Genomic DNA, 113068 nt, shown 5'->3' with positions numbered 1-113068 from the left:
GGATAGCCGCCAGCAGCACGCCGAATTCGCGCAGGAAGGCGAAGCCCACCAGGTTGACCGTGTAGACGCTGGCACCGAACTCGGCCAGCACGGTGGCGCCGAGAAAGGCCACCACCGCGCCGACCAGGAAGGTCAGCAGCGCGACGATGGGCACCGCGTTCAGCCCGGTGGCTTCCAGGTGGGCGGCCAGGGAGGTCACCCGCCAGCGCCACGGGCGCGGCAGCGTGACGGCCAGGGTCTGCAGGGTCAGCCCGATGAAGCCCAGCAGTTGCTTCTGCTGGCGCCACAGGTTCTGCACGCTGCGCCCGATGTGCGCCAGCAGGTCGGCCAGCCCCCAGCCTGCGCGCGGCAGCTCGGCGGGCGGCTGGTCGAGCGCCTGCGCCACGGTGCCGAGCAGCGCCAGCCGCTCGGCCGGCAACCCCGGCGCCCAGCGCCCGACCTGCGCCAGCCGCGCCGGGCCGATCAGCTCCGCCAGCAGCCCGGCGCCGGCGGTGTCCAGCGCGCCGAGCGCGCTCAGGTCGATCTCGCTGTCGGCCGCCAGCGGCGCCCGCGCCCGCTCCACCGCCTGGCGCAGATGCCGGTAGTGGGCCAGCGTCCAGTCCCCGGCAACGCGCAGGTGCACTGCCCCGGCATCGGGTTGCAGTTGCAGCGTACCGGGTGAAGCTGAGGGTAAGGTCGAGGGCATCGAGGGTCGGGGCCACCGCTCCATGAAGGCATAGGCACCGAGTGAAACCCGCCGTTGCCGGGCTGGCAAGAGGCGGGAGGCCCGAGAAGTGCCTGGAAGGCAGCAAAGAAGCCGGTGCGCAGCCCCCCCTCGGCCGTGCCTGTTTCAGCCACAGGTGGGCACGACAGCCCGTCCCCGTCAGGAGGCCGAGCGCAGGCGTTGCGCAGGGGGACGCGAGGCATGGACGCCGAGCGAGGAGCGATGGGACAGGGACGTCCCATCGCGACGGCCCCCGGAGCGGCGCCGAAGCGAGGGAAGTCCGGCCGCGTCGCGGGCGGACCCGGATGCCGGGGTGGCCTTCTTTTTGGTTACTTTTTCTTGGCCAGACAAGAAAAAGTGACGCGCCGTGCAAGGCGCAATCTGTAGTCCGGGCCGAGGAAAGCACTACGACCTTCGGCGGACGATGGTCCGCCTCCTCCCTAGGTCATCCTGCTGGCCCCACCGCGGGCACCAAGTTACTGCGCCGCCTCGCCCACCCCCCAGATGCTGCCCAGGCTCTGCAACAAAGACCCGCCGACGCCCTGCCCGCCCAGGTACTGCAGCAGCAGCGGCGCGAACTGGCCGATCAGGCCCGGATCCATGCCCAGCATGGAAAACGCCTGCTGCGCCTGCGGCAGCGTCTGCACGTTGTCCAGCGCCGTCCGGGTCGCGCCGTTGACCGACGCGCCGCCGCCAGATTGGCCGAGCAGGCCGCCGAGGCCGGCCAGTTGGCCGAGCGCATCGCTGCCGGCGAAACGCTTCAGCCCGGGGACTTCCCCGAGCAGCGCGTCGTATTGGCTGGCCGGCAGCTGGTTGCGCGCCACGTTCAGCAGCGCCCCGGTGCCGCCCAGCGCCTGCTGCGGGGTGACGCCGAGGTCGTCGAGCGTGCGCACCAGGTTCAGGGCCTGGGCGGTCTGCCCCTGCGCGCCGCTGCCGGCCATCATCGAGCCGAGCCGGGCGGCCTCGTTCAGGTCGAAGGCCAGCGCAGGGCCGGCGGCCAGAGCCGCGACGGCGGTGATGACGATAGGGCGAAGAAATTTCATGCAAGACCTCGAAAGTGCCGGAACGGCCGCCATGCTAATCGCCGCGCGGGAATTTGTCCGAAGAACACGCCGCACGGCGCCGCACCCGGTCGCCGCGAGGGCGCGCGTCTCCCATGGCGGGAGTGCCAGCCGGCCTTGTGGGAGGCCCGACCCCGGGGCGATCTCGCTGAAGCGAAGCCGACGAACGGACCGCTGCGCTTGCTTGAAATTTTCCGCGCCGCCCCTATCCCGTTTGCCGACTCCCTACCGAGGAACCTGACGACTTCTCGCTCTGTTCATCCCTGATCAAGGAGACCATTGATGAAGATTGCGCAGATCGCCCCCCTGTACGAAGCCGTACCGCCGCGCCTGTACGGCGGCACCGAACGGGTCGTGGCCCACCTCACCGACGCCCTGGTGGAGCTCGGCCACGACGTCACCCTCTTCGCCGCCGCCGACGCCCACACCTCGGCCAGCCTGGTGCCGGGCCGCGACCAGGCGCTGCGGCTGGACCCGATGCCGTTGAAGTCCGACCTGGCCGCCCACCTGCGCCTGATGGACGAAGTACGGGCGCGGGCGCACGAGTTCGATATCCTGCATTTCCACGTCGACCTGCTGCACTTCCCCTTCTTCGAGGACCTGGCCGAGCGCACCCTCACCACCCTGCACGGGCGCCTGGACCTGGCCGACCTGCCGGAGGTGTACCGCCGCTGGCACCGTTTCCCGCTGGTGTCGATTTCCCACCACCAGCGCGCGCCGCTGGCCTTCGCCAACTGGTGCGGCACCATCCACCACGGCCTGCACGCCTCCAGCTACCGCTTCCACGAACGCGCCGAAGGCGGCTACCTGGCGTTTCTCGGCCGCATCTCGCCGGAGAAACGCCCCGACCGCGCCATCGCCATTGCCCGGCAGGCAGGCATCCCGCTGAAGATCGCGGCAAAGGTCGATGCCGCCGACAGCGAATACTACGAACAGGTGATCCGCCCGCTGCTGGACGATCCGCTGGTGGAGTTCATCGGCGAGATCGGCGACGAGCAGAAGTCCGAATTCCTCGGCAACGCCCGCGCGCTGCTGTTCCCCATCGACTGGCCGGAGCCGTTCGGGCTGGTGATGATCGAGGCCATGGCCTGCGGTACGCCGGTGATCGCCTGGCGCTGCGGCTCGGTGCCGGAGGTGGTCGACGACGGCGCGAGCGGCTTCATCGTCGCGGACGAGGCGGCCGCGGTCGAGGCCGTGAAGCGGGTCGGGACGCTCGACCGCCGTCGCGTGCGCGAGCTGTTCGAGCAGCGCTTCTCGGCGCACGCCATGGCCAGCCGCTACCTCGAGCTGTACCGGAAGCTGCTCGGTGGCCGCGACTCCGATCAACCCGTGCAGAAGACGGCCTGACACCATGACCACCACGCCTCAATCCGAAAACCAGGGCAGCCCGCAGCGGCTGTTCGTGCTCAAGGAGGGCGACAGTTTCCTGGTGGCCGACGCCTACGGCGACCTGGCCGGCCAGGAGGACGGGCTGTTCCGCAACGACACCCGGGTGCTGTCGAGCTGGCGCCTGCGCATCGCCGACCAGCGCCCGGCGCTGCTGTCGAGCGCGGTCAGCGAGGACAACGTGTTCTTCACCGCGCACCTGTCCAACCACCCGCTGCCGGTGCTCGGCGAACCGGGCACGCCGCAGGGGGTGATCCACATCGAGCGCAAGCGGCTGCTGTGGGACGGCCGGCTGTACGAACGGCTGGCGCTGACCAACTTCGCCGACGAGCCGGCGGTGGTGCCGCTGACGCTGGCCTTCGCCGCCGACTTCCGCGACATGTTCGAGGTGCGCGGCTCACGCCGGGCCCAGCGCGGCGAGCAGGAGCAGGCGCAGGTCGGCGAACGCGAGGTGCTGCTGCGCTACCGCGGGCTGGACGACCAGCTGCGCTGCTCGGCGATCAGCTTCTCCAGCGCGCCGGCGGCGCTCAGCCAGGACTGGGCCGCGTTCAGCATCGACCTGGCGCCGGGCGAGCAATGGGCGCTGTACCTCGAGGTCGGCGCCGAGGCCGACCAGCCCAGCCAGGCCCGCTTCCGCCATGCCGCCGCCCAGGCCCGCCGCTGCATGCGCCGTCGGCGGCGGCGCGGCGCGCAGCTGAAGGCGTCCGGCCGCCTGTTCCAGGCCTGGCTGGACAAGTCGCGGGCCGACCTGGCGCTGCTGACCACCGAACTGCCCACCGGCCCCTACCCCTACGCGGGGATTCCCTGGTTCTCCACCCCGTTCGGTCGCGATGCCGTCATCACCGCGCTGCAGACGCTCTGGTTCGACCCAGCGCTGGCCCGCGGCGTGCTCGCCTACCTGGCCCGCCACCAGGCGCGGGAGACCTCGAGCTTCCGCGACTCGGAGCCGGGCAAGATCATGCACGAGACGCGCAAGGGCGAGATGTCGGCGGTCAACGAGCTGCCGTTCGGGCGCTATTACGGTGGCGTCGACACCACCCCGCTGTTCGTCGCGCTGGCCGGCGCCTATGCCCGGCGCAGCGGCGACCTGGCCTTCATCGAGTCGATCTGGGAGGCGCTGGAGTCGGCCATTGGCTGGGTCGAAGGCCAGGCCGACGAGCATCCGCAGGGCCTGCTCGCCTATGCCCGCGGCGAGGACAGCGGGCTGATCAACCAGGGCTGGAAAGACAGCCACGACTCGGTGTTCCACGCCGACGGCAGCACCCCGGAGGGGCCGATCGCGCTGGTCGAGGTGCAGGGCTACGCCTACCGCGCCTTCCTGGAGATGGCCGAACTGGCTCAGTGGCGCGGCGATGACCATCGGGCCTCCCGCTGGCGCGGCCGGGCCGAACGTCTGCGCGAGGCGGTGGAGCGGCATTTCTGGCAGGACCCGCTGCGCTTCTATGCGCTGGCGCTCGACGGCACCGGACGGCCCTGCCGGGTGCGCGCCTCGAACGCCGGCCACCTGCTGTTCAGCGGCCTGCCCGACGCCGAGCGGGGGCGACAGGCCGGCCAGCAGCTGCTGTCGCGCGCCTTCAACTCCGGCTGGGGCATTCGCACCCTGGTGCCCGAGGCGGCGCGCTTCAACCCGATGTCCTACCACAACGGCTCGATCTGGCCGCACGACATGGCGATCTGTGCGGCGGGCCTGGCGCGCTACGGCGAGCGCGACGGCGTGGTGCGCCTGCTCGGCGGCCTGTTCGAGGCCGCCGCCCACTTCGGCATGCGCCTGCCGGAGCTGTTCTGTGGTTTCGAGCGCGCGCCCGGCGAGGCGCCGATCGCCTACCCGGTCGCCTGCCTGCCGCAGGCCTGGGCGGCCGGCTCGGTGTTCATGTTGCTGCAGGCCTGCCTCGGCCTATCGATCGACGGCCGCCAGGCGCAGGTGACGGTGGAGCGCCCGCGCCTGCCCACCGGTATCGACCGCCTGCAGCTGCGCGGCCTGGAGGTGGGCGAGACGCGTATCGACCTGACCTTCCAGCGGCTCGGCGAACGCACCGTGGTGTTCAGCGAGGCGCAGGCCGGGCCGGCGCCGGTGCGCGTGCGGGTCGAGCAGTGACGGCGACGCGCGGGCGCACGCCGCCTGCGCGTCAGCTCTTGAGCCGGTAGCCGGTGCGGAACATCCAGGCGACGATCGCCAGGCACAGCACCAGGAACCCCAGGGTCATGCCCAGGCTGATCAGCGGGTTGACGTCGGAGACGCCGTAGAAGCTCCAGCGGAAGCCACTGATCAGGTACACCACCGGATTGACCAGGGCGATCTTCTGCCACACCTCCGGCAGCATGCCGATCGAATAGAAGCTGCCGCCGAGGAAGGCCAGCGGGGTGACGATCAGCGCCGGGACCACCTGCAGCTTCTCCCAGCCGTCGGCCCAGATGCCGATGATGAAGCCGAACAGGCTGAAGGTCACCGCGGTGAGCACCAGGAACAGCGCCATCATCGCCGGGTGCTGGATCTCGTAGCTGACGAACAGCCGCGCGGTGACCAGGATCAGCAGGCCGAGGACCACCGACTTGGTGGCCGCGGCGCCGACGTAGCCGATGAGAATCTCCAGGTACGACACCGGCGCCGACAGCACCTCGTAGATGGTCCCGGCGTAACGCGGCATGTAGATGCCGAAGGAGGCGTTGGACACGCTCTCGGTCAGCAGCATCATCATGATCAGCCCGGGCACGATGAAGGCGGCGTAGCTCACGCCCTGCACCTGGCTCATGCTCGCGCCGATGGCCGAGCCGAACACCACGAAGTACAGCGAGGTGGAGATCACCGGCGTGGCGATGCTCTGCATCAGGGTGCGCCAGGCGCGCGCCAGCTCGAACAGGTAGATGGCCCGTACCGCGTAGAGATTCATGCGCGCGTCCTCACCAGGTTGACGAAGATTTCCTCCAGCGAGCTCTGGCTGGTCTGCAGATCCTTGTAGTCGATGTCGTGTGCGGCCAGGCGCTTGAGCAGCTCGGCGATGCCGGTGTGCTCGCGCTGCGCGTCGAAGGTGAACACCAGCTGGTGCCCGTCGTCGACCAGCTGCAGCGGTTCGTCCGCCAGCTCGGCCGGAATGCGCGCCAGCGGCCGGCGCAGGTGCAGGGTCAGTTGCTTCTTGCCGAGCTGCTTCATCAGCGTGGCCTTGTCCTCGACCAGGATGATCTCGCCGCGGCGGATCACGCCGATGCGGTCGGCCATCTCCTCGGCTTCCTCGATGTAGTGGGTGGTGAGGATGATGGTCACCCCGCGCTCGCGCAGGCCGCGGACCATTTCCCACATGTCGCGGCGCAGCTCGACGTCCACCCCGGCGGTGGGCTCGTCGAGGAACAGCACCTCGGGTTCGTGCGACAGCGCCTTGGCGATCATCACCCGCCGCTTCATGCCGCCGGAGAGTTCGTTGATCCGCGCGTCGCGCTTGTCCCACAGCGACAGGTCGCGCAGCAGGCGCTCGAGCAGCGCGTCGTCCGGGGCCTTGCCGAACAGCCCGCGGGAAAAGCGCACCGTGGCCCAGACGCTCTCGAAGCCCTCGTTGAACAGCTCCTGCGGCACCAGCCCGATCTTCGAGCGCGCCGCGCGGTAGTCGCGCACGATGTCGTGGCCGCCCACCAGCACGCGCCCGCTGCCGGGATTGACGATGCCGCAGATGATGCTGATGAGGGTGGTCTTGCCCGCCCCGTTGGGGCCGAGCAGGGCGAAGATCTCGCCCTTGCGGATGTGCAGGTCGATGTTGCGCAGCGCCTGGTGCCCCGAGGCGTAGGTCTTGGTGAGCTGCTCGATGGCGATCACGGATTGCACGATCGGGTGACTCCGGCAAAAGGGGCGATTGTAGTGAATGCCCGGCGCATGGGTCATGAACAATGTTGATATGAAACATCAGGCTCGGTCGGCGCCGGGCCGCGACATTGCCAACCGATACCGCGCAACGACGACCGAGGGCGCGGACAATCTCCCCGCGGGCCAGGACGGCCCGCGCGCTTTTCACACGCAAGGATGCCGATCATGAAAACCCCGACGATCCTGGCCGCGCTGCTGTTCGCCGCGCCGGCCCTGGCCTGCCCGCCGTGGAGCGGCGAGCGCGCGGCCCACGAGAGCGAGACGCTGACCCGCCGCCTGGCCGAATGGGACCTCGCCTACCACCGCGACGGCCGTTCGCCGGTCGCCGACGAACTCTACGACCAGGCGCGCGCCCGCCTGGCCGAGTGGCAGGCATGCTTCCCGGAGGTGGCCGTCGCCGCCCCGGCGCCGCTCGCCGGCAGCGCCGGGCCGCTGCGCCATCCGGTGCCGCAGACCGGCCTGGCCAAGCTCGCCGACGAGGACGCACTGCGCACCTGGCTCGCTGCCCGCGAGGAGGTCTGGATCCAGCCGAAGGTCGACGGCGTGGCCGTTACCCTGGTTTACCGGCAGGGCGTCCTGGCCCGGGCCATCAGCCGCGGCGACGGCCTCACCGGGCAGGACTGGACCGACAACGTGCGACGCCTGCCGGGCGTGCTGCAGCGCCTGCCCGGCGACCCCGACCTGCTGCTGCAGGGCGAGCTCTACTGGCGCCTGGACGGCCACGTGCAGGCCTTGGCGGGCGGCGCGAACGCGCGCAGCCGGGTGGCCGGTGCACTGCGCCAGCAGCAGCTGGGCGAACGGGACGCGGCGCGCATCGGCCTGTTCGTCTGGGCCTGGCCGGACGGCCCGGCGGACATGCGCGAGCGCCTGGACGGGCTGGCGGCGCTGGGTTTTCCGGACACCGGCAGGTACACGCAGCCGGTGGCCGATCCCGCCGGGGCCCGCCACTGGCGCCAGAACTGGTACGAGGCAGCGCTGCCCTTCGCCACCGACGGCGTGGTCCTGCGCCAGGGCAACCGGCCGCCGGGCGCGCGCTGGCGGGCCGAGCCGCCGAGCTGGGCGGCGGCCTGGAAATACCCGCTGCGCCGGGCGCTGGCCGAGGTGCGGGCGGTCGGCTTCAGCGTCGGCCGTACCGGGCGCGTCACGCCGGTGCTCGAGCTCGAACCGGTGACGCTGGACGACAAGCGGATCACGCGGGTCAGCCTCGGCTCGCTGGAGCGCTGGCGGCGCCTCGACATCCGCCCCGGCGATCAGGTCGCGATCACCCTGGCCGGGCACACCATCCCGCACCTGGAAGGGGTGGTCTGGCGCGCCGCCGAGCGCGCGTCAGTCGCGGCGCCCGCCGACGGGCAGCACCATGCGCTGAGCTGCTGGCGCCCGACCGCGGGCTGCGAGGAGCAGTTCCTGGCGCGCCTGGCCTGGCTCGGCGGGCCGCAGGGGCTGGACCTGCCCGGCATCGGCGCGGGCGCCTGGCGGACGTTATTAGAGGCCGGCCTGCTCCCCGATCTGCTCGCCTGGCTCGAACTCGACGCCGAGCGCTTGCAGGCCGTGGCCGGGCTCGGTCCGGCGCGCGTGCAGACGCTGCTGCAGGCGCAGTCGACCGCCCGCCGCCGGCCGTTCGAGCGCTGGTGGCGAGCGCTGGGCGCGCCCGTGCCGGAGGCCGCCGAGGCCGAGCCGGGCTGGCCGACCTGGCGGCAGCACAGCGAAGCGGACTGGCAGGCGATGGACGGCATCGGCCCAGTTCGCGCCCGTCAGCTGCGGGCATTCTTCGGCGACCCCGAGGTGATCGCGCTCGTCGAAAAACTGCAGGCCGTCGGAATCGACGGCTTCTGAACGGGCACTCCGCACCCTGCGCGCGAGTCGATAGGAAATGCCGAACAAGAACCACTCCCGGTTTCGCCATCCCCTTCTTGCCCTGTTGGCCTGCGCCGGCCCGCTGGGGAGCCCCCTGCCGGCGAGCGCCGCGGAGGATTGCGACGCCAGCCGGCGCGCGCTCGGCAACCAGATCCAGGAAGCTCGCCTGGGCGGCGACGGGGTGCGCCTGAGCGCGCTGGAGGAGCAACTGGCGGCGCTCAACACGCGCTGTCGCGGGCTGGTGCCGCTGCAGTCCAATCACGATGCGGTCGAGGCCGCCAGCCGTCGCGTCAGCGCCGAGGAGGCCGCGTTGCGGGCCGCGCTCGGCCAGGGCGACACCCTGGCGATCGGCGCCAGCCAGCGCCGCCTGGACGAAGCGCGCCGCGGCCTGGAAGCGGCACGCCGGGGCGAGGCGGCGGCGTCTCAGTAGGCGCGGAAGGCCTGGTGGCAGGCCTCGCAGGCGTCCTCGACGCGCTGCAGGGGCTGCACCACCTGGTCCGGGGTGAGCGGCTGCCGGCCAGCCGCCTCCACCAGCGCGGCAGTGCGCTGTTCGAGATCGCGGGCAAGCGCCTTGAATCGCTCCTGCTTTTCCCACACGTCATCGCGGGCGCTGCTGCGCTCGTCGTCCTTGACCTCGGGGAAATACTGCCAGGGCTGGCGCGACAGCTGGTCGAGGTGCGCCGCCCCTTCGGCGAAGGCCTGCGGCTCGAACGCCAGGCGCCCGCGCAGCATGCCGCCGAGGTCTTCGCTGGTCTTGAGCATTTCCTTGAAGATGGCCGTGCGCTTGCCCAGGGGCGAGTTCGGATCGACCCGGTCGCAGGCCGTCACGGCGAGCGCGGCCAGCAGGGCCGCGGCGGTCAGTTTGAATCTCATCGTCCTACCGCTGGTGAATGCAGAGGACGCGGATTATCCGCACCCGGCCGGCCGGGGACAAACCTCGTCTACTGGCCCCAGGTGCCGCCGCCGCTCTCGCAGTCGATCTTCGCCTGCGCGTGATCGGTCGCTTCGTAGTAGTAGTTGACGATCTTCGCGTCCTCCGGGATGGTCCCTTCGAACAGCTGCGGGTCGCCCTGGCTGCCGGTGGCGCGGGCGCTGGTCAGGCTCTCGGGCGTCATCCGGCCGGTACAGGTGGCGAAATAGCCGCCGGGGCAGCTGGCGCGGGTCTCGCGGCGCTCGTTGAGAACTTCCTCGGTGTTGTTGCGGCATGCCCAATCCAGCGCATCGCCATTGTCCAGTCCGGTGAATTCGAAACATTGTTCCTTGATCACCGGCGGCGGCACCGCCCCCGAGGTGGCGGCGGTCACGTAGCAGGATTTCGCGGCGGCGGGCAGGGCCGCCAGTGCCAGGGGCAGCGCAAAGGCAAGGGCGAGTTTCATCGGGGTCTCCTGTGAAGCCTGTTGCCCGGCATCTTCTTTCACCGGACCCTCGAAGGTTCGACGCACCGGGGGCGGCGGAGTTCGCCTGGCACGCACCGGTCGCGCAACACTTGGGGCGCGCCTCGGCTGCCGCTATACTCGCCGGGTTTCACACGACCGACGCCGCTCGGTCGTGCCCGCCACCCGGCCGAGGGGCGCTGCAGCAGGTTCGTCCTGTCAGGCTCGACCGGGGCGTTTTCCCGAACGCATCAACGGCGCCCATTCGCACATAACGGATGGAGAACTCATTTCATGAGCGCTGTCATGACGCCTGCCGGTTTCAACGACTACAAGGTCGCCGACATTTCCCTGGCCGACTGGGGCCGTCGCGAGATCATCATCGCCGAGTCGGAAATGCCGGCCCTGATGGGCCTGCGCCGCAAGTACGCCGCCGAGCAGCCGCTCAAGGGCGCGAAGATCCTCGGCTGCATCCACATGACCATCCAGACCGCGGTGCTGATCGAGACGCTGATCGCCCTCGGCGCCGAGGTGCGCTGGTCGTCGTGCAACATCTTCTCCACCCAGGACCAGGCCGCCGCCGCCATCGCCGCCGCCGGCATCCCGGTGTTCGCCTGGAAGGGTGAGACCGAGCAGGAGTACGAGTGGTGCATCGAGCAGACCATCCTCAAGGACGGCCAGCCGTGGGATGCCAACATGGTGCTGGACGACGGCGGAGACCTGACCGCGATCCTGCACGACAAGTACCCGCAGGTGCTCGAGCGCGTGCACGGCATCACCGAGGAAACCACCACCGGCGTGCACCGCCTGATGGACATGCTCAAGAACGGCAGCCTGAAAGTGCCGGCGATCAACGTCAACGACTCGGTCACCAAGAGCAAGAACGACAACAAATACGGCTGCCGCCACAGCCTCAACGACGCCATCAAGCGCGCCACCGACCACCTGCTGTCGGGCAAGCAGGCGCTGGTGATCGGCTACGGCGACGTGGGCAAGGGCTCGGCCGCCTCGCTGCGCCAGGAAGGCATGATCGTCAAGGTCAGCGAAGTCGACCCGATCTGCGCCATGCAGGCCTGCATGGACGGCTACGAGGTGGTCTCGCCCTACAAGGACGGCCTCAACGACGGCACCGACGCCTGCGTCGACGCCGCCCTGCTCGGCAAGATCGACCTGATCGTCACCACCACCGGCAACGCCAACGTCTGCGACGCCGGCATGCTCAAGGCGCTGAAGAAGCGCGCGGTGGTCTGCAACATCGGTCACTTCGACAACGAGATCGACACCGCCTTCATGCGCCAGAACTGGGGCTGGGAAGAGGTCAAGCCGCAGGTGCACAAGATCCACCGCACCGGCAAGGACGTCGACCCGACCAACGACGACTACCTGATCCTGCTCGCCGAGGGCCGCCTGGTGAACCTGGGCAACGCCACCGGCCACCCGAGCCGGATCATGGACGGCTCCTTCGCCAACCAGGTCCTCGCGCAGATCCACCTGTACCAGTGCAAGTTCGCCGACCTGCCGGTGGTGGAGAAGACCAGGAACGTCACCGTCATGGTGCTGCCGAAGAAGCTCGACGAGGAAGTCGCGCTGGAGATGGTCAAGGGCTTCGGCGGCGTCGTCACCAAGCTGACGCCCAAGCAGGCCGAGTACATCGGCGTGACCGTGGACGGCCCGTTCAAGCCGGATAGCTACCGGTATTGAGCCGTAGGGTGGAAAACGCGCAAAGCGCTTTTCCACCTGCGTGCGTGTCGGTGGAAAAGGCCTGCGGCCGTTTTCCACCCTACGCCGGAAAATAACCGCTGAAGGCGGGAGGCTGGAAAGCTGGACGGAAGAGCGGCACAGAGCTGCCTTTTCGTCCGGCCTCTCGCCTCCGGCCTCCAGCGATAGGACGTCTCGGGCAGCATCTGCCCGACAGCCCCTGGATTCGCCATGAACACACCCCAACCACGCCCCTCCATCAGCTTCGAATTCTTCCCCACCAAGACCGAAGCCGGGCATGAAAAGCTGATCGCCACGGCCCGCCTGCTGGCCGAGCACGATCCCGATTTCTTCTCCTGCACCTACGGTGCCGGCGGCTCGACCCGCGACCGCACCCTGAACACCGTGCTGCAGCTCGACGGCGAGGTGAAGGTGCCGACCGCGCCGCACCTGTCCTGCGTCGGCGACAGCAAGGCCGAGCTGCGCAGCCTGCTGGCCACCTACAGGGACGCCGGCATCCGCCGTATCGTCGCCCTGCGCGGCGACCTGCCGTCGGGCATGGGCATGGCCAGTGGCGAGCTGCGCTACGCCAACGAGCTGGTGGAATTCATCCGCGCCGAGACCGGCGAGCATTTCCATATCGAGGTCGCCGCCTACCCGGAAGTGCATCCGCAGGCGCGCAGCTTCGAGGACGACCTGAAGAACTTCCTGCGCAAGGCGCGGGCTGGCGCCAGCAGCGCCATCACCCAGTACTTCTTCAACGCCGACAGCTACTTCCACTTCGTCGACCGCGTGCAGGCGGCCGGCGTCGACCTGCCGATCATCCCCGGCATCATGCCGATCACCAACTACAGCAAGCTGGCGCGCTTCTCCGATGCCTGCGGTGCGGAAATCCCGCGCTGGATCCGCAAGCAGCTCGAAGCCTATGGCGACGATACCGACGCCATCCAGGCGTTCGGTACCCAGGTGATCAGCGAGATGTGCGAGCGCCTGCTTGCCGGCGGCGCACCCGGGCTGCATTTCTACACGCTCAACCAGGCCGAACCGAGCCTGGCCGTTTGGCGTAACCTGGGGCTGCGCCCCTGAGCCTTCGCCGGCCTCCCGCGCACGGGGGGCTGGCGAATGAACGCCGAACCTGCAACACTGTCCAACCAATGCGGCGTTGTTATACTCCGCACTGCCGCCAGGCTTACGTCCGGATGTCATTCCCACATGGCAGGACCGGACGGGACCGCGCCCACTATCGAAGGCCGCGCGGTTCGAGCCGGGCTTGATCATCCCCGGGCCTCGCCCTACAAGACAGGATTTCTCATGTCCTTTGCTTCCCTCGGTCTCTCCGAGGCTTTAGCCGGTGCCGTCGAGGCTGCTGGCTATGCCCAGCCTACGCCCGTGCAACAGCGGGCCATCCCCGCCGTGCTGCAGGGCCGCGACCTGATGGTCGCCGCACAGACCGGCACTGGTAAAACCGGCGGCTTCGCCCTGCCGGTTCTCGAACTGCTGTTCCCCCAGGGCAGCCAGACGCGCACCCGGCCGCTGACCGCGCGCCAGCCTCGCGTCCTGGTACTGACCCCGACCCGCGAGCTCGCTGCCCAGGTGCACGAGAGCTTCAAGATCTATGCCCGCGACCTGCCGCTCAAGAGCACCTGCATCTTCGGCGGCGTCGGCATGAATCCCCAGGTCCAGGCGTTGGCCAAGGGCCTCGACGTGCTGGTCGCCTGCCCGGGCCGTCTGCTCGACCTCGCCGGCCAGGGCAGCGTCGACCTGTCCGGCGTGGAAATCCTCGTCCTGGACGAAGCCGACCGCATGCTCGACATGGGCTTCATCCACGACGTCAAGAAGGTCCTCGCCAGGCTCCCGGCCAAACGCCAGAACCTGCTGTTCTCGGCGACCTTCTCCAAGGACATCACCGACCTGGCGAACAAGCTGCTGCGCGACCCCGAGCGCATCGAGGTGACGCCGCCGAACACCACGGTCGAGCGCATCGAGCAGCGCGTGTTCCGCCTGCCGGCCAGCCACAAGCGTGCCCTGCTCGCCCACCTGATCACCCAGGGTGCCTGGGAGCAGGTGCTGGTATTCACCCGCACCAAGCACGGTGCCAACCGCCTGGCCGAGTACCTCGACAAGCACGGCCTGCCGGCTGCCGCGATCCACGGCAACAAGAGCCAGAACGCGCGCACCAAGGCCCTGGCCGATTTCAAGGCCAACGCCATCCGCATCCTCGTGGCCACCGACATCGCCGCGCGCGGCCTGGACATCGACCAGCTGCCGCACGTGGTGAACTTCGAGCTGCCCAACGTCGAGGAAGACTACGTCCACCGCATCGGCCGCACCGGCCGCGCCGGGCGCAGCGGCGAAGCCATCTCGCTGGTCTCTCCGGACGAGGAGAAGCTGCTCAAGGCCATCGAACGGCTGACCAGGCAGCAGATCCCCAGCGGCGATTTCCTCGGCTTCGACATCGAGGCCGTCGAAGCGGAAAAACCCGAGACCCGCGAGCCTCGCGAACCGCGCCAGGCCCGCAAGCCGCGCGGCGAGCGCCCGGCACGGGGCGAGCGCAAGCCCGAAGCGCAACGCGCCGCGGCGGAACAGCCGCAGGAGCAGGGCGAGCGCAAGGACGGCAAGAGCAGCCGCAACCGCCGCCGTCGCGGCAAGGACAAGGGCAAGGGCATCGCACAGGCCGAACCGGCCCAGCAGCCCGTGAACCGGCCACCACGGCTGCCGGCTGATCGCGATCCCGAGGAATTCCTCGATGACGAGATCGACAACTTCGGCAACCGCGTCGACTACGTCAGCCCATACGAAGGGAAGACGCAGGGTCGCGGTCGCCGCAGCAGCAATGGCGCCCGTACCGGCCAGCCGAGCAGCCAGCCGCGCGCGGCCGCGGCGCCGCGCAGCGCAGCGGGCAGCAAGGGCAAGCCGGCCGGCAAGCGCCAGGGCCAGGGCCAGCCACGCGGTGGCCAGGGGCGTGGCGGCCAGCCGCAGCGCCGCTCGGAGTCGGTCGATCGCATGCAGGCGCTGGAAGCCGGGCTGCCGGTCGTGACGCAAGGCACCAGCACGCGCAAGCCGGTAATCATGCGCAAGGAGTCCAAGCTCGACCGCCTGCCCAGCCTGGAACAGCTCGAGCAGTTGCCGGCCAAGCCGCGCACCGAGCGCCCCGCCCTGCTGACGCGCAACCGCTGAAGCGACGTGCCGGCCTGTAACGGGTACAAGCCCTGTTCAGGACGGCACATCCCATGAAAAAAAGATTTCGGGTTCTTCTTTCATGGGGACATGGTGGCTTGATACCGGACTGGCAAGTTTGAAGGATAGTTCGCGCATCAAGCAAAAGCCAAAAGCAAATTCTTGATCTTCCAGGCGACTCGGACTCCATTCCCCGTCAGGAGGCCGAGTGGAGGTGTTGCGCAGGGGGACGCGAGGCATGGACGCCGAGCGAGGAACGAAGGGGCAGGGACGCCCCTTCGTGACGGCCCCCGGAGCGGCACCGGAGCGAGGGAAGTCTGGCCGCACAGCGGACAGACCCGGATGTCGGGTGCCCTTCTTCTTTGGTTACTTTCTTGTTGGGCAAGCAACAAGAAAGTGACTCGGCCGGGGGGCCGAAACCCGGTGTATCGGCACACTCAGTAATCGTCCTGATCGCCAAGGTGCAAGCCTAGACGAGCTGGGGACGCACCCAAACTTGCCAGTCCGGTGTCAATCCTTGCTTCCCGAGAAAGCGCGATCCTTGAAGAAAGCCGCCAGTTGGCGGCTTTCTTCATGCTCGGGTGACAGGGTACGGATCAATCCGCAGCGGTCGCCTGCGTCGGAGCATCCTCCGGCGTCCAGCCCCCGCCGAGGGCCACGTAGAGGTTGACCTGGCTGACCAGCTGCGCGAGCCGATCGGTGATCAGCTGCTGCTGGACCTGGAACAACTGGCGCTGGGCATCGAGCACCGTCAGGTAGTCTTCCACGCCGGTGCGGTAGCGCTGCTCGGCAAGCCGGTAGTAGTCGGCGCTGGTATCCACCAGATCGCGCTGCGCCTGCACCTGCTCGGTGTAGGTCTCGCGGGAGGCCAGGCCATCGGCGACTTCGCGGAACGCCGTCTGGATCGCCTGCTCGTAGCGGGCCACCTGCACGTCCCGGCTGATCTCGGCGTAGTCCAGGCTGGCCCGCAGCTCACCGGCGGTGAAGATCGGCAGGCTGATGCTCGGCGAGAACGTCCAGTAGCGCGAACCGCCCTCGAACAGCCCGGAGAGTTCGTCGCTCGCCACCCCGGCGGCACCGGTGAGGCTGACGCGCGGAAAGAAGGCCGCCCGCGCCGCGCCGATGCTGGCATTGGCCGCGCGCAGGGCGTACTCGGCCTGGAGGATGTCGGGACGCTTGAACAGCAGGTCGGATGGCAGGCCGACCGGAATGTCCGCCAGCAGCGCCTGGTCGAACGACGTCGGCTCTGCCACGCCGGCCGGCAGCGGCGCTCCGACCAGCAGCGCCAGCGCGTTGCGGTCCTGCAGCACCTGCCGGCTGTAGCGCGCCAGGCTGACCCGTGCGCTTTCCACCGAGGTGCGTGCCTGGCGCAGTTCCAGCGCCGAGGCGACCCCCACGTCGAAACGCCGCTGGGTCAGCGCCAGGCTCTGCTCATAGGCGTCGAGCGTGTCGCGCGTGAGTTCGAGCAGCGCCTGGTCCGCCTGCCAGGTCATCCAGGCGTTGGCGACGCTGGCGATCAGGCTGATGCGGGTGGCGTAGCGCGCCGCGTCGGTGGCGAAGAACTCCTGCAGCGCCTGCTCGCGCAGACTGCCGATGCGTCCGAAGAAGTCCAGCTCCCAGGAGGCGCCGAAGGTGGCGCTGTACTGGTCGCTGATCGTCGGTTCGCCGGTCTGCGACAGGTCGCCCGGCGTGCGCGTGCGCGACCCGGCCGCATCGGCGCTGATCAGCGGCAGCATCTCCGCCCGCTGGATGCGGTAGAGCGCGCGATAGGCCTCGACGTTCAGCGCCGCGGCGCGCAGGTCGCGATTGTTCTCCAGCGCCAGGTCGATCACCTGGCGCAACTGCGGATCCCGGATGAACGCCTGCCAGTCGAGGGTCAGCGCCTGGGCGTCGCCGGCCTCGCTCAGGGCCTGCGGCCAGCTGGCCTCGACCGGGGCCGCCGGCCGCTGATACTCGGGGATCAGCGAACAACCCGCGAGCGCGGCGGTCAGCGCCAGGGTCAACAACGACTTGTTCATAGGGTTTCCTCCGCCCGGCGCTCTTCGTCGGGCTTGCGTCGCTCGAAGAAGGATCCGATGGCGACGTAGAACAGCGGAATCCAGAAGATCGCCAGCACCGCGGCCGACAACATCCCGCCGATGACGCCGGTGCCGATGGCGTGCTTGCTGCCCGCCCCCGCGCCCGCGGCGATGGCCAGCGGCAGCACGCCGAGCATGAAGGCCAGCGAGGTCATGATGATCGGGCGCAAACGCATGCGGCTGGCCTCGATGGCCGCCTCGAAATAGCTCTTGCCCTGCTCGTGCAGCGACTTGGCGAACTCGACGATGAGAATCGCGTTACGCGCCGACAGGCCGATGGTGGTGATCAGGCCGACCTGGAAGAACACCTCGTTGGACAGTCCGCGCAGCAGCGTGAACACCACGGCACCGATGATGCCCAGCGGCACCACCAGGATCACCGCGAACGGGATCGACCAGCTCTCGTACAGCGCCGCCAGGCAGAGGAACACCACCAGCAGCGACAGCGCGTAGAGCGCGGTGGTCTGCGAGCCCGCCAGGCGCTCCTCGTAGGACTGGCCGGTCCAGGAGTAGCCGACCCCGGCCGGCAGCTTCTGGGCGATGCGCTCGATCTCGGCCATGGCGTCGCCCGAGCTGTAGCCCGGTGCCGGTTCGCCGAGCATCTCGATCGCGCTGACGCCGTTGAAGCGGGACAGCTTGGGCGAGCCGTAGGTCCACTCGCCGCTGGCGAAGGCGTCGAAAGGCACCATCTCGCCTGTCTCGTTGCGCACGAACCACTTGCCCAGGTCCTCGGGATTCATCCGCGCGGCGGCAACGCCCTGCAGGTACACCCGCTTGACCCGCCCCTTGTCGATGAAGTCGTTGACGTAGCTGCTACCCCAGGCGATCGACATGGTGTTGTTGATGTCCGACAGCGACACCCCGAGCACCCGCGCCTTCTCGTCGTCGATGGTGATCCTGTACTGCGGCTGGTCCATCAGGCTGTTGGCCCGCACGCGGGTCATCACCGGACTCTGGCTCGCCTCCTGGATGAAGATGTCGCGGGCCTGCTGCAGCACCTCCTGGCCGACGCCAGCCCGATCCTGCAGGTACAGGTTGAAGCCGGTGGCGTTGCCCAGTTCCATCACCGCCGGCGGTGCGAAGGCGAACACCATGGCGTCGCGGAACTCGGCGAAATGCTGCTGCGCGCGCTCGGCCAGGGCGAACACGCTCTGGCTCGCATCCGTCCGATCTTCCCAGGGCTTCAGGCTGACGAAGGCGATGCCGGAGTTCTGGCCGCGGCCGGCGAAGGAGAAGCCGGTCACGGTGAACACCGACCTGACCGTATCGCTTTCTTCGGTCAGCAGGTATTCGCGCATCGCATCGATGGTCTGCTGGGTTCGCCCGGCCGTCGAGCCCGGCGGCGTCATGACCTGTACGAAGAGCACGCCCTGGTCCTCTTCCGGCAGGAAGGCGGTGGGAATGCGCGCGAACAGCACCGCCATCGCCGCGAAGATCAGCGCATAGAGCAGCAGGAACGGCGCCTTGTGCCTGAGCACGCCCTTCACGCCGCGCTCGTAGCCGTTGACGCCGCGCTCGAAGGTACGGTTGAACCAGCCGAAGAAGCCGCCCTTGGCGTGGTGCTCGCCCTTGGAGATCGGCTTGAGCAGGGTCGCGCAGAGCGCCGGGGTGAAGATCAGCGCGATCAGCACCGACAACACCATGGCCGACACGATGGTGATCGAGAACTGTCGATAGATGACCCCGGTGGAACCGCCGAAGAAGGCCATCGGCAGCAGCACCGCCGAGAGCACCACGCCGATGCCGACCAGCGCGCCCTGGATCTGCCCCATGGACTTGCGTGTGGCTTCGCGCGGCGGCAACCCTTCCTCGCGCATCACCCGCTCGACGTTTTCCACCACCACGATGGCGTCGTCCACCAGCAGGCCGATCGCCAGGACCATGGCGAACATGGTCAGGGTATTGATGCTGTAGCCGAAGGCCGCCAGCACGCCGAAGGTGCCGAGCAGCACCACCGGCACCGCCAGGGTCGGAACGAGGGTGGCCCGCAGGTTCTGCAGGAACAGGAACATCACCAGGAACACCAGCACGAAGGCTTCGATCAGGGTATGCACCACCCCTTCGATCGAGGCCGAGATGACTGGCGTGGTGTCGTAGGGGTAGACCACCTCGACGCCCGGCGGGAAGAACGGCTTGAGTTCGTCGAGCGTGGCCTTGACGCCCTTCACGGTATCCAGGGCGTTGGCACCGGTCGCCAGCCTGAGCGCCAGGCCCGCGGCGGGCTGGCCGTTGTACTTGGCGCTGACGCTGTAGTTCTCCGCGCCCAGCTCGACCCGCGCGACGTCACCGAGGCGCACCTGCGAACCGTCGGGCTGCACCTTGAGCAGGATCTCGCGGAACTGCTCCGGCGTCTGCAGGCGGGTCTTGCCGATGATGGTGGCGTTGAGCTGCTGGTCCTCGATCGCCGGCAGGCCGCCGAGCTGGCCGGACGACACCTGCACGTTCTGCGCCTGGATCGCCGTCCGCACGTCCACCGGGGTCAGCTGGAAGTTGTTGAGCTTCGACGGATCGAGCCAGATGCGCATCGCGTATTGCGCGCCGAACACCTGGAAATCGCCGACGCCCTTGGTCCGCGAGATCGGATCCTGCAGGTTGGCGACGATGTAGTTGGCCAGGTCACTCTGGTTCAGGCTGCCGTCGGTGGACACCAGACCGATGACGATCAGGAAGTTGCGCACCGCCTTGGTCACCCGGATGCCTTGCTGCTGGACCTCCTGCGGCAGCAGCGGCGTGGCCAGCTGCAGCTTGTTCTGCACCTGGACCTGGGCGATGTCCGGGTTGGTGCCCTGGTCGAAGGTCACGGTGATCGTCATGCTGCCGTCGGAGTTGCTCTCCGAAGAGATGTAGCGCAGGCCGTCGAGGCCGTTGAGCTGCTGTTCGATCACCTGTACGACGGTGTCCTGCACCGTCTGCGCCGAAGCGCCCGGGTAGCTGACCGAGATGCCCACGGCGGGCGCGGCAATGCTCGGATACTGGTTGACCGGCAGGTTGAGGATGGACAACCCGCCCGCCAGCATGATCACCAGGGCGATGACCCAGGCGAAGATCGGACGATCGATGAAGAATCTGGACATGGTCTGGACCTCAGCCCTCCTGGCCCGCGGCGGCAGGCGCCGCCACGTTGGTCGCCGGAGCGACTTCGACTTCCACGCCGGGCTGGATGAACTGCAGCCCCTCGGTGATCAGCCGGTCGCCGGCCTGAAGCCCTTCGGTGACGAGCCAGCGGTTACCGACCGCACGAGCGGTCTTCACCGGCCGCATCTCGACCTTGTTCTGCTCGTTGACCACCATGGCGATGGGTTCGCCCCTCGGATTGCGGGTGATGCCCTGCTGCGGCGCCAGGATCGCCTCGCTCCTCACGCCGGCAAGCAGATTGGCGCGCACGAACATGCCCGGCATCAGCAGGCGATCGGGGTTGGGGAACACGGCGCGCAGCACCACCGACCCGGTGCTCGGGTCGACCGACACCTCGGCGAATTCGAGCTTGCCTTCGGCGGTGTAGGTGGTGCCGTCCTCCAGGGTCAGGGTGACCTTGGCCGAATTGTCCCCGGCGCGTTCCAGGCGCCCCTCCTCCAGGTCGCGGCGCAGGGTGAGCAGGTCACGGGCCGGCTGGGTGATGTCGACGTAGATCGGGTCGAGCTGGCGGATGGTCGCCAGTTCCTGCGCCTGCCCGTTGCTGACCAGGGCGCCCTCGGTAACCGCGGAACGGCCGATGAGGCCGGAAATCGGCGCCAGCACCTTGGTGTAGCGCAGGTTGATGCGCGCGCGGTCCAGTTCCGCCTGGGCCTGCAGCGCGGCGGCGCGCGCCTCGTCGTAGGCCTGCTGGCTGACCGCCTGCTCCTTGACCAGCAGCGCATAGCGATCGGCCAGCGACTTGGCCGAGGCCAGCTGCGCCTCGGCGCTCTTGTAGGTCGCCTCGTAGACGGCCGGATCGATCTGGTACAGCTGCTGGCCCTGCTTGACCTCGGTACCTTCGGTGAACAGCCGCTTCTGGATGATGCCGTCGACCTGGGGCCGCACTTCCGCCACGCGGTAGGCGCTGGTACGCCCCGGCAGCTCTGTGGTCAGCGCAAAGGGTTCCGCCTCCAGGGTGACGACCCCCACTCTCGGCTTGGCCTGGGCCCCCGCCTGCGGGGGGGTCTGTTCTTCACACCCGCTCAGGACGGCAGCGGCAACGAAAGCGAGCAGGGCAGCGCGGGCTGGCTTGACTTGCATGGAGCGAACCTCTTGGGGGCGGGACAATGCCTGCGTCAGGCAGTTCCGGCGTGAGGGAGAAAAGAATCGCGTGAATATACTTACATTCAAACCTGTCTGTAAACCGCGAGAACATTGCGGAAATGTGGCGCAGACCGCGTCGCAGCCGCCTTGGCGCGGCTTTTCGGCAGCGCGGCAATCCGTTTCGCGCGACCAAAAGCAGAACGCCGGCTACTGCCGGCGTTCTGCTACAGCGATGGCGCACTTATTGCCGTACGCCCTCGACCGAGAGGATCAGCTCGATCGACTGCGAGGCCGGGCCGAGGTCCTTGTCGATGCCGAAGTCCTTGAGCTGCAGCGTGGTGCTGCCCTCGAAACCGGCACGGTAGCCGCCCCAGGGGTCCTGGCCCTCGCCGAGCAGGCGTGCCTTGATCACCACCGGCTTGGTCACGCCGTTGAGAGTCAGGTTGCCGGTGATGTCGGCGGTACCCTCGCCGGTCGACTTCACGGACGTCGACTCGAAGGTGGCGGTCGGGTGCTTGTCGACACTGAGAAAGTCGTCGCTGCGCAGGTGCTTGTCGCGCTCGGCGTGGTTGGTGTCCACGCTCTTGGTCTGGATGGTGACCGCGACCTTGCTCGCCTCCGGGTTCTGCTCATCGAAGCTGAAGGTGCCGCTGAAATCGCGGAAGGTCCCGTACAGCCAGCTGTAGCCCAGGTGGCTGATCTTGAAGTTGACGAAGGCATGCTGGCCCTTGGTGTCGATCACGTAGTCGGCAGCCATGGCCTGGGAGGCCAGCACGCTGGCGCCGAGGACGAGTGCGGCGAGTGTCTTCTTGAGCATCGGAATCTCCTTTGACGGTAGAGGATGTCACGAACGACCGAGCATGCGCAGCAGCGTCGTGTCACGGTCGATGAAATGGTGCTTGAGGGCCGCCAGGGCGTGGATCGCCGCGAAGACGACCAGTGCCCAGGCCAGGTATTCGTGGACCAGCCCGGCGACATCTTCCTGCCGCGGCAGGGAGGTCAGGGTCGCCGGTACCTCGAACAGGCCGAACACGCTCACCGGACGGCCGTCGGCGGTGGAAATCAGGTAGCCGGAAATCATCACGGCAAACAGCACGGCATAGAGGAATGCATGCCCCAGCCGCGTGGCCAGGCGGGTCATCCGGCCATGGGTGGGCAGGCCGTCCGGGGCGGGCGTGCTCAGCCGCCAGACCACCCGCAGCACCATCAGGCCCAGCAGCAGCATGCCGATGCCCTTGTGGATCGACGGCGCGGTCTGGTACCAGGGGCTGTAATAGTCCAGGCCGGTCATCCACAGCCCGAGACCGAACAATCCGAACACGGCGAAGGCGACCGCCCAATGCATGCAGAGAGTGACGACGCCATATCGTTCGGAAGTGTTACGCCATTGCATCGCTCGGTCCTTTACGGCGGAAAACGCGCCCAGCCTAACGACAAAAACAACGAAGAAAACGAAAAATTTAATCCTTTACCATCGACTGACAAGATAGATGGTGGCTGCCGGGTCCCTGCCGACAGCCCGCCTCTGTTAGGCTGCCGGCGCCATTCGATGTGAGGAGCCGGCCCATGAGCCTGAACCGGGAGTGGATGCAGCGGGATCTCGCGGTCCTGTGGCACCCCTGCACGCAAATGAAAGATCACGAGCAGCTGCCGCTGGTGCCGATCCGGCGCGGCGAAGGCGTCTGGCTCGAGGACTTCGACGGCAAGCGCTACCTGGACGCGGTGAGCTCCTGGTGGGTCAACGTGTTTGGACACGCCAATCCGCGAATCAACCAGCGCATCAAGGACCAGCTCGACCAGCTCGAGCACGTGATCCTTGCCGGCTTCACCCACCAGCCGGTGATCGAGCTTTCCGAGCGCCTGGTGGCGATGACCCCGGCGGGGCTCGACCACGTCTTCTACGCCGACAACGGCTCGTCGTGCATCGAGGTCGCGCTGAAGATGAGCTTCCACTACTGGCTGAACCGCGGTCAGCCGCAGAAGAAGCGCTTCGTCACCCTGACCAACAGCTACCACGGCGAGACGGTCGCCGCCATGTCCGTCGGCGACGTCGCGCTGTTCACCGAGACCTACCGCGCGTTGCTGCTCGACACGCTCAAGGTCCCCAGCCCTGACTGCTTCCTGCGCCCCGAAGGGACCAGCTGGGAGGCGCATTCGCGGGCGATGTTCGCGCACATGGAGCAGGCCCTCGCCGAGCATCACCGGGAAATCGCCGCGGTAATCGTCGAGCCCCTCATCCAGGGCGCCGGCGGGATGCGCATGTACCATCCGATCTACCTGAAACTGCTGCGCGAGGCCTGCGATCGCTACGGGGTGCACCTGATCCACGACGAAATCGCGGTGGGCTTCGGCCGCACCGGCACGCTGTTCGCCTGCGAGCAGGCCGGCATCCGCCCGGACTTCCTCTGCCTGTCCAAGGCGCTGACCGGCGGCTACCTGCCCCTGGCCGCCTGCCTGACTACCGAGGACGTCTACCAGGCCTTCTACGACGACTACTCGACGCTGCGCGCCTTCCTCCACTCGCACAGCTACACCGGCAACCCGCTGGCCTGCGCGGCGGCTCTCGCCACCCTCGACATTTTCGAGCAGGACCGGGTGATCGAGCGCAACCGAGCGCTGGCCGAACGCATGGCCAGTGCCACCGCCCACCTCGCCGACCACCCCCAGGTCGGCGAGGTCCGCCAGACCGGCATGGCGCTGGCCATCGAGATGGTCGCCGACAAGGCCAGCAAGGCGGCCTATCCGTGGCAGGAGCGCCGGGGCCTGAAGGTCTACCAGCATGCGCTGACCCGCGGCGCCCTGCTGCGGCCGCTGGGCAGCGTGGTGTATTTCCTGCCGCCCTACGTGATCACCCCCGAGCAGATCGACTTTCTCGCCGAGGTGGCCACCGAGGGCATCGATCTGGCGACCCGCGAGGCGATCAGCATCAGCGTGCCGGGCGGCCTGCACCCCAACCACCGCGACCCGGGCTGACCTGCCCGGGCGACGCGCGAGCGGGTAGACTGCGCGGGTCATCACCAGCCCCCTTCAGCCATGCGCCTCTCCCGCTTCCACCTCGACATGCCGCTGTCGCTCGGCGAACACCGGCTTCCCGATGCCCAGGCCCACTACGTCGCCCGCGTGCTGCGACTGGCTACCGGCGACCCGGTTCAGCTCTTCGATGGCAGCGGCCAGGAATACCTCGGCACGCTGATCGAAGTGGACCGCAAGCAGGTCCGGGTGCAACTGGACAGGGTGCACGCCGGTCTGCCGGAATCGCCCCTGGCCATCCACCTCGGCCAGGGTCTGTCGCGTGGCGAGCGCATGGACTGGGCGGTGCAGAAGGCCACCGAACTGGGCGTGAGCGAAATCACCCCGCTGCTCAGCGAGCGCTGCGAAGTGCGCCTGAACGAGGAGCGCGCCGACAAGCGCCTGGCGCACTGGCGACAGGTCGCCATCAGCGCCTGCGAACAGTGCGGTCGCTCGGTGCTGCCGAAAATCCATGCGCCGGTCGCGCTGGAGGACTGGCTTGGCGTCCAGGCGGACCTCAAGCTCGTATTGCACCCGGTCGCCGCGCCCCTGGCCGAGCATCCACGTCCCCGTTCGCTGGCCTTCCTGATCGGCCCGGAGGGTGGCCTGAGCGAGCCGGAGGTGGCGCGGGCGCAGGCCGCCGGCTTCGCGCCGGCGCGCCTGGGCCCGCGCGTGCTGCGCACCGAGACGGCACCGGTGGTGGCCCTGAGCGTCGCCCAGCAGCTCTGGGGCGACTTCTAGCAAACCGTCGTTGCGCCTCAGATCAGGCCCGCGTCGGCGAGCTTCTGCTCCAGGGCCACCAGGTCCGGGATCTTCGCGACCCCATCGACGAGCGTGATCGCATCGAGCTCCAGCGGGGCGAGCTCGGCCCGGGCCCGGCCGAGCTCGCTGTCCACCCGCGTCGAACGTGGAATGCCCTGCACCAGCAGGGCGATGAACTTGACGTGCGGGCGCCCGCCAAGGGCATTGAGGATGGCGACCCGGGCATTCGGCCCGACCTGTGTCCGCCCTCCGGACGCTATCTCGAAGGACAACAGCGGCAGGTTCAGGTCCCGCCAGGGTACCTGCCCCAGGAACCAGTCGGGCATGTTCTCGGACGCTCGCGGCGGCCGATAGGGAATCAGTTCCGCCACCGCCACGTTGGGCAGCGCCAGGGTGCGATCGGACAACGGCAGCAACAGTGCGGTGAGCTGCGAAGGCGTCTGGTTGGCGACCACAGCTTGACTCATACGGCATCCTCCACCGGCGGACCGGCCAGTTCGGCGGCACTGGCCGCCAGGTGATCGACCAGCGCCTGGGCCAGTTCTCTCGGATCGCCACTGCGCAGGCTGTAGCCGCCCTCGCGCAGGGCATCGGGCATGCTCGAGCAGACGCAGCTGTCGGCACGCTGGGTCCAGATGCTGCCGCCCTGGCGGCGTACGTAGGCGGCCGCGGCGCTACCGTCGCTACCCATGCCGCTGAAGGCGATGACGCCACAGCGTGCGCCGAACTGCTGGGCCAGGTTGAGCATCATCTGGTCGATCGAGGGACTGTAGGGTTCCGGCCAGCCGCGACCGGTCAGGCGCATCGCGCCCTGCTCGTCGAAGCCCAGCTCCTGGGCGATGGGGGCGATCACCACCTCGCCACAGCGCACCGGCTGGCCGTCGCGGGCGCCGAGCACCTGCCACTGGCTGTGCCGGCCGACCGCCTGCGGCAGCGTCGCCTCGAAGCTTTCTTCGATGTGCTGGGCATAGACGAAGCCCACCGGCAGCCCGCCGGGCAGCGCATCGAGAAAGGCCTTGACCGCTTCCGGACCGCCCATCGACGCGGCCAGCAGCCAGACCTGCCGGGCCGGGGTCACCGGCATCGAGGAAAAGCCCGCCAGGCTTTGCGGCAGCGTCAGCCGCGCCGGATTGCGCGCCTCGGCCAGGAGCGCCTCCAGGGTCGGGCCAACCGCCCGGCTGGGGTCGCCCACCAGTCGCTTCAGTTTGCCGAACAGGCGCCGCTCCCAGCGTGGATAGTGTTCGGAACTGCGCTCCGGCGCGTGCCCCTCGCCGAACAGCACCGGACTGCTGGCCTTTTCCAGCAGGCTGTCGACCAGCGGCGAATCCTCCGACTGCGCCAGATCCACCAGCCAGAGGTCGGCTTCGCACTGGGCCAGATCGTCCGCCTCGAGGCGCGCCGGATCGGTATTGAGAATGACCCGATAGCCGTTGGCGGTCAGCGCTTTCTGCAGCACATGGCGCTGCAGCGAGGTGTCGGCGATCACGGCGATGCGTGCGGACATCAGATCAGTCATCGGCACGCACCAGCCGCTGGATGGTTTCGAGCAGCAACGATTCCTGGTACGGCTTGCCGAGGTATTCGTTGACGCCGATGCTCATCGCCCGGTCGCGGTGCTTGTCGCCGGTCCGCGAGGTGATCATCACGATCGGCAGGTCCGCCAGGCGCTCGTCGTGACGGACCAGCGAAGCGACCTCGAAACCGTCCATGCGCGGCATCTCGATGTCCAGCAGCATGATGTCGGGGTGGTGATCCTGCAGCTGCGTGATGGCGTCCACGCCATCCTTGGCCGTCAGCACGTTCATCCCGTTGCGTTCCAGCAGGCGGCTGGTGACCTTGCGCACGGTGACCGAGTCGTCCACCACCATGACCAGGACAGGCCGCTCGACGTCCTTTTCCGGCACTTCGTTGACCAGCGCCAGCGGCCGACGCGCTGGCGGCAGCTGCTGCATGTGGCGGGCACGAATGGTCGCGAGCAGATCGAGAATGACCACCACCCGGCCGTCGCCGAGGATGGTGGCCCCGGAGATGCCGTGCACACCGGCGAATTGCGCGCCGAGGCTCTTCACCACGATTTCACGCGAGCCGGCCAGGCTGTCCACCTGCACGGCGACCGCGTGCTCGCTGGAACGCACCAGGATCACCGGCAAAGGCAGGCTGTGACCGCCGAGCTTGGGCTGCTGGCCGTTGTCCAGCAGCTCGCCCAGGTAGCGGAGCTCGTAGGCTTCCCCGGCGTACTCGAAGCGGGGCGCGCCGGGCTGGTAGTAGCTTTCCAGCTCGTAGGGCGACACCCGCACGATACCTTCGATGGTGTTCAGCGGAATGGCGTACAGGTCTTCACCCGAGTGCACCATCAGGGCGCGGTTGACCGATACGGTGAACGGCAGGCGGATGAGGAAGCGGGTGCCCTCGCCGAGCGTCGACTCGATGCTCATCGAGCCGCCCAGCTGCTTGACCTCGGAGTGCACCACGTCCATCCCCACCCCGCGCCCGGAAATCTGCGTCACGCGCTCAGCGGTGGAGAAGCCCGCCTCGAGGATGAACTGCAGGACCTCCTGGTCCGGCAACTCGCTGTCGGCGCTCATCAGCCCGCGCTCGATGGCCTTGCGCCGCACGGCCTCGAGGTTGATGCCGCCGCCGTCGTCGGCGAGCGTCAGGACGATGTCGCCGCCTTCGCGGCCGAGGTCCAGGCGAATGGTGCCCTGCGCCGGCTTGCCGCTGGCCTGGCGCCGCTCGACCGATTCGATGCCATGGTCGACGGCGTTGCGCAGCATGTGCTCCAGGGGGGCGACGATGCGCTCGAGCACGGTGCGGTCCATTTCGCCCTCGGCGTTGCCGACGACGAACTCCACCTGCTTGCCGAGCTCGCCGGCCACCTGGCGGACGATACGGCGCAGGCGTGGCACCAGGCGATCGAAGGGCACCATGCGCGTGCGCATCAGGCCTTCCTGCAATTCGGTGTTCACCCGCGCCTGCTGCAGCAGCAGGGTTTCGGCGTCGCGGTTGCGTGCGGCCAGGGTTTCCTTCAGATCCAGCAGGTCGGAAGCGGACTCGAACAGCGCTCGCGACAGTTGCTGCAGCTGCGAATGGCGGTCCATTTCCAGCGGGTCGAAGTCCTCGTAACCGGCCCGCTCGGCTTCGGCCTGATAGCGGCTGAGAATCTGTGCCTGCGTTTCGGTATCGAGACGACGCAGCTGATCGCGGACACGCTCGATCGTCGCCTCCATCTCGCTCAGGGTGAAGCCGACGTCGCTGACCTGCTGCTCGACGCGCCCCCGGAAGATCGAGGTTTCACCGGCGAGGTTGACGAGGCCTTCGAGCAGATCGGCCGGGACCTTGACCAGCTCCTGCGGTGCCCGCCGGGCCGCCGCGTCAAGCGCAGCCTCCTGGGCGCGGCGCACGAACGGCAAGACCTTCGCCGGCGCATTGTTCGCGACCGGCTGGGCGCTGGCCGCGACGATCGGCGTGCTCGGCTGCACCGGCCGCACGTCGTTGGCGACAGGCACCGGCGCAGGCTCGGCAGGTTCGGGAGCAGGCGCCGACAGGCTGTCACCCTGCAGGCGGGCACGCAGGTCCTCGACGGCCTGCAGCATGGTGTCGTAGCGCCCTTGGGCATCGTCCAGCCGGCCGGCCGGAACGGCTTCGCCCTGCGGGACCTCGCCGAGCAACTGCTCGAGATCGTGCGCCATGTCGCCCAGTGCGGTCTGTCCGGCAAGCCGGGCACCGCCCTTGAGGGTATGCAGGATACGCAGCATGTCGGCCAGCGCCGCCCGGTCCTCGCCGGAGCCGCTCAACCGGTTGAGAGCGCCGTCCAGCTCTTCAAGCAGGTCGGTCGCCTCCTCCACGAAGATGTCGAGAATTTCCGACTCGACGTCATCCTGCCGCGGTTCGGCATGGCTTTTCAGCGAAACGGAGGCCGGCTGCTCCAGTTGCTGCGCAGGATTGACGCGAAACTGCCGGATCATGTCGATCAGGGCGCTGCCATCGGGCAGCGGACGACGGGCCTGCAGCGCCTCGAGCATGTCGGCGAGCCGGTCGTGGCAGGTCTGCAACAACGAGAAGAGTTGCGGGCCCGGGCGCAAGCGACCACCGCAGAGGCCTTCGTAGAGGCTCTCGAGTTCATGGGCAAGGTCGCCGATCGGCGCGATCTCGGCCATCCGCGCGCCACCCTTGAGCGTATGCAGGTCACGCTGCAGTGCCTCGACCTCGATGCTGTTGCCGACGTCGTCCATCCAGCGCTGCAGGGCCGCCCCCGCACTCTCGATGATATCCAGCCCTTCCTCGAGGAAGATTTCCACCAGCTCTGGGTCGCGATCGCCCCAGGAGTCCGGCCCGTCTTCGGCCTCGGCCTCGGCCGCCATGACCTGCGCCGCTTCGTCCGGCTTGGCGATCTCAGGCACGGGCTCGGGTTCGGCCGGCAACCAGGCCTCAGGCTGCGGTTGCTCGCCTGCGACGACCTCGACGGATTCCGCCTCGGTTCCGAGAGCGGATTCCGGCTCGATCAGCCAGTTTTGGTTGGCCAGTTCGACGGACTCCGCAGCCTTCTCATCCGTGGATTCGGTTTCGACAGGCGTCCGGTCGGATGTCGGCATCGAGTCGAACGAAGCAGCCGGGGGCTCCTCGAGCTCGGCGTCGGGCGCCTGTAACTCGCTCAGGTCGGCAGTCGCGGCCGAACGTCCCGTACGAAAGGCCACGATCGCGGCGATGAGCGCGCCGGCCGGCGCCATCGGCTGCCCGTGCTGCAACTGCTCGAGCTGGACAGCCAGATGGTCGTGGCTGCGCTGCAGCAGCGCGCCGAGTTCCACCGAACCGCTGTAACGGCGATCCACCAGCCCTTCGTAGAGCGATTCGAGTTCGTGCGCGAGATCTCCGATGGGGCGGATCTCGGCCATGCGCGCGCCGCCCTTGAGGGTGTGCAGGTCACGCTGCAATCCGGACAGCGCGAGTTGGTCCTGCGGGTCGTTCAGCCAACGCTCCAGCGCCTGGCCGGCGCTGTCGAGAAGATCGACCGCCTCGTCGAGGAAGATCTCGACCATCTCGCCGTCGAGGCCTTCGCAATCGAACGGCGGCTCTTCGGGGGCGACCGAGGGCCCTGTCGCCGATGCCGGTGCATCGCGCACTTCGGCGATCGGCGGAACCGGTACCGGTACCGGAGCGGCAGCCGGCTCCAACGGAGCACCGGGCGCGTCGATCGACGCCTCCGGCGCCTGGAAGGTCGCGCCCTCGCCGCGCGTCAGGTCGGCCAGCAATGCCTCGAGTCGGCGCACGGTCTCCGGCGACTCGCTGACCTGCAGGCCGGCGGCGACCTGGTCCATCATCGCCACCAGCGCCTCGTGTCCCTGCTCGACTTCTTCGAAAAACCGCTGGCTGACGGTCAGGTGGCCGTCCTGGGCGACGGTGTACAGACTCAGAAGCGCCTGACACAGCGCGTCGATCTGCGGCAGATTGGCCATCTGCGCACCGAGCCCGAGCGTGGTCAGTTCCTCGAGCAGCGCGGTCAGCTCCTGGCGCTCGGCGGGATGCTCGCGCCAGCTATGCAGCAGGTCTTCGGCATCCAGCAGAATGTTCATGCCCTCGGACAGGAACAGCGAAATCATTCGCGGGTCGCGCCCCTCGCCCCGCTCGCCGGCGCTACGGTCACCCAGCTCGCGCAGCTTGCCCTGATGCAGCGCCTGCACGTCGGCGAGGAACGCCTCGCTTCCGTCGATGCCTTTCAGCGGCGCGTTGTCGAGATTCTCCAGGCCTTCCCGGAACAGCTGCTCGGCGCGGTGCAGCAGCTGGGCGCAGGGAAGATCGATCTCGACGTGATGCGTCTTGAATTCCTTGAGCATCTTCTCCAGCGGCATGGCGATCTCGGCCATGGGAAGGATGCCCGCCATGTGCGCACTGCCCTTGAGCGTGTGCAGCGCGCGCTGCAGCGCGTCGGTGACCGGCTGGGGAAGGCGCTGGGCGCAATCGGCCAGGAAGCCCACCAGCGTGTCCAGATGATGCTCGGCTTCGTTGCGGAAGATCTCCAGCAGCTGCGGATCGAGCGATTCGATCGTCTCCACGGCCGAACCGGAGGCAACCGGCTCGTCAGCCACGGGGCTTTCACCGACCGGCCCTACCGCGGGCGCGGCCACTTCGGACGCGGCCGCCGGCAGCTGGCCCTTGGCATACAGGTGCGCGGTGGCGGCAAGACGATCCACGTCGTCGCGCTGGCGCTGGGCCTTGGCGGCGTACTCGTCGACCAGCTCCGGCATCAGGTCGACGACCGCCTGCACCACCTGCTGCACCGGGGCGCTCGCTTCGATGCTGCGATCGAGCACGCGGTTGAGCAGGTTCTCGATCGACCAGGCGAGTTCGCCGATGATCAGCGCGCGGACCATGCGGCCGCTGCCCTTGAGCGTATGGAAGGCACGACGGACCTCGGTCAGCGCCTCCTTGTCCTGTGAGTCGCCAACCCAGCGCGGCAGGAATTCATGGATGGTCTCGAGCACTTCACCGGCTTCTTCGATGAAGACCTCGGCCAATTCCTCGTCCACCGGCTCCTCGTCGGCGGGAGGTGGAAGCAGGCTCTCCGGCACATCGAGCGCGGGCGGGTTGATCGCCCGGACGGGGGCCGCCATGACCTCGGCGAGACCCTGGACCGCCGCCGCTTCGGCGCCTGTATCGGCCGTTTCCTGCATGGACGGCAGCTCGACTTCGGGCAGCTCAAGCTCGATCATTTCCGCTTCGCTGAGCGGTTCCAGGGCGAGCGGCTCCGCGGCATCCTCGCCGACATCGTACGCACCGTCCTCTTCAGCAGGCAGGTCCTCAACCGCCAGCTCGAACTCGACGCTCTGCGATGCTGCCAGCTCCTCGACCAGCGACCATTCCCGGATGTCGGGGCCGACGTCGGCCACCGGTGTTTCCGGCTCCGATTCGCTCGGGATGAGTGACAGGTAATCGATCGGTTCGTCGGGCTCCAGCGCGTCCGACTCCCGGAAGCCCCAGTCATCGCGCCCGGCGTGCGCCTGGTCTTCTTCCCGAACCTGTGCTACCGGCGAGGGTTCGAGCGCCTCGAGGCTCGTCGGCAGATCGGCGGCGTCCGCCAGCGGCAGGTCGGGCAGCGCTGCCGCCTCGGCCTGGGGCCTGATCGGGTAGCCGAGCGTGTCGAGACTCTCCTCGGCGACGTCGAGGATCAGATCGCCCTGACTGGCGTGATCCTCGCCGAGCCGCTCGAGGTAGTACTCCACGCTGGTGATGGCGTCGGCCAGGGTGTCGAGGCTCTGCCAGTCCGGTACCGCCTTGCGCGCCAGCAGCTGCTCCTGGATATAGCGGTTGCAGGCATCCAGCAGGCCCGCCGAGCGTTCCAGGGGGATCATTTCCAGACCGCCCCGGGCCTGGGTCAGCAGTTCGGGCACGCGCGCCAGGTGGTCGTGATTCCACTGCGAGGCGATGAATTCGATGATCGCATCCTTCGCCTGTTCCAGCGCCGTGCGCGCTTCCTTGATGACCAGACGATGGATCTGCGCCACGTCGGTGGTCGGCAGATGCGCCTCCTCCGTGGTGCGCTCTTCCTGCCCGCCCCCGGCCATGCCGGCAAGGGTCGCCTCGACGTAGAGCAGTGCGCCGGCGACGTCCATCAGCACCGCGTCGGTCGGCTCGCCCTGGCCGGCGAGCAATCCCTGGACCACCGCCAACTGGTCGAGCACGATCCGGCGGGGCTGGCCGAAGCCGAGCATCGCCAGCGTATCGGCGATCTGCTTCAGCGGCGCGACCAGGGCGTTGAGCTCGTTCAGCCCTTTGCGATCGCTGCGCACGAACAGGTCGAGGCTGTCCTTGACCCGCACCAGCTCCTCGCAGAGCGCCATGACCACCGAACGCATGGCGCTGCGGTCCGGCCCGGCAAGCTGGGCCCGTTCCTCGTCGACCAGGCGCTCGTCCGGCAGGGCGTCGTCCAGCCGATAGCGTTGCTTGAGCGCAGTGATACGCGGTGTCTGCGCGGGTGCCTTGGCGACGTAGAACAAGAGGTTCTTGGTCAGCTCGTCGGTGGCCGGCTGGTTGAAGCCCTCGGCGCCCTGCTCGACCAGGCGCTTGAGCTCGCGATCGACCTGTCGCAGCAGCGTGCGAACGGACGAGCCGTTGACGATGGCGCCGCTCGCCATGCCCTCGATCAAGCCGGACGCGATCTGCCACAGGGCACCGAGGGGCGCATCGCGGGAGAGGGTTTCCAGGCGCCCGAACACCCGGGCCATGTAGCCCAGATTGGTCGGCAGATCCTGGTTGCGGATGACGCCGACCAGTGCGACCTGGAGCATCTGCCGCAGCTTGCGCAACAGGGTCGGCAGTTCGTTCGTCCGCAGCAGCGCCAGCGACGCATCGTTCAGCGCCGGCTGGCGATCGGTCAGGTCGGGCGCGAACAGGCTGGTCTCCGACAGCAGCTTCTCGCCGCGAGCGGCACGCAGGTCGTTCAGCAGCGGCAGCACGACCATCGGCAGATCGCGCCGGGCGCCCTGGATGCGCTCGAGGTAGGTCGGCAGCTGCAGGATCGCCTGCATCAGCACTTCGAGCGCTTCGTTGCGGTTGGCCACGCGCTCGTCGAGCAGCGCTCGCGCGAGCTGCTCCATCTCTTCGGCAAGCAGGGCGGCACCGTAGAACTCCACCATCTGCAGCGTGCCGTGGACCTGATGGATATAGGTCAGGCAGAAGCGCACCCGCGTGGAGTCCTCGGGATTCTCGACGTAGGCTTCCAGCGCCTGCCGCGCCTGACGAAGCGTTTCGGCAATCTCGCCTTTCACCCACTCCAGGGCGACATAGTCATGCCGATCACCCATAGCGACTCCGCTCATACACTCTTCCGCATGAAGGCCAGAACCTCGTCGTTGGCAACCGGAACCAGATCCGGATGCCGCCAACCCGAAACTTCTCCTACCCCGACCACGAGCAAGCCCCCTGGTGCGAGCCGCTCCGCCAACCGATTGAGAATGTCGCGGCGGCGCCAACGGCGGAAGTAGATCAGCAGGTTCTGGCAGAAAATGACGTCCATACCCGAAATCGGTGCGCCGGCCAGTTCCAACACATTCAGCCGGGCGAAACAGACACGCTCGGCGATTTCCGGGGCGATCCGATAATGACCGTCCGGCTGACGGAGCAGATGGCGCTCCCGCAGCTCGGCCGGCAGCTGGACCAACCGGTGCTCGGCGAACACGCCGGCACGTGCGCGGCTCAATGCGCTGAGGCTGATATCGGTGGCGGTGACGCCGTAACCGGCCTCGTCCATGCCTGCATGGCTCAACGCCTGGCTGGCACAGATCGCCATCGAATACGCCTCTTCCCCGGTCGAGCAACCCACGCTCCACAGCGAGACCGGCCGCCGCGCCCGACAGGCTTCCACCAGATGATCATGCAGGCACTGGAACGACGGGAGGTGCCGAAAGAAGCGCGTTTCCTGGACGGTCAGACGATCCATCAGCGCCGACCATTCCACCGCCCCTCGCACCCCGGAGGTCACCTGGCGGTAGTAGCTGCCATAGTCCTCGACGCCGACTTCGCGCATCCGGGCAGTCAGGCTCGCCTGCAGAAGCACTCTGCGTCGCTCGGAGAACACGAGCCCGGTGCGCTCCTCGACGAGCGTCTGCCAGTCGTGGAACTCCGCCGGCGTCAAATCGGCCAAGGGCTTCAGTGCCCAGGCGCCAACTGCCTGCATGGCCAGCCCCTCACTCATGATTTACGGCGACTGCCGGAACAGCCGCCGCGCTCCTCGTCTCAGGCCTGTTCCTGCTTTTCCGGCAGGGTGAAGCCCGACACCGATCGACGCATCTCGCTCGCCATCTTGGCGAGGTTACCGATGCTCTTGGCGGTCGCCGTGGTACCGGCGGAGGTCTGCGAAGTGATCTCCTGGATCACGTTCATGGTGTTGGAAATATGACCGGCGGACGAAGCCTGCTGACGCGCCGCGTTGGAAATGTTCTGGATCAGCGCGGCGAGGGTCTTGGATACCTTCTCGATCTCTTCCAGCGCGACACCGGCATCCTGCGCCAGGCGGGCACCACGCACCACTTCGGTGGTGGTCTGTTCCATCGAGATGACCGCCTCGTTGGTGTCGGTCTGAATCGTCTTGACCAGTGCCTCGATCTGCTTGGTCGCCGCGGACGAACGCTCTGCAAGGCGCTGGACTTCGTCGGCAACCACCGCGAAGCCTCGACCCGCGTCGCCGGCCATGGACGCCTGGATGGCGGCGTTCAATGCGAGGATGTTGGTCTGGTCGGCGATGTCGTTGATCAGGCCCACGATGTCACCGATCTCCTGCGAGGACTCGCCGAGGCGCTTGATTCGCTTGGAGGTGTCCTGGATCTGCTCGCGGATGTTGTCCATGCCGGTGATGGTGTTGTGCACCACCTCGTTGCCCTTGTTGGCGATGGCTACCGAGCGCTCGGCTACCGCGGAGGATTCGGAGGCGTTCGCCGATACCTGGTCAATGGACACGGCCATCTCGTTGATCGCCGCGGAGGCACCGGCGATTTCCTGCGCCTGGTGCTCCGACGCTTCGGCCAGATGCATCGCCGTGGCCTGGGTTTCCTGGGCGGCGCCCGCCACCTGCACGGCGGTCTGGTTGATCGTATCGACCAGGTCGCGCAGTTGGTCGATGGAGTAGTTGATCGAGTCGGCGATCGCACCGGTGAAGTCTTCGGTCACGGTGGCGGCCACGGTGAGGTCACCATCGGCGAGGTCGGCGATCTCGTCGAGCAGCCGGAGAATCGCTGCCTGGTTGCGCTCGTTCTTCTCGGCGGTCTCGCTGAGGCGGCTGCGCGTGTCGCGCACCATCACCAGACCGATGAGGATGATCGAGGCGAGGGCCATGGCGCCAAGCAGGTAGCCGGCAATGGTATTGATGTAACGGCCTTCGGCACGGTCGGCCAAACCCACCGCCAGCTCGGAGGTATTGTCCAGCAGGCTCTGGGATACGTCGAAGATGGTGTTCGCCGATTCACGCACCTGGAACAGTTCGGGCGAGGTCTCCAGGATCTCGTCCACCGCGCCGGCCACGAACTCGAACAGTTCGGCGATTTCGGCGAGACGATCGAGCGCCTCCGGATCGGTCACCGCCATGATGCCCATGGCCTGGTTGCCCTCGCGCATGGCGCTCAGCACGCGACCGAACAGGCTCGCGTCGCGACCGAACATGTCGGCGGCCTGAACCGAGTCCTGGTCACCGGCCAGCACCTTGTTCACCGAGCCGAGGATACGTTCGGCGAGCAGCGACTGGCGCTGGGCGACCGATACCTGGGAAGCCGGCGCACCACTCTCGAGGAGGATGTCGACCACCTCTTCGTACTCGACCTGTAGCTGCGGCACGGTCTCGGCGAGGGTCTGCGCCACCTCGTGCAGGGACAGGACGGTCTGCTCGCTGCCGGTGATGGCGTCGGTGTTCTTGCGCAGCGTCTCCCAGTCCAGCTGAACCGCGGCAAGCGTCCGGGCGACGTCCCAGTCCTGCCGGCCGAAGGAGAGCTTCGCCTGCAGCGAGTCGCTCGCCGCCGGCAGGCCGATGCTCGGATCGCCGTTGACCAGATAACCCCAGCGCTCTTCGAAGTCGTTGCGAGCCTCCCTCAGCGAGGCGAACGCCAGCGGTGTGCCGGCGGCCGCTTCCACGGCGTTCTTCGCGATACGCTGCGACAGCACCCGAAGCTCGCCGGCGTGGCTGATGTACTCGTTGTCGTAGTTGGACTGGGTGTTCACGAACGCGAAGTTCGCGAACAGCAGCACCATCGAAGCGACAAGCACCACAAAGAGACCGGCGATCAGCTTGTTGCTGCGGAACCCGGTCATCAGCGCTTTGAAGTTTACAGTTCTAGTCATTATGCGGCCCCCGCCTGGACCATCCCTTCAGCTACCACAATCCAAACAGGCCGGCGTACCGGCCCACGAGTCAACAAGCCACGTCCAGGAACTCTCGAGCCCCGGCCAGCGCATGCGGGCTGAAAACCAGCCACGGCCGTTCGCGCAGGAATACGCCATGGATGAAAGGAGCAATCGCCGCCTCCATGGGGGGCGGCGTTTCCGAATAGGATTCGATGGGGAAATGCTGCATTCCGAACACTTCATCCACCGTCAGGCCGGCAAAGACGTCCTGATGTTCCATCACCAGAATCCGTCGCTGCTTGCGCAGCGCGGACAGCTCGAAACCGAAGTAGCCGCACAGGTCCATGATCGGCAACAGGCGGCCACGCACGTTGGCGACGCCCTTGACCCAGGTTTTCACGCCTGGGAGCAGGGTGTAGCGCGGTTCGTGCAGGACTTCGGCCACTTCCCCCATGGGCGCCACGAAATAGCGCTCGCCCATACGAAAACCGATGCCGCCCCATGTCTGTATCGCCTCCTGCTGTGACGGCAGGCCGGCGGCGAGGGCTCGGCATCGGTTGTCTATTTCCAGCAGACGCTGGAAAGGCGTTGGTTGGTCCGACATGCTGCCTGCCGCTCCTTCGTGCGCTTAGGCTGTATTCCCCGGCTCAGCCAGCCAACACGGCATTGAGCGTTTGCAGCAATGTCGCTTCATCCACCGGCTTGGTCAGGTAGTCCTTGGCCCCCTGACGCTTGCCCCAGACTTTATCGGTTTCCTGATCCTTGGTGGTCACGATGATCACCGGAATGTGACTGGTTTCCGCATCTTTGGTCAGTTGGCGGGTGGCCTGGAAACCATTGAGCCCCGGCATGACGATGTCCATCAGGACCGCATCGGGTTTCTCCTGACGGGCGATCGCCACCCCGTCAGCGCCGTTTTCCGCCTTGAGCACCTGATGACCATGCTTTTCCAGCATGGCGGTCAGCTTGTACATCTCGGTCGGGGAATCATCAACAATCAGAACGCGAGCCATGTTTTCTCCCTAGCTAGGCATCACCGCAACGGAAATCCGGATTCAGGAAGCTTGTTCGACTGGTGCGAAATCCGGCACATGCGCCTTGATCGCTCCCAGCAGCTCCTCTTTGCTGAACGGTTTTGTCAGATATTGGTCGGAACCGACGATGCGCCCCTTGGCCTTGTCGAACAGGCCATCCTTTGAGGAAAGCATGATCACAGGCGTCGACTTGAAGGCGCTGTTGTTCTTGATCAGGGCGCAGGTCTGGTAGCCGTCGAGCCGCGGCATCATGATATCGACGAAGATGATGTTGGGATGGGTATCGGCGATCTTGGCGAGCGCGTCGAAGCCGTCCACAGCCGTGATGACTTCGCATCCAACCTTCTTAAGTAGCGTTTCCGCGGTCCGACGAATCGTTTTCGAGTCGTCGATCACCATGACCTTCAAGCCCTCGGAGTGCTGTTCCATTTCGCCCTACCATCGCCTCGGTGAGTCGTAGTTTATCGTTATGCCAGTGCGCCAGAGGCCCTGCCACCGATGGGCTGCACCCAATCGCCGGGCCTTTTTAGCACACTCTTCTCAAAACAGGCTATCGAGCCTAGACCCCGGAGGATTCGCTTGACCCGACCTCCGTCGACGGCCAATCTGCCCGGATGTTTCTAGCCCGGCAGCCAGGCTGCCTTTTCCGTCGGAGATTACCTCATGAGCGTTCGCGTCGGGATCATCATGGACCCTATCGCGCAGATCACCTTCAAGAAGGACAGCTCGCTGGCCATGCTGCTCGCGGCCCAGGCTCGCAACTGGTCGCTGATGTACATGGAACAACGTGACCTTTACCAGCTCGGCGGACAGGCTCGCGCCCGCATGCGCCCACTGCAGGTGTTCAATGACCCGGCGCACTGGTTCGAGCTGGGGGAAGAAACCGATGCGGCACTCGCCGACCTCGACGTCATCCTCATGCGCAAGGATCCGCCGTTCAACAGCGAATACGTCTATGCCACCTATCTCCTGGAGCTGGCCGAGCACGCCGGCACGCTGGTGGTGAACCGCCCGCAGAGCCTGCGCGACTGCAACGAGAAGTTCTTCGCCACCCAGTTTCCCGAGTGCATGCCGCCTACGCTGGTCAGCCGCCGTGCCGACATTCTGCGCGAGTTCGCCAGTGCGCAGCGTGACATCATTCTCAAACCCCTGGACGAAATGGGCGGCGCGTCCATCTTCCGCCATCGCGAAGGCGACCCGAACCTCTCGGTGATCCTCGAGACCCTGACCGCGCATGGCACCCGGCAGATCATGGCGCAGCGCTACGTCCCGGCCATCAAGGACGGCGACAAGCGCATCCTCATGATCGATGGCGAGCCGGTTCCCTACTGCCTGGCCCGCATACCGGCGGTCGGCGAGACGCGCGGCAACCTGGCCGCCGGCGGGCGCGGGGTGGCCCAGCCGCTCTCAGCGCGCGACCGGGAAATCGCGGCGATGATCGGCCCGGAACTGCGGCGGCGCGGCCTGCTGTTCGTCGGACTGGACGTGATCGGCGACTACCTCACCGAAATCAACATCACCAGCCCGACCTGCATTCGCGAGATCGACAACGCCTTCGACACCCGCATCGGCGAACGCCTGATGGATGCCATCGCCGAGAAGCTCGCCCGGCGCGGCTGAGGCGCAGGCCGCGCCGGCCGTCGGGGCGCGCCCCTGCGCCTGGCCGCCGGCGTCGTTCCAGGCCGCCCTGGCCGGCGAACAACCGGTTTCCCGACGGGCGCCACCGGGGCCGGCCCTGGCCGCCGGCCGTCCGCACAGCCCCAAGGTGCCGCCTGGTTCATAGACTTTTACCGCCACCCTCGGCAGACTTCGCGCCAATTCGATCGGCCCGGAATCAATGAACGCAGCCACCCGCCCTCCCCTGCCCGAGCCCACCGGCGTCCGCCCGGCGGACAGGCTCGGCTTCACCCTGTTCCTCGCCGCGGCGCTGCATGCGGCGGTGATCCTGGGGGTGGGTTTCAGCCTGTCCGAGCCCAAGCAGGCGGCCAAGTCCCTGGAAATCACGCTCTCCACCTTCAAGAGCGAAGAGAAGCCCAAGGAGGCGGACTTCCTCGCCCAGGACAACCAGCAGGGCAGCGGCACGCTCGAGCACAAGGCCTCGCCGAAGACCACCGAGCAGGCGCCGTTCCAGGACACCGAGGTACGCAAGGTCACCCCGGCCTCCGCGCCGCCGCGCGACACCCGCAGGGAAACGCCGAAGGCCACGGTCGCCACCCGCTCCCCCCAACCGGAAAAGGCGCCGACCCGCCAGCCGCAGACCAAGCCTCAACCGACCCCGCAGCCGGCGCCGGAGTTCGACAGTTCGCAGCTGAGTTCGGAAATCGCCAGCCTGGAAGCGGAGCTGGCGCAGGAGGTGGAGCGCTACGCCAAGCGCCCGCGCGTCAGCCGGCAGAACAGCGCCGCGACCATGCGCGACATCAGCGCCTGGTACCGTGACGAATGGCGCAAGAAGGTCGAGCGGGTCGGCAACCTGAACTACCCCGACGAGGCGCGGCGCCGGCAGATCCACGGCAGCCTGCGGATGCTGGTGACCATCAACCGCGACGGCACCGTGCACGAGCTGCAGGTGCTCGAGTCGTCCGGCCAGCCAGTGCTCGACGAGGCTGCCATGCGCATCGTCCGCCTGGCCGCGCCCTTCGCCCCCTTCACCGGCGAGCTGGCCAAGAGTTTCGACCAGGTCGAGATCATCCGCACCTGGCGTTTCGAACGCGGCGACCGCCTCTCCAGCCGCTGAGCGTCGGCGGCCGGTGCGGCTTCCAGCACGGGAGCCCAGGGCTTAAGCTAGCCGACATGAAAAACACCGCTCCCAGCTACCTCAAGCACCACTTCCTGCTCGCCATGCCGCACATGGCCGATGCCAATTTCGCGCAGGCGCTCATCTATCTGGTCGAGCACAACGCCGAGGGCGCCATGGGGCTGGTGGTCAACCGCCCGAGCGGGCTCAGCCTGGCCGACGTGCTCGAGCAGCTGCGCCCCGACGCGCCGGTGTCGGCGCTGTGCCAGAGCATCCCGATCTTCTCCGGCGGCCCGGTGCAGACCGACCGCGGCTTCGTCCTGCACCCGGCCGGCCAGGCCTTCCAGGCCACCCTGTCGCTCGGTCCGCTGGGACTCTCCACCTCGCAGGACGCGCTGTTCGCCATCGCCGACAGCCAGGGACCGGCGCGGCATTTCATCGCGCTCGGATACGCCGGCTGGGAGGCCGGGCAGATCGAGGCGGAACTCGCCGACAATGCCTGGCTGACCTGCCCCGCCGATCCGGTGATCCTTTTCGACCTGCCCTATGACCAGCGCCTCAAGGCCGCCGCCAGCCGCCTGGGCGTCGACCTCAGCCTGCTCAGCACCCAGGCCGGCCACGCATGAGCGAACTGCGCCTGGTCCTGGGCTTCGATTACGGCACGCGGCAGATCGGCGTCGCGGTGGGGCAGGCGATCACCGGCCAGGCCCGCGAACTCTGCGTGCTGAAGGCGCAGAACGGCGTGCCCGACTGGGGGCAGGTCGAGGCCCTGTTCCGCGAATGGCAGCCGGACGCGGTGGTGGTCGGCCTGCCGCTGAACATGGACGGCACGTCCAGCGAGATGAGCGAGCGTGCGGAGAAATTCGCCCGGCGCCTGCAAGGGCGCTTCAACGTGCCGACGCACACCCACGACGAACGCCTCACCACCTTCGAAGCCAAGGGCCAGCGCCTGCGCGGCGAAGGGCAGCGCGGCGACTACCGGCAGCGTCCGGTCGACGCGCTGGCCGCCGCCCTGCTGCTGGAAGGCTGGCTGGCCGAGCAGGCGCTGGCCTGAGAGAACGACACAGGAGCTTTCATGAACCTACCCGATCCCGAGCGGCTGCTGACGGAAATGGCCGCCGCGCTCGATGCGCATCTCGCGGCGCGCGGCATCGCCGAACCCCGCTTCATCGGCATCCGCACCGGAGGCGTCTGGGTCGCCCAGGCGCTGCTCGAGGCGCGTGGCCGCGAGGAAGCGCTGGGCGTGCTCGACGTCTCCTTCTACCGCGACGACTTCACCCGCAAGGGCCTGCATCCGCAGGTGCAACCCTCCGAACTGCCCTTCGAGGTCGAGGGCCAGCACCTGGTGCTGGTGGACGACGTGCTGATGACCGGCCGCACCATCCGCGCCGCGCTCAACGAGCTGTTCGACTACGGCAGGCCGGCGAGCGTGACCCTGGTCGCCCTGCTCGACCTCAACGCCCGGGAACTGCCGATCCGCCCGGACGTGGTCGGCGCGACGCTGCCGCTGGCGCCCGAGCAGCGGGTAAAATTGCTCGGCCCCCGCCCCCTCGCCCTGGAACTGCAGACCTTCGTCTCTGCCCACTGAGAACCGCGATGACGCCCACCTACGCCAAGCGCCCGCTTCAGCTGAACGACCTCGGCCAGCTGCGCCACTTCCTGTCCCTCGACGGCCTGTCGAAGGAATTGCTGACCGAGATCCTGGATACCGCCGACTCCTTCCTCGAAGTCGGCAACCGCTCGGTGAAGAAGGTCCCGCTGCTACGCGGCAAGACCGTCTGCAACGTGTTCTTCGAGAACTCGACGCGCACCCGCACCACCTTCGAGCTGGCGGCCAAGCGCCTGTCGGCGGACGTCATCACCCTCAACGTGTCGACCTCCTCGACCAGCAAGGGCGAGACGCTCACCGACACCCTGCGCAATCTGGAGGCGATGGCGGCCGACATGTTCGTGGTGCGCCATGCCGATTCCGGCGCCGCGCATTTCATCGCCGAACACGTCAGCCCCGACGTCGCGGTCATCAACGGCGGCGACGGCCGCCATGCGCACCCGACCCAGGGCATGCTCGACATGCTGACGATCCGCCGCCACAAGGGCGACTTCGAGCCGCTGTCGGTCGCCATCGTCGGCGACATCCTGCACTCGCGGGTGGCCCGCTCGAACATGCTCGCCCTGCGCACGCTGGGCTGCCGGGACGTGCGGGTGATCGGCCCGAAGACGCTGCTGCCGGTGGGCCTGGAACAGTACGGCGTGCGCGTGTTCACCGACATGGCCGAGGGCCTGGAGGACGTCGACGTGGTGATCATGCTGCGCCTGCAGCGCGAACGCATGCAGGGCGGCCTGCTGCCCAGCGAAGGCGAGTTCTACCGCCTGTACGGCCTGACCACCCAGCGCCTGGCCCTGGCCAGGCCGGATGCCATCGTAATGCACCCGGGCCCGATCAACCGCGGCGTGGAGATCGAGTCGGCGGTGGCCGACGGCGCGCAGTCGGTGATTCTCAACCAGGTCACCTACGGCATCGCCATCCGCATGGCGGTGCTGTCGATGGCCATGAGCGGGCAGACCGCACAACGACAATTGCTTGCCGAGGAGCAGAAGTGATGCAGACCGAGATCCTCGGTGCCCGCCTGATCGACCCCGCCAGCGGACGGGACGAAACCACCGACCTGTTCCTTGCCGACGGTCGCGTGCAGGCGATCGGTCAGCGCCCGGACGGCTTCGCCGCCGCCCGATCCATCGACGCGAGGGGCCTGGTGGCCGCTCCCGGGCTGGTCGACCTCAGCGTGGCGCTGCGCGAGCCCGGCTACAGCCGCAAGGGGAGCATCGCCAGCGAGACCCGCGCCGCCGCCGCCGGGGGCGTGACCAGCCTGTGCTGCCCGCCGCAGACACGGCCGATACTGGATACGCCGGCGGTCGCCGAACTGGTCCTCGACCTGGCGCAGGCCAGCGGCCACGCCCGGGTCTTCCCCGTCGGCGCCCTGACCCGCGGTCTCGAGGGCGAGCAACTGGCCGAGCTGGTGGCTCTGCGGGACGCCGGCTGCGTGGCCTTCGGCAACGGCTTGGCGGATTTCCCCAGCAACCGTACGCTGCGCCGGGCGTTGGAATACGCCGCCACCTTCGACCTTACCGTGGTGTTCCACTCGCAGGATGCCGAACTGGCCGCCGGGGGATTGGCCCACGAAGGTGCGGTGGCGAGCTTTCTCGGCCTGGCCGGGATTCCCGAGACCGCCGAGACCATCGCCCTGGCGCGCAACCTGCTGCTGGTCGAGCAGTCCGGCGTGCGCGCGCATTTCAGCCAGCTCACCAGCGCTCGCGGCGCCCGTATGATCGCCGAGGCGCAGGCCCGTGGTCTGCGCGTCACCGCGGATGTGGCGATGTACCAGCTGATCCTCACCGACGAGGCGCTGCACGGCTTCTCCAGCCTCTATCACGTACAGCCGCCGCTGCGCACCGCGGCCGACCGCGACGGCCTGCGCGAAGCGGTGCGCGATGGCGTGATCTCGGCGATCGCCAGTCATCATCAGCCGCACGAGCTGGACGCCAAGCAGGCGCCGTTCGGCGAGACCGAGCCAGGCATCAGCAGCGTCGAAGTGCTGCTGCCGCTGGCGCTGACGCTGGTTGAGGACGGGCTGCTCGACCTGCCGACCCTGCTCGCGCGCCTCAGCAGCGGACCCGCCGCGGCATTGTCGCTGCCCGCTGGCCGACTGGCGGTCGGCGGGCCGGCAGACCTGGTGCTGTTCGATCCGAGCCGCTCGACCGTGGTCGGCGAACACTGGCACTCGAAGGGCCGCAACTGCCCGTTCCTCGGCCACTGCCTGCCGGGGCAGGTGCGTTATACCCTGGTCGATGGGCGGATCATCCATGAGGCTTGAGGCTTGAGGCTTGAGGCTTGAGGCTTGAGGCTTGAGGCTTGAGGCAGGGTCTATGGAGACTTGAACCCTAGCAAGCCCGGTCGAGTGCCTGATAAGGGCAATGGCGGGTTGCACCCGCCCTACGTGCAGAGGCCGGCGCCCGAGCTCACCCGGGCGCCGGGCGCACTCAGCGCGAGAAGCTCAGGCGCCGGTTGTTGCGCTCGGAAACCTGGCTGTTCAGCGTCCAGAAGTCGTAGAGCACGCCAATGAAGAACAGCCCGCCGGTGCACAGATAGATCAACCCGGTGATCCACTTGCCCTGGTACATCCGGTGCACGCCGAACACGCCGAGGAAGGTCAGCAGGATCCAGGCGACGTTGTAGTCGACCGGCCCGGCGGTGAAGCGGAAATCCGCTTGGCGATCCATCGAGGGGATCAGGAACAGGTCGATGATCCAGCCGACGAACAGCAGGCCGAGGGTGAAGAACCAGATCGTCCCGGTGATCGGCTTGCCGTAGTAGAAACGGTGCGAACCGAGAAAACCGAAGATCCAGAGCAGGTAGCCAATGACCTTGCTGTGGGTGTCCTGGTACATGAGCGCTCCTTGAAGAAGGTTGGGCCGTCCGGCGATGGACGGTGACACATAGACTTGCCGCCTCCACGAAGAATCCGAATACTGTATTTATTTACAGTATTCGGACGTTCCCGTGGACCTGACCGACAAGCTCATCGTGCTCGCCGATGCGGCGAAGTATGACGTTTCCTGCGCCAGCAGCGGTGCGCCGCTGCGCAGTTCCAAGGGCCGCGAGGGCCTGGGCGCCAGCAATGGCGCCGGCATCTGCCACAGCTTCACGCCCGACGGGCGCTGCGTGTCGCTGCTCAAGGTGCTGCTGACCAATTTCTGCCTGTACGACTGCCAGTACTGCGTAAACCGTCGTTCCAGCGACGTGCCCCGCGCCCGCTTCACGCCCGATGAAGTCGTCCGGCTGACGCTCGACTTCTATCGCCGCAATCTCGTCAGCGGGCTGTTCCTCAGCTCCGGCATCATCCGCTCGGCCGACTACACGATGGAGCAGCTGGTCGGGGTGGCCCGCCTGCTGAGAAAGACCCACGCGTTTCGCGGCTACATCCACCTGAAGACCATTCCGGATGCCGCGCCGGAGCTCATCGCCGAAGCCGGGCTGTACGCCGATCGGCTGAGCGTGAACATCGAACTGCCGACCGAAAGCGGGCTGGAGCGCCTGGCGCCGGAGAAGAACGGCCAGAGCATCCGCCGGGCGATGGGCCGCATACGCCTCGGCGTCGAGGAAAGCGGCGACGAGCCGCGGGCGCCGCGTTTCGCGCCGGCCGGGCAGAGCACGCAGATGATCGTCGGCGCCGACCCCACGGACGACCACACCATCCTCGACACCGCCCAGCGCCTGTACGGCGCCTATAGCCTCCGGCGCGTGTACTACTCGGCCTTCAGTCCCATTCCGCAGAGCCCCGGCTCCGTGCCGCGGCAGGCACCGCCGCTGCTGCGCGAGCACCGCCTGTACCAGGCCGATTTCCTGATGCGCGGCTACGGATTCGGCGCGGCGGAACTGCTCCCCGCCCCGGGCAACCTGCCGCTGGACATCGACCCCAAGCTGGCCTGGGCGCTGAATCACCGCGAGCAGTTTCCGGTCGATCTGAACCGGGCCGAGGCCATGCTGATCGCCCGGGTGCCGGGAATAGGCGTGCGCAATGCCAAGCGGCTGGTACAGCTCAGGCGCGAGCGCCGCATTCGCTACGAGGATCTGGTCAGGCTGCGCTGTCCGATGGACAAGCTCCGGGCGTTCGTCGTGGTCCAGGACTACCGGCCGCCGCACGGCGACCTGGAGACCGGCCTGCTGCGCCGCGCGCTCGCCGACAGCCCCAAGACCCAGCTGGCGCTCTGGTGAGCCGATGCGCACGGTATTCATCGAGCGCGGTTTCGAGGACTGGCGGCGCCAGAGCCGCCAGTTGCTGCAGGCGGGAATCGCACCGCACGAGCTGACCTGGACGAACGGACAGGCGGGTTCCGACCTGTTCGCAGCCGCCGCCGGTGACGATGGCGGAACGCCTGGGCCGCCCCGTCCCACCCGCGTTCCTCGCGAGCTTCCGGCCCTGCTGGAGTGTGCCTCGCGCTTTCGCGCCGGAGACCGCTGGGCCTTGCTCTATCGCGTGCTGTGGCGTGTGGCGCACGGAGATCGCAGCGCCATGCTCGCGGGTGATCGCGATGGCGGGGAACTGCAGCGGCGCATTCGCCAGGTGCGCCGGGAGGCCCACCACATGGAGGCCTTCGTGCGCTTTCGCGAGCGCCCGCAGACCGAGGGCGCGCCGCGCTTCGTCGCCTGGCACGAACCGGCGTACGACGTGCTGGAATTGGTGACCGAGCATTTCCTGGCCCGCCTGGGCCGCGTCGGCTGGCTGATTGCCACGCCCGATGCCGCGGCGCAGTCGAACGGCGTCGAGGCGCGCCTGCTCCACCCCTGCCCGCCCGAGCTCGCGGCAATGGCCAGGTCGACCGCCGACGACACTGACGAGCTGTGGCGGGCGTACTACAGCAGCACCTTCAACCCCGCCCGGGTCAACGCCGGCCTGGCGCGGCAGCACATGCCGGCACGCTTCTGGAAGCATCTGCCCGAAGGCGTCCTGATCGCACGGCTCGCCGCCAACGCCCAGCTCTCCCGGCCGCACCGGTCGCAGGCAGCCGCGGTTGCGGAAAAAGTCGGACAGCAGGTGCAGGTATGCACCGAACAGGCGCGACCGAAACGCCCGCTGCCGAGCAGCCTGGAGACGTGCCGCAACTGCGCGCTATGGCGGGACGCCACCTGCGCGGTGCCCGGCGAGGGCCCGAAGACGGCGGGGCTGATGCTGGTCGGCGAGCAGCCGGGCGACCAGGAGGATCTCGCCGGCCGTCCTTTCATCGGCCCGGCCGGGCGGCTGCTGGATCGGCAGTTGGCCGACGCCGACCTGCGCCGAGCGGAGGTCTACGTGACGAACGCGGTGAAGCACTTCAAGTGGCAGGCCGGTGGCGGGCTGCCGCCGCTGCGCCGGCATCGCACGCCCGATGCGGAAGAAATCGCCGCCTGCCGCCCCTGGCTCGAGCAGGAGCTGGCGCAGGTACGACCGAGGGTGGTCGTGGCGCTGGGCCGTACCGCACTGGCTGCCTTGCTGCAAGCGAGCGATCCGACCCGGCTGCGGCTCGCCGACTTCCTCGGGCGGCCACGCTGGCACAACGGACGCTGGGTCGTCGCGGCGCCCCATCCGGCGGCGATCCTACGCAGCGAAGGCACGCTGCGCGAGCGCCTGATCGGCGAGCTGCAGACCGCCCTGCGTCAGGCCGCGACCCTGCAGGCGGACTAGCGGAAGGTGATGCCCGGCTGGTCGTCGCTGACTTCCAGGGTCAGCCCCTGGGACATGGTGGTCAGGTGCTCGCCGTCGGTCTCCGAGCCGAGCTTGATCATCAGGCGCAGGTCGTTGGCCGAGTCGGCGTACAGCAGCGCATCCTCGTAGGTGATCTCGCCCTGCACGTAGAGGCTGTACAGCGCCTGGTCGAAGGTCTGCATGCCCTGCTCGGTGGAGCGTTTCATCAGCCCCTTGAGCTCGTGCACCTCGCCCTTACGGATCAGGTCGGCGGCCAGCGGGGTGTTGATCAGCACCTCGATCACCGCGCGGCGCCCCTTGCCGTCCGGCGTCGGCACCAGTTGCTGGGCGACGATCGCCTTGAGGTTCAGCGACAGGTCCATCCACACCTGCTGCTGGCGGTCGGCCGGGAAGAAGTTGATGATCCGGTCCAGCGCCTGGTTGGCGTTGTTCGCGTGCAGGGTGGCCAGGCACAGGTGGCCGGTCTCGGCGAAGGCCACGGCGTGGTCCATGGTCTCGCGGGTACGCACCTCGCCGATGAGGATCACGTCCGGCGCCTGGCGCAGGGTGTTCTTCAGCGCCACCTCGAAGGACTCGGTGTCGATCCCCACCTCGCGCTGGGTGACGATGCAGCTCTGGTGCTGGTGGATGAACTCGATCGGATCCTCGATGGAGATGATGTGGCCGCTGGAGTTCTTGTTGCGGTAGCCGATCATCGCCGCCAGCGAGGTGGACTTGCCGGTGCCGGTGGCGCCGACGAACAGCACCAGGCCGCGCTTGGTCATCGCCAGCTTCTTCAGCACGTCCGGCAGTTTGAGGTCCTCGATGGTGGGGATGTGCGTCTCGATGCGCCGCAGCACCATGCCCGCCAGGTTGCGCTGGAAAAAGGCACTGACCCGGAAACGACCGATGCCGCGCGCGCTGATGGCGAAGTTGCACTCGTGCTTTTCCATGAACTCGCGGCGCTGCTGCTCATTCATCACCGAGTACACGGTCTCGCGCGTCTGTTCGGGCGACATGGGGTTCTTGCTCACCGGCAGGATCTTGCCGTTGACCTTCATCGAAGGCGGCACGCCGGCAGTGATGAACAGGTCCGAGCCGCCCTTCTCGACCATCAGGCGCAGCAGTTTCTCGAATTCGGTTGCCAGGGTTTCATTCATCGCGCAGTCCGCCGTGCGGGGGAGTCTTCGTCGGAGCCGGTCACAGGCTTTCCGGGGTCTTGGCCTTCTCGCGCGCGCTTTCGCGCGTGACCAGCCCGCGGGCGACCAGGTTCTTCAGGCACATGTCCAGCGTCTGCATGCCCAGCGAGCCACCGGTCTGGATCGCCGAATACATCTGCGCCACCTTGTCCTCGCGGATCAGGTTACGGATCGCCGGGGTGCCGATCATGATCTCGTGCGCCGCCACCCGGCCGCCGCCGATCTTCTTCAACAGTGTCTGCGAGATCACCGCCTGCAGCGACTCGGACAGCATCGAGCGAACCATGGACTTTTCCTCGGCGGGAAACACGTCGACCACCCGGTCGATGGTCTTGGCCGCGGAGGTGGTGTGCAGGGTGCCGAACACCAGGTGGCCGGTCTCGGCCGCGGTCAGCGCCAGGCGGATGGTCTCCAGGTCGCGCATCTCGCCGACCAGGATGATGTCCGGGTCTTCCCGCAGCGCCGAGCGCAGGGCTTCGGAGAAGCCGAGGGTGTCGCGGTGCACCTCGCGCTGGTTGACCAGGCACTTCTTCGATTCGTGGACGAATTCGATCGGGTCCTCGATGGTGAGGATGTGGTGGTACTTGGTGTTGTTCAGGTAGTCGAGCATCGCCGCCAGGGTGGTGGACTTGCCCGAACCGGTCGGCCCGGTCACCAGTACCAGGCCGCGCGGGACGTCGGAGACCTTCTTGAACACCTCGCCCATGCCGAGGTCTTCCATGGTCAGGACCTTCGACGGAATGGTCCGAAACACCGCGCCGGCGCCGCGGTTCTGGTTGAAGGCGTTGACCCGGAAACGCGCCACGCCGGGCACTTCGAAGGAGAAGTCGGTCTCGAGGAATTCTTCGTAATCCTTGCGCTGCTTGTCGTTCATGATGTCGTAGATCAGCGCGTGCACCTGCTTGTGGTCGAGCGGGGGCAGGTTGATCCGACGCACGTCGCCGTCGACCCGGATCATCGGCGGAAGGCCGGAGGAAAGGTGCAGGTCCGATGCACCCTGCTTGGCGCTGAACGCCAGCAGCTCAGTGATATCCATGGGACTCCCCAATAACAGGCAAGCAGGTAGAATGCCGCGCAGACCCCTGGGGCGGCGGCGGAAGTAATGTCCACGATAGCGTTGAATATTGCAAAGGTCGGTACGCGGATACGTGAGGCGGCGCAAGCCGCGGGCCGCAGCCCCGAGAGCGTGGGCCTGCTGGCGGTCAGCAAGACCCAGCCGGCGGCCGCCGTCCGCGAGGCCTTCGCCGCCGGGCTGCGCGACGTCGGCGAGAACTACCTGCAGGAAGCGCTGGACAAGCAGGCCGAACTGACCGACCTGCCGCTGACCTGGCATTTCATCGGCCCCATCCAGTCCAACAAGACCCGGCCGATCGCCGAGCACTTCGACTGGGTGCATTCGGTCGACCGCCTGAAGGTCGCCGAGCGGCTATCGGCCCAGCGCCCCGCCGGGCGCGCGCCGCTGAACGTCTGCCTGCAGGTGAACCTCAGCGGCGAGGCGAGCAAGTCGGGCTGCGAGCCGGACGCACTCGCCGAGCTGGCCCGATGCGTCGCCACCCTGCCCAACCTGCGCCTGCGTGGCCTGATGGCCATCCCCGCGCCGACCGACGACCCGGCCGAACAGCACGCCGCCTTCGCCCGCCTGCGGCAGCTGCGCGACGGCCTCGGCCTGCCGCTGGACACCCTCTCGATGGGCATGAGCCAGGACCTGGAAGCCGCCATCGCCGAAGGCGCCACCTGGGTCCGCATCGGCACCGCCCTGTTCGGCGCACGCGACTACGGCGCGCGCCCGTGATCCCAAGGAAGCCAACGATGACCGATTCCCGCATCACCTTCATCGGCGCCGGCAACATGGCCGCCAGCCTGATCGGCGGCCTGATCGCCCAGGGCGTCCCGCCGCAGTCGATACGCGCCGCCGATCCCGGCGCCGAGCAGCGCGCCAGAATCGCCGAACAGTTCGGCGTCGCCACCTTCGCCGACAATGCCGAAGCCGTGGCCGGTGCCGAGGTGGTGCTGCTGGCGGTCAAGCCGCAGGTGATGAAGCCGGTCTGCCAGGCGCTGGCCCCGGCGCTGGAACAGCGCCCGCTGATCGTCTCGATCGCCGCCGGCATCACCTGCCAGAGCCTGCAGCGCTGGCTCGCCGGCCCGCAGTCTGGCGCGCCGGCGGTGGTGCGCTGCATGCCCAACACCCCGGCGCTGCTGCGCCAGGGCGCCAGCGGCCTGTACGCCAGCGCCGAGGTCTCGCCGGCCCAACGCGCCCTGGCCGAACGGCTGATGTCCGCGGTGGGCCTGGCGCTGTGGCTGGAAGAGGAGCGGCTGATCGACGCGGTGACCGCGCTTTCCGGCAGCGGCCCGGCCTACTTTTTCCTGCTCGCCGAGGCCATGACCGCCGCCGGCGAGCGGCTCGGCCTGCCGCGCGAGACCGCGGTGCAGCTGGCCAGCCATACCGCGCTCGGCGCCGGTCGAATGCTCTGCGAGAGCGGCGTCGAGGCGGCCGAATTGCGTCGGCGTGTAACCTCGCCGAACGGAACCACCGAAGCGGCTATCAAAGCGTTTCAGTCCGGGGGCTTCGAGGCCCTTGTGCAACAGGCCCTGGACGCCGCCGCGGCGCGTTCGGGCGAACTGGCCGAGCAGCTGGGCCAATAAGGAGCCATCGACCCATGATTGGAATGAACACCGCCGCCATCTACATCCTGCAGACGCTCGGCAGCCTCTATCTGCTGATCGTCCTGCTGCGCTTCATCCTGCAGCTGGTGCGCGCCGACTTCTACAACCCGCTGAGCCAGTTCGTGGTGCGCGCCACCCATCCGCTGCTCAAGCCGCTGCGGCGCATCATCCCGAGCGTCGGCGGCCTGGACTTGGCCTCGCTGGTGCTGGCGATCCTGGTGCAGATGCTGCTGATGGCGCTGACCCTGCTGCTGGCCTACGGCACCACCGGCAACCCGCTGCAGCTGCTGATCTGGGCGATCATCGGCGTCACCGGGCTGTTCCTGAAGATCTTCTTCTTCGCCCTGATCATCAGCGTGATCCTCTCCTGGGTCGCGCCCAACAGCCACAACCCGGGCGCCGAGCTGGTCAACCAGCTGTGCGAGCCGGTGCTGGCGCCCTTCCGCCGCTTCCTGCCGAACCTCGGCGGCCTGGACATCTCGCCGATCTTCGCCTTCCTGGTGCTCAAGCTGCTGGACATGATGGTGATCAACAACCTGGCCGCCATGACCGGCATGCCCAGCGTCCTGCGCGTGCTGATCTGACCGTCTGCTCCCCGCCGGCGCCCGCCCGGCGGGCGTTGGCATCGTGCGGATTGACGCTGCCGCGCACCGGCGCATAATCGCCGCACTTCAGGGTTCATCAGGGAAGATGGCAATGGAACGTCTCGATCAGCAGGTCAGCGCCTACGTCGACTGGAAACGCGACCTGGTCCGCGAGATCACCCGTTACCGCGGCTGGCTGGCGCACAACCGGCTGAATTCCGAGGCGGTCGACCATCGCCTGGACCGCGCCCTGCGGCTGCTGCGCAGCGACCAGATCACGCTGGCCTTCGTCGGCGAGTTCTCCCGCGGCAAGACCGAGCTGATCAACAGCCTGTTCTTCTCCGAGTACGGCCAGCGCATGCTGCCTTCGCGCGCCGGCCGCACCACCATGTGCCCCACCGAGCTGTTCTACGACCCGCGCGCGGAGCGCTCCTACATCCGCCTGCTGCCGATCGAGACGCGCCTCACCGAAACCAGCATCGCCCAGTTCAAGCGCACGCCCCGGCACTGGGTGTCCATCCCGCTGGACCCGAGCGACCCGGAGAACATGGCGCAGGCCTTCACCCAGGTGGCGCAGACCCGCGCGATGCCGGTGGAACAGGCCATCCAGCTGGGCTTCCACCCGGACATGCTGGAAAGCGCCGGCAAGACCGGCCAGGTGCTGGTGCCGGCCTGGCGGCACGCGCTGGTCAACTTCGACCACCCGCTGCTGCGCCAGGGCCTGCGCATCCTCGACACCCCCGGGCTGAACGCGCTGGGCAGCGAGCCGGAGCTGACCCTGTCGATGCTGCCCAACGCCCAGGCGGTGATCTTCCTGCTCAGCGCCGATACCGGCGTCACCGCCAGCGACATGCACGTCTGGCAGCAGCACATCCACCAGCTCGGCGAAGGCACGGCGGGCAACCTGTTCGCCGTGCTGAACAAGATCGACGTGCTCTGGGACGACCTGGCCGGCGAGGCGGCGGTGGACGAGGCCATCGCCCGGGTGCGCGAACAGACCGCCGGGCAGCTCGGCATCAGCAGCCAGGACGTGCTGCCGCTGTCGGCCAAGCAGGCGCTACTGGCGCGGGTACGGAACGATCAGGCGCTGCTGCGGCGCAGCCGGCTGGGCGCGCTGGAACAGCTGCTCTGCGAACGGCTGATCTCGCACAAGGAGCGGCTGCTGGAGGAGCGCGTGGTGCGCCAGGTGCTCGCGCTGATGCACAACAGCCAGCAGGTGCTCGGCCAGCGGCTCGGCAAGGTACAGGAGCACCGCGTGCTGCTCGCCGGCCACCGCGAGGACACCGGCCGCATGCTCGAGGAGCTGACCGCACGCACGCGCCATGACCACGGCCTGCACCACAAGCGCCTGCTCGGCCTGCGAACCAACGAGCGGCTGCTCAAGCGCCAGGGCGACCTGCTGCGGGTGGCGGTGCGTGCCGAGCGTCTGGAGGAACACCTGGCCCGGCTGCGGCGCACGCTCAAGGACAGCCTGACCACGCTCGGCATCAACCTTGGCATCCTGCACTTTTTCCGCAGCATCGAGCTCGACCTCGGGCAGCTGGAACAGGAGGCCGAACTGGCCAACAAGATGGTCGCGGCCATCTACCAGCGGCACAACCAGGAAAATCCCCTGCAGGGCCTGGACGCCCCGGAATTCCGCATTGCCCCCTACCAGCGCGAACTCAAGGCGCTGCAGGCCAAAGCCGACCAGTTCCGCCTGCAGATCAAGACCCTGCTCACCGAGCAGGGCGCGCTGACCCGGCGCTTTTTCTCCACCCTGGTGCAGGAAGTCATCGGCCTGCACCAGCGCCTGCGCCAGGAGGCCGAGCAGTGGGCCGGCGACGCGCTCACCCCGCTGATCCAGCAGAGCCTGGAGCACAAGCAGCAGCTCGAAGCGCACATGCTCCAGCTGCGCGGCATGGCGCTCGAGGCCCGTCACACCCAGCAGCGGGCACACCTGCTGGAGCGCTACGTCGCCGAGCTCGAGCAGCAGCTCGAGCAGGCCGGCGAGATGATCCGCCTGCTGCGTCGCCCCGCGCCGGCCGCGCGGCAGGGCAAGGTGGTCACCCTGCCGAGCGCGGCGCACCCGTTCGGCGCCCGCGAACAGGCCTGAACGGCGGGCCGGCCGGATATACAGGATGAATTGAACGGCGCTTGCCAGTAGACTTTGCCGCCATCTTTTTGCGAGAGCAGGGTCGATGCCCACTGCCATACCCGCCGATTCCGTTGGCCTGGTGACGCCGCAGACCGTTCATTTCGCCGAGCCGCTGACACTGGCCTGCGGGCGCACGCTCAGCGAATTCCAGCTAATCTACGAAACCTACGGCCAGCTCAACGCCAGCCGCAGCAATGCGCTGCTGATCTGCCATGCGCTGTCGGGGCATCACCACGCCGCCGGCTATCACAGCGCCGAAGACCGCAAGCCCGGCTGGTGGGACAGCTGCATTGGCCCCGGCAAGCCGATCGACACCAACCGCTTCTTCGTCGTCAGCCTGAACAACCTCGGCGGCTGCAACGGCTCGACCGGCCCCTGCAGCCTCAACCCGGCGACCGGCAAGCCGTACGGCGCCGACTTCCCGGTGGTGACCGTCGAGGACTGGGTGCACAGCCAGGCGCGCCTGGCCGATCACCTCGGCATCAGCCAGTGGGCCGCGGTGGTCGGCGGCAGCCTCGGCGGCATGCAGGCGCTGCAGTGGACCATCAGCTACCCGGAGCGGGTGCGCCACTGCGTGGCGATCGCCTCGGCACCGCGCCTGTCGGCGCAGAACATCGCCTTCAACGAGGTCGCCCGCCAGGCGATCCTGTCGGATCCGGAGTTCCACGGCGGTCACTTCCACGAGCAGGGCGTGATCCCACGGCGCGGGCTGATGCTGGCGCGCATGGTCGGGCACATCACCTACCTGTCCGATGACGCCATGGGCGCCAAGTTCGGCCGCGGGCTCAAGAGCGACAAGCTGAACTACGACTTCAACAGCGTCGAGTTCCAGGTGGAGAGCTACCTGCGCTACCAGGGCGAAGAGTTTTCCGGCCGCTTCGACGCCAACACCTACCTGCTGATGACCAAGGCGCTGGACTACTTCGACCCGGCCGCCGCGCACGGCGACGACCTGGCGGCCACCCTGGCGCCGGCCCAGGCGAGCTTCTGCGTGATGTCCTTCACCACCGACTGGCGTTTCTCGCCGGCCCGCTCGCGCGAGATCGTCGACGCCCTGGTGGCGGCCGGCAAGAACGTCAGCTACCTGGAGATCGACGCGCCGCAGGGCCACGACGCCTTCCTCATGCCGATCCCCCGCTACCTGCAAGCCTTTGGCGGTTACCTCAACCGCATCGCCGTATAGGACCCGAACATGCGTGCCGACCTCGACATCATCCAGGAATGGATTCCGACCGGCAGCCGGGTGCTCGACCTCGGCTGCGGCAGCGGCGAACTGCTCGCCTGGCTGCGCGACCACAAGCAGGTCAGCGGCTATGGCCTGGAGATCGATCCTGACAACATCGCCACCTGCCTCGAAAACGGCGTCAACGTCATCGAGCAGGACCTCGACAAGGGTCTCGGCAACTTCGCCAGCGACAGCTTCGACGTGGTGGTGATGACCCAGGCGCTGCAGGCGGTGCACTACCCCGACCGGCTGCTCAAGGAGATGCTGCGGGTGGGGCGCGAGTGCATCATCACCTTCCCCAACTTCGGCCACTGGCGCTGCCGCTGGTACCTGGCGAGCAAGGGCCGCATGCCGGTGTCGGAATTTCTGCCCTATACCTGGTACAACACGCCGAACATCCATTTCTGCACCTTCGAGGACTTCGAGAACCTCTGCCTGGAACTCGACATCACGGTGAAGGAACGCCTGGCGGTCGACCGCGAGCACCGCCACGGCTGGGCCAGCCGCCTGTGGCCCAACCTGCTGGGCGAGATCGGCATCTATCGCGTGACCGGCGCGCCCCTGACCCCACAACCCTGACGCTGGAGGACCCTGATGAAAGCCGCCTGGATATTCGTGCTCGGCCTGCTTGTCGCCCTGCCGGCCATGGCCGAACGCAAGCACAGCTTCGGCGAGTACGACGTGCACTACATCGCCTTCAATTCCGGCTTCCTGCAGCCGGACATCGCCCAGGCCGCCGGCCTGGTGCGCAGCAAGCAGCTCGGCGTGGTCAACGTCGCGGTGATGAAGAGCCAGCAGCCGGTCGATGCGCTGGTCAGCGGCACGGTGAAGAACCTGCTGGGGCAGGACCGCCCGCTGACCTTCAAGCCCTTCAAGGAGGGCGACTCGACCTACTACCTGGCGCAGTTCCCCTTCGACTCGCGCGAAGTGCTGCGCTTCGATCTCAACGTGCAGCCCATGGGCGGCGAGCCGGTGAACTTCACCTTCAACCAGGAATTCTTCCCCGACCGATGAAAGCCCTGACCGAACTGGTGCTGGCCAGCCATAACGCCGGCAAACTGAAGGAACTGCAGGCCATGCTCGGCGGCACCGTGAGGCTGCGCTCGGTCGGCGAGTTCAGCCAGGTCGAGCCGGAAGAGACCGGCTTGTCCTTCGTCGAGAACGCCATCCTCAAGGCGCGCAACGCCGCGCGCGTGTCCGGCCTGCCGGCGCTGGCCGACGACTCAGGTCTGGCGGTCGACGCGCTCGGCGGCTCGCCCGGCATCTACTCGGCGCGCTATGCCGGCGGCGCCGGCGATGCGGCGAACAACGCCAAGCTGCTCGAGGCCCTGCGCGACGTACCGGACGAGGAGCGCGGCGCGCAGTTCGTCTGCGCCCTGGCGCTGGTGCGGCACGCCGACGACCCGCTGCCGATCCTCTGCGAAGGGCTCTGGCACGGACGCATCCTGCATGCGCCACGCGGCGCCCAGGGTTTCGGCTACGACCCGCTGTTCTGGGTCCCGGAGACCGACTGCGCCAGCGCCGAACTGCCCACCGAGGAAAAGAACCGCCTCAGCCACCGCGCCCGCGCCATGGCGTTGTTGAAGGCACGGCTGGAGACCGCATGACAGCCGCCAAGGGCTTGAGGCTGGAGGCTGAACGAAAGAGCAGCACCCTCCTCCAGCCTCCAACCTCCAGCGAGGGGCTGTCAGCCCTGCTGCCGCCCCTGGCCGCCTACGTCCATATCCCCTGGTGCGTGCGCAAATGCCCGTACTGCGACTTCAACTCCCACGCGGCCGGGCCGTCGCTGCCGGAAGAGGAGTACGTGCGCGCGGTGCTCGCCGATCTCGAGACGGACCTGATGCAGGTCGCCGGCCGCCGCCTGGGTTCGGTGTTCTTCGGCGGCGGCACCCCGAGCCTGTTCTCGCCAGCCGCGCTCGGTGCCATCCTCGAGGGCCTGGAGCAGCGGGTCGGCTTCGACGATGATGTCGAGATCACCCTGGAGGCCAACCCCGGCACCTTCGAGCAGGCGAAATTCCGCGACTATCGGGCGCTCGGCATCAACCGGCTGTCGATCGGCGTGCAGAGCTTCCAGGCCGACAAGCTGCAGGCGCTCGGTCGCATCCACGACGGCGACGAAGCCATCCACGCGGCCGAGATGGCGCGCGCCGCCGGCTTCGACAACTTCAACCTCGACCTCATGCACGGGCTGCCGGGGCAGACGCTGGAGCAGGCCCTGGATGACCTGCGCCTCGCCATCGGGCAGGCGCCGACGCACCTGTCCTGGTACCAGCTGACGCTCGAACCCAACACGGTGTTCTGGAACAAGCCGCCGCAGCTGCCGGAGGACGACATCCTCTGGGACATCCAGGAAGCCGGGCAGGCGCTGCTCGCCGGGCATGGCTACCGGCAGTACGAGACCTCCGCCTACGCGCGTGACGGCCGGCGTGCACGGCACAACCTGAACTACTGGAGCTTCGGTGACTTCCTCGGCCTCGGCGCCGGCGCCCACGGCAAGCACACCCGCGCCGACGGCAGCATCTGGCGCACCTGGAAGACCCGGCTGCCGAAGGACTACCTGGCGCCGGGCAGGCCCGTGCTCGCCGGCGAGAAGCGCCTCGAACCGGCGGAGCTGCCGTTCGAGTTCCTGATGAACGCCCTGCGCCTCACCGACGGCGTGCCCGCCAGGCTGTTCGAAGAACGCACCGGCCTGCCGCTGGAGGCGCTATGTGATGGACGCCGCCAGGCCGAGGCGCGCGGGCTGCTGGCGGACGACCCGCAGCGACTGGTGGCCACGCCGCGCGGCCAGCTGTTCCTGAACGACCTGCTGCAACTGTTCCTGCCTTGAGGATGAGGAGTCCCCGATGGACCTGCTGATGGACCTGATCGCCACCCTGTCGCGCTGGAGCCGCGGCCACCTGTACGACATCTCCCTGGCGATCATGGCCACCCTGTTCGTATTGTTCGGGCCCGCCCTCAACGCCTGGGTGCAGCGCAGCATCGCCGGGCTGAACTTCTTCTTCCGCACGCTGATCTTCGTGCTCGTCTGCGCCATCGGCTACGGCCTGGCGATCGTCTTCCTCACGCCCTGGCTGGCGCACGGCCTGGCCTACTTCACCAACTACACCCTGGCGCCGGTGCTGCTGCTGATCTTCTTCGTGATCGGGGTGATGGCCGACCGGCGCTGACGGCGCCGTTTTGCATTGGGCCAAGGGTGGTGGGCGGATTACAACTCGTAGGGTGGGCTTCAGCCCACCATTCCCCGGACCCGCCGGCCTGGCGAACGACTCAGTTCCCCCGACGCAGGGCCTGCGGGGTGAAGTCGCGCGGCGTCAGCCGGACGTCGAAATCGTACATCGGCTCGTTGTTGTCCAGCCCGTCGACGAAGTAGTTGCCGCCCTTGAAGTCGTACAGCGTCTCCAGGGTGCTGTTGAACATCGGCACCTCGTAGTAGCTGATCGGATGGCTTTCCTGCAGCCCCACCAGTTCGCCCCTGCCGTTGTAGAGATCGACCGCGAGGATCTGCCAGCTGTCCTCGTCGATGTAGAAGCGGCGCTTGTGGTACGGGTGGTTGAAGCTGACCCGCAGGTCCGCGTCGACGACCCAGACGCGGTGCAGCTCGTAGCGCAGCAGCTCGGGGTTGAGCGTCTGCGGCCGGACGATGGTCTCGTAAGGGATGCCCTTCTGGTGCACCGCATAACTGTTGTAAGGCACCAGCATCTCGCGCTTGCCCAGCAGGTTCCATTCGTAGCGGTCCGGGGCGCCGTTGTAGACGTCGACCACGTCCGCGGTGGCCAGGCCGCTGGTGTCCGGCTGCAGCGACTCGTAGGCCAGCGACGGCATGCGCCGCACGCGCCGGTCGTCCGGGCTGTAGCGCCAGGCCTTGCGGGTCGAGAGCACCTGGTCGAGGGTGTCCTCCACCACCAGCGCGGTGCCGGACAGCCTGGACGGCGCGGTGACCCTGTACTTGTAGTACAGCAGGGTGTTGTTCAGGTCCTCCTGGGTCACGCCCTCGCGGTTGTAAACGTAGAAGATATGGCGATCACGGGTGATGTACGTCGGCTTACCGCCGATGACCACCGCCTGGCTGTTGACGATGTGCGTCTGCTCGCCCCGGTAGTGGAGGATGTGGTTCCAGATCACTTCCAGCCCGCTCTGCGGGATCGGGAAGGGAATGCCGGCGGAGGCGCCGCGGATGCCGTTGCCGTTGGCGATCAGCTCGGCGCCGGTGGCGTTGCGCCGGGTCGCCTGGTAGATGCGCTCCGGGGCGGCGGCGCTGCGGCGGGTCGGGAACACCCTCAGGTAGTAGTCGGGATGCTTCTCCAGCAGCGCCTTCAGGCCATCCGGCAGCAGGGCGGAATACTGGGCCAGGCTGTTCCGGTCCACGCGGTAGAGCATGGGGTCGTTGGCGAACGGGTCGGGATGGTGCACGCCCGGCCGATAGCCGAGCGGCGGCTGTACGCCACCGCTCCATGCCGGGATGGTGCCCGTCGCATTACCCGCCCGTTCCGCCCCCAGCGGCGTCAGGTCGCTTCCCAGACGCGCCGCCCGGGCCTCGTCCAGCCCGGCCTGAGCCTGCGCAGCCACGGCTGCCAACAGCAATACACCGATCGTCCTGTACATCCATTTCTCCTTGAAGGCACCGCAGGCGTGCGGGCGCCTGGGACCGGGTCGGCCCGCGCTTGTGTGGTGGCTCTGTTTCTGGCTTTTTCTCAGTCGGAGCGCTGGAACTTCAGATCCCAGACGCCATGACCCAGGCGTTCGCCGCGGCGCTCGAACTTGGTGATCGGGCGCTCTTCGGGGCGAGGCACGAAGCCCTGCCCGCCGGCGAGGTTGCGATACCCGGGCACCGCATTCATGACGTCCAGCATGTGCTGCGCGTAAGGCTCCCAATCGGTCGCCATGTGCAGCACGCCGCCGATCCGCAGCTTCTGCCGGACCAGCTCGGCGAAGGCCGGCTGGACGATGCGTCGCTTGTGGTGACGGCTCTTGTGCCAGGGATCGGGGAAGAACAGCAGCACCCGATCGAGGCTCGCGTCCGCCACGCAATCGCGCAGGACCTCGAGCGCGTCGCAACTATAGACGCGGACGTTGTGCAGATTCTGTGACAGCAGTCCGGACAACAGCGCGCCGACGCCGGGCCTGTGCACCTCGACGCCGATGAAGTCCTGTTCCGGCGCGGCCGCCGCCATCTCCAGCAGGGAATGGCCCATGCCGAAACCGATCTCGAAGGTGCGCGGCGCCTGGCGGCCGAACACCTGGTCGAAATCGCGCAGGCCGTCGCCCAGCTCCAGGCCGAAGCGCGGCCAGCCCTGCTCGAGCCCGCGCTGCTGCCCTTCGGTCATGCGCCCGGCGCGCATCACGAAACTCTTGATGGTACGCAGGCGCGGGGCGGCGCGATCGGCGCTCTCGGGGTTCTGACTCATGTTGTCCTGACTGCAGTATGGGGAGAGGCGCCGGCGGGCGCCGGGTTCAGCGGACCAGCCCGTCCATCGGCGAGGAGGCGCTGGCATACAGCTTCTTCGGCATGCGACCGGCGAGGTAGGCCAGACGCCCGGCCTCGATCGCGTGCTTCATGGCGCGAGCCATCAGCACCGGATTCTGCGCATGGGCGATGGCGCTGTTCATCAGCACCGCCTCGCAGCCCAGTTCCATGGCGATGGTGGCGTCCGAGGCGGTGCCGACGCCGGCATCGACCAGCACCGGCACGGTCGCTTCCTCGAGGATGATGCGCAGGTTGTACGGGTTGCAGATTCCCAGCCCGGTGCCGATCAGGCCGGCCAGCGGCATCACCGCGATGCAGCCCATCTCCGCCAACTGGCGGGCGATGATGGGGTCGTCGCTGGTGTAGACCATGACGTCGAAGCCGTCCCTGACCAGCGTCTCGGCGGCCTTGAGGGTCTCGATCACGTTGGGGAACAGGGTCTTCTGGTCGGCCAGCACCTCGAGCTTGACCAGCTTGTGGCCGTCCAGCAGCTCGCGGGCCAGGCGGCAGGTGCGCACCGCTTCGGCGGCGTCGTAGCAGCCGGCGGTGTTGGGCAGGATGGTGTAGCGCTCCGGCGAGATCACGTCGAGCAGGTTCGGCTCGCCCGGGTTCTGCCCGATGTTGGTACGCCGGACCGCCACGGTGACGATCTCCGCGCCGGAGGCCTCGATGGCGTCGCGCGTCTCGTCGAGGTCCTTGTACTTGCCGGTGCCGACCAGCAGCCGCGACTGATAGGTACGGCCGGCCAGGGTGAAGGGCTTGTCGCTCGGAGCTGGGCTCATGGGTGCTACCTCGTGGATCAGTACGGGACGGGATCGGCGTGCAGGGCGCCGGGCGACCGGGCTAGCCGCCGCCGATCGCGTGCACGACCTCGACCTTGTCGCCCTCGCGCAGCGCCGTGTCGGCATGCTGGCTGCGGGGCACGATGTCGAGGTTCAATTCCACCGCGACGCGGCGGCCGGTCAGTTCGAGGCGTTGCAGCAGGTCGGCCACGGTCGACCCGCCGGGCACTTCGAAAGGTTCACCGTTGAGCTGGATTTGCATACAAAACCACGCCTCTTTTGAGGGGTCGGCATTCTAGCCCGATCGTGGGCAGCGACCAAGCGGCGAGCTGTCTCAGCCGAGCCGCAAGGCCAACAGCATGAGGCATAGCCAGCCGGCCATGAAGCAAACGCCGCCGAGCGGCGTGATCATGCCGAGCTTGCCAAGGCCGGTCAGGGTCAGCACGTACAGGCTGCCGGAGAACAGCAGGATGCCCAGCGCGAACAGGCTCCCGGCGGCGGCCACCAGGCGGCCCGGCAGGTGCAGGGCGAGCAGCGCGACGCCGAACAGGGCCAGCGTGTGCACCAACTGGTAGAGCACGCCGGTCTGGAACACCGCCAGGTACTCGGCGCTCAGGCGCGCCCTCAGCCCGTGGGCGGCGAAGGCGCCGAGGGCGACACCGGTCAAACCGAAGAAGGCCGAGAGCAGCAGAAAGGCACGAAACATGGAAACCCCTGGTCGTATCGGAGAGTTGGCTCCCTATAATGGCCGCCTCGACCCCGCCCGACCAAGCCGAGATGCTGCGTTCCCTGATTCGTCGCCTGTTCAAGCTGCTGCTCCTGCTCGCCGCCGGCTCGGCGCTGCTGGTGCTGGCGCTGCGCTGGGTGCCGCCGCCCTTCACCGCGATGATGGTCGAGCGCAAGATCGAATCCTGGATCGGCGGCGAGCCGATCGACCTGCAGCGCGACTGGCGACCCTGGAAGGAACTGCCGGACGCCCTGAAGATGGCGGTGATCGCCGCCGAGGACCAGAAGTTCGCCGATCACTGGGGCTTCGACGTCGCCGCCATCCGCGCCGCCTTCGCGCACAACGAGCGCGGCGGCTCGCTGCGCGGCGCCAGCACGCTGAGCCAGCAGGTGGCGAAGAACCTGTTCCTCTGGTCCGACCGCAGCTGGCTGCGCAAGGGGCTGGAGGTCTGGTTCACCGGGCTGATCGAGCTGTTCTGGCCGAAGCAACGGATCCTCGAGGTGTACCTCAACAGCGTCGAATGGGGCACCGGCGTCTTCGGCGCCGAGGCCGCGGCCCGGCATCATTTCGACGTGGGCGCGCCCTACCTTTCCACCCGCCAGGCCAGCCAGCTCGCGGCCGTGCTGCCGAACCCGCGAGAGTGGAGCGCCGGGCGGCCCAGCAGCTACGTACAACAGCGCGCGGCCTGGATTCGCCGGCAGATGCAGCAGCTCGGGGGGAGTCACTACCTGGCTCGGCTGCAGTCGGGGCGGACCAGCGGGCAGTGATGCATCAGACGCCTGGCCATGGATCGGCAAGAAGGCGGCCCCGCCGTTAGCGGAGGGCTCGCCGCGCTTTCCTCGACCCGGACTACAGATTGCGCCTTGCACGGCGCCTCACTTTTCTTTGTTTGCGCAAAGAAAAGTAAGCAAGAGAAGGCGCACCCCGGCATCCGGGTCCGCCCGCTACGCGGCCGGACTTCCCTCCTGACGGGGACGGGGTGTCGATCCCACCCTTGGTGGAAAGCAGGCGCAGCCAATAGGGGTGCGCCATGCGCATCTTCGAGCGAAGGATCGCTCGAAGGTCGGGAATTGGCAAAAGGAGCTTTTACCTCGAGCCAATGAAAAAAGCCGCAACGGCTTTCCGTTGCGGCTTTCTTGCTTGTCCCGGATAGATGGCGATCAGGCCGCCAACGACCCCTTGAGCTTGTTCAACGCGTTCTTCTCGAGCTGCCGTATGCGCTCGGCCGACACGTTGTACTTGGCCGCCAGGTCGTGCAGGGTCGCCTTGTCCTCCGACAGCCAGCGCTGCTGCAGGATGTCGCGGCTGCGCTCGTCGAGCCCTTCCAGCGCCTCGTGCAGGCTGGAGGTCGAACTGTCGCTCCAGTCGGCGTCTTCCAGCTGGCGCGCCGGATCGTAGCGGTGGTCTTCCAGATAGTGCGCGGGGGACTGGTAGGCACTGTCGTCGTCGGCATCCGCGGCCGGGTCGAAAGCCATGTCCTGGCCGGTCAGCCGGCTTTCCATCTCGCGCACTTCGTGCGGCTCGACGCCGAGGCTGTCGGCCACCGCGTTCACCTCCTCGTTGTTCAACCAGGCCAGCCGCTTCTTCTGGCTGCGCAGGTTGAAGAACAGCTTGCGCTGCGCCTTGGTGGTGGCGACCTTGACGATGCGCCAGTTGCGCAGGATGAACTCGTGGATTTCCGCGCGGATCCAGTGCACCGCGAAGGAGACCAGGCGCACGCCCATTTCCGGGTTGAAGCGCTTGACCGCCTTCATCAGGCCGACGTTGCCTTCCTGGATCAGGTCGGCCTGCGCCAGCCCGTAGCCCGAATAGCTGCGGGCGATGTGAACGACGAAACGCAGGTGCGCGAGCACCATCTGCCGGGCCGCATCGAGATCCTGGTGGTAATAGAGGCGCTCGGCCAGCTCGCGCTCCTGCTCCACGGTCAACAGCGGCAGGCTGTTCACCGTCTGCACGTAGGCCTCCAGGTTCGCCCCGGGGACCAGTGCCTGAACAGGTTGCAGAGAAGTAGTCATAGCGATCCTCCTACTCGTGAACCGCTGAAGTTTAACATTGCCCGATCCGACTGCAAGCCTGTGGAAAAGTTCCCTGACACACACTGAAATCCTTTTGTCATCAGCAGCTTATCAGCGAGGAGCGAGCTCGTTGAGATGGCGCGCGACGGCCAGCCAGGCGCCGATGTAACCGAGCAGGACCGCACCCAGCACCAGCGAGAAGCCATCGTCGGCCGGCACCCCGGCCAGGGCGAAATCGCTGCCGTAGAGGCCGGCCAGGCGCACCACCGCCTCGTTCAGCCAGTCGAGCCCGAAGGCCAGCAGCAGCCAGGCCAGCAGGCCGGCGCCAAGGCCGTAGAGCGCCCCCATGTAGAGGAACGGCCGGCGCACGTAGCCGTCGGTGCCGCCGACCAGCTTGACCACCTCGATCTCGGTACGGCGGTTCTCGATGTGCAGGCGGATGGTATTGCCGATCACCAGCAGCAGCGTGGCCACCAGCAGCAGCGTCAGGCCGAAGACGAAGCGGTCGCCGAGCCTGAGGATGGCGCTCAGCCGCTCCACCCACAGCAGGTCCAGCTGCGCCTGCTGCACGCCTGGCAGCTCGGCCAGCGTCTGGCGCAGCGTCTCGAGCTTGGCCTTGTCGACCTCGTGCGGCGTCACCAGGACCACGCCGGGCAGCGGGTTCTCCGGCAGCTCTCGCAGCGCCTCGCCCAGGCCCGACAGCTGCTGGAATTCCTCCAGCGCCTGGTCGCGGCTGATCCAGCTGGCCTCGGCGACCTCCGGCATTTCCGAAATCCGGTCGCGCAACGCCTGCCCACGCTGGTCGTCGACGTCCAGCTGCAGGAACAGCGAGATCTGCGCCGCGCGCTGCCAGGAGCCGCCGAGCCGCTCGACGTTGTCCAGCAGCAGCGCCAGGCCCATGGGCAGGCTCAGGGCCACCGCCATCACCAGGCAGGTGAAGAAGCTGCCGATCGGCTGCTTGCCCAGGCGCATCAGGCTGTCCACCAGGCTCGCCCGGTGGCTCTCCAGCCAGGCGTGGAACAGCGCCTTGAATTCCGGTTCGTCGCTCTGCGGGCGCGGCCCCTTGCCGCTGCCGCCGACGCGTTCGGCGGGCTTGCTCTCGGGGGTCTGGGCCGCCGACATCAGCCGGCCTCCCCGTCGCCGATCAGGCGTCCGCGCTGCAAGGTCAGCATGCGGTGGCGCATGCGGGCGATCAGCGCCAGGTCGTGGCTCGCGATCAATACCGTGGTACCCAGTTTGTTGATGTCTTCGAACACCGCCATGATCTCGGCCGCCAGGCGCGGATCGAGGTTGCCAGTCGGCTCGTCGGCCAGCAGCAGGGCCGGCTGGTGCACCACCGCGCGGGCGATGCCGACCCGCTGCTGCTGGCCGGTGGACAGGTCGGCGGGAAACTGCAGCGCCTTGTCCTTGAGGCTGACGCGCTCGAGCGCGGTCATCACCCGCTGGCCGATCTCGCGCTTGCCCATCCCGAGGATCTGCAGCGGCAGCGCGACGTTGTCGAACACCGTGCGGTCGAACAGCAGCTGGTGGTTCTGGAACACCACGCCGATCTGCCGGCGCAGGAAGGGAATCTGCGCGGTGGAGATGCGCGCCAGGTCCTGCCCGGCGAGCAGCAGCTTGCCGCCGGTGGGCCGTTCCATCGCCAGCAGCAGCCGCAGCAGGGTGCTCTTGCCGGCGCCGGAATGGCCGGTGACGAAGAGGAACTCGCCACGCCGCACGTGGAACGACAGCTCGTGCAGCCCGACGTGACCGTTGGGATAGCGCTTGGCGACCTGCTCGAAACGGATCACCCGGTCAGGCCCCTTTTTCCGTGAACAGGGCCTGGACGAAGGCATCGGCCTCGAAGGTGCGCAGGTCGTCGATGGCCTCGCCGACGCCGATGAAGCGGATCGGGATGCCGAACTGCTTGGCCAGCGCGAAGATCACCCCGCCCTTGGCCGTGCCGTCGAGCTTGGTCAGCGCCAGCCCGGTGAGCGCCACGGCCTGGTTGAACTGCTTGGTCTGGCTGATGGCGTTCTGCCCGGTGCCGGCGTCGAGCACCAGCAGCACCTCGTGCGGCGCCGTCTCGTCGAGCTTGCCGATCACCCGGCGGACCTTCTTCAGCTCCTCCATGAGGTTGTCCTTGGTGTGCAGGCGCCCGGCGGTGTCGGCGATCAGCACGTCGATGCCGCGCGCCTTGGCCGCCTGCACGGCGTCGAAGATCACCGAGGCGGAGTCGGCGCCGGTGTGCTGGGCGATCACCGGGATGGCGTTGCGCTCGCCCCACACCTGCAGCTGCTCGACCGCCGCGGCGCGAAAGGTATCGCCGGCGGCGAGCATGACCTTCTTGCCGTCGCGCTGCAGCTTCTTGGCCAGCTTGCCGATGGTGGTGGTCTTGCCGACGCCGTTCACGCCGACCACCAGGATCACGTAGGGCTGGCGTCCGGCATCGACCTGCAGCGGCTGCTCGACCGGCCGCAGCAGGCCGGCGAGCTCTTCCTGCAGCGCCTTGTATAGCGCGCCGCTGTCGTTCAGCTCCTTGCGCGCGACGCGGCGGGTGAGGTTCTGCAGGATGACCGCGGTGGCCTCGACGCCGACGTCGGCCATCAGCAGGCGCGTCTCGATCTCTTCGAGCAGTTCGTCGTCGATGGCCTTCTTGCCGAGAAACAGGCTGGCCATGCCCTCGCCGAGGCTGGCGCTGGTCTTCGACAGGCCCTGGCGCAGGCGGGCGAAGAAGCCGGCCTTGACCGGCGGCTCCGGTGTTTCCGGCTCCTCGATCGGGGCGGGCTCGGGCGTGGGCTCCTCGATCGGCTCGTCGGCGGGCTCGGGTTCGGGCTCCGGTTCCGACTCGGATTGCGGCGCCGGCTCGAGCACCGGCTGCAGTTCGGCGAGCAGCTCGGCACGGGACGGCTCTTCGGGCGCGGTCGGCTCGACCAGTTCCTCGACCGCCTGCCGGTCGGGTTTCTCGGCATACGGCTGGCTGTCTTCCAGCGGCTCGGTGGCCGGCGGTTCGGCGGCCGGCGTCTGCGGCTTGCGGCGGAACCAGCCGAACAGGCCCTTTTTCTCAGCGGATTCGGCGGGCGTCTTCTTGTCGTCGTCGGAACCAAACATGGAGAAGTCATTCTCAAAAGGCGAACGCCGGCGCCGGGGCACCGGCCAGACGGTGGAGTATCCTAGCACCTCGCCCGCCGGCTGCGCTAAACCGGCCGGCACCGCATCCCCGGCCCCGTCATCGGCTTTGACTCGCTGCGGTGCGTCGGTACCATGGCCCGGGTTCCCGGCCCGATGCGGGACCCACCCCCTGCAAGAGCACCGACTATGACCCTCACGCTCCGCCCTGTCGCGGCCCTGCTGCTCGGACTGCTGTGCCTTCCCGTCTGGAGCTGGGCGGCAGATCCGCAGCCCACCCACGAATTCACCCTCGACAACGGCCTCAAGGTGATCGTGCGCGAGGACCACCGCGCCCCGGTGGTGGTCTCGCAGCTCTGGTACAAGGTCGGCTCGAGCTACGAGCATCCCGGCCAGACCGGGCTGTCCCACGCGCTCGAGCACATGATGTTCAAGGGCAGCCGCAAGCTCGGCCCCGGCGAGGCCTCGCGCATACTGCGCGAACTCGGCGCCGAGGAGAACGCCTTCACCAGCGACGACTACACCGCCTACTACCAGGTGCTGGCACGCGACCGCCTGGCCGTGGCCTTCGAGCTGGAGGCCGACCGCATGGCCAGCCTCAGACTGCCGCCGGAGGAGTTCGAGCGGGAGATCCAGGTGATCATGGAGGAGCGCCGGCTGCGCACCGACGACAAGCCCAGCTCGCTGGCCTACGAGCGCTTCCAGACCCTGGCCTTCCCCGCCAGCAGCTACCGCATTCCCACCATCGGCTGGATGGCCGACCTCCAGCGCATGAGCGTCGAGGAGCTGCGCGCCTGGTACGAGGCCTGGTACGCACCGAACAACGCGACCCTGGTGGTGGTCGGCGACGTCGGCGTGGACGAGGTACGCACCCTGGCCGAACGCTATTTCGGCCCGATCGCCAAGCGTACGGTGCCGGTGGCGAAAAAGCCGCTGGAACTCGCGGAGCCGGGCGAGCGGCGCCTGACCCTGCACCTGAAGACCCAGCTGCCGAGCCTGCTGATGGCCTTCAACGTGCCGAGTCTCTCGACCCTCGAGCAGCCCGCGCCGATCCATGCCCTGCGCCTGATCGGCGCGCTGCTCGACGGCGGCTACAGCGCGCGACTGCCGTCGCGGCTCGAGCGCGACCAGGAGCTGGTCACCAGCGCCTCGTCCTGGTACGACGCCTACACCCGCGGCGACAGCCTGTTCGTACTCAGCGCCGCACCCAACGTGCAGAAGGGGCACACGCTGGCCGAGGCCGAAGCGGCGCTCTGGCGCGAACTCGAGGCCCTGCAGAAGGAGCCGCCGAGCGAGGCGGAGCTCGAGCGCGTGCGCGCCCAGGTGATCGCCGGGCTGGTGTTCGAGCGCGACTCCATCACCCAGCAGGCCACCACCATCGGCCGGCTGGAAGCGGTCGGCCTGTCCTGGCGGCTGATGGACCAGGAGCTCTCCGCGCTGGAAGCGGTGACTCCACAGGACATCCAGCAGGCCGCCCGCACCTACTTCACCCGCTCGCGGCTGAGCGTCGCCCACGTGCTGCCGGAGGAATCCAGCGATGAATGAACGCAAAGGCCTGCGCCACCTGCTCGGGCTCGGCCTGCTGGCGCTGTTGTGGACCGCCGCGACCACCGTCCAGGCGGAGGAAGGACGCAGCTCCCGGCTCGAATCGCTCGCCGCCCTCGGCGACCAGCCGCTGGCCCGGCGCACCCTCGACATCCAGCGCTGGACCACCGCCGAAGGCGCCCGGGTGCTGTTCGTCGAGGCTCACCAGCTGCCGATGTTCGACCTGCGCCTGACCTTCGCCGCCGGCAGCAGCCAGGACGGCGGCCGCCCGGGGCTGGCGCTGCTGACCAACGCCATGCTCAACGAGGGCGTCGAGGGCAAGGACGTCACGGCCATCGCCCAGGGCTTCGAGGGCCTGGGCGCCGAGTTCGGCAACGGCGCCTACCGCGACATGGCCATCGCCAGCCTGCGCAGCCTCAGCGAGGCGGACAAGCGCGAGCCCGCCCTGGCGCTGTTCAGCGAGGTGGTGGGACGGCCGACCTTCCCAGCCGACTCGCTGGCGCGGATCAAGAACCAGCTCCTGGCCGGCTTCGAGTTCCAGAAGCAGAACCCCGGCAAGCTGGCCAGCATCCGGCTGTTCGGCGAGCTCTATGGTGCACACCCCTACGCGCACCCGAGCGAGGGCACGCCGGAGACGGTGCCGGGCTTCACCGTCGCCGACCTCGAGGCCTTCCACCGGCGCGCCTACGCCGCCGGCAACGTCGTCATCGCGCTGGTCGGTGACCTCTCCAGGGCCGACGCCGAGGCGGTCGCCGCGCAGGTCTCGGCCGCGCTGCCGAAGGGCCCGGCGCTGCCGAAGCCGTCGACCCCGACGGCACCGGCACCCGGCAGCCACCCGATCGATTTCCCCTCCAACCAGACGCACCTGCTGCTGGCGCAACTCGGCGTCGCCCGCGGCGACCCGGACTACCCGGCGCTCTACCTGGGCAACCAGGTGCTCGGCGGCGGCGGCTTCGGCACCCGCCTGATGGAAGAGGTGCGGGAAAAGCGCGGCCTGACCTACGGCGTCTACTCCGGCTTCAGCCCGATGGCCGCCACCGGCCCGTTCATGATCAACCTGCAGACCCGCGCGGAGCTCGCCGAAGGCACGCTGGAACTGGTCCAAGGCCTGGTCCGCGAGTTTCTCGCCGAGGGCCCGAGCGAGGCCGAGCTGGCACGTGCCAAGCGCGAGATCGCCGGCAGCTTCCCGCTGTCGACCGCGAGCAACGCCGATATCGTCGGGCAGCTCGGCAGCATCGGCTTCTACGACCTGCCGCTGACCTACCTGGAGGACTTCATGCAGCAGATCCAGGCGCTGACGGTCGAACAGGTGAAGGCGGCGATGCAGCGCCACCTCGACCCGGACGGCTTCGTCGTCGTCACCGCCGGCCCCACCGTCGAGCAGCGGCCGCTGCCGCCGCCCACCGAGCAACCCGTCGAAGCGCCCAGCGGCGTCCCGGAGCACTGATTGGCCAACCCTCCCATCCGCCCCACCGCGTCGCGCGGGCAGGGCCAGCTACGCATCATCGGCGGCGAGTGGCGTTCGCGCCGCTTCGGCTTTCCCGATGCCGAAGGCCTGCGGCCGACGCCCGACCGGGTGCGCGAGACGCTGTTCAACTGGCTGGCCCCCTACATTTCCGGGGCCCGCGTGCTCGACCCCTTCACCGGCAGCGGCGCGCTCTACCTCGAGGCCCTGTCGCGCGGCGCCAGCATGGCGCTGGCGCTGGACGTGAACGCCAACGCCATCGCCAGCCTGCGCAAGCACCTCGACACCCTCAACTGCGGCCAGGGTCAGCTGCTGCAGAGCGACGCCCTGCGCTACCTCGAGCACCAGTCGCCGACGCCCTTCGACCTGGTGTTCCTCGACCCGCCGTTCAACAAGAATCTGTTGCTGCCGACCTGCGCGCTGCTGGAGGACAGGGGCTGGCTGGCCTACCACGCCTGGATCTACACCGAGAGCGAATCGACGCCCTCCGGCCTCGGCCTGCCGACCGGCTGGCGCCTTCACCGGGAAAAGAAGGCCGGCAACGTGCACTATGCGTTGTGGGAGCGCAATTCCGGCTAGCGGCAGGCGGCAGGCGGCAGGCGGCAGGCGGCAGGCGGCAGGGAGCGTGGGGGCAAGTAATCCGCCGTTCAACCAACCGATCTTCAACCCAACCGATCTAGAGGAGCCCAGGTGTCCGTCGTGCTTTCCAGGGTCGGCGCGCCAGCCGATGACGATGCGCCCTTCGCGCCGGCCTGGTGGCTGCCCGGGCCGCATCTGCAGACGCTCTGGGGCCCGTTCTGCCGTCAGGGCGAGGCGCTGGTGCGCCGCCGCGAGCGGCTGTGGCTGGCCGACGGCGACTTCCTCGACCTCGACTGGCACGCCGAAGACCACCGCCAGGCACCGCTGGTGCTGGTGCTGCACGGGCTGACCGGCTCATCCGACTCGCACTACGTGCTCGGCCTGCAGGGCCGCCTGGCGGCACGCGGCTGGACCAGCGTGGCGGCGAACTGGCGCGGCTGCTCGGGCGAGCCCAACCTGCTGCCGCGCGCCTACCACTCCGGCGCCAGCGACGACCTGGCCGAGGTCATCGCCCACCTGCAATACAGCCATCCCGGCCGGCCGCTGTTCGCCGTGGGCTACTCGCTCGGCGGCAACGTGCTGCTCAAGCACCTGGGCGAGAGCGGCGACGCCTGCCCGCTGAGCGGCGCGGTAGCGGTCTCGGTGCCCTTCCGCCTGGACCAGTGCGCCGACCGCGTCGGGCTCGGCTTCTCGCGCCTCTACCAGGCCCACTTCATGCGCGCGATGGTCGACTACGTGCAGGTCAAGCTGCAGCGCTTCCGGCATGAGGGGCTGCATGACCACTTCGCCGCGCTGGAGAAACTCGGCCCGCTGAAGGGCATGCGCACCTTCTGGGACTTCGACGGACGGATCACCGCGCCGCTGCACGGCTTCACCGATGCCGACGACTACTACCGCCGCTCGTCCAGCCGCTACTACCTGGGCGGCATCCGCGTGCCGACGCTGCTGATCCAGTCCGCCGACGATCCCTTCGTGTTCCCCCACAGCCTGCCGGCGGCCGAGGAGCTGTCGGCCAGCACCCGCCTGGAACTGCACGCCCGCGGCGGGCACGTCGGCTTCGTCGAGGGCACGCCCTGGCGGCCCGGCTACTACCTGGAGCGACGGATACCGGCCTGGCTGGCGGAGACCTTCGGCCAGTCGCCGGCGGGCGTTCAGAGCAATTCCGACAACGGCACGTGCAGCCGCGCCTGCAACGCCCGCACGGCGTCGCGCGAGTCCGCCGTGACGAAGCCCTCCTCAAGCGCCAGCACCTGATAGATCCCGCGCCGCAGCAGCGGTTCGCCGAGGTCGCCGGCGTGCCCGCCGACCGTGCAGAGAAAGCGCACCCAGGAGGTCATGACGATCCAGCCGTTGAGCGTCAGCGCCTCGATCTGCGCCGGGTCCATGCGCAGGATGCCGGCCTCCACGAAGCCCCGATAGATCGCCTGGGCGCCGGTCAGGCAGCGCCTTGCGAACGCCCGGTAGCGCGCCGCCAGCGCCGGGTCGGCCTCCAGCAGGTGTTCCAGGTCGCGATGCAGGAAGCGGTAGCGCCACATGCCCGCCAGCAGCGCCTCCAGATAGCGGGTCTTGTCCGCGATGGTCGGCACCCGGCCGTCGGGCAGGCGCAGGAAGCCGTCGACCAACGCCTCGTAGCCGGCGAACAGCTCCGCCACGATCGCCTGCTTGTTCGGGAAGTGGTAGTACAGGTTGCCCGGCGAGATGCCCAGGTGCGCGGCGATATGGTTGGTCGTCACGCTGCGTTCGCCCTGGGCGTTGAACAGCTCGAGGCTGGCCTGGACGATGCGATCGCGCGTGTTCGGTCGGGCAGTGGCTCTGGGCGCCATGGTCGGTGTCGGGGCTCCGCGGGGAGCGGTAAAAGTACACCCTGCGCGGAACGGCGGACACCCGCATTGACACGCTAGAGCAATTGCTCTAAATCTTCGCCACCAAGGCCATACAAGAACGCCAACGGAGCCACCGCATGCTCGCCGACGTCAGCTACCTCGAGCCGTCCCACCCGCCGGCCACCCAGCTGCGGATGCAGCTCGAGCGCCAGCGCGCCGCCTTCCTGGCCCACCCGATGCCCGGGCTCGACGAGCGCCTGCAAGCGCTCGAGGCCCTGCGCCACCTACTCGACCTCAACCAGCAGGCGCTCGCCGCGGCGGTCTCGGAAGACTTCGGCAACCGCTCGGTCGACGAGACCCTGCTCGCCGAGCTCATGCCCAGCCTGCACGGCATCCGTTACACCCGCAGGCGCCTGCGCGGCTGGATGAAACCCTCGCGGCGCGCGGTCGGCATGGCCTTCCAGCCGGCCACGGCCAAGGTGGTGTACCAGCCGCTCGGCGTGGTCGGCATCATCGTGCCCTGGAACTACCCGCTGTTCCTCGCCCTCGCCCCACTGGTCGGCGCGCTGGCGGCCGGCAACCGGGTGATGATCAAGATGAGCGAATCGACGCCAGCCACCGGGCGCCTGCTCAGGGAACTGCTGGCCGGGATCTTCCCCGAGGACCAGGTGGCCGTGGTGCTCGGCGGGCCGGAAGTGGGCATCGCCTTCTCGCAACTGCCATTCGACCACCTGCTGTTCACCGGCGGCACCTCGGTCGGCCGCGAGGTCATGCGTGCCGCGGCGCAGAACCTCACCCCGGTGACCCTGGAACTCGGCGGCAAGTCGCCGGCCATCGTCTCGGTCGACGTGCCGCTGGACGACGCGGCCGAGCGGATCGCCTTCGGCAAGACACTCAACGCCGGGCAGACCTGCGTCGCGCCGGACTACGTGCTGGTGCCGGAGGAGCGCGTGGCAGGCTTCGTCGAAGCCTACAACCGGGCCCTGACGCGCTTCTTCCCGACCCTGGCCGACAACCCGGACTACACCACCCTCATCAACGAGCGCCAGCTGGCCCGCCTGCAGGGCTACCTCGACGACGCCCGGGCCAAGGGCGCGCAGGTGATCTCGCCGTTCCCCGAAGGCCAGGGCCGGCGCCTGCCGCACAGCCTGCTGCTGGACGTGACCGACGACATGCGGGTGATGCAGGAGGAAATCTTCGGGCCGCTGCTGCCGGTCGTGCCCTACGTGCGGATCGACGAGGCGCTGGCCTACATCGCCGCGCGCCCGAGGCCGCTGGCGCTGTACTACTTCGGCTACGACCGGCGCGAGCAGCGGCGCGTGCTCGAGCAGACCCACTCCGGCGGCGTGTGCATCAACGACACCCTGCTGCAGGTCGCCCAGGACGACCTGCCGTTCGGCGGCATCGGCCCCTCGGGCATGGGCCACTACTACGGGCACGAGGGCTTCCTCACCTTCAGCAAGGCCAAGGGCGTGCTGATCAAGCAGCGCTTCAACGCCGCGCGGCTGATCTACCCGCCCTACGGCGGCCCCCTGCAGCGGCTGATCCGCCGGCTGTTCGTGCGCTGACCGGCGCCTCGCCATGCACCAGCGTAGCGCTCGTCGCGGTCGGGCCGCACCCCGGAAGGGCCCCGATGCTTTACGCTGCCGACTGCGAGCCGCTACCATCGCCTCCCCCACGGACCTCCTCAGGACGCCGCGATGAATCGAGTGTTGTACCCGGGCACCTTTGACCCCATCACCAAGGGACATGGCGACCTGGTCGAGCGCGCATCGCGCCTGTTCGACCACGTGATCATCGCGGTGGCCGCCAGCCCGCGGAAGAATCCGCTGTTTTCGCTGGAAGAGCGCGTCGAGCTGGCCCGCGAGGTGACCAGGCACCTGCCGAACGTGGAAGTCGTCGGCTTCTCCAGCCTGCTGGCACACTTCGTCCGCGAACAGAACGCCAACGTGCTGCTGCGCGGCCTGCGTGCGGTGTCCGACTTCGAGTACGAGTTCCAGCTGGCGAACATGAACCGCCAGCTCGCCCCCGAGGTCGAGAGCCTGTTCCTGACCCCGTCGGAAAAATACTCCTACATTTCCTCGACGCTTATCCGCGAGATCGCCCGCCTCGGCGGCGACATCTCGAAGTTCGTCCAGCCGGTGGTGATGGACGCGCTGAACGCCAAGTACCGCCCCGCCTGAAGCGGCGACCGTCCGGCGCCGCCACTCCGGTACGCGTGCACCGGCCGCGGGGATGCGGCACAATCGCGCGCGTTCCAACCTTGACCTGAGCCGTCGCCCCTAACCGGGCACCGGCGGGAGTTTCACCGGATGTCTCTGAAAATCACCGATGACTGCATCAACTGCGACGTATGCGAGCCGGAGTGCCCCAACGGCGCCATCTCGCAGGGCGAGGAGATCTACGTCATCGATCCCAACCTGTGCACCGAATGCGTCGGCCACTATGACGAGCCGCAATGTCAGCAGGTGTGCCCGGTCGACTGCATCCCGCTCGACGACAACAACGTCGAGACCAAGGAGCAGCTGATGCAGAAGTACCTGATCATCACCAGCAAGGCCTGAGCGTGCCCGCGCACCGGCCCAGCCCGCTCTTCCCCCGCGCCGGCTGGCCGGTGCGTCGCCCCCTCCTCTCCTCCGCCCGCGCCCTGCACCGCACCCTGGCGGTCTGCACGGCAGCCCTGCTGCTCGCCGGCCTGGCCGAGGCCCGCGAACCGGGCCAGGCGGCCATCGCCACCGCGCACCCGCTGGCCACCGCGGTCGGCCGCGACATCCTGCTCAAGGGCGGCAACGCCTTCGACGCCGCGGTGGCGGCCAGCGCCGCGCTGGCGGTGGTCGAACCCTACGGCTCCGGCATGGGCGGCGGCGGCTTCTTCCTGCTGCGCCAGGCTGCCGAGCCGGCCGCGTACCGCTTCCTCGACGCCCGCGAGCGTGCGCCGCTGGCCGCCACCGCGGACCTCTACCTGCGCGACGGCAAGCCGGTGCGCGCGCTTTCCCTGAACGGCCCGCTGGCGGCCGCCATCCCCGGGCTGCCGGCCGCCTGGGTGGAGTTGGCACAGGATCATGGCCGCCTGCCGCTAGCCACCAGCCTGGCCCCGGCCATCGGACTGGCGCGCGAGGGCTTCGAGGTCGATGCCGTCTATCGCGAGCGCGCCGGCTGGCGCCTCTCGGCACTGCGCGACGACCCGGAAAGCGCACGGCTGTTCCTGCTCGACGGCGAACTGCCGCCGCTCGGCCACCGCCTGCGCCAGCCGGAACTGGCGCGCACCCTCGAGCGCCTGGCCCGCGAAGGGCGCGACGGCTTCTACGCCGGCGAGGTCGGCACCCGGCTGGTCGAGGGCGTGCGGGCCGCCGGCGGCATCTGGAGCGCCGAGGACCTCGCGCAGTACCGCACCGTCACCCGCGAGCCCCTGCGCTTCCCGCTCTCCGAGGGACGCGAGCTGATCAGCGCGCCACCGCCCTCGGCCGGCGGCGTGGCCATCGCCCAGAGCCTCGGCCTGCTGGAGCGGCTGGACTGGCAGGCGGCCGACCCGGTGCGGCGCGCGCACCTGGTGGTCGAGTCCCTGCGTCGGGCCTATCGCGACCGCAGCCTGCTCGGCGACCCGGACCACGTCGAGGTACCGGTCGGGGCACTGCTCGACGCCCGCTACCTGGACCGGCTCGCCGCCGGCATCGATCCGCGCAAGGCCACGCCGAGCAGCGCCCTGCCGCCGGCGCCGGCCTGGCACGAAGGCGATCACACCACCCACTTCGCGGTGATGGATGCCGAAGGCAACGCGGTCGCCGCCACCCTGTCGCTGAACCTGATGTTCGGCGCCGCCTTCACCGTGCCCGGCACCGGCGTGCTGCTCAACGACGAGATGGACGACTTCGCCGCCGCCCTCGGCGCACGTAACGCCTACCAGCTCAGCGGCGCCGAGCCGAACCTGATCGCCCCGGGCAAGCGTCCGCTGTCGAGCATGGCCCCGACCTTCATCGAAGGCCCCGACGACCTGGCGAGCTTCGGCACACCGGGTGGCAGCCGCATCCCGAGCATGGTGCTGCTGTCGGCCCTGGCCTACCTGGAGGGCGAACCGGCCGCGACCTGGGCGGCGCGGCGTCGTTATCACCACCAGTACCTCCCGGACGTGATCGAGTACGAGGACGGTGCCTTCACGCCCGAGCAGCACCGGGCGCTCGAGGCCATGGGGCACGGGCTGGAGCCGATGCGACGGGCCTATGGGAACCAGCAGGTGATCCACTGGGACAAGCGCACCGGCGAGGTGGAGGCGGCCAGCGATCCGCGGGGGATTGGGGAGGCGGTGGTGATTCCGGGGCGCTGAGCGCCCGCGGCGCCTCGCAGGAGCGAGGGGACGCCGAATTCTGCCCGCGAATGATGGGTGTAGCGCTGGCGCACGTGACATAGACGTAGGAGCGAGCAGAAACAAAAAGCCGATCCAAGGACCGGCTCTTTTCAACCCAATAAACCTCAGTCGTGCCGATACCCGCTGGTCGTGCACCCCAGGCAGCGCACGAAAGCCGCCTTGCCCGGCTCCACCACCAGCGACTTGCCGGCCTCGCCGATATTTCCGCCCGCGGCGGAGAACGGCAGGCTGATCACGAACAGGCCGGCACCGATCACCGTGGCGCCGATCAGCAGCGGGCGGGCGACCAGCAGGTCGCCGATCATCGAGAAGGCACGCGGCGCTTCGACCTCGTAGGCGGGGTCGCCGCTGATGTTTTGCTGCACGTAATCCTGAGCCTGCGCCGGCAGCGCCGACAGGCCGGTGGTCAGAGCCAGAGCAACGGCGGTGGAGCGGAACAGATTCATGGGTGCGATCCTTCAGCGTGAACGAGCAGTCGGTTGTCGTGCGGCTAACTATAACAGTGGGTGGCCATTTGTCAGCGTGACGGCCGTCAACCCTCGCGGCCACCCGCACGCCCATCGATCAGCGCTGGCAGCGGCCGCAATACACGCTGGCGCGCTGCCCCAGGCGAACCTCGCGCAGGGTGCTGCCACAGGTCTTGCAGAACTCGCCGCCGCGCCCGTAGGCGAACAGTTCCTGCTGGAAGTAGCCGGGTTGGCCGTCACCGCCGACGAAGTCGCGCAGCGTGGTGCCGCCGCGCTCGATGGCATGCGCCAGCACCCGCCGGATCTCCTCGGCCAGCCGCTGGTAGCGCGCCCGCGACACCGAGCCGGCGGCGCGGCGCGGGTCGATGCCGGCGGCGAACAGCGCCTCGGTGGCGTAGATGTTGCCGACCCCGACGACCACCGCGTTGTCCATGATGAACGGCTTGACCGCCATGCTGCGCCCGCGCGAAAGGCGGTACAGGCGCTCGCCGTCGAAGTCCTCGCCGAGCGGCTCCGGCCCCAGGCTGACGAGCAGCGGGTGGGCCAGCGGGTCGCCGCTCCAGAGCATGGCGCCGAAGCGGCGCGGGTCGGTGTAGCGCAGCGCCTGGCCGGAATCGAGCAGCAGGTCGACGTGCTCGTGCTTGCGCGCCGGCAGGCCGCCCTCGACCAGCCGCAGGCTGCCGGACATGCCCAGGTGGACGATCAGGGTGCCGGCCTCGGCGCCGAGCAGCAGGTACTTGGCGCGCCGTTCCACGCGCTCGATGCGCTGGCCGGACAGGCGGCTGTCGAGGTCGTCGGGGATCGGCCAGCGCAGGCGCCGGTCGCGGACGATCACGCGCTCCACACGGCGCCCCAGCAGGTGGGGCTCGATACCGCGGCGGGTGGTTTCGACTTCGGGGAGTTCGGGCATGACGATCGGTGAAGAGCAGAAGGCGGGGCGGCGACCTTAGCAGAACGGCCGGCGCCCGACACCCATCAGGCCCGCAGCTTGTCCAGGTGCAGCTTGCGCAGCTTGGCCACCTTGGGCGCGATCACCGCCTGGCAGTACGGCTGGTAGGGGTTGCGCCGGTAGTAGGCGTAGTGCTCCGGCTCGGCCGGGTAGAAGGCCTCCAGCGGCTGTAGCTCGGTGACGATCGGCGAGTCCCACAGGCCCTGGCCGCCGAGGTCGGCGATGACCTGTTCGGCCACCCGCTTCTGCTCTTCGTCGGCGTAGAGGACGATCGAGCGGTACTGCGGGCCGACGTCCGCGCCCTGGCGATTGGGCGTGGTCGGATCGTGGGTGGTGAAGAACACTTCGAGCAGCTCACGCAGCGAGACCTGCTGCGGGTCGTAGCTGACCTGCACCACCTCGGCGTGGCCGGTGGTCTTCTCGCACACCTGCCGATAGGTCGGGTTCGGCACGTGGCCGCCGGCATAACCGGAAACCACCCGCTCGACACCACGCAGGTTCTCGAACACAGCCTCGACGCACCAGAAGCAGCCGCCGCCCAGGATGATGCTCGCAGATTGGTCCGCCATCGTCTGCGCCCTCCTCGTTCAGGGATTTACCAGCTCGAGGGGCTGGCCCTCGGGCACGTGCTTCATCGCCACCGAATTCATGCAGTAGCGCAGCCCGGTCGGCGGCGGCCCGTCCGGAAAGACGTGGCCCAGATGGCTGTCGCAGCGGCCGCAGCGTACCTCGGTACGCAGCATGCCGTAGGAACGGTCCTGGTACTCGACCACCGCGTCCTCGGTCAGCGCCTGGGTGAAGGATGGCCAGCCGGTGCCGGACTCGAACTTCTCCCCGGACTTGAACAGCGGATTGCCGCAGGCGGCGCAGACGTAGGTGCCCGGCTCCTTGGTCTTCAGGAAGCAGCCGCTGCCCGGCGCTTCGGTGCCGTGCTCGCGCAGCACGTGGAACTCCTCGGGCGTCAGGCGGCTTCGCCATTGCTCGTCGCTCAGGTGCAGCTTGTCGACCATGTGCAGGCTCCTCTGTGGCAAGGGATCGATCGGCGGCGGGCGCCGGAAGACCTCAGAGAGTACGCAGCCGCGCCGTCCGAAGCCAGGCGAAGGCGGCCAGCGGTCGTTACGCTGGGTTTCGACGCCGGCTTGTCGCAACGTCAGCCGGCGTTCGCGGTGTCTTCGGGCGTTGCGGGCAGCACCTCGAGCGCATCGCCGAGGCGCACCTCGCCGCCTTCCAGCACCCGCGCGGTGATGCCGCCGTGCCCGCGCACCGCGTTGTAGCCGCCGGTGCCGAGCAGTGCCTCCATACGCGAGCAGGGATGGCACTCAGGCTGTGTGAAAACTACTGCGCTCGGTCATGCTGCGTTGAAAAACAGGCTCGGGCGCGAGTCCGATCAAAATGCTCATTTACCACTTGTAAACTGCGCTTTTTCATCTGTTTCCGGCTTGCCTGACCTTCGCTCGCGACGTTTTCACACGGCCTGATTCGCCTGTGTATTCGAGGATCGCCGTGCCGACACGGAAACGCTTGCCCTTGAGGGCCAGCAGGTTGATGCCCCGGGTGACCAGGTTGCGACGCAGCAACTGCGGCGAGACCTCGTCCCTGCCCAGGTAGGCGGCGATCGCGCCAAGGTTCTCGGCCTGGACCAGGGTCACCTGGCGCTTGCCCTGGCCGCGCGAGCGTAGTGGTCGCCAGGCAGGCCCTCGCCCGGCGCGAGGCGGACCCGTTCGAGCGCCTGCAGCGGGGCCGTGGCGCTCGGGGCGCACGCCGATCCAGACGATGCGGCCGGGGCGCACGGGCGCGGCCAGCAGGGCGGCGAGCCCCGCTTCGGGATGGAACACGCGAACTGCTTTTGTGGGAGGCCCGACCTCGGGGCGATGCTTTTGAGCGCTGGAGGCAGGCCTGCGGCCTGCATCGCCGCGAGGGCGCGCCTCCCACTGGGATGCGGTGAATGCCGCAATCCCGTCGGGAACGGGCGCCTCCGGGACGGGGCGGGAGTTAGCTTCGAGTCGCGCCGGAGCTACCGGTTCGATCAGCCGACGCCCAGTTCGCGGATGCTGTCCCGGAGGTTCTGGAAGTCGTAGTCGGACAGGCCGACGTATTCGAGCACCAGTTGCTCGATGCCGGCCCACTCGTGGTCCTCGGCCTGGGCGCCGAGCACCCGGTGGCAGGCGCAGATGTGCTCGGCCATCTTGAGGATCGCCAGCAGCGTCTTCAGCTGCGCGTCGCGACCCGAGTCGTCGGTGAACAGCGAATAGGCATTGTGGTGGTTGGCGATGGCGTCGCACAGGTGCAGCGGCAGGTTCCACGACTTGGCGGTGAAGTAGCCGACCACCGCGTGGTTGGTCGACAGCACCCGGTTCTCCACGTCGACGATGCGCTGCTCGGCGCCGCCGCTGGCGTAGGCCTCCTCCAGCACCGCCATGTAGTTGGGGAAGCGCTTGAGCATCAGCGGGATGCCGCAGTCGTGGAACAGCCCGAGCGTATAGGCCTCGTCCGGCGCCTGGTAGCCGATCCGCTTGGCCAGCGTCAGGCAGGTCATGGCCACGTCCTGCGCGGTGTCCCAGAAGCGGTTGAGGGTGACGATCGTCTCGTCGCTCATCTCGCCCTTGATCGACTGCGCGTTGATCAGGTTGATCACCGAGTCGCAGCCCAGCAGGTTGACCGCCTGCTGGATCGAGGCGATGCGGTTGGCCAGGCCGAAGTACTTGGAATTGACGATCTTCAACAGCGAGCCGGACAGGCCCGGGTCATGGCTGATCAGCCGGGCGATGCTCCTGAGGTCGGGAATCGGCATGACCTGCTCCATCTGCAGGTCGACCATGATCTGCGGCTGCGGCGGAACGCTGATGCCCTGCAGCACGTGCCGAATCTGATCGGCGGTAAGTTCAACGGCCATGGGAAGGACTCTGGCGCGGATGAGAGGAGGCAAAACGCCACCGTACGGATGGGACGAACTTTGGCCGAGAAGGGTGTTCGATTTCAAGTGAACGGCGTCAGAACCCGGCGACTGGCTTCCGGCCGCCCGCACGTTCGGCGCATCCCCTAGGCAACAGGAGAAGGAGGACAGGCATCATGGCTCAATCCCTGAACGGCAAGCGCGTGGCGATTCTGGTGACCGATGGCTTCGAACAGGTCGAGCTGACCGGGCCCAAGCAGGCGCTCGACGAGGCCGGGGCGAAGACCGAGATCATCTCCGCCAAGCCGGGCAAGGTGCGCGGCTGGAACCACACCACGCCGGCCGACGAGTTCGAGGTCGACAGCACCTTCGACCGCATTCACAGCGAGGACTACGACGCCATCCTGCTGCCCGGCGGGGTGGTCAACAGCGACACCATCCGCACCGACGACATGGCCCAGGAGCTGGTGCGCGACGCCGCGCGGGCGGACAAGACCATCGCGGTGATCTGCCACGGCGCCTGGCTGCTGGCCTCGGCCGACCTGGTCAAGGGCAAGCGCATGACCAGCTGGCCGTCGCTCGTCGACGACCTGAAGAACGCCGGCGCCGAGTGGGTCGACGAGCAGGTGGTGGTCGACGGCCACCTGATCAGCAGTCGCAAGCCGGACGACATCCCGGCGTTCAGCCAGACGCTGATCGCGGCGTTGGCGGCTTAACGGCAGGCGGCAGGCGGCAGGCGGCAGGCGGCAGGCGAGGATGGAGCCTGCATGAGCGCGGTCAAGCTCTGCTTTTTACTTGCAGCTTGTGCCTTGCAGCTTGCCGCTCTCGTTTAGAATGCCCGCCCCCCTCACCCGGAGCGCCCCCATGTCCCTGCCCAGCCTGCGCCTCAAAGCCAATGCCGATCGCCGCCTGCGTGCCGGCCACCTGTGGGTCTTCAGCAACGAGGTGGATGTCGTCGCCACCCCGCTGACCGCCTTCCAGGCGGGCGACCAGGCGATCCTCGAGGCGGCCGGCGGCAAGCCGCTGGGCGTGGTCGCGCTGTCGCCGAACAACCTGATCTGCGCCCGCCTGCTGTCGCGCGACCTCAGGCATCCGCTGGACAAGTCGCTGCTGGTGCACCGCCTCAAGGTCGCGCTGAGCCTGCGCGAGCGGTTGTTCGAGCAGCCCTGCTACCGGCTGGTGTACGGCGACTCCGACGGCCTGCCGGGGCTGGTGGTCGATCGCTTCTTCGACATCCTCGTGGTCCAGCTCGCCTCGGCGACCATGGAGCGCCAGCGCGACGAGGTGCTGGCGGCCCTGCTGCAGGTGCTCAAGCCGGCCGGCGTGCTGTGGAAGAACGACTCCAGCGCGCGCGAAGCCGAGGGCCTGCAGCGCTACGTCGAGGTCGCCCACGGCGAGGTGCCCGAGTGGGTAGCGCTGGAGGAGAACGGGGTAAGGTTCGAGGCCCCGGTGATGCAGGGCCAGAAGACCGGCTGGTTCTACGACCACCGCATGAATCGCGCGCGCCTGGCGCCCTACGTCAAGGGCAAGCGGGTGCTCGACCTGTTCAGCTACATCGGCGGCTGGGGCGTGCAGGCGGCCGCCTTCGGCGCCAGCGAGGTCATGTGCGTGGACGCCTCCGGCTTCGCCCTCGACGGCGTCGAGCGCAACGCCGCGCTCAACGGCCTGACCGAGAAGATGGCCATGGTCGAAGGCGACGTGTTCGAGGCGATGAAGGAGCTCAAGGCCGCCGAGGAGCGCTTCGACGTGGTGATCGCCGACCCGCCGGCCTTCATCAAGCGCAGGAAGGACCTGAAGAACGGCGAGGCCGCCTACCGGCGGCTGAACGAGCAGGCCATGCGCCTGCTCAACAAGGACGGCATCCTGGTCAGCGCCTCTTGCTCGATGCACCTCCCCGAGGACGACCTGCAGAACATCCTGCTCGGCAGCGCCCGTCACCTGGACCGCAACCTCCAGCTGCTCGAGCGCGGCGCCCAGGGGCCTGATCACCCGGTCCACCCAGCGATCGCCGAGACGCGCTACATCAAGAGCCTGACCTGTCGTATTCTGCCGAGCTGACCCGCGCTCACATCCGGTAACGTTTGCAGGGCCCGCCGCAGGCGGGCCTTTTGCGCACGATCAACATAGCTCCGGCTACCCTGTTCCAGCATCGAAATGACGACAGTCGCTCGATGGAGAACAGGATGCCGGACACCGCAGCGCCCACCCCCACCCCCTGGCACAGCCTGGAAGCCGACGAGGTCGGCCGCCGCCTCGACAGCGCCGCCTCCGGCCTGACCACCGCCGAGGCCGAGGCGCGCCTGCAGCGGCACGGCCCGAATCGCCTGCCGCGCCGCCACGGGCACGGACCGCTCAAGCGCCTGCTGCTGCAGTTCCACAACGTGCTGCTCTACCTGATGCTCGCCGCCGCGGGCATCACCGCGCTGCTGCAGCACTGGGTGGACACCGGCGTCATCCTCGCCGCGGTGCTGGTCAACGTGGTCATCGGCTACATCCAGGAGGGCAAGGCGCAGGCCGCGATGGCGGCGATCCAGCAGATGCTCTCCAGCCAGGCGACCGTGGTGCGCGACGGCCGCCGCCTGACCGTCGACGCCCAGGCGCTGGTGCCGGGCGACCGCGTGGTGCTGGTCTCCGGCGACAAGGTGCCGGCCGACCTGCGCCTGGTGCAGGTGAAGAACCTGCGCGTGGAGGAAGCCGCGCTCACCGGCGAATCGCTGCCGGTGGAGAAGGAGGTCGCACCCTGCGCCGAGGACACCGTGCTCGGCGAACGGCGCGGCATGGCCTACTCCGGCACCCTGGTGGTATACGGCAACGCCGAGGGCATCGTGGTCGCCACCGGCGCGGACACCGAGATCGGCCGCATCGACACCCTGCTCGGCGAGGTCGAGTCGCTCAGCACGCCGCTGCTGCGGCAGATCGCCGGGTTCGGGCACCGGCTGGCGATCTTCATCCTCGCCGCCGCCGCCCTGACGTTCCTGCTCGGCACCTTCTGGCGCGGCCACCCAGCCGAGGACATGTTCCTGATGGTGGTGGCCCTGGCCGCCTCGGCGATTCCCGAAGGGCTGCCGGCGATCATGACCGTCACCCTGGCGCTGGGCATGCAGCGCATGGCGCGGCGCCGGGCCATCGTCCGCCGGCTGCCGGCGGTGGAGGCGCTGGGCGCGGTGACGCTGATCTGCTCGGACAAGACCGGCACCCTGACCCGCAACGAAATGACCGTGCAGCGCATCGTCACCGCCGAGCGCCGCTATGCGGTCGGCGGCATCGGCTACGTGCCGCGTGGCGAGGTCCATGACGAAGACGACCGCCAGAGCCCGCCGAACGGCGCCCTGCTGCAGCGCATCGGGCGCGCCGCGCGGCTGTGCAACGACGCCCAGTTGCACGGCAGCGGCGATGACTGGCGCATGACCGGCGATCCCACCGAGGGCGCGCTGCTGGCGCTGGCGGGCAAGCTCGACGAGCCGGAGCCGCTGCCGCGGGTGGACGCCATCCCGTTCGAGTCCGAGCACCGCTTCATGGCCACCCTGCATCCGCTCGATGGCGGCGCGCTCATCCTTACCAAAGGCGCCCCCGAGCGCATTCTAGAAATGTGTGAGCGGCAGGCCACCGCCGGCGCCGACGCGCCGCTGGAGCCCGACTACTGGCGGCGCTTCGCCGCCGACACCGCCGCACGCGGGCTGCGCCTGCTGGCACTGGCGGAAAAGCGCGTGCCCGGGCAGGAAACGCTCGGCTTCGCCGACATGGAGCGGGGCTTCACCCTGCTGGGGCTGGTGGGCATCATCGACCCGCCGCGTGAGGAGGCCATCGCCGCCGTCGCCGACTGCCAGCGCGCCGGTATCCAGGTGAAGATGATCACCGGCGACCACGTCGAGACGGCCCGGGCCATCGGCGCCCAGCTCGGCATCGGCGTCGAGCGTCCGGCCCTGACCGGAGCGGAGATCGAGGTGCTGGACGAGGCCGCGCTGCAGGCGCTGGTGCTGGACGTCGACGTCTACGCACGCGCCAGCCCCGAGCACAAGCTGCGACTGGTCCGCGCCATGCAGGCGCGCGGGCAGGTGGTGGCCATGACCGGCGACGGGGTGAACGACGCCCCGGCGCTCAAGCGTGCCGACATCGGCGTCGCCATGGGCCACAAGGGCACCGAGGCGGCCAAGGAGGCGTCCGACATGGTGCTCGCCGACGACAACTTCGCCACCATCGGCAACGCCGTGCGCGAAGGCCGCGCCATCTACGACAACCTGAAGAAGTTCGTCGCCTTCATGCTGCCCACCAACGGCGGCGAGGCGCTGGTGATCATCGCCGCGATCCTGTTCGAGATGGCCCTGCCGATGACGCCGGCCCAGGTGCTCTGGGTGAACATGGTCACCGCCTCCACGCTCGGCATGGCGCTGGCGTTCGAACCGGCCGAGCCGGGCCTGATGCGCCGCCCGCCGCGGCCGCCGAGCGAGGCGCTGCTGTCCGGCTTCCTGGTCTGGCGGATCCTGATGGTCTCGCTGCTGATCGGCGTCTCGGCGCTGGGCCTGTTCCTCTGGGAGCTGCAGCAGGCCGCCAGCCTGGAGACGGCGCGCACCATGACGATCAACGCCATCGTGTTCGCCGAGATGTTCTACCTGATCAACAGCCGCCACCTGTTCGGCAGCGTGCTCAGCCGCGAAGGCCTGCTGGGCAACCCGCTGGTTTTGCTGTCGATCGCTGCGGCGCTCGGCCTGCAGCTGCTGTTCACCCACTGGGGCCCGCTGCAGCGCGTGCTCGGCTCCACCGACCTGAGCCTTGCGCAATGGGCCCTGTGCGCCACCGCCGGCGCCCTGGTGTTCTTCGCCGCGGAGCTGGAGAAGGCCGTGCAGCGCGCCCGCATGCGCGGCGCGGCGGCCTGAGGGCAGGCCCCTCGTCCGCCGCGCTTTCCCCCGGCGGACGCGCGGGCGTAGAATCCGGACTCTTTCTGCCATCCATCTTCGGCGGACCCAGAGTCCGGCCCCGGCGAGCGGCGATCCCGCTCGCTTTCGAGGCCCGTCGCAGGCACAGAGTCGACCGCTTCACACGGCCTCGGCGACGCTCGTTTAACGAACCATAACGACCTGATCAGCCGCAGGAATCCGTCATGCCTGACTATCGCTCGAAAACCTCCACGCACGGCCGCAACATGGCCGGCGCCCGTGCCCTGTGGCGCGCCACCGGGATGAAGGACGAAGACTTCAAGAAGCCGATCATCGCCATCGCCAACTCCTTCACCCAGTTCGTGCCCGGCCACGTGCACCTGAAGGACCTCGGCCAACTGGTCGCCCGCGAGATCGAGAAGGCCGGCGGCGTGGCGAAGGAATTCAACACCATCGCGGTCGACGACGGCATCGCCATGGGCCACGACGGCATGCTCTATTCGCTGCCCTCGCGCGAGATCATTGCCGACTCGGTCGAGTACATGGTCAACGCGCACTGCGCCGACGCCCTGGTGTGCATCTCCAACTGCGACAAGATCACCCCCGGCATGCTGATGGCCGCGCTGCGCCTGAACATCCCGGTGGTGTTCGTCTCCGGCGGCCCGATGGAGGCCGGCAAGACCAAGCTCGCCAGCCACGGCCTGGACCTGATCGACGCCATGGTCATCGCCGCCGACAGCTCGGCCTCCGACGAGAAGGTCGCCGAGTACGAGCGCAGCGCCTGCCCGACCTGCGGCAGCTGCTCCGGCATGTTCACCGCCAACTCGATGAACTGCCTGACCGAGGCCCTGGGCCTGGCGCTGCCGGGCAACGGCACCGTGGTCGCCACCCACGCCGACCGCGAGCAGCTGTTCCTGCGCGCCGGACGCCTGGCCGTCGAGCTGTGCCAGCGCTACTACGGCGAGGGCGACGACTCGGTGCTGCCGCGCAACATCGCCAACCGCAAGGCGTTCGAGAACGCCATGACGCTGGACATCGCCATGGGCGGCTCGACCAACACCATCCTGCACCTGCTCGCCGCGGCGCAGGAAGGCGAGGTCGACTTCGACCTGCGCGCCATCGACGCGCTGTCGCGCAAGGTCCCGCAGCTGTGCAAGGTGGCGCCGAACACGCCCAAGTACCACATCGAGGACGTGCACCGCGCCGGCGGCATCTTCGGCATCCTCGGCGAGCTTTCGCGCGCCGGCCTGCTGCACACCGAGGTGTCCACCGTGCACAGCCCGAATCTCGGCGAGGCGATCGCCCAGTGGGACGTCACCCAGACCCGCGACGAGGCGGTGCACACCTTCTTCAAGGCCGGCCCGGCCGGCATCCCGTCGCAGGTGGCGTTCAGCCAGGACACCCGCTGGCCCGACCTCGACCTGGACCGCGCCGAGGGCTGCATCCGCAGCCTCGAACACGCCTTCTCCAGGGAGGGCGGCCTGGCCGTGCTCTACGGCAACATCGCGATGGACGGCTGCGTGGTGAAGACCGCCGGGGTGGACGAGTCCATCCTGCTGTTCGAGGGCAGCGTCAAGGTGTTCGAGAGCCAGGACGCGGCGGTCAAGGGCATCCTCGGCGACGAGGTGAAGGCCGGCGACGTGGTGGTCATCCGCTATGAAGGACCGCGCGGCGGGCCGGGCATGCAGGAAATGCTCTACCCGACCTCGTATTTGAAGTCCAAGGGCCTGGGCAAGGCCTGCGCGCTGCTCACCGACGGCCGTTTCTCCGGCGGCACCTCGGGCCTGTCGATCGGCCATGCCTCGCCGGAAGCGGCGGCCGGCGGCGCCATCGGCCTGGTGCGGGAAGGCGACCGCATCCTCATCGACATCCCCAACCGCAGCATCAACCTGCTGGTGTCGGACGAGGAACTGGCCCATCGCCGCGTCGAGCAGGACAAGAAAGGCTGGAAGCCCGCCGCGCCGCGCACGCGCAAGGTGACCACCGCGCTCAAGGCCTACGCCCTGCTCGCCACCAGCGCCGACAAGGGCGCGGTGCGCAACAAGGCGATGCTCGACGGCTGAGCCTGCGCGCATGGGAAGCACCCGGCCAGGGCCGCGTGTTCTCAGGGCAGGCAGGGACGCCTGGAGAGCCTTTCGGCTCTCCGGCAGGCCTGTGGCCTGCCTCCGCCGCGAGGGCGCGCAAGCCACAAGAATGTGGTGAATGCCGCAAGCCCGTCGGGAACGGGCGCGGCCTCCCACAGGCACGGTGAACAACGCGGCCCTTGTGGGACGCCCACCCCCGGGGGGCGAGCTTGCGGGTGCCGACGCCTGACTCTTGCGCCTGAGGGCCATTCGGCTCTCAGGCACTGCATTCGCTGCGAGGGTGCGCCCACGACCGCACTGCTTTTGTGGGAGGCGACCTCGGGGCGAGCTTTGATGGCGGCCGGTGCCGGGCCTTTGCATCTCGGAGGAGAAACATGCCCCGCCTGAAGATCGGCGTGATCGCCGACACCCACGGCCTGCTGCGCCCCGAAGCCGTCGAGGCGCTGCGCGGCTGCGACCGGCTGATCCACGCCGGCGACATCGGCAAGCCGGAGATTCTCGCCGCGCTGGCCGAGCTGGCGCCGCTGGACGTCATCCGCGGCAACAACGACGAGGGCCTGTCCTGGGTCACCCACCTGCCGGACGAGCTCGATCTGGAGATGGGCGGCGTACGCATCCACCTGCTGCACGACCTCAAGCAACTGCCCTTCGATGCGAAGGCGCGAGGGTTCGACGTGGTGGTCGCCGGGCATTCGCACAAGCCGGCGGCGGTCGAGCGCGACGGCGTGCTCTACTTCAACCCCGGCAGCGCCGGGCCGCGGCGTTTCAAGCTGCCGATCAGCCTCGGCTACCTGCTGATCGACGACGGCCGGGTGGCGGCCGAGCTGGTGACGCTGAGCGTCTAGGGCCCGCTAGACGCGCTCCCAGACCTCGCAGGCATAGGCCGGGCGGCCTTCCTCGGCGGCATGCTCGACACAGGACACCCGGCGCCAGGCCTGCGGGTCCCACTCGGGGAAGAACACGTCACCCTCGGGCTCGAGCGCGACCCGGGTGAGGTACAGGCGCGTGGCCAGCGGCAGGGTCTCGGCGAACAGCTGGGCGCCGCCGATCACCATCAGCTCCTCGGCGCCCTGTTCGTCGGCCCAGGCATCGCCACGGGCGATCGCCTGCGCGAGGTCGGCGAAGGTCTCGGCGCCCTCCAAGCGCAGGCCGGGCTGGCGGCTGACCACCAGATTCAGGCGCCCCGGCAGCGGCCGGCCGAGCGACTCGAAGGTCTTGCGGCCCATGAGGATCGGCTTGCCGAGGGTAACCGACCTGAAGTACTTGAGCTCCGCCGGCAGGTGCCAGGGCAGCGCGTTGTCGCGGCCGATGACGCCGTTGTCGGCGACGGCCACGATGAGGGCGAGGGGGTGTTTGCTGTGCTGAGCGTTCATAGGGCGCAGAGCTTAGCAGAGCCCCTCGGGCGGGCCGAGCGTCGGTTTCCCGTCCGGTTCACGAAAGGGTCATCGTTTCGTTGCCGCCGCGTCGACAAACCGTCACCGTCGGACGGCAGGCTCTGTGCTGTCATCGCCCAGGAGAACGCCCCATGTCCCGCTCGATTCCCTCCCCGCTGCGCCGTGGCCTGCTGGCCTTCGCCCTCTGCCTCCCGCTGCTTGCCCAGGCCGCGCCGGATGACGTCAGTCCCGCCGTGCGCGAGGCCATCGACTGGGCCAAGGACCACCCGCGCGACCGCCACGCACGTCCCGGCCAGGAGCCCAGCCCACTGGTGGTCGCCCACCGCGGCGCCAGCGGCTACGTCCCCGAGCACACCCTCGCCTCCTACGCGCTGGCCATCCTGCAGGGCGCCGACTACGTCGAGCCGGACGTGGTGATGACCCGCGACGGCCAGCTGGTCGCGCGCCACGACAACGAGCTGGGGCTGACCACCGACGTCTCCTCGCGCCCGGAGTTCGCCGACCGCCAGCGCACCCAGGAGGTGGACGGCGTGGCGCTCACCGGCTGGTTCAGCGAGGACTTCACCCTGGCCGAGATCAAGCGGCTGCGCGCCATCGAGCGCATCCCGGACATCCGCCCGGGCAACGCGCGGCTGGACGGCGCCTTCGAGATGCCGACGCTGCAGGAGATCATCGACCTGGTGAAGACCCTGCAGGTCAGCGAGGGCCGGCGCATCGGCCTGTACATCGAGACCAAGCACCCCACCCACTTCCAGCAGCTCGGCCTGGCGGTGGAGCGGCCGCTGGCCGAACTCCTCAAGCGCAACGGCTACGCCAGCCGCCGCGCGCCGGCGTACATCCAGTCCTTCGAAGTGGACAACCTCAAGACCCTCGACCGTCTGACGGAACTGCGCCTGGTGCAGCTGTACGGCAGCGGCCAGCCCTACGACCAGCAGCGCCGCGGCACCGGCCTGACCTACGCGCAGATGGCCAGCGCCGAGGGTCTGAAGGCGGTGGCCCAATACGCCGACGGCGTCGGCCCGGACAAAAGCTACGTGATCCCGCGCGACGCCAACGGCAACCTCGGCTCGCCCACCGACTTCGTCGTCAACGCGCATGCCGCAGGCCTCAAGGTGCACCCGTACACCTTCCGCGCGGAGAACGCCTTCCTCCCGGCCAACCTGCGCAGCAGCGACGCCCCTCACGAGCGCGGCGACATCGAGGCGGAGATCCGCGCCTTCCTCGATGCCGGCATCGACGGGCTGTTCATCGACCAGCCGGACATCGCCGTGCGCTTGCGCGAGGATGCGGAGTGACCTCGTAGCACCGGCACGTCAGCCCTCACCCGAGGGAGATGGGGCTGGTTGGGCGTCGGGCCGTAGTGCCGTGCAGGTTCGTTCATGGTCGAGACCCCACGGGTTCGGGCTTCCCCTTCTCCCCGCGGGAGAAGGTGGCCCGCAGGGCCGGATGAGGGAAGCCCTGCACACCAGCCCTCACCCCAGCCCTCTCCCGGAGGGAGAGGGGGATTGGTTCGGTGTGGATGCGTGGCAGCGTGCAGGTCCGTTCGCGGTCAAGACCGCTCCCACAGGGGCACGCGCACGCCGGGCTTTTCCCTTCTCCCGCGGGAGAAGGTGGCCCGCAGGGCCGGATGAGGGAAGCCCTGCACACCAGCCCTCACCCCAGCCCTCTCCCGGAGGGAGAGGGGGATTGGTTCGGTGTGGGTGCGTGGCAGCGTGCAGGTCCGTTCGCGGTCGAGACCGCTCCCACAGGGTCATGCGCTCGCCGGGCTGTTCCCTTCTCCCCGCGGGAGAAGGTGGCCCGCAGGGCCGGATGAGGGAAGCCCTGCACACCAGCCCTCACCCCAGCCCTCACCCCAGCCCTCTCCCGGAGGGAGAGGGGGATTGGTCCGGTGTGGGTGCGTGGCAGCGTGCAGGTTCGTCCGCGGTCGAGACCGCCCCCACAGGGTCATGCGCTCGCCGGGCTTTTCCCTTCTCCCCGCGGGAGAAGGTGGCCCGCAGGGCCGGATGAGGGAGCCCCGGCACGTCCGTGGCCAAGACCGCTGCCCACCGGTCGGCGGCCGTCTCGCTCAGCGAATCACGCCAGCCGCCCGCAACGCGTCCAGTTCGGTGGCGGACTTGCCCAGCACGCGGCCGAGCACGTTGTCGGTGTGCTGCCCGTGCAGCGGCGGCGCGGTCGGTGTCACCGTGGGCGTACGCGAGAGCCGTAGCGGGCTGCGCACCATGCGCACCTCGCCGGCCACCGGATGCTCGGCGCTGAGTACCAGGTCGCGGTAGCGCGCTGTTTCCGAGTCGAACGCCTGGGCGACGTCCTTCACCTCGCCCACCGGGATGCCCCGCTCGCGCAGCGCGGCGATCAGCGGCTCGCTGTGCCAGCCGGCGAAGGCCTCCTGCAGCAGCGGCAGGAGGATCTCGCGGTGTTCGGTGCGATTCCGGTTCCGGGTGAAGCGCGGGTCGCCGTGCAGCTCCGGGCGCTCGAGCACCTCCAGGCACAGGCGCCGGTACTGCTCGTCGTTGCCCACCGCCAGGGCGATGCAGCCGTCGGCGGTGTTGAACAGCTGGTAGGGCACGATGCTGGCGTGGGCGTTGCCGTAGCGCTGCGGCACCTCGCCGGTGTTCAGGTAGCCCGAGGCGATGTTGGCGAGGAAATGCAGTGCGCTGTCGGACAGGGCGATGTCGATCGTCTGGCCGAGCCCGGAGCGTTCCCGCTCATAGAGCGCCGCGAGGATGCCCTGCACCGCATTCATCCCGGTGACCAGGTCGATGAAGGCCACGCCCAGGCGCATCGGCTCGCCGTCCTTCTCGCCGGTGATGGACATGAAGCCGCTCTCGGCCTGGATGATGAAGTCGTAGCCCGGGCGGTTCTCCAGCGGGTTGCCGCGCCCGTAGCCGGTGATCGAGCAGTGGATCAGCCGCGGGTTGACCGCCGACAGCGTCGCGTAGTCCAGCCCGAGGCGCGCGAGGCTGGCCGGCAGGAAATTCTCCACCACCACGTCGGCCTGCGCCGCCAGGTCGAGGATCAGCTGCCGCCCCTGCGGCGTGCGCAGGTCCACCGCCAGGCTCTGCTTGTTGCGGTTGGCGCTGAGGTAATAGGTGGAGATGCCGGTCTTCTGCGGCGGCATCCAGCTGCGGGTGTCGTCGCCGCCGTCGGGGCTCTCGATCTTCCACACCTCCGCGCCGAGGTCGGCCAGCGCCATGGTCGACCAGGGGCCGGCGAGAATGCGCGTGAGGTCCAGTACCTTGATGCCTTGCAGAGCGCCCACCACACCTCCTTGAACGAACGGAACAGCCATCGGAGGTTCGAAAGTGACCGAAGGGCATCGAAACCACAACCGGTGATAACCGCACAACCGTGCGATTACCGAACAACATTTCCCTTCGCCGCAGGTCCGAACGGCGATGTTCCATTATCGTGAACGAGTCCGTGCCGCGATTCAGATGACCGGACTCGTTCGATGCCGAACGTCCACAACAACTACAAGACGGGATGTTTGATATGCCTCTGACCCTCAAGCGCGCGCTGCGCGTGCTTCTGCTGGGAGCCGCGCTCCCGCTGGTATCCACCGTCCACGCTGCCGACTGGCCGACCGACACCGTTCGCCTGATCGTCCCCTATGCCCCGGGCGGCACCACCGACGTGCTGTCGCGCAAGGTCGCCGACCTGCTGCAGCAGCAGATCGGCACCGTGGTGGTCGAGAACCGTCCCGGCGCCGGCTCGACCATGGCTACCGGGCAACTGGCCCGCGGCGGCCGCGGCAGCGACCACACCATCCTCATGGCCTCGCCCGGCCATACCATCGGACCGGTGCTGTACGACAACCTGCCGTACGACCCGGTGAAGGACTTCCGCTTCATCCGCAACGTCATCGAGATTCCCAACGTGATGGTGGTCCCGGCCAGCAGCCCCTACGACAGCGTGCAGGCCTTCGTCGAGGCGGCGAAGACCAAGGAGATGACCTTCAGCTCTTCCGGCGTCGGCAGCTCGATCCACATGTCCGGCGAGCTGTTCAAGACCATGACCGGCACCCAGATGACCCATGTGCCCTTCCGCGGCTCGGGCGAGGCGCTGCCGGCGCTGCTCAGCGGCGACGTCGACGTGTCGTTCGACAACATGCCGGCCGTGCTGTCGCACATCAAATCCGGCAAGCTCAAGGCGCTGGCGGTCACCTCGCGCGAGCCCTCGCCCTACCTGCCGGGCGTCGAACCGCTGTCGAAGATCGGCGCCGATCTCGGCCTGGGCGACTTCGTCACCACCGCCTGGTTCGGCCTGATCGCCGACGACAGCATGCCCGAGGAGGCCGTGGAGACCCTGCAGGCCGCGCTGGACAAGGTGATGGAGGACCAGAGCTTCAAGGACTTCATCGCCCAGATCGGCGGCGAGGCGGCGTCCCAGGAAGGCGACGACTTCCGCGACTACGTCGCCCAGGACGTGCAACGCTGGCAACACGTCGCCGGCCAGGCCGAACTCCAGTAAGGGGGGGCACCATGACCGCCGCCGGCCGCCCGCGCTGGGTCAACCTCAACACGCTGCTCGGCGTCTTCTGGCTGCTGGCGGCGCTGCTGTTCCTGTTCCACCTGGTGCCGAACCACATCGAAGAGCCGCCGATGGTGCAGAACCCCCTGCAGTCGCCGCGCTGGCTGCCCAGCGTGGCCGGCTGGCTGGTGGCGCTGCTGTCGCTGGCGCTGATCGTCGAGGGCTGCCTGCGCCCGCCGGTGCGCGACCCGGACGCGGCCGAAGGCGGCGCGCCGGCGTGGCGCTGGCTGCTGATGCTCGCCGGCTTCGCCGCCTACTGGCTGCTGTTCGAGCCGCTGGGCGCCACCGCCGCCGGCATCCTCGGCACCCTGCTGCTGTTCGCCGCGCACCCGGTGCGCAGGCCCTGGCTGTACCTGCTGGCGATCGCCCTGCCGTGGCTGGTCAGCCTGCTGTTCGTCCACGTGCTGAACGTCCCGATGCCGTCCGGCACGCTCTGGGACTGACCCCGGCCCCACCTCGCGAGTGACCGAATGGAAGGCGTCTCCGAAGTCCTGAACCTGTTCCTCAGTCTCGACAACTTCATGGCCATCGGCATCGGCGTGCTGATCGGGGTGGTGGTCGGCGCCATTCCCGGGCTGACCGCGACCATGGCGGTGGCCCTGGCGCTGCCGTTCACCTTCAGCCTCGAGCCGGTGACCGCCATCCTGCTGCTGGTCGGCATCTACAAGGGCGGCATGTATGGCGGTTCGATCACCGCCATCCTGATCCACACCCCCGGCTCGCCAGCCGCGGCCTGCACCCTGCTCGACGGCTATCCGCTGACCCTCCAGGGCAAGGCCAAGAAGGCGCTGCAGATGGCGCTCTACGCGTCCTGCATCGCCGACGTGCTGTCGAACCTGGCGCTGATCCTGTTCGCCTCCTACCTGGCGAAGATCGCGCTGAACTTCGGCCCGCCGGAGTTCTTCTGGCTGATCTGCTTCTCGCTGACGATCATCGTCTCGATCGCCGGCGAGTCGGCGATCAAGGGCCTGATCGCCGCCAGCCTCGGGGTGATAGTCGCGTCCATCGGCATGGACGTGGTCTACGGCAGCCAGCGGCTGACCTTCGACAACTACAACCTGATGGACCGGGTGTCCTTCGTGCCGCTGCTGATCGGGCTGTTCGCCGTGCCGGAGGTGATCGACTTCTACCTGAAGAAGGCCGCCCCGCACGTGCGCGCGGCCTCCAGCGGCCTGGGCCTGACGCTCAAGGAGCTCAGGGCGAGCCTGAAGACCATCGTCCGCGGCTCGCTGATCGGCGTGATCATCGGCGCCATTCCCGGCACCGGCGCCACCGCGGCGTCCTTCATCTCCTACAGCGAGGCCAAACGCCGCTCGCCGAACCGGCAGAACTTCGGCAAGGGCGAGCTGGAAGGCGTGGCCGCGGCCGAGTCGGGCAACAACGGCGTGGCCGGCGCGACCCTGATCCCGCTGCTGTCGCTCGGCATCCCCGGCGACGTGATCACCGCGATCATCCTCGGCGCCTTCATGATCCACGGGCTGACGCCCGGCCCGGTGCTGTTCCAGGAGAACCTCACGCTGATCTACGCGCTGTTCTGCGGGATCATGCTGAGCTCGGCGGTGCTGCTGTTCGTCGGCCACGGAGTGATCAGGTACTTCTCGCTGGTCGCCGACATCCCCAAGGCGATCCTGCTGCCGATCGTGCTGATGTTCTGCGTCTACGGCGCCTTCGCGGTGAACAACAGCGTGTTCGACATCGGCCTGATGCTGTTCTTCGGCGTGGTCGGCTACCTGTTCAACCGCACCGGCTTCGCCACCGCGCCCTTCCTGCTCGGCTTCATCCTCGGGCCGATGTTCGAGGACAACCTGCGGCGCACCCTGCTGATCGGCCGCGGCGACCCGGCGATCTTCTTCCGCGGCCCGATCACCTGGCTGTTCGTCGCCCTCACCGCGCTGTCGCTGTTCTTCGCCGTCCGCCGCTACTGGCAGGAGCGGATCGCCGCCCGGCCCGACGCGGCGCCGCGCGCACATCCCGGCACAGGGGACAGCGGTCGGTAACGGGCGGATAGCCGGGCGACACGCGCGGCGGCGGACGATGCCGTCGCGCCGCCGCTTTGCGCTACCCTAGCCGCAGCGCGCCGTCGCGCCGACACCTCCAGGGACCCGTGTGCCTTCGACCCCGCCGCCCCCGCTGACCGCTTTCGACCGCCTCTGGCTGACCGAGACCGTGCGCCTGCGCGAGGAGCACGCCGGCCCACTGGAGGACCAGGAGGCCAACCGCCAGGCGCGCAGCCAGGGCGGCGCGCTGCCGGCGCTGATCGAGACGCGCGCGCTCTGGCTGGCCCGCCGCGACGGGCTCGACGCGGCCCTGCAGCACTGGCGCCAGGGCGCCCGCCTGGCCGGCTACGCGCTGGCGCTGCTGGCGATCCTCACCGGCGCCGGGCTCGGCTATTCCGCGCTCGGCGACGGCAGCCGCCCGGTCAACGTGTTCTGGGCGCTGGCCAGCCTGCTCGGGCTCAACCTGCTGACCCTGCTCGGCTGGGCGCTGGGCTTCCTGTTTGCCGGCGACAGCAGCGGCGCGCTCGGCCGCCTGTGGCTGTGGCTCGGGCAGAAGCTCGCGCGCGACGCGCGCGCCCTGCAGCTGGCGCCGGCATTGCTGACGGTACTCGACAGCCGCCGCCTCGGCCGCTGGCTGCTGGGCAGCGCGGCAAACGGCCTGTGGCTGCTGGCGATGGCCAGCGCGCTGGTCACGCTGCTGGCGCTGCTGGCGACCCGCCGCTACGCCTTCGTCTGGGAAACCACCATCCTCGGGCCGGATGCCTTCGTCGCCCTGACCCAGGCGCTCGGCGTGCTGCCCGCGCTGCTCGGCTTTCCCGTGCCGGATGTTGCGCAGATCGGCGCCAGCGGGGTGAGCCTGCAGGCGGCCGAGCCGGCGCGCCAGGCCTGGGCCGGCTGGCTGGTGGGCGTCACCCTGGTGTACGGCCTGCTGCCGCGGCTGCTGCTGTTCCTGCTCTGCTACGCGCGCTGGCGGCGCGGCCGCGGCGCCCTGCGGCTGGACCTGGAACTGCCGGCCTACCGCCTGCTGCGCGACCGCCTGCAGCCGCCGAGCGAGCGGCTGGGGGTGAACGACGCCGCGCCCGCCGAACTGCCCGTGCCCAGCGCCGGCGCCGCGCATCTCGGCGGCGAGGGCGCGGTGCTGGTGGGCATCGAGCTCGACGACGACCTTCCCTGGCCGCCGAAGCTGCCGGCCGGCGTCGCCCTGGGCGGCCTGCTCGACGACCGCGAGCAGCGCCGGCGGCTGCTCGAGCAGCTCACGCAGTACCCGCCGCAACGCCTGGCGATCGCCTGCGACCCGCGCCGCTCGCCGGACCGCGGCACCCTGGCGCTGATCGGCGAGCTGGCCCGCTGCGCCGGATCGACGCGCGTCTGGCTGCTGCAGCCACCGCCCGGCGAACCGCTGGACAGTGCGCGCCTGGCCGACTGGCACGGTGCGCTGGACGCACTCGGCCTGGCGCACGCCTGCGCCGCGCCGCTCGGCTGGCTGGAGACGGGCCATGACTGAAGCGCGACCGCTGAAGCTCTGCGTGGTCGGCCACACCAACGTCGGCAAGACCTCGCTGCTGCGCACCCTGACCCGCGACCCGGGCTTCGGCGAGGTGTCGCACCGCCCGAGCACCACCCGCCACGTCGAGGGCGCGCGGCTGTCGGTGGACGGCCAGCCGCTGCTCGACCTCTACGACACCCCCGGCCTGGAAGACGCCATCGCCCTGCTGGAATACCTCGAACGGCTCGAGCGCCCCGGCGAGCGGCTCGACGGGCCGGCGCGGGTGGCGCGTTTTCTCGAGGGCAGCGAGGCGCGGCAGCGGTTCGAACAGGAGGCCAAGGTGCTGCGCCAGCTGCTCGGCTCCGACGCCGGGCTGTACGTGATCGACGCCCGCGAGCCGGTGCTGGCCAAGTACCGCGACGAGCTGGCGGTGCTCTCCGCCTGCGGCAAGCCGCTGCTGCCGGTGCTGAACTTCGTCAACGGCCCGCGCCAGCGCGAGGACGAGTGGCGCGGGGCGCTGGCCCGCCTGGGCCTGCACGCGCTGGTGCGCTTCGACACCGTGGCCCCGCCGATCGATGGCGAGCGCCGCCTCTACGAGAGCCTGGCGCTGTTGCTGGAAAGCGCCCGCCCCTCGCTGCAGCGCCTGATCGACGATCACGAGCGGCAGGCCGTGGCGCGGCGCCAGGGCGGCGCGCGGCTGATCGCCGACCTGCTGCTGGACGTGGCCGCCTGCCGGCGCAGCGTCGCCACCGATCCGGAACTCGAGCGCCAGGCCGTCGCCGCCCTGCACCGCGACGTGCGCGCCCGCGAACAGCGCTGCGTCGAGGCACTGCTCGAGCTCTACGCATTCCGCCCCGGCGACGCCCGTTCCGGCGACCTGCCGCTGGAGCAGGGTCGCTGGAGCGACGACCTGTTCAACCCCGAGACCCTGCGCCAGCTCGGCGTGCGCGTGGGTGGCGGCATGGCTGCCGGCGCGGCCGCCGGGGCCGGGGTCGACCTGCTGGTCGGCGGCATCACCCTGGGCGCCGCGGCGTTGGTCGGGGCGCTGGCCGGCGGCGGCGCGCAGACCGCCCGGCATTACGGCAGCCGCCTGCTCGGCAAGCTCCGCGGGCAGCGCGAACTGACCGTAGACGACGCCGTGCTACGGTTGCTCGCCCTGCGCCAGCGCCAGTTGCTCGCCGCCCTCGCCGCGCGCGGCCACGCCGCGACCGAAGCGATCAGCCTGGAGACGCCGCAGGACAAGAGCTGGCGCGAGGGCCGCCTGCCCGAACCGCTGCAGCGTGCCCGCGCGCACCCCGAGTGGTCGTCGCTCAATCCGAACCCTCAGCTGGAACAGGCCGAACGCCAGGGCCTGGTCGACGCCCTCGCCGGCGAACTCGCACAGCCCTGACGATCGCGCCCCATGCTGGCTTTCTCCGCCGAAACGCGCACCACGCTGGGGCAGGACACGCCCGCGGCTCGCTCCTGAAGACGGCCGGGCCCGCATGAATGCTGGGACGCGGCCAGCTGGCACGGTCCCTGCGTAACCGGCCCTACCGGTCCTACCAGTCTGGCCAGTTCCATGCCGAGCATTTCCAACATCGCCGCGCAGGCGCTTCAGCGGCGCATCCTCGACGGGGAATTCCCCGCCGGCGCCATGCTGCCCTCGCAGCGCGACCTGTCCGAGCAGTTGTCGATCAGCCGCAGTTCGCTGCGCGAAGCGCTGTCCACCCTCGAGGCGCTGGGCCTGGTGCGCGCGCAGCCGGGCAAGGGTGTGTTCGTCACCGGCGGCAACGGCCCGGCACGCGCGCCCAAGGGCACCGCCTCGATGACGCCACGTGCGCTGCTGGAGTTTCGCCTGGCGCTCGAGCCGGCCTGGACGCGCCTGGCCGCCCTGCGCCTCGACGCCGCCGGCCGGCAGCGCCTGGAGGCCATCCAGAAGGGCATGGACGACGCGCTCAAGGCCTGCGACCTGGTGATGGCCGCCGACTGGGACCTGCAGTTCCACCTGTGCCTGGCCGAGCTGTCGGGAAACCCCGGCTTCCTCGCCATCGCCCAGCAGTTCCGCGAGCAGATCGGCCACAGCCTGCGCCTGCCGTTCTCCAACGCCGCCGGCCTGTGGGAGCCGGCCGACGAACACCACGCCATCCTCGCCGCGCTGCGCGCCGGCGACGCGGACGCTGCCGAGTCGGCGATGCGCATTCACCTGCGGGCCGCCGCGCGGCGCACCCACATCGATTTTTCCGAGTCCTGACCTTTCCACCGGAGCCTACCCATGAAAAACCGCCGCACCCTCATGAGCACCTTCGCCGGCCTGGTCGCCGGCCTCACCCTCACCGGCCTGTTCGGCGTCGGCCTGGCGCAGGCCGACGTCCTCGACGAGGTCAAGCAGCGCGGCACGCTGCGGGTCGCCGTGCCGCAGGATTTCCCGCCATTCGGCAGCGTCGGCACCGACCTCAAGCCGCGCGGCTACGACATCGACATGGCCAACCTCATCGGCGAGAAACTGGGCGTGAAGGTCGAGCTGATCCCGGTCACCAGCACCAACCGAGTTCCCTACCTCACCACCGGCAAGGCCGACCTGGTGATCTCCAGCCTCGGCAAGAACCCCGAGCGCGAGGCGGTGATCGACTTCACCGACGCCTACGCGCCCTTCTTCAACGGCGTGTTCGGCCCGACCGACGTGCCGCTGGCCGACGTCGAACAGCTGGCCGGCAAGACGGTGGCGGTCACCCGCGGCTCCGTGGAGGACCTGGAGCTGAGCAAGATCGCCCCCAAGAACGCCACCCTGAAGCGCTTCGAGGACAACAACTCGACCATCTCCGCCTACCTCAGCGGCCAGGTGGAATTCATCGCCACCGGCAACGTGGTGGCCGCCGGCGTCAACGACCTGACCAAGGTCCGCCCGCTGGAGACCAAGTTCCTGATCAAGAACTCGCCCTGCTACATCGGCCTGGCCAAGGGCGAGGCCGCGCTGCAGGCGCAGGTCAACCAGATCATCGCGCAGGCCAGGCAGGACGGCTCGCTCAACGCGATCGCCGAACGCTGGCTGAACGCGCCGCTGCCGGCCGAGCTGTAACGCCCGCGCCTTACCACCGCAGCGGCGCCCGCCAGGGGCGCCGCTGCCAACGGACACTTTCAACCGGATGAAATGATGGCCTATCGGTTCGACTTCGCTGCGGTCTTCCAGCACAGCGACCTGCTGCTGGCCGGCGCCGGCTTCACGCTGGCGCTGACCGCGGTCGGCGCCGCCGCCGGCATCGCCCTCGGCATCCTCGGCGCGGTCAGCCGCGCCTGGCGGCTGCCGCTGCTCAACGGCCTGTTCGGCGTCTACGTCGAGGTCATTCGCAACACGCCCTTCCTGGTCCAGCTGTTCTTCATCTTCTTCGGCCTGCCGGCGCTGGGCGTGAAGATGACCGAATGGCAGGCCGCCGTGCTGGCGATGGTGATCAACCTCGGCGCCTATTCGACGGAGATCATCCGCGCCGGCATCCAGGCCACCCCGCGCGGGCAGCTGGAAGCGGCCGAATCGCTCGCCCTGACCCGCCTGCAAGCGTTCCGCCACGTGGTGTTGCGGCCGGCGCTGGCGCGCATCTGGCCGGCACTCAACAGCCAGGTGATCATCGTCATGCTCGGCTCGGCGGTGTGCTCGCAGATCGCCACCGAGGAGCTGACCTTCGCCGCCAACTTCATCCAGTCGCGCAACTTCCGCGCCTTCGAGACCTACCTGGTGACCACCGCCATGTACCTGTTCATGGCCCTGCTGATCCGTCAGGTGCTGGCCTGGGTCGGCCGCCGCTTCGTGATCGGGAGGACGCGCTGATGCTCGTGCAGTTCACCACCTGGGACGTGATCCGCAACCTGCTCGAGGGCGGCAAGTGGACGCTGGCGCTGTCGCTGATCGCCTTCGTCCTCGGCGGCCTGGTCGGGCTGCTGATCCTGTTCGCGCGGATCGCCAGGAACCGCGCCCTGCAGGCCTTCGCCAAAGGCTACATCGAGGTGTTCCAGGGCACGCCGCTGCTGATGCAGCTGTTTCTGGTGTTCTTCGGCCTGCCGCTGATCGGGCTGGACGTCTCGCCCTGGTTCGCCGCCGCGCTCGGCCTCACGCTGTTCACCAGCGCCTACCTCGCCGAAATCTGGCGCGGCTGCGTCGAGGCGCTGCCGAAGGGCCAGTGGGAAGCGTCAGAAAGCCTGGCGCTGAACTACCTGCAGCAGATGCGCCACGTGATCCTGCCGCAGGCGCTGCGCATCGCCATCCCGCCCACCGTCGGCTTCTCGGTGCAGGTGGTCAAGGGCACCGCGGTGGCCTCGATCATCGGCTTCGCCGAACTGACCAAGACCGGTTCCATGCTCGCCAACGCGACCTTCCAGCCGCTGCTGGTGTTCGGGCTGGTGGCCGCCGGCTACTTCGCCCTGTGCTTCCCGCTGTCGCTGTTCGCCAAACGTCTGGAGAAGAAATTCCATGTCGCTCGTTAAGCTCACCGGGGTGCACAAGCATTTCGGCACCAACCACGTGCTCAAGGGCGTCGACCTCGCGGTCGAGCAGGGCGACGTCGTCGCGCTGATCGGCCGCAGCGGCTCGGGCAAGAGCACGCTGCTGCGCACCATCAACGGCCTGGAGCGTATCGACGAAGGCGAACTGCTGGTCGACGGCGCCGCGCTGCACGCCGGCCAGGGCGACCTGCGGGCGCTGCGGCAGAAGGTCGGCATGATCTTCCAGCAGTTCAACCTGTTCCCGCACCTGACCGTGGGCGAGAACGTGATGCTCGCGCCCACGGTGGTCAAGCGCCGCTCGAAGGCCGAGACCGAGGCGCTGGCGCGCGAGATGCTGGACAAGGTGGGGCTGGCCGACAAGTTCGCCAGCTATCCCGAGCAGCTCTCCGGCGGCCAGCAGCAGCGCGTGGCCATTGCCCGCGCCCTGGCGATGCAGCCGCGGGTGCTGCTGTGCGACGAGATCACCTCGGCGCTCGACCCGGAGCTGGTCAGCGAGGTGCTCGCGGTGGTGCGCCAGCTGGCCCGCGAGGGCATGACGCTAATCATGGTGACCCACGAGATGCGCTTCGCCCGCGAGGTGGGCAACAAGCTGATCTTCATGCACCACGGACGCATCCACGAAAGCGGCGACCCACGCGAGGTGTTCGCCGATCCGCGCACGCCGGAACTGGCCAACTTCATCGGTGCCGTGCAGGCGCACTGACGCCTCCGCTCCAGGCCTGCCGGCGCCCGCACCGGCGCCGGGCACGGCCCCGCACCAGGAAGGGGCATCCGACCCCGAAAACGACTCCAGCGGCCACGTTCGGTTCCGTTTCGCACCGATCGAATCTTTTTCGTGGCAGGGTTGCCGAGCGAAAAACCCCTGCTACGTTTAGAAGGAGAACAACAAGAACAAGAGAACGCCACCATGCCCAGCAGTCAGAAGCGACTCTGCGCTGCCCGTCCGGCCCGTCACCGATGCAGCCGCATTCGACTTCCGATCAGGTCCCTGATCGCCCTCTGGCGTCATGCCGCATCGCCGGCTTCTCTCCCGGCCTCTCCGCCCGTTCGAACCCTTTCGTATCCGTCTGCCCCGGCTGAACGCCTCCTGCGCGCCGGCAGCGCTCTCTCCGATTTCCTATCCCAACCGTTCCGTCCGCCGCGAGCCGCCATCGTGCGGCTTCGTGCGCGGTCAACCCCCAGGAGGAGATACGCATGATGCGTTCCGCAATCGCAGTGGCAGTTCTGATCGCAGGCACCGGCTCGGCGAGTGCCGCCGAGATTTCCGACGGCAAGGTGAAGATCGGCATCCTCAACGACCAGTCCGGCGTCTACGCGGACTTCGGCGGCAAGTGGTCGTTCGAAGCGGCGAAGATGGCCGCCGAGGACTTCGGCGGCAAGGTGCTCGGCGCGCCGATCGAGGTCATCACCGCCGACCACCAGAACAAGCCGGACATCGCGTCCAACATCGCCCGCCAGTGGTACGACCGCGAGCAGGTCGACTCGATCATGGAGCTGACCACCTCCTCGGTGGCGCTGGCGGTACAGGGCATCTCCAAGGAAAAGAAGAAGATCGACCTGGTGACCGGCGCCGCCACCGCCGAGCTCACCGGCAAACAATGCTCGCCCTACGGCTTCCACTGGGCGTATGACACCCACGCGCTGGCGGTCGGCACCGGCGGCGCGCTGGTGTCGCAGGGCGGCGACAACTGGTACTTCCTCACCGCCGACTACGCCTTCGGCTATTCGCTGGAGGAGCAGACCAGCAAGTTCGTCAAATCCAAGGGCGGCAAGGTGCTGGGCTCGGTGCGCCACCCGCTGTCGAACACCGACTACTCGTCGTTCCTGCTGCAGGCACAGTCCTCCGGGGCCGAGGTGATCGGCCTGGCCAACGCCGGCCTGGACACCTCCAACGCCATCAAGCAGGCCGCCGAGTTCGGCATCGTCGCCGGCGGCCAGCGCCTCGCCGCGCTGCTGTTCACCCTCGCCGAGGTGCACGGCCTGGGCCTGGAGTCGGCGCAGGGGCTGACCCTCACCGAGAGCTTCTACTGGAACCGCGACGACAAGTCCCGCGAGTTCGGCCGGCGCTTCTTCGAGCGCACCGGGCGGATGCCGAACATGATCCATGCGGGCACCTACTCCGGCGTATTGCAGTACCTCAAGGCGATCGAGAAGGCTGGCACCGACGCCACCGAGCCGGTGGCCAAGGCGATGCACGAGATGCCGGTGGACGACTTCTTCGCCAACGGCGCCAGGGTCGGGGCCAACGGCCGGCTGATCAGCGACGTCTACCTGATGGAAGTGAAGAAGCCGGACGAGAGCAAGGAGCCCTGGGACTACTACAAGGTGCTCGCCACCGTACCGGGAGCCGAGGCCTACCTCGACCCGGCCGAAAGCGGCTGCGAGCTGGTCAAATGAGTGCGGTGATCGCGCCCCGTGAAGGGGCGGACGCCGGCGAAGCCGCGGTGGTGCTCTCGGCGCGCGGCTTGCGCCGGGAGTTCGCCGGTTTCGTGGCGGTCAACGACGTGAACCTGGATGTGCGCCATGCGCGCATCCACGCGCTGATCGGCCCCAACGGCGCCGGCAAGACCACGGTGTTCAACCTGCTGACCAAGTTCCTCCAGCCCACCAGCGGGACCATCGAGCTGCTCGGCCAGGACATCACCCGCACCGACCCGGCGCGGGTGGCGCGCATGGGCCTGGTGCGCTCGTTCCAGATCTCCGCGGTGTTCCCGCACCTGAGCGTGCTGGACAACGTGCGCGTCGCGCTGCAGCGCCCGGCCGGGCTGGCCACGCAGTTCTGGCGCCCGCTGCGCGCGCTGCGGCAGCTCGACGACAAGGCCATGCAGCTGATCCACTCGGTCGGCCTGCAGGATGCCTGCGACTGCCTGGCCGCGGACCTGTCCTACGGGCGCAAGCGCGTGCTGGAGCTGGCCACCACCCTGGCACTGGAGCCACGCGTGCTGCTGCTCGACGAGCCCATGGCCGGCATGGGCCACGAGGACGTGGACATCGTCTCCGGGCTGATCCGCGAGGTCGCCCGCGAGCGTGCCGTGCTGATGGTCGAGCACAACCTGAAGGTGGTCGCCCAGTTGTGCGACGAGGTCACCGTGCTGCAGCGCGGCGAGATCCTCGTCTCCGGCGACTACCGCACCGTCAGCGAAGACCCGCGCGTGCGCGAGGCCTACATGGGGACCGAAGATGACTGACCCGACGCCCCTGCTGCGCGTGCGCGAGCTCAACGCCTGGTACGGCGAGGGGCATGCGCTGCACGGCATCGACCTGGACGTCCACGAGGGCGAGACGGTGACCCTGCTCGGCCGCAACGGGGTGGGCAAGACCACCACGCTGCGCGCCATCATGGGCATCATCCGCAAGCGCACCGGTTCGGTGAGCTTCGCCGGCCGGAACATGATGCAGGTGCCGCTGCATCGCACCGCCCATGCCGGCATGGGCTTCGTGCCGGAGGAGCGCGGAATCTTCGCCAGCCTCTCGGTGGACGAGAACCTGCACCTGCCACCGGTGGTGGCCAAGGGCGGCATGAGCGTCAAGGAGATCTACAGGCTCTTCCCCAACCTCGAGGAACGCCGCCACAGCCCCGGCACCAAACTCTCCGGTGGCGAGCAGCAGATGCTCGCCATCGCCCGCATCCTGCGTACCGGCGCGCGCCTGCTGCTGCTCGACGAACCCACCGAGGGCCTGGCCCCGGTGATCGTCCAGCGCATCGGCGAGGTGCTGGTGACACTGAAGAAGCGCGGCATGACCATCCTGCTGGTGGAGCAGAACTTCCGCTTCGCCAGCAAGGTCGCCGACCGCTTCTACGTGATCGACCATGGCCGGGTGATCGACGACTTCGACGCCGGCCAGTTGCCGGACCGCATGGGCCGGCTCCACGAAGCGCTGGGGGTCTGACGATGATCTTCGACATCCCGATCCAGGCCTTCCTCGGCCAGTTGCTGATCGGCCTCATCAACGGCTCGTTCTACGCGATGCTGAGCCTGGGGCTGGCGATCATCTTCGGCCTGCTGCGGGTGATCAACTTCGCCCATGGCGCGCAGTACATGATGGGCGCCTTCGCCGGCTACCTGCTGCTGGCCACCTTCGGCATCGGCTACTGGCCGGCGCTGATCCTCGCACCGCTGATCGTCGGCCTGGCCAGCGCGGTGATCGAGCGGCTGATGCTGTCGCGGCTGTACAACCTCGACCACCTCTACGGGCTGCTCTTCACCTTCGGCCTGGCACTGGTGATCGAGGGCACCTTCCGCTACTACTACGGCTCCTCCGGGCAGCCCTACGCGGTGCCCAGCGCGCTGGCCGGCGGCTACAACCTGGGCTTCATGTTCCTGCCCAAGTACCGCGGCTGGGTGGTGCTGGCCTCGCTGCTGGTGTGCCTGGGCACCTGGCTGCTGATCGAGAAGACCAAGCTCGGCTCCTACCTGCGCGCCGCCACCGAGAACCCCACGCTGGTGCGCGCCTTCGGCATCAACGTGCCGCTGCTGCTGACCTTCACCTACGGCCTCGGCGCCGGCCTGGCCGGACTCGCTGGCATCCTCGCCGCGCCGGTCTACCAGGTCAGCCCGCTGATGGGCTCGAACCTGATCATCGTGGTGTTCGCGGTGGTGGTGGTCGGCGGCATGGGCTCGATCCTCGGCGCCGTCATCACCGGCTACCTGCTCGGGCTGCTCGAGGGGCTGACCAAGGTGTTCTACCCGGAGGCCTCGAACATCGTGATCTTCGTCGTCATGGCCATCGTGCTGTTGATCCGGCCTGCGGGCCTCATGGGTAAGGAGGCCTGAATGGCGCGCGTCATGACCCAATCCCTGCTGCCACGCCAGCGCGCTGCGCTGAATGCCGAAACCCTGCTCATCGGGCTCGCCGTGCTCGGGCTGATCGCCGCCCCGCTGTACTTCTACCCGGTGTTCCTGATGAAGGTGCTGTGCTTCGCGCTGTTCGCCTGCGCCTTCAACCTGCTGCTCGGCTACACCGGCATCCTCTCCTTCGGCCACGCGGCTTTCTTCGGTGGCGCCGCCTATTTCACCGCGCACGCGGTGAAGGAATGGGGGCTGTCGCCGGAGCTGGGCATCCTGGTCGGGGTGGCCGGCGCCGCGGCGCTTGGCCTGGTGATCGGCTTCCTGGCAATCCGCCGCACGGGCATCTACTCGACGATGATCACCCTGGCGCTGGCGCAGATGTTCTTCTTTTTCTGCCTGCAGGCGCCCTTCACCCACGGCGAGGACGGCATTCAGGGCGTGCCGCGCGGCCATCTGTTCGGGCTGATCGACCTGTCCGAACCGCTGAACATGTACTTCTTCGTGCTCGCGGTGTTCCTGCTCGGCCTGTTCGCCATCTGGCGCATCATCAACTCACCGTTCGGGATGATTCTGAAATCGATCCGCGAGAACGAGTCGCGGGCCATCTCGCTGGGCTACACGGTGTCGCGCTACAAGCTCGCGGCCTTCGTGATGTCGGCGGCGCTGGCCGGGCTGGCCGGCGGGCTCAAGGCGCTGGTGTTCCAGTTCGCCACGCTCACCGACGTCAGTTGGCAGATGTCCGGCGAGGTGGTGCTGATGACGCTGCTCGGCGGCATCGGCACGCTGGTCGGCCCGGTGGTCGGCGCGGCGCTGGTGACCACGCTGGGCAACTACTTCGCCACCTCGCAGATCCCGGTCACGCTGATCACCGGGGGCATCTTCATGCTCTGCGTGCTGGTGTTCCGCCGCGGCATCATCGGCGAGCTGTATGCCTCACGGCTCGGCAAGTGGCTGTCCGGCGAGCGGCGCTCGTGAGGGCGCGCCCTCAGCGGGCGCGGCGGTGAGCCGCACCGCCCAGAGCGAGGCCAGTACCAGCAGCAGGCCGCCGGCCCAGCCGCCGGCGCCGAGCTGCTCGTCCAGCCACAGCGAGGCGAACAGGGCACCGAACAGCGGCTCGGTGCCCATCAGCATCGACACCCGAGTCGGGCTGGAAGCGCGCAGCGCGAAATTCTGCACGAAGAACGCCAGCAGCGTGGCGAACAGCACCAGGTAGACCACCGCCAGCCAGAACGCGCCGCTGCGCGGCAGCGCCGGCAGCCCGCCCGGCAGGGCGAAGGCCAGCGCCAGGCAGCCGACCGCCACCACCCCGCTCTGCACGGCGGTCAGCGCCAGCGCCGGGACGTCCCGGCCGGCGGTCAGGCGCTGGGTGAAGCAGACGAATCCCGCACGCAGCAGCGCCGCGCCGAGCATCAGGCCATCGCCGAGCCCGAAGCGGATCGCCGCCCCGCCGGTCAGCAGCCAGACGCCGGCCACCGCCAGCGCGCAGGCGACCAGCAGCAGGGCGCGCGGCCGACGGCCGAACAGCGCCCACTCGACGATGGGCGTGAACAGCACGCAGAGGCTGATCAGGAAGGCCGCGTTGCTGGCACTGGTCAGCAGCACCCCGTAGGTTTCGCAGAGGAAGATCGCCAGCAGCAACAGCCCCAGCGGCAGGCCCGGGCGCAGCGCCGCGAGGCCGCCGCCGCGCAGCGCCGGGGCCAGCAGCAGGCAGGTCAGGCCGAAGCGCGCGGCGATGAAGCCGAGCACCGGGTAGAACAGCAGCGCCTGCTTGGCCACCGCGTAGCTGCTGCCCCAGATCACCGCCACCAGCAGCAGTGCCAGTTCGGCGGCCTGTCGAGTTCCCATACGCATCATCGCGCGCTCCCACATGAACGGAACGCGATTGTTCCGCAGCCAGGCGGGCGCGATAATCCGGCGTTTCGGAACAGGACTTATGCTCTGTGAGCACAGATGAACTGGCCGCCCTGCTGCCGGGGCTGGCGGTACTGGTGCAGGTGGTCGAGACCGGCAGCTTCTCGGCCGTCGCCCGCCAGCAGGGCAGCACCGCCTCGGCGGTGAGCCGGCAGATCGCCCGCCTGGAGCGCGCCCTGTCGCTGCGGCTGCTCGAGCGCACCACGCGTAAGCTGCGCCTGACCGACGCCGGCGAGGAGGTCTACGGCCATGCGCTGGCGCTGATGGCCGCCGCCCGCGCGGCGGCCGACGTCGGCGAGCGGCTGATGCAGAGCCCGCGCGGTCGGGTCCGGCTGAGCGTGCCGAAGGCGCTCGGGCGCTTCGTGATCAACCCGCTGCTGCCGGAATTCCTGCGCCGCTACCCGGACGTCGACCTGCAGGTGCAGCTCAGCGACCGCAGCCCGGACCTGATCGACGACCATTTCGACCTGGTGGTGCGGGTCGGCGACCAGCCGCCGGAAGGGCTGGCCGGCCGCCCGATCACCCAGGTGCACCAGCTGCTCTGCGCCAGTCCGGGCTATCTCGCCGCGCACGGCGAGCCGCACCACCCGCAGGAACTCTTGCGCCATAGCTGCCTGTTCCTGGCGGAAACGCCGGACGACCACCGCTGGCATTTCCGCCGTGGCGACGAACAGGAAGTGGTGGCCGTGCGTGGCCGGTATGCCTGCAACCACAGCGAGGCGCGGCTGCTGCTGGCGCGCGAGGGTTTCGGCATCACCTGCCTGCCGCACTTCACCGCGGCCGAGGCCCTGGCCCGCGGCGAGCTGCGTGAGGTGCTGGCCGACTGGCGCTACACCGGCTCCTACCAGGGGGCGGCCTGGCTGCTATGGCGGCCTAACCGGCAACTGCCGCCGAGCCTGCGCGCGCTGATCGACTACCTGGCGCAGCAGCTCGGCGGGCGCTGAGTCAGACGGCGACCGGCGCCTTGATGTGCGGATGGGCCTGGTAGCCGACCAGCTCGAAATCCTCGAAGCGGAAGGCGAACAGGTCCTTCACGTCCGGATTGAGCTTCATGGTCGGCAGCGGCAGCGGCTGGCGGGTCAGCTGCAGGTCGGCCTGCTCCAGATGGTTGGCGTAGAGGTGGCAGTCGCCGCCGGTCCAGATGAAGTCGCCCGGCTGCAGGTCACAGACCTGGGCGAGCATCAGCGTCAGCAGTGCGTAGCTGGCGATGTTGAAGGGCACGCCGAGGAAGATGTCGGCCGAGCGCTGGTACAGCTGGCAGGACAGCCGGCCGTCGGCGACGTAGAACTGGAACAGCGCGTGGCACGGCGGCAGCGCCATCTGGTCCACCAGCGCCGGATTCCAGGCCGAGACGATCAGCCGGCGCGAGTCCGGGTTCTTCCTGATCATCTCGACGAGCTTGGCGATCTGGTCAATCGACTCGCCGTCCGGCGCCGGCCAGCTGCGCCACTGGTAGCCGTAGACCGGGCCCAGCTCGCCGTTCTCGTCGGCCCACTCGTCCCAGATAGAGACGCCGTTGTCCTTCAGGTAGCGGATGTTGGTCTCGCCCTGCAGGAACCACAGCAGCTCGTGGACGATGGACTTGAGGTGGCACTTCTTGGTGGTCACCAGCGGGAAGCCCTCGGCGAGGTCGAAGCGCATCTGGTAGCCGAACACGCTGTAGGTGCCGGTGCCGGTGCGGTCGCTCTTGAAGGTGCCGTGCTCACGCACGTGGCGCATCAGGTCGAGGTACTGTTTCATCGCGGGCTCGGGGGTGGAAAAGGTCAATGGTAAAAGGCCCCGCTGCGCTTGTCGCGCCCCGGGGCCGGACGGTCAGGCGACCGCCTTGCGCGGGTTGTGCCGGTAGGCCCAGACCATCATCCCGACGCCACCGAGGATCATCGGCACGCACAGCAGCTGGCCCATGGTCAGCCAGCCGAACGCCAGGTAGCCGAGCTGCGCGTCCGGCACGCGGACGAACTCGACGATGAAGCGGAACACCCCGTAGCAAATGGCGAACAGGCCGGAGACGGCCATGGTCGGCCGCGGCTTGCTGGAATACACCCAGAGGATCGCGAACAACGCCACACCCTCGAGGGCGAACTGGTACAGCTGCGAGGGGTGCCGCGGCAACTGCGCCGGGTCGGTGGGAAAGATCATCGCCCAGGGCACGTCGGTGGCCTTGCCCCAGAGCTCGGCGTTGATGAAGTTGCCGATGCGTCCGGCGCCGAGGCCGATCGGCACCAGCGGGGCGATGAAGTCCATCAGCTCGAAGAAGCTCTTGCCGTTGCGCCGGGCGAAGATCCAGGTGCACAGCAGCACGCCGATCAGCCCGCCGTGGAACGACATGCCGCCCTTCCACACCTGGAAGATCAGCGTCGGGTCGTTGACGTAGGCGGCCAGGTCGTAGAACAGCACGTAGCCTAGCCGGCCGCCGACGATCACGCCCATGGCCACCCAGAACACCAGGTCGGACAGCTTCTCCCGGCTCCAGCCCGGCTCGAAGGCCGGCAGCCGCCGGGCGGCCAGCCACCAGGCGCCGCCAATGCCGATCAGGTACATCAGGCCGTACCAGTGGATCTTGATGGGCCCGAGCGCGAGGACCACGGGGTCGATGTTCGGATAGGTCAGCATCCGCTGCTCCTCAGATCAGGAAGTTGAGACCGACGCCGAGCAGCAGCAGGGCGAACAGACGCTTGAGCACGCGCGGCGGCAGCCGGTGGGCCAGGCGCGCGCCGACGCGGGCGAAGATCATGCTGGTGGTGGCGATGCCGACCACCGCCGGCAGGTACACGTAGCCCAGGCTCCACTCGGGCAGGCCCTCGTGGCCCCAGCCGAGATACATGAAGCCCAGCGCGCTGAACAGGGCGATCGGCATGCCGGCGGCAGCCGAGGTGGCCACCGCCTGCAGCATCGGCACGCTGCGCCAGACGAGGAAGGGCACGGTCAGCGAGCCGCCGCCGATGCCGAAGATCGCCGAGGCCCAGCCGATCACCACGCCGGCCGCGCCGAGCGCCGGCCTGCCGGGAACCTCGCGGACGCTTTTCGGCTTGAGGTCGAGGCTCATCTGCAGCGCCATGAGGATGGCGAAGGTGCCGATGATCTTCTGCAGGATCGGCCCGTCGATCAGCGCCGCCGTGGAGGCACCGAGCAGCGCGCCGACGGCGATGCCCAGCGACAGCCAGGCGAAGATCTCCCAGCGCACCGCGCCGAGGCGATGGTGCTCGCGAACCGAATTGATCGAAGTGAAGACGATGGTGGCCAGCGAGGTGCCGACCGCCAGGTGGGTCTGCACCTCGGGCCCCACGCCCTGGGCCGCGAGGCTGTAGACCAGCACCGGCACCATCACCAGCCCGCCGCCGACACCGAACAGCCCGGCCAGCACGCCGGTGCAGGCACCCAGCAACAGGTAGAGCAGAAACGCCATGGAATTCTCGAGACAGCGGCAAAGGCGGCATGGTAGCGGAAAAGCGCGGGCGGGCGGAGCAGGCTTCAGGCTTCAGGCTTCAGGCTTCAGGCTTCAGGCTTCAGGCTTCAGGCTTCAGGCTTCAGGCTTCAGGCTTCAGGCTTCAGGCTTCAGG

104 protein-coding genes and 1 riboswitch (1 of these 105 cut by a window edge) are annotated in these 113068 nt (G+C 68.6%); of the genes, 59 read left to right on the top strand and 45 right to left on the bottom strand.

What is annotated here, in order from left to right:
- Together H610_RS0103870 and H610_RS0103865 are read right to left on the bottom strand one after the other, a co-directional pair.
- Positions 1–685, bottom strand: the 5' portion of a protein-coding gene (locus tag H610_RS0103870) for an MlaE family lipid ABC transporter permease subunit (RefSeq protein WP_028238459.1). It extends 467 nt beyond the left edge of the window; only the first 685 of its 1152 coding nucleotides appear in the window; the start codon lies at positions 683–685; its stop codon lies beyond the left edge, outside the window.
- 494 nt (positions 686–1179) lie between these two features.
- On the bottom strand, positions 1180–1746 hold the full coding sequence (locus H610_RS0103865; protein ID WP_028238458.1) for a DUF2780 domain-containing protein: 567 nt from the start codon (positions 1744–1746) through the stop codon (positions 1180–1182).
- Positions 1747–2046: 300 nt separating this feature from the next.
- Here H610_RS0103865 and H610_RS0103860 point away from each other — a divergent pair, with 300 nt between their 5' ends.
- The gene (locus H610_RS0103860; RefSeq protein ID WP_028238457.1) at positions 2047–3111 is read left to right on the top strand and encodes a glycosyltransferase family 4 protein; all 1065 of its coding nucleotides are present in this window, start codon (positions 2047–2049) and stop codon (positions 3109–3111) included.
- A 4-nt stretch (positions 3112–3115) separates the two neighbouring features.
- Positions 3116–5245, top strand: a complete 2130-nt coding sequence (locus tag H610_RS0103855) for an amylo-alpha-1,6-glucosidase (protein ID WP_028238456.1) — start codon at positions 3116–3118, stop codon at positions 5243–5245.
- Between the two features lie 31 nt (positions 5246–5276).
- On the opposite strand, the gene H610_RS0103850 is transcribed toward H610_RS0103855, so the two are convergent.
- Positions 5277–6038: an ABC transporter permease gene (locus H610_RS0103850; protein WP_028238455.1), complete on the bottom strand. Its 762-nt coding sequence runs from the start codon at positions 6036–6038 to the stop codon at positions 5277–5279.
- Positions 6035–6961 carry an ABC transporter ATP-binding protein gene (locus H610_RS0103845; RefSeq protein WP_028238454.1) on the bottom strand — a complete coding sequence of 309 codons (927 nt, stop codon included), beginning with the start codon at positions 6959–6961 and terminating at the stop codon, positions 6035–6037. The genes H610_RS0103850 and H610_RS0103845 overlap by 4 nt, the downstream gene beginning before the upstream one ends.
- Positions 6962–7156: 195 nt before the next feature.
- Between H610_RS0103845 and ligB the strand changes: the two genes are divergently transcribed.
- Both ligB and H610_RS24510 read left to right on the top strand, forming a co-directional pair.
- Entirely contained in the window at positions 7157–8833 is a 1677-nt protein-coding gene (gene ligB / locus H610_RS0103840) for an NAD-dependent DNA ligase LigB (RefSeq protein WP_408054989.1), read from the top strand.
- A gap of 37 nt (positions 8834–8870) precedes the next feature.
- Positions 8871–9284, top strand: coding sequence for a DUF1090 family protein (locus H610_RS24510; protein WP_051231482.1), 414 nt, complete (start codon positions 8871–8873; stop codon positions 9282–9284).
- Here H610_RS24510 and H610_RS0103830 read toward each other — a convergent pair.
- Positions 9278–9727: a c-type cytochrome gene (locus H610_RS0103830; protein WP_028238452.1), complete on the bottom strand. Its 450-nt coding sequence runs from the start codon at positions 9725–9727 to the stop codon at positions 9278–9280. The two genes, H610_RS24510 and H610_RS0103830, sit on opposite strands and share 7 nt — an antisense overlap.
- A 68-nt stretch (positions 9728–9795) precedes the next feature.
- Positions 9796–10230 (bottom strand): hypothetical protein, encoded by a 435-nt coding sequence (locus H610_RS0103825; protein WP_028238451.1) that lies wholly within the window; start codon positions 10228–10230, stop codon positions 9796–9798.
- A gap of 183 nt (positions 10231–10413) precedes the next feature.
- A riboswitch (S-adenosyl-L-homocysteine riboswitch) is annotated at positions 10414–10497 on the top strand.
- Positions 10498–10521: 24 nt separating this feature from the next.
- On the opposite strand from H610_RS0103825, the gene ahcY reads away from it, so the two are divergent.
- From ahcY to H610_RS0103810, 3 genes are all read left to right on the top strand, one after another.
- Positions 10522–11928, top strand: coding sequence for an adenosylhomocysteinase (gene ahcY / locus H610_RS0103820; protein WP_028238450.1), 1407 nt, complete (start codon positions 10522–10524; stop codon positions 11926–11928).
- A 228-nt stretch (positions 11929–12156) separates the two neighbouring features.
- Positions 12157–13011, top strand: a complete 855-nt coding sequence (gene metF / locus H610_RS0103815) for a methylenetetrahydrofolate reductase [NAD(P)H] (protein WP_028238449.1) — start codon at positions 12157–12159, stop codon at positions 13009–13011.
- Positions 13012–13236: 225 nt separating this feature from the next.
- A complete protein-coding gene (locus H610_RS0103810) occupies positions 13237–15102 on the top strand; it encodes a DEAD/DEAH box helicase (RefSeq protein WP_028238448.1) in 1866 nt (621 codons plus the stop codon).
- Between the two features lie 596 nt (positions 15103–15698).
- Here H610_RS0103810 and adeC read toward each other — a convergent pair.
- The 5 genes from adeC to H610_RS0103785 form a co-directional block, all read right to left on the bottom strand.
- A complete protein-coding gene (gene adeC / locus H610_RS0103805) occupies positions 15699–17120 on the bottom strand; it encodes an AdeC/AdeK/OprM family multidrug efflux complex outer membrane factor (protein ID WP_028238447.1) in 1422 nt (473 codons plus the stop codon).
- On the bottom strand, positions 17117–20254 hold the full coding sequence (locus tag H610_RS0103800; RefSeq protein WP_028238446.1) for an efflux RND transporter permease subunit: 3138 nt from the start codon (positions 20252–20254) through the stop codon (positions 17117–17119). The genes adeC and H610_RS0103800 overlap by 4 nt, the downstream gene beginning before the upstream one ends.
- A 10-nt stretch (positions 20255–20264) precedes the next feature.
- Positions 20265–21395 (bottom strand): efflux RND transporter periplasmic adaptor subunit, encoded by a 1131-nt coding sequence (locus H610_RS0103795; RefSeq protein WP_028238445.1) that lies wholly within the window; start codon positions 21393–21395, stop codon positions 20265–20267.
- Between the two features lie 244 nt (positions 21396–21639).
- Positions 21640–22215 carry a YceI family protein gene (locus H610_RS0103790; protein WP_028238444.1) on the bottom strand — a complete coding sequence of 192 codons (576 nt, stop codon included), beginning with the start codon at positions 22213–22215 and terminating at the stop codon, positions 21640–21642.
- Positions 22216–22242: 27 nt separating this feature from the next.
- Positions 22243–22791 (bottom strand): cytochrome b, encoded by a 549-nt coding sequence (locus H610_RS0103785; RefSeq protein ID WP_028238443.1) that lies wholly within the window; start codon positions 22789–22791, stop codon positions 22243–22245.
- 173 nt (positions 22792–22964) lie between these two features.
- Between H610_RS0103785 and H610_RS0103780 the strand changes: the two genes are divergently transcribed.
- Positions 22965–24371, top strand: a complete 1407-nt coding sequence (locus tag H610_RS0103780) for an adenosylmethionine--8-amino-7-oxononanoate transaminase (protein ID WP_028238442.1) — start codon at positions 22965–22967, stop codon at positions 24369–24371.
- Positions 24372–24431: 60 nt separating this feature from the next.
- The gene (locus H610_RS0103775; RefSeq protein ID WP_028238441.1) at positions 24432–25148 is read left to right on the top strand and encodes a 16S rRNA (uracil(1498)-N(3))-methyltransferase; all 717 of its coding nucleotides are present in this window, start codon (positions 24432–24434) and stop codon (positions 25146–25148) included.
- A gap of 17 nt (positions 25149–25165) precedes the next feature.
- Here H610_RS0103775 and H610_RS0103770 read toward each other — a convergent pair whose 3' ends face one another.
- The 8 genes from H610_RS0103770 to pilG form a co-directional block, all read right to left on the bottom strand.
- Positions 25166–25636: a chemotaxis protein CheW gene (locus H610_RS0103770; RefSeq protein ID WP_028238440.1), complete on the bottom strand. Its 471-nt coding sequence runs from the start codon at positions 25634–25636 to the stop codon at positions 25166–25168.
- Positions 25633–26685, bottom strand: coding sequence for a chemotaxis protein CheB (locus H610_RS23200; RefSeq protein ID WP_043237551.1), 1053 nt, complete (start codon positions 26683–26685; stop codon positions 25633–25635). The genes H610_RS0103770 and H610_RS23200 overlap by 4 nt, the downstream gene beginning before the upstream one ends.
- Complete coding sequence (locus tag H610_RS0103760; RefSeq protein ID WP_028238439.1) at positions 26678–33967, bottom strand: Hpt domain-containing protein; 7290 nt, start codon at positions 33965–33967, stop codon at positions 26678–26680. Before H610_RS0103760 ends, H610_RS23200 begins: the two co-directional genes overlap by 8 nt.
- 11 nt (positions 33968–33978) lie before the next feature.
- The gene (locus tag H610_RS0103755; protein ID WP_028238438.1) at positions 33979–34839 is read right to left on the bottom strand and encodes a protein-glutamate O-methyltransferase; all 861 of its coding nucleotides are present in this window, start codon (positions 34837–34839) and stop codon (positions 33979–33981) included.
- 59 nt (positions 34840–34898) lie between these two features.
- Entirely contained in the window at positions 34899–36989 is a 2091-nt protein-coding gene (locus H610_RS0103750; protein ID WP_043237528.1) for a methyl-accepting chemotaxis protein, read from the bottom strand.
- Between the two features lie 70 nt (positions 36990–37059).
- Positions 37060–37596, bottom strand: a complete 537-nt coding sequence (locus tag H610_RS0103745; RefSeq protein ID WP_028238436.1) for a chemotaxis protein CheW — start codon at positions 37594–37596, stop codon at positions 37060–37062.
- 43 nt (positions 37597–37639) lie between these two features.
- Positions 37640–38005 carry a twitching motility response regulator PilH gene (pilH, locus tag H610_RS0103740; protein ID WP_028238435.1) on the bottom strand — a complete coding sequence of 122 codons (366 nt, stop codon included), beginning with the start codon at positions 38003–38005 and terminating at the stop codon, positions 37640–37642.
- Between the two features lie 42 nt (positions 38006–38047).
- Positions 38048–38455 carry a twitching motility response regulator PilG gene (gene pilG / locus H610_RS0103735; protein WP_028238434.1) on the bottom strand — a complete coding sequence of 136 codons (408 nt, stop codon included), beginning with the start codon at positions 38453–38455 and terminating at the stop codon, positions 38048–38050.
- 234 nt (positions 38456–38689) lie between these two features.
- Here pilG and gshB point away from each other — a divergent pair, with 234 nt between their 5' ends.
- The 7 genes from gshB to H610_RS0103700 all read left to right on the top strand — a co-directional run bounded on the left by gshB (position 38690) and on the right by H610_RS0103700 (position 44632).
- Positions 38690–39646 (top strand): glutathione synthase, encoded by a 957-nt coding sequence (gene gshB, locus H610_RS0103730; protein WP_028238433.1) that lies wholly within the window; start codon positions 38690–38692, stop codon positions 39644–39646.
- A 217-nt stretch (positions 39647–39863) separates the two neighbouring features.
- Positions 39864–40760 carry an energy transducer TonB gene (locus H610_RS0103725; protein WP_028238432.1) on the top strand — a complete coding sequence of 299 codons (897 nt, stop codon included), beginning with the start codon at positions 39864–39866 and terminating at the stop codon, positions 40758–40760.
- 56 nt (positions 40761–40816) lie between these two features.
- Positions 40817–41386 carry a YqgE/AlgH family protein gene (locus H610_RS0103720; protein ID WP_028238431.1) on the top strand — a complete coding sequence of 190 codons (570 nt, stop codon included), beginning with the start codon at positions 40817–40819 and terminating at the stop codon, positions 41384–41386.
- Complete coding sequence (gene ruvX / locus H610_RS0103715; RefSeq protein ID WP_028238430.1) at positions 41383–41814, top strand: Holliday junction resolvase RuvX; 432 nt, start codon at positions 41383–41385, stop codon at positions 41812–41814. The genes H610_RS0103720 and ruvX overlap by 4 nt, the downstream gene beginning before the upstream one ends.
- Before the next feature lie 21 nt (positions 41815–41835).
- On the top strand, positions 41836–42348 hold the full coding sequence (gene pyrR, locus H610_RS0103710) for a bifunctional pyr operon transcriptional regulator/uracil phosphoribosyltransferase PyrR (protein ID WP_028238429.1): 513 nt from the start codon (positions 41836–41838) through the stop codon (positions 42346–42348).
- Between the two features lie 8 nt (positions 42349–42356).
- The gene (locus tag H610_RS0103705) at positions 42357–43361 is read left to right on the top strand and encodes an aspartate carbamoyltransferase catalytic subunit (RefSeq protein ID WP_028238428.1); all 1005 of its coding nucleotides are present in this window, start codon (positions 42357–42359) and stop codon (positions 43359–43361) included.
- Positions 43361–44632, top strand: a complete 1272-nt coding sequence (locus tag H610_RS0103700) for a dihydroorotase (RefSeq protein ID WP_028238427.1) — start codon at positions 43361–43363, stop codon at positions 44630–44632. The genes H610_RS0103705 and H610_RS0103700 overlap by 1 nt, the downstream gene beginning before the upstream one ends.
- Before the next feature lie 166 nt (positions 44633–44798).
- Here the strand turns inward: H610_RS0103700 and H610_RS0103695 are convergent, their stop codons facing one another.
- A complete protein-coding gene (locus H610_RS0103695; protein ID WP_028238426.1) occupies positions 44799–45206 on the bottom strand; it encodes an NINE protein in 408 nt (135 codons plus the stop codon).
- A 112-nt stretch (positions 45207–45318) separates the two neighbouring features.
- Here H610_RS0103695 and H610_RS0103690 point away from each other — a divergent pair, with 112 nt between their 5' ends.
- Both H610_RS0103690 and H610_RS0103685 read left to right on the top strand, forming a co-directional pair.
- Positions 45319–46533 carry a putative DNA modification/repair radical SAM protein gene (locus tag H610_RS0103690; protein ID WP_028238425.1) on the top strand — a complete coding sequence of 405 codons (1215 nt, stop codon included), beginning with the start codon at positions 45319–45321 and terminating at the stop codon, positions 46531–46533.
- Between the two features lie 4 nt (positions 46534–46537).
- A complete protein-coding gene (locus tag H610_RS0103685) occupies positions 46538–47980 on the top strand; it encodes a UdgX family uracil-DNA binding protein (RefSeq protein WP_028238424.1) in 1443 nt (480 codons plus the stop codon).
- Here H610_RS0103685 and H610_RS0103680 read toward each other — a convergent pair.
- Positions 47977–49140 carry a PilT/PilU family type 4a pilus ATPase gene (locus H610_RS0103680; protein WP_028238423.1) on the bottom strand — a complete coding sequence of 388 codons (1164 nt, stop codon included), beginning with the start codon at positions 49138–49140 and terminating at the stop codon, positions 47977–47979. The genes H610_RS0103685 and H610_RS0103680 overlap by 4 nt on opposite strands.
- A gap of 40 nt (positions 49141–49180) precedes the next feature.
- Entirely contained in the window at positions 49181–50215 is a 1035-nt protein-coding gene (gene pilT / locus H610_RS0103675) for a type IV pilus twitching motility protein PilT (protein WP_028238422.1), read from the bottom strand.
- A gap of 66 nt (positions 50216–50281) precedes the next feature.
- Here pilT and H610_RS0103670 point away from each other — a divergent pair, with 66 nt between their 5' ends.
- The 10 genes from H610_RS0103670 to H610_RS0103625 all read left to right on the top strand — a co-directional run bounded on the left by H610_RS0103670 (position 50282) and on the right by H610_RS0103625 (position 58956).
- Positions 50282–50971: a YggS family pyridoxal phosphate-dependent enzyme gene (locus H610_RS0103670; protein WP_028238421.1), complete on the top strand. Its 690-nt coding sequence runs from the start codon at positions 50282–50284 to the stop codon at positions 50969–50971.
- Positions 50972–50988: 17 nt separating this feature from the next.
- Complete coding sequence (proC, locus tag H610_RS0103665) at positions 50989–51822, top strand: pyrroline-5-carboxylate reductase (RefSeq protein WP_028238420.1); 834 nt, start codon at positions 50989–50991, stop codon at positions 51820–51822.
- Between the two features lie 14 nt (positions 51823–51836).
- Complete coding sequence (locus H610_RS0103660; protein ID WP_028238419.1) at positions 51837–52427, top strand: YggT family protein; 591 nt, start codon at positions 51837–51839, stop codon at positions 52425–52427.
- A gap of 106 nt (positions 52428–52533) precedes the next feature.
- Positions 52534–54522, top strand: a complete 1989-nt coding sequence (locus H610_RS0103655) for a dynamin-like GTPase family protein (RefSeq protein WP_028238418.1) — start codon at positions 52534–52536, stop codon at positions 54520–54522.
- 85 nt (positions 54523–54607) lie between these two features.
- On the top strand, positions 54608–55747 hold the full coding sequence (metX, locus tag H610_RS0103650; RefSeq protein WP_028238417.1) for a homoserine O-succinyltransferase MetX: 1140 nt from the start codon (positions 54608–54610) through the stop codon (positions 55745–55747).
- Between the two features lie 9 nt (positions 55748–55756).
- Entirely contained in the window at positions 55757–56368 is a 612-nt protein-coding gene (metW, locus tag H610_RS0103645) for a methionine biosynthesis protein MetW (RefSeq protein ID WP_028238416.1), read from the top strand.
- A 15-nt stretch (positions 56369–56383) separates the two neighbouring features.
- On the top strand, positions 56384–56803 hold the full coding sequence (locus tag H610_RS0103640; RefSeq protein ID WP_028238415.1) for a DUF4426 domain-containing protein: 420 nt from the start codon (positions 56384–56386) through the stop codon (positions 56801–56803).
- The gene (rdgB, locus tag H610_RS0103635; protein ID WP_028238414.1) at positions 56800–57396 is read left to right on the top strand and encodes an RdgB/HAM1 family non-canonical purine NTP pyrophosphatase; all 597 of its coding nucleotides are present in this window, start codon (positions 56800–56802) and stop codon (positions 57394–57396) included. Before H610_RS0103640 ends, rdgB begins: the two co-directional genes overlap by 4 nt.
- A complete protein-coding gene (hemW, locus tag H610_RS0103630) occupies positions 57393–58616 on the top strand; it encodes a radical SAM family heme chaperone HemW (RefSeq protein ID WP_084166370.1) in 1224 nt (407 codons plus the stop codon). Before rdgB ends, hemW begins: the two co-directional genes overlap by 4 nt.
- 16 nt (positions 58617–58632) lie before the next feature.
- A complete protein-coding gene (locus tag H610_RS0103625; RefSeq protein ID WP_028238412.1) occupies positions 58633–58956 on the top strand; it encodes a DUF3392 domain-containing protein in 324 nt (107 codons plus the stop codon).
- 100 nt (positions 58957–59056) lie between these two features.
- Here H610_RS0103625 and H610_RS0103620 read toward each other — a convergent pair whose 3' ends face one another.
- From H610_RS0103620 to H610_RS0103600, 5 genes are all read right to left on the bottom strand, one after another.
- Positions 59057–60391, bottom strand: coding sequence for a DUF1329 domain-containing protein (locus tag H610_RS0103620; protein WP_028238411.1), 1335 nt, complete (start codon positions 60389–60391; stop codon positions 59057–59059).
- Between the two features lie 89 nt (positions 60392–60480).
- Positions 60481–61194, bottom strand: coding sequence for a tRNA (guanosine(46)-N7)-methyltransferase TrmB (gene trmB / locus H610_RS0103615; protein ID WP_028238410.1), 714 nt, complete (start codon positions 61192–61194; stop codon positions 60481–60483).
- A 46-nt stretch (positions 61195–61240) separates the two neighbouring features.
- Entirely contained in the window at positions 61241–62035 is a 795-nt protein-coding gene (locus H610_RS0103610) for a thiazole synthase (protein ID WP_028238409.1), read from the bottom strand.
- A 61-nt stretch (positions 62036–62096) separates the two neighbouring features.
- On the bottom strand, positions 62097–62297 hold the full coding sequence (gene thiS, locus H610_RS0103605; RefSeq protein WP_028238408.1) for a sulfur carrier protein ThiS: 201 nt from the start codon (positions 62295–62297) through the stop codon (positions 62097–62099).
- 72 nt (positions 62298–62369) lie between these two features.
- A complete protein-coding gene (locus H610_RS0103600; protein ID WP_028238407.1) occupies positions 62370–62741 on the bottom strand; it encodes a DUF423 domain-containing protein in 372 nt (123 codons plus the stop codon).
- Positions 62742–62812: 71 nt separating this feature from the next.
- On the opposite strand from H610_RS0103600, the gene mtgA reads away from it, so the two are divergent.
- Positions 62813–63529: a monofunctional biosynthetic peptidoglycan transglycosylase gene (gene mtgA / locus H610_RS0103595; RefSeq protein ID WP_028238406.1), complete on the top strand. Its 717-nt coding sequence runs from the start codon at positions 62813–62815 to the stop codon at positions 63527–63529.
- Positions 63530–63922: 393 nt separating this feature from the next.
- On the opposite strand, the gene rpoH is transcribed toward mtgA, so the two are convergent.
- From rpoH to ftsY, 4 genes are all read right to left on the bottom strand, one after another.
- On the bottom strand, positions 63923–64777 hold the full coding sequence (rpoH, locus tag H610_RS0103590; protein WP_028238405.1) for an RNA polymerase sigma factor RpoH: 855 nt from the start codon (positions 64775–64777) through the stop codon (positions 63923–63925).
- Between the two features lie 111 nt (positions 64778–64888).
- Positions 64889–65899, bottom strand: coding sequence for a permease-like cell division protein FtsX (ftsX, locus tag H610_RS0103585; protein WP_028238404.1), 1011 nt, complete (start codon positions 65897–65899; stop codon positions 64889–64891).
- Positions 65899–66567 (bottom strand): cell division ATP-binding protein FtsE, encoded by a 669-nt coding sequence (gene ftsE, locus H610_RS0103580; protein ID WP_028238403.1) that lies wholly within the window; start codon positions 66565–66567, stop codon positions 65899–65901. The genes ftsX and ftsE overlap by 1 nt, the downstream gene beginning before the upstream one ends.
- Positions 66568–66571: 4 nt before the next feature.
- On the bottom strand, positions 66572–67867 hold the full coding sequence (gene ftsY / locus H610_RS0103575) for a signal recognition particle-docking protein FtsY (RefSeq protein WP_028238402.1): 1296 nt from the start codon (positions 67865–67867) through the stop codon (positions 66572–66574).
- Positions 67868–68074: 207 nt separating this feature from the next.
- Between ftsY and H610_RS0103570 the strand changes: the two genes are divergently transcribed.
- From H610_RS0103570 to H610_RS23195, 4 genes are all read left to right on the top strand, one after another.
- Positions 68075–69430 carry a M16 family metallopeptidase gene (locus H610_RS0103570; RefSeq protein ID WP_028238401.1) on the top strand — a complete coding sequence of 452 codons (1356 nt, stop codon included), beginning with the start codon at positions 68075–68077 and terminating at the stop codon, positions 69428–69430.
- Positions 69423–70877: a M16 family metallopeptidase gene (locus H610_RS0103565; protein ID WP_028238400.1), complete on the top strand. Its 1455-nt coding sequence runs from the start codon at positions 69423–69425 to the stop codon at positions 70875–70877. The genes H610_RS0103570 and H610_RS0103565 overlap by 8 nt, the downstream gene beginning before the upstream one ends.
- A complete protein-coding gene (gene rsmD / locus H610_RS0103560; protein ID WP_028238399.1) occupies positions 70878–71474 on the top strand; it encodes a 16S rRNA (guanine(966)-N(2))-methyltransferase RsmD in 597 nt (198 codons plus the stop codon). It begins immediately after the preceding gene.
- 111 nt (positions 71475–71585) lie between these two features.
- Entirely contained in the window at positions 71586–72728 is a 1143-nt protein-coding gene (locus H610_RS23195) for a hydrolase (protein WP_330216810.1), read from the top strand.
- On the opposite strand, the gene H610_RS0103550 is transcribed toward H610_RS23195, so the two are convergent.
- Positions 72626–73297, bottom strand: coding sequence for a TetR/AcrR family transcriptional regulator (locus H610_RS0103550; protein ID WP_028238398.1), 672 nt, complete (start codon positions 73295–73297; stop codon positions 72626–72628). The genes H610_RS23195 and H610_RS0103550 overlap by 103 nt on opposite strands.
- A 137-nt stretch (positions 73298–73434) precedes the next feature.
- Here H610_RS0103550 and H610_RS0103545 point away from each other — a divergent pair, with 137 nt between their 5' ends.
- The 4 genes from H610_RS0103545 (at position 73435) to ggt (ending at position 77618) form a co-directional block, all read left to right on the top strand.
- The gene (locus H610_RS0103545) at positions 73435–74865 is read left to right on the top strand and encodes a coniferyl aldehyde dehydrogenase (RefSeq protein WP_028238397.1); all 1431 of its coding nucleotides are present in this window, start codon (positions 73435–73437) and stop codon (positions 74863–74865) included.
- Positions 74866–74997: 132 nt separating this feature from the next.
- Positions 74998–75480 carry a pantetheine-phosphate adenylyltransferase gene (coaD, locus tag H610_RS0103540; protein WP_028238396.1) on the top strand — a complete coding sequence of 161 codons (483 nt, stop codon included), beginning with the start codon at positions 74998–75000 and terminating at the stop codon, positions 75478–75480.
- Between the two features lie 129 nt (positions 75481–75609).
- The gene (locus H610_RS0103535; protein WP_028238395.1) at positions 75610–75861 is read left to right on the top strand and encodes a YfhL family 4Fe-4S dicluster ferredoxin; all 252 of its coding nucleotides are present in this window, start codon (positions 75610–75612) and stop codon (positions 75859–75861) included.
- A 50-nt stretch (positions 75862–75911) separates the two neighbouring features.
- Positions 75912–77618, top strand: a complete 1707-nt coding sequence (gene ggt / locus H610_RS0103530; RefSeq protein WP_028238394.1) for a gamma-glutamyltransferase — start codon at positions 75912–75914, stop codon at positions 77616–77618.
- A 146-nt stretch (positions 77619–77764) separates the two neighbouring features.
- Here the strand turns inward: ggt and H610_RS0103525 are convergent, their stop codons facing one another.
- The 7 genes from H610_RS0103525 to H610_RS0103495 form a co-directional block, all read right to left on the bottom strand.
- Positions 77765–78106, bottom strand: coding sequence for a hypothetical protein (locus H610_RS0103525; RefSeq protein WP_028238393.1), 342 nt, complete (start codon positions 78104–78106; stop codon positions 77765–77767).
- A gap of 118 nt (positions 78107–78224) precedes the next feature.
- On the bottom strand, positions 78225–79037 hold the full coding sequence (gene mutM / locus H610_RS0103520) for a bifunctional DNA-formamidopyrimidine glycosylase/DNA-(apurinic or apyrimidinic site) lyase (RefSeq protein WP_028238392.1): 813 nt from the start codon (positions 79035–79037) through the stop codon (positions 78225–78227).
- Between the two features lie 65 nt (positions 79038–79102).
- Complete coding sequence (gene msrA, locus H610_RS0103515; RefSeq protein WP_028238391.1) at positions 79103–79645, bottom strand: peptide-methionine (S)-S-oxide reductase MsrA; 543 nt, start codon at positions 79643–79645, stop codon at positions 79103–79105.
- 18 nt (positions 79646–79663) lie between these two features.
- The gene (msrB, locus tag H610_RS0103510; RefSeq protein WP_028238390.1) at positions 79664–80086 is read right to left on the bottom strand and encodes a peptide-methionine (R)-S-oxide reductase MsrB; all 423 of its coding nucleotides are present in this window, start codon (positions 80084–80086) and stop codon (positions 79664–79666) included.
- 140 nt (positions 80087–80226) lie between these two features.
- The gene (locus H610_RS25315) at positions 80227–80376 is read right to left on the bottom strand and encodes an MOSC domain-containing protein (protein ID WP_201768343.1); all 150 of its coding nucleotides are present in this window, start codon (positions 80374–80376) and stop codon (positions 80227–80229) included.
- A gap of 124 nt (positions 80377–80500) precedes the next feature.
- Positions 80501–80911, bottom strand: a complete 411-nt coding sequence (locus tag H610_RS25310; protein ID WP_152529042.1) for an MOSC domain-containing protein — start codon at positions 80909–80911, stop codon at positions 80501–80503.
- Between the two features lie 191 nt (positions 80912–81102).
- Positions 81103–81969, bottom strand: coding sequence for an HDOD domain-containing protein (locus tag H610_RS0103495; protein WP_028238388.1), 867 nt, complete (start codon positions 81967–81969; stop codon positions 81103–81105).
- Between the two features lie 176 nt (positions 81970–82145).
- Here H610_RS0103495 and H610_RS0103490 point away from each other — a divergent pair, with 176 nt between their 5' ends.
- From H610_RS0103490 to H610_RS0103470, 5 genes are all read left to right on the top strand, one after another.
- Complete coding sequence (locus tag H610_RS0103490; RefSeq protein ID WP_028238387.1) at positions 82146–82685, top strand: type 1 glutamine amidotransferase domain-containing protein; 540 nt, start codon at positions 82146–82148, stop codon at positions 82683–82685.
- Positions 82686–82833: 148 nt separating this feature from the next.
- A complete protein-coding gene (locus tag H610_RS0103485) occupies positions 82834–84027 on the top strand; it encodes a class I SAM-dependent rRNA methyltransferase (protein ID WP_028238386.1) in 1194 nt (397 codons plus the stop codon).
- 125 nt (positions 84028–84152) lie between these two features.
- Complete coding sequence (locus tag H610_RS0103480; RefSeq protein WP_028238385.1) at positions 84153–86843, top strand: cation-transporting P-type ATPase; 2691 nt, start codon at positions 84153–84155, stop codon at positions 86841–86843.
- Between the two features lie 224 nt (positions 86844–87067).
- Entirely contained in the window at positions 87068–88906 is a 1839-nt protein-coding gene (ilvD, locus tag H610_RS0103475) for a dihydroxy-acid dehydratase (protein WP_028238384.1), read from the top strand.
- 395 nt (positions 88907–89301) lie between these two features.
- Positions 89302–89772, top strand: a complete 471-nt coding sequence (locus H610_RS0103470; RefSeq protein ID WP_028238383.1) for a metallophosphoesterase family protein — start codon at positions 89302–89304, stop codon at positions 89770–89772.
- A 6-nt stretch (positions 89773–89778) separates the two neighbouring features.
- On the opposite strand, the gene H610_RS0103465 is transcribed toward H610_RS0103470, so the two are convergent.
- The gene (locus H610_RS0103465) at positions 89779–90300 is read right to left on the bottom strand and encodes a dihydrofolate reductase (protein WP_028238382.1); all 522 of its coding nucleotides are present in this window, start codon (positions 90298–90300) and stop codon (positions 89779–89781) included.
- Between the two features lie 152 nt (positions 90301–90452).
- Between H610_RS0103465 and H610_RS0103460 the strand changes: the two genes are divergently transcribed.
- On the top strand, positions 90453–91616 hold the full coding sequence (locus tag H610_RS0103460) for a glycerophosphodiester phosphodiesterase (RefSeq protein ID WP_028238381.1): 1164 nt from the start codon (positions 90453–90455) through the stop codon (positions 91614–91616).
- Positions 91617–92386: 770 nt separating this feature from the next.
- Here the strand turns inward: H610_RS0103460 and H610_RS0103455 are convergent.
- On the bottom strand, positions 92387–93580 hold the full coding sequence (locus tag H610_RS0103455; protein ID WP_152529041.1) for a CaiB/BaiF CoA transferase family protein: 1194 nt from the start codon (positions 93578–93580) through the stop codon (positions 92387–92389).
- 233 nt (positions 93581–93813) lie between these two features.
- Here H610_RS0103455 and H610_RS0103450 point away from each other — a divergent pair, with 233 nt between their 5' ends.
- The 15 genes from H610_RS0103450 (at position 93814) to H610_RS0103380 (ending at position 108572) form a co-directional block, all read left to right on the top strand.
- Entirely contained in the window at positions 93814–94791 is a 978-nt protein-coding gene (locus H610_RS0103450; RefSeq protein ID WP_051231478.1) for a Bug family tripartite tricarboxylate transporter substrate binding protein, read from the top strand.
- A gap of 11 nt (positions 94792–94802) precedes the next feature.
- The gene (locus tag H610_RS0103445; protein WP_028238378.1) at positions 94803–95294 is read left to right on the top strand and encodes a tripartite tricarboxylate transporter TctB family protein; all 492 of its coding nucleotides are present in this window, start codon (positions 94803–94805) and stop codon (positions 95292–95294) included.
- Between the two features lie 27 nt (positions 95295–95321).
- Positions 95322–96848 carry a tripartite tricarboxylate transporter permease gene (locus tag H610_RS0103440; protein WP_028238377.1) on the top strand — a complete coding sequence of 509 codons (1527 nt, stop codon included), beginning with the start codon at positions 95322–95324 and terminating at the stop codon, positions 96846–96848.
- Positions 96849–96957: 109 nt separating this feature from the next.
- The gene (locus H610_RS0103435) at positions 96958–98352 is read left to right on the top strand and encodes a DUF2868 domain-containing protein (RefSeq protein ID WP_043237520.1); all 1395 of its coding nucleotides are present in this window, start codon (positions 96958–96960) and stop codon (positions 98350–98352) included.
- On the top strand, positions 98345–99724 hold the full coding sequence (locus tag H610_RS0103430; RefSeq protein ID WP_028238375.1) for a DUF3482 domain-containing protein: 1380 nt from the start codon (positions 98345–98347) through the stop codon (positions 99722–99724). The genes H610_RS0103435 and H610_RS0103430 overlap by 8 nt, the downstream gene beginning before the upstream one ends.
- Before the next feature lie 171 nt (positions 99725–99895).
- Positions 99896–100567: a FadR/GntR family transcriptional regulator gene (locus tag H610_RS23180; RefSeq protein WP_043237517.1), complete on the top strand. Its 672-nt coding sequence runs from the start codon at positions 99896–99898 to the stop codon at positions 100565–100567.
- Between the two features lie 21 nt (positions 100568–100588).
- Positions 100589–101392 carry a transporter substrate-binding domain-containing protein gene (locus H610_RS0103420; RefSeq protein ID WP_028238374.1) on the top strand — a complete coding sequence of 268 codons (804 nt, stop codon included), beginning with the start codon at positions 100589–100591 and terminating at the stop codon, positions 101390–101392.
- Between the two features lie 75 nt (positions 101393–101467).
- The gene (locus tag H610_RS0103415) at positions 101468–102136 is read left to right on the top strand and encodes an amino acid ABC transporter permease (RefSeq protein WP_028238373.1); all 669 of its coding nucleotides are present in this window, start codon (positions 101468–101470) and stop codon (positions 102134–102136) included.
- Positions 102136–102789, top strand: coding sequence for an amino acid ABC transporter permease (locus H610_RS0103410; RefSeq protein WP_043237516.1), 654 nt, complete (start codon positions 102136–102138; stop codon positions 102787–102789). Before H610_RS0103415 ends, H610_RS0103410 begins: the two co-directional genes overlap by 1 nt.
- Positions 102776–103510, top strand: a complete 735-nt coding sequence (locus tag H610_RS0103405) for an amino acid ABC transporter ATP-binding protein (RefSeq protein ID WP_028238371.1) — start codon at positions 102776–102778, stop codon at positions 103508–103510. Before H610_RS0103410 ends, H610_RS0103405 begins: the two co-directional genes overlap by 14 nt.
- A gap of 491 nt (positions 103511–104001) precedes the next feature.
- The gene (locus H610_RS0103400; protein WP_028238370.1) at positions 104002–105204 is read left to right on the top strand and encodes an ABC transporter substrate-binding protein; all 1203 of its coding nucleotides are present in this window, start codon (positions 104002–104004) and stop codon (positions 105202–105204) included.
- A complete protein-coding gene (locus H610_RS0103395) occupies positions 105201–105995 on the top strand; it encodes an ABC transporter ATP-binding protein (RefSeq protein ID WP_028238369.1) in 795 nt (264 codons plus the stop codon). The genes H610_RS0103400 and H610_RS0103395 overlap by 4 nt, the downstream gene beginning before the upstream one ends.
- Positions 105988–106698 carry an ABC transporter ATP-binding protein gene (locus H610_RS0103390; RefSeq protein ID WP_028238368.1) on the top strand — a complete coding sequence of 237 codons (711 nt, stop codon included), beginning with the start codon at positions 105988–105990 and terminating at the stop codon, positions 106696–106698. The genes H610_RS0103395 and H610_RS0103390 overlap by 8 nt, the downstream gene beginning before the upstream one ends.
- Positions 106695–107582 carry a branched-chain amino acid ABC transporter permease gene (locus H610_RS0103385; protein ID WP_028238367.1) on the top strand — a complete coding sequence of 296 codons (888 nt, stop codon included), beginning with the start codon at positions 106695–106697 and terminating at the stop codon, positions 107580–107582. The genes H610_RS0103390 and H610_RS0103385 overlap by 4 nt, the downstream gene beginning before the upstream one ends.
- Positions 107583–108572 (top strand): branched-chain amino acid ABC transporter permease, encoded by a 990-nt coding sequence (locus H610_RS0103380; protein WP_028238366.1) that lies wholly within the window; start codon positions 107583–107585, stop codon positions 108570–108572.
- Here H610_RS0103380 and H610_RS0103375 read toward each other — a convergent pair.
- A complete protein-coding gene (locus H610_RS0103375) occupies positions 108531–109448 on the bottom strand; it encodes a DMT family transporter (RefSeq protein ID WP_028238365.1) in 918 nt (305 codons plus the stop codon). The genes H610_RS0103380 and H610_RS0103375 overlap by 42 nt on opposite strands.
- Before the next feature lie 89 nt (positions 109449–109537).
- Between H610_RS0103375 and H610_RS0103370 the strand changes: the two genes are divergently transcribed.
- Entirely contained in the window at positions 109538–110452 is a 915-nt protein-coding gene (locus tag H610_RS0103370) for a LysR family transcriptional regulator (protein WP_028238364.1), read from the top strand.
- Between the two features lies 1 nt (position 110453).
- Here the strand turns inward: H610_RS0103370 and H610_RS0103365 are convergent, their stop codons facing one another.
- The 3 genes from H610_RS0103365 to H610_RS0103355 all read right to left on the bottom strand — a co-directional run bounded on the left by H610_RS0103365 (position 110454) and on the right by H610_RS0103355 (position 112914).
- Positions 110454–111248, bottom strand: a complete 795-nt coding sequence (locus H610_RS0103365) for a thymidylate synthase (RefSeq protein ID WP_028238363.1) — start codon at positions 111246–111248, stop codon at positions 110454–110456.
- Between the two features lie 72 nt (positions 111249–111320).
- Positions 111321–112121: a prolipoprotein diacylglyceryl transferase gene (gene lgt / locus H610_RS0103360; RefSeq protein WP_028238362.1), complete on the bottom strand. Its 801-nt coding sequence runs from the start codon at positions 112119–112121 to the stop codon at positions 111321–111323.
- 10 nt (positions 112122–112131) lie between these two features.
- Positions 112132–112914: a sulfite exporter TauE/SafE family protein gene (locus tag H610_RS0103355; RefSeq protein ID WP_028238361.1), complete on the bottom strand. Its 783-nt coding sequence runs from the start codon at positions 112912–112914 to the stop codon at positions 112132–112134.
- Between the last annotated feature and the right edge of the window lie 154 nt (positions 112915–113068).

Origin of the sequence: Stutzerimonas azotifigens DSM 17556 (assembly GCF_000425625.1) — a bacterium.
In the GTDB taxonomy this organism is placed as follows: domain Bacteria; phylum Pseudomonadota; class Gammaproteobacteria; order Pseudomonadales; family Pseudomonadaceae; genus Stutzerimonas; species Stutzerimonas azotifigens.
The sequence above is the reverse complement of the archived record's forward strand: the minus strand, read 5'-3'. Positions and strand labels throughout refer to the sequence as shown.

Bases quoted from the DNA above. Each gene is read 5' to 3' on its own strand.
- H610_RS0103865 (WP_028238458.1), bottom strand. From the start codon at position 1,746: ATGAAATTTCTTCGCCCTATCGTCATCACCGCCGTCGCGGCTCTGGCC.
- H610_RS0103860 (WP_028238457.1), top strand. From the start codon at position 2,047: ATGAAGATTGCGCAGATCGCCCCCCTGTACGAAGCCGTACCGCCGCGC.
- H610_RS0103855 (WP_028238456.1), top strand. From the start codon at position 3,116: ATGACCACCACGCCTCAATCCGAAAACCAGGGCAGCCCGCAGCGGCTG.
- H610_RS0103850 (WP_028238455.1), bottom strand. From the start codon at position 6,038: ATGAATCTCTACGCGGTACGGGCCATCTACCTGTTCGAGCTGGCGCGC.
- ligB (WP_408054989.1), top strand. From the start codon at position 7,157: ATGCCGATCATGAAAACCCCGACGATCCTGGCCGCGCTGCTGTTCGCC.
- H610_RS24510 (WP_051231482.1), top strand. From the start codon at position 8,871: ATGCCGAACAAGAACCACTCCCGGTTTCGCCATCCCCTTCTTGCCCTG.
- H610_RS0103830 (WP_028238452.1), bottom strand. From the start codon at position 9,727: ATGAGATTCAAACTGACCGCCGCGGCCCTGCTGGCCGCGCTCGCCGTG.
- H610_RS0103825 (WP_028238451.1), bottom strand. From the start codon at position 10,230: ATGAAACTCGCCCTTGCCTTTGCGCTGCCCCTGGCACTGGCGGCCCTG.
- ahcY (WP_028238450.1), top strand. From the start codon at position 10,522: ATGAGCGCTGTCATGACGCCTGCCGGTTTCAACGACTACAAGGTCGCC.
- metF (WP_028238449.1), top strand. From the start codon at position 12,157: ATGAACACACCCCAACCACGCCCCTCCATCAGCTTCGAATTCTTCCCC.
- H610_RS0103810 (WP_028238448.1), top strand. From the start codon at position 13,237: ATGTCCTTTGCTTCCCTCGGTCTCTCCGAGGCTTTAGCCGGTGCCGTC.
- adeC (WP_028238447.1), bottom strand. From the start codon at position 17,120: ATGAACAAGTCGTTGTTGACCCTGGCGCTGACCGCCGCGCTCGCGGGT.
- H610_RS0103800 (WP_028238446.1), bottom strand. From the start codon at position 20,254: ATGTCCAGATTCTTCATCGATCGTCCGATCTTCGCCTGGGTCATCGCC.
- H610_RS0103795 (WP_028238445.1), bottom strand. From the start codon at position 21,395: ATGCAAGTCAAGCCAGCCCGCGCTGCCCTGCTCGCTTTCGTTGCCGCT.
- H610_RS0103790 (WP_028238444.1), bottom strand. From the start codon at position 22,215: ATGCTCAAGAAGACACTCGCCGCACTCGTCCTCGGCGCCAGCGTGCTG.
- H610_RS0103785 (WP_028238443.1), bottom strand. From the start codon at position 22,791: ATGCAATGGCGTAACACTTCCGAACGATATGGCGTCGTCACTCTCTGC.
- H610_RS0103780 (WP_028238442.1), top strand. From the start codon at position 22,965: ATGAGCCTGAACCGGGAGTGGATGCAGCGGGATCTCGCGGTCCTGTGG.
- H610_RS0103775 (WP_028238441.1), top strand. From the start codon at position 24,432: ATGCGCCTCTCCCGCTTCCACCTCGACATGCCGCTGTCGCTCGGCGAA.
- H610_RS0103770 (WP_028238440.1), bottom strand. From the start codon at position 25,636: ATGAGTCAAGCTGTGGTCGCCAACCAGACGCCTTCGCAGCTCACCGCA.
- H610_RS23200 (WP_043237551.1), bottom strand. From the start codon at position 26,685: ATGACTGATCTGATGTCCGCACGCATCGCCGTGATCGCCGACACCTCG.
- H610_RS0103760 (WP_028238439.1), bottom strand. From the start codon at position 33,967: ATGGGTGATCGGCATGACTATGTCGCCCTGGAGTGGGTGAAAGGCGAG.
- H610_RS0103755 (WP_028238438.1), bottom strand. From the start codon at position 34,839: ATGCAGGCAGTTGGCGCCTGGGCACTGAAGCCCTTGGCCGATTTGACG.
- H610_RS0103750 (WP_043237528.1), bottom strand. From the start codon at position 36,989: ATGACTAGAACTGTAAACTTCAAAGCGCTGATGACCGGGTTCCGCAGC.
- H610_RS0103745 (WP_028238436.1), bottom strand. From the start codon at position 37,596: ATGTCGGACCAACCAACGCCTTTCCAGCGTCTGCTGGAAATAGACAAC.
- pilH (WP_028238435.1), bottom strand. From the start codon at position 38,005: ATGGCTCGCGTTCTGATTGTTGATGATTCCCCGACCGAGATGTACAAG.
- pilG (WP_028238434.1), bottom strand. From the start codon at position 38,455: ATGGAACAGCACTCCGAGGGCTTGAAGGTCATGGTGATCGACGACTCG.
- gshB (WP_028238433.1), top strand. From the start codon at position 38,690: ATGAGCGTTCGCGTCGGGATCATCATGGACCCTATCGCGCAGATCACC.
- H610_RS0103725 (WP_028238432.1), top strand. From the start codon at position 39,864: ATGAACGCAGCCACCCGCCCTCCCCTGCCCGAGCCCACCGGCGTCCGC.
- H610_RS0103720 (WP_028238431.1), top strand. From the start codon at position 40,817: ATGAAAAACACCGCTCCCAGCTACCTCAAGCACCACTTCCTGCTCGCC.
- ruvX (WP_028238430.1), top strand. From the start codon at position 41,383: ATGAGCGAACTGCGCCTGGTCCTGGGCTTCGATTACGGCACGCGGCAG.
- pyrR (WP_028238429.1), top strand. From the start codon at position 41,836: ATGAACCTACCCGATCCCGAGCGGCTGCTGACGGAAATGGCCGCCGCG.
- H610_RS0103705 (WP_028238428.1), top strand. From the start codon at position 42,357: ATGACGCCCACCTACGCCAAGCGCCCGCTTCAGCTGAACGACCTCGGC.
- H610_RS0103700 (WP_028238427.1), top strand. From the start codon at position 43,361: ATGCAGACCGAGATCCTCGGTGCCCGCCTGATCGACCCCGCCAGCGGA.
- H610_RS0103695 (WP_028238426.1), bottom strand. From the start codon at position 45,206: ATGTACCAGGACACCCACAGCAAGGTCATTGGCTACCTGCTCTGGATC.
- H610_RS0103685 (WP_028238424.1), top strand. From the start codon at position 46,538: ATGCGCACGGTATTCATCGAGCGCGGTTTCGAGGACTGGCGGCGCCAG.
- H610_RS0103680 (WP_028238423.1), bottom strand. From the start codon at position 49,140: ATGAATGAAACCCTGGCAACCGAATTCGAGAAACTGCTGCGCCTGATG.
- pilT (WP_028238422.1), bottom strand. From the start codon at position 50,215: ATGGATATCACTGAGCTGCTGGCGTTCAGCGCCAAGCAGGGTGCATCG.
- H610_RS0103670 (WP_028238421.1), top strand. From the start codon at position 50,282: ATGTCCACGATAGCGTTGAATATTGCAAAGGTCGGTACGCGGATACGT.
- proC (WP_028238420.1), top strand. From the start codon at position 50,989: ATGACCGATTCCCGCATCACCTTCATCGGCGCCGGCAACATGGCCGCC.
- H610_RS0103660 (WP_028238419.1), top strand. From the start codon at position 51,837: ATGATTGGAATGAACACCGCCGCCATCTACATCCTGCAGACGCTCGGC.
- H610_RS0103655 (WP_028238418.1), top strand. From the start codon at position 52,534: ATGGCAATGGAACGTCTCGATCAGCAGGTCAGCGCCTACGTCGACTGG.
- metX (WP_028238417.1), top strand. From the start codon at position 54,608: ATGCCCACTGCCATACCCGCCGATTCCGTTGGCCTGGTGACGCCGCAG.
- metW (WP_028238416.1), top strand. From the start codon at position 55,757: ATGCGTGCCGACCTCGACATCATCCAGGAATGGATTCCGACCGGCAGC.
- H610_RS0103640 (WP_028238415.1), top strand. From the start codon at position 56,384: ATGAAAGCCGCCTGGATATTCGTGCTCGGCCTGCTTGTCGCCCTGCCG.
- rdgB (WP_028238414.1), top strand. From the start codon at position 56,800: ATGAAAGCCCTGACCGAACTGGTGCTGGCCAGCCATAACGCCGGCAAA.
- hemW (WP_084166370.1), top strand. From the start codon at position 57,393: ATGACAGCCGCCAAGGGCTTGAGGCTGGAGGCTGAACGAAAGAGCAGC.
- H610_RS0103625 (WP_028238412.1), top strand. From the start codon at position 58,633: ATGGACCTGCTGATGGACCTGATCGCCACCCTGTCGCGCTGGAGCCGC.
- H610_RS0103620 (WP_028238411.1), bottom strand. From the start codon at position 60,391: ATGTACAGGACGATCGGTGTATTGCTGTTGGCAGCCGTGGCTGCGCAG.
- trmB (WP_028238410.1), bottom strand. From the start codon at position 61,194: ATGAGTCAGAACCCCGAGAGCGCCGATCGCGCCGCCCCGCGCCTGCGT.
- H610_RS0103610 (WP_028238409.1), bottom strand. From the start codon at position 62,035: ATGAGCCCAGCTCCGAGCGACAAGCCCTTCACCCTGGCCGGCCGTACC.
- thiS (WP_028238408.1), bottom strand. From the start codon at position 62,297: ATGCAAATCCAGCTCAACGGTGAACCTTTCGAAGTGCCCGGCGGGTCG.
- H610_RS0103600 (WP_028238407.1), bottom strand. From the start codon at position 62,741: ATGTTTCGTGCCTTTCTGCTGCTCTCGGCCTTCTTCGGTTTGACCGGT.
- mtgA (WP_028238406.1), top strand. From the start codon at position 62,813: ATGCTGCGTTCCCTGATTCGTCGCCTGTTCAAGCTGCTGCTCCTGCTC.
- rpoH (WP_028238405.1), bottom strand. From the start codon at position 64,777: ATGACTACTTCTCTGCAACCTGTTCAGGCACTGGTCCCCGGGGCGAAC.
- ftsX (WP_028238404.1), bottom strand. From the start codon at position 65,899: ATGTCGGCGGCCCAGACCCCCGAGAGCAAGCCCGCCGAACGCGTCGGC.
- ftsY (WP_028238402.1), bottom strand. From the start codon at position 67,867: ATGTTTGGTTCCGACGACGACAAGAAGACGCCCGCCGAATCCGCTGAG.
- H610_RS0103570 (WP_028238401.1), top strand. From the start codon at position 68,075: ATGACCCTCACGCTCCGCCCTGTCGCGGCCCTGCTGCTCGGACTGCTG.
- H610_RS0103565 (WP_028238400.1), top strand. From the start codon at position 69,423: ATGAATGAACGCAAAGGCCTGCGCCACCTGCTCGGGCTCGGCCTGCTG.
- H610_RS0103550 (WP_028238398.1), bottom strand. From the start codon at position 73,297: ATGGCGCCCAGAGCCACTGCCCGACCGAACACGCGCGATCGCATCGTC.
- H610_RS0103545 (WP_028238397.1), top strand. From the start codon at position 73,435: ATGCTCGCCGACGTCAGCTACCTCGAGCCGTCCCACCCGCCGGCCACC.
- coaD (WP_028238396.1), top strand. From the start codon at position 74,998: ATGAATCGAGTGTTGTACCCGGGCACCTTTGACCCCATCACCAAGGGA.
- H610_RS0103535 (WP_028238395.1), top strand. From the start codon at position 75,610: ATGTCTCTGAAAATCACCGATGACTGCATCAACTGCGACGTATGCGAG.
- H610_RS0103525 (WP_028238393.1), bottom strand. From the start codon at position 78,106: ATGAATCTGTTCCGCTCCACCGCCGTTGCTCTGGCTCTGACCACCGGC.
- mutM (WP_028238392.1), bottom strand. From the start codon at position 79,037: ATGCCCGAACTCCCCGAAGTCGAAACCACCCGCCGCGGTATCGAGCCC.
- msrA (WP_028238391.1), bottom strand. From the start codon at position 79,645: ATGGCGGACCAATCTGCGAGCATCATCCTGGGCGGCGGCTGCTTCTGG.
- msrB (WP_028238390.1), bottom strand. From the start codon at position 80,086: ATGGTCGACAAGCTGCACCTGAGCGACGAGCAATGGCGAAGCCGCCTG.
- H610_RS25315 (WP_201768343.1), bottom strand. From the start codon at position 80,376: ATGGAGGCACTGCTCGGCACCGGCGGCTACAACGCGGTGCGCGGGCAC.
- H610_RS0103495 (WP_028238388.1), bottom strand. From the start codon at position 81,969: ATGGCCGTTGAACTTACCGCCGATCAGATTCGGCACGTGCTGCAGGGC.
- H610_RS0103490 (WP_028238387.1), top strand. From the start codon at position 82,146: ATGGCTCAATCCCTGAACGGCAAGCGCGTGGCGATTCTGGTGACCGAT.
- H610_RS0103485 (WP_028238386.1), top strand. From the start codon at position 82,834: ATGTCCCTGCCCAGCCTGCGCCTCAAAGCCAATGCCGATCGCCGCCTG.
- H610_RS0103480 (WP_028238385.1), top strand. From the start codon at position 84,153: ATGCCGGACACCGCAGCGCCCACCCCCACCCCCTGGCACAGCCTGGAA.
- ilvD (WP_028238384.1), top strand. From the start codon at position 87,068: ATGCCTGACTATCGCTCGAAAACCTCCACGCACGGCCGCAACATGGCC.
- H610_RS0103470 (WP_028238383.1), top strand. From the start codon at position 89,302: ATGCCCCGCCTGAAGATCGGCGTGATCGCCGACACCCACGGCCTGCTG.
- H610_RS0103465 (WP_028238382.1), bottom strand. From the start codon at position 90,300: ATGAACGCTCAGCACAGCAAACACCCCCTCGCCCTCATCGTGGCCGTC.
- H610_RS0103460 (WP_028238381.1), top strand. From the start codon at position 90,453: ATGTCCCGCTCGATTCCCTCCCCGCTGCGCCGTGGCCTGCTGGCCTTC.
- H610_RS0103450 (WP_051231478.1), top strand. From the start codon at position 93,814: ATGCCTCTGACCCTCAAGCGCGCGCTGCGCGTGCTTCTGCTGGGAGCC.
- H610_RS0103445 (WP_028238378.1), top strand. From the start codon at position 94,803: ATGACCGCCGCCGGCCGCCCGCGCTGGGTCAACCTCAACACGCTGCTC.
- H610_RS0103440 (WP_028238377.1), top strand. From the start codon at position 95,322: ATGGAAGGCGTCTCCGAAGTCCTGAACCTGTTCCTCAGTCTCGACAAC.
- H610_RS0103430 (WP_028238375.1), top strand. From the start codon at position 98,345: ATGACTGAAGCGCGACCGCTGAAGCTCTGCGTGGTCGGCCACACCAAC.
- H610_RS23180 (WP_043237517.1), top strand. From the start codon at position 99,896: ATGCCGAGCATTTCCAACATCGCCGCGCAGGCGCTTCAGCGGCGCATC.
- H610_RS0103420 (WP_028238374.1), top strand. From the start codon at position 100,589: ATGAAAAACCGCCGCACCCTCATGAGCACCTTCGCCGGCCTGGTCGCC.
- H610_RS0103415 (WP_028238373.1), top strand. From the start codon at position 101,468: ATGGCCTATCGGTTCGACTTCGCTGCGGTCTTCCAGCACAGCGACCTG.
- H610_RS0103410 (WP_043237516.1), top strand. From the start codon at position 102,136: ATGCTCGTGCAGTTCACCACCTGGGACGTGATCCGCAACCTGCTCGAG.
- H610_RS0103405 (WP_028238371.1), top strand. From the start codon at position 102,776: ATGTCGCTCGTTAAGCTCACCGGGGTGCACAAGCATTTCGGCACCAAC.
- H610_RS0103400 (WP_028238370.1), top strand. From the start codon at position 104,002: ATGATGCGTTCCGCAATCGCAGTGGCAGTTCTGATCGCAGGCACCGGC.
- H610_RS0103395 (WP_028238369.1), top strand. From the start codon at position 105,201: ATGAGTGCGGTGATCGCGCCCCGTGAAGGGGCGGACGCCGGCGAAGCC.
- H610_RS0103390 (WP_028238368.1), top strand. From the start codon at position 105,988: ATGACTGACCCGACGCCCCTGCTGCGCGTGCGCGAGCTCAACGCCTGG.
- H610_RS0103380 (WP_028238366.1), top strand. From the start codon at position 107,583: ATGGCGCGCGTCATGACCCAATCCCTGCTGCCACGCCAGCGCGCTGCG.
- H610_RS0103375 (WP_028238365.1), bottom strand. From the start codon at position 109,448: ATGCGTATGGGAACTCGACAGGCCGCCGAACTGGCACTGCTGCTGGTG.
- H610_RS0103365 (WP_028238363.1), bottom strand. From the start codon at position 111,248: ATGAAACAGTACCTCGACCTGATGCGCCACGTGCGTGAGCACGGCACC.
- lgt (WP_028238362.1), bottom strand. From the start codon at position 112,121: ATGCTGACCTATCCGAACATCGACCCCGTGGTCCTCGCGCTCGGGCCC.
- H610_RS0103355 (WP_028238361.1), bottom strand. From the start codon at position 112,914: ATGGCGTTTCTGCTCTACCTGTTGCTGGGTGCCTGCACCGGCGTGCTG.